Here is a 112,262-nt window from a genome sequence, read left to right on the forward strand (position 1 = left end):
GGCGACCTCGAGCTGACGGCCTCGGCGCGGGTCGCAGGGCGCGGCGCAGCGCCGTGATCGGTTCGACCGACGTCGCGGCGACGCACGGCCCGCCGGTGGCGGCGAGCACCCGGGCCCCGACGGGCGCCGGGTGCGGCGGGTGCGCGCCTGGGTGCCGCTTCACCCGCACCTACCCGGCACGCCTCCGGCCGGCCGGCCGATGGGGAGGGAAAGCCGTTCCCCGACGAGGACCTCGCCATGCCGCGCCGCACCCGCCCCCTGCCCGCCCGACCCGCCGCCCCCTGGTCCCGGCTGCTGACCGCCGCCGTGCTCGCGGCCACCGCCGCGCTGCTCGCACTCGTGGTCCTGGCACCCGCGCCCGCGCTGGCGACCGGGGTCCGGGCGGCCGCGCCTGCCGGCGACCGGCTGACGAGCGGGCAGGTCGTGCGCGCGGGGGCGTCTCTCCGGGCCGTCGGGAGCGCCCACGTGCTCGCGGTCCAGCCCGACGGCGACGTCACCGTGCGCTCCGGCACCGGCCCGGTCCTCTGGCACACCGGGACGACCGGCAACCCGGGCGCGCGGCTCGTGCAGCAGGCCTCCGGCGCCCTGGAGGTGCGCGCGGCATCGGGCGCGCTGCTGTGGTCCACCGGCGCGGCGTCCCGCGGCGCCCGCACGATCATCAAGCCCGATGGTGTGCTGTACACCGTGAACACCGCCGGCGCGCTCGTCTGGAAGTCGACGACGAACGGCCCTGCGCTCCGCACCGCGGCGGCCGCAGACCGCGTCCCGTCGGGCGGCCTGCTGCTCGCCGGGGAGTCGATCGCGACGGGCGACGTGCGGCTGACGATGCGCGCCGACGGCGACCTGGTGCTGACGCGCGGCGACGCCGTCGCCTGGCGGACGGGCACCGCCGCGCGCGGGGCGTCCGCCCGGGTGACCGCCGCCGGCGACCTCCAGGTCGTGTCCCCCGCGGGCGCGGTGCTCTGGTCGGCCGGGGCGCAGGCGGCCGGGGCGCGACTCGTGGTGAAGGACCACGCCCGCGTCTACCTGATCTCGACCGCCGGGGCGAGCGTCTGGTCGTCGCCGACCCCCACCGGCGCACGGGTGCCCGCGGTCGTCTCGCTCCCGCTGCCCGCCCCGCTGCCGGTCCCCCAGCGCCCCGGCTCGGGCAGCGGCGGCGGCGCGTCGACGGACGCGGGCGGCGGGCGGACCTACCGGACCGTGCTCTCCGCGGCCCCGCAGTACGCCGACCCGGCGTCCGACGTCGCCCGGGCCGCGGCCACCGCGCGCGCCGAGGGCCGGACCGCCGACGCCGCGCTGCTCGACAAGGCCGCGAGCGGCGGCGCCGCCCGCTGGCTGGGCCCGGCCGACGGCACGAGCGCCGTCCGGACCTACGTCGCCGCCGCGGCCGCCGCCGGCCGCACCCCCGTGCTCGTCACGTACGCGATCCCGAACCGGGACTGCGGCTCGTACTCCGCCGGCGGGTTCGCCACCGCGGCCGAGTACCGCGCCTGGGTCGACGCCGTCGCGGCGGGCCTGCGCGGGTCCCGCGCCGTGGTCGTGGTCGAGCCGGACGCCCTGCTGCACCTGGAGCGGTGCGGCGACCGGGACGAGCGGCTCTCGCTGCTCCGCGCCTCCGTCGAGGCCTACCGCGCCGCCGGCGCCGAGGTCTACCTCGACGCCGCCAGCAGCAACAGCTTCGGCTGGAGCGCCGACCAGCTCCGCGAGATGGCCCTGCGGCTGCGCGCCGCCGGTGTCGACCGCGCCGCCGGGTTCTCCGTGAACGTGTCGAACTTCCAGAGCAGCGACCACGAGGTCGCGTACGGCACCTACCTGTCGGCGCTGCTGGGTGGCAAGGCGTTCGTCGTCGACACGTCCCGCAACGGCGCCGGCCCGCTGGCCGGTCCGGACGGGACCGTGTGGTGCAACCCGGAGGGCCGCGCGCTGGGCGCCGCGCCCGCCGCCACGGGGACGGGTCCGCACGTCGCCGACCTGTGGATCAAGACCGTCGGGCGCTCCGACGGCACCTGCAACGGCGGCCCCACGGCAGGCACGTACTGGGAGGAGTACACGCTGGGCCTGGCCGAGCGCGCGGCGTGGTGACGGCGTCCCCCTCGCGCGCCGAGGGGTCGCGGATCGGGGCCTTCCGGCGCGCGAACGGCCCCGTCCGCGACCTCTCGGCGACGCGCGGCCGACGCGCTCGGCTGTCGGCGTGACGGCAGCGCGAGGTGCCGTCGAGCCGTGAGCGGAGGGCGTGGGATTCGAACCCACGAGGACGCCTTTCGACGCCCCAACGGTTTTCAAGACCGTCGCTTTCGGCCGCTCAGCCAGCCCTCCCGTGAACGCGGCGACCCTACCAGCGGCGCTACGGCAGGATCGCGTCCACGTACCCGCCGTCCACGCGCAGCGCCCCGCCGGTCGTCGCCGACGCCAGGGGCGACGCCAGGTAGACCACCATGTTCGCGATCTCCTCCGGCTCGATCAGCCGCTGCAGCAGCGACTGCGGCCGGTGCCGGCGCATGAACTCCCGCTGCGCCTCGTCCCACGGCAGGTCCTTCTCGACCAGCGAGTAGACGAAGTCCTCGCCGCCGCCGGTGTGCGTCGGGCCGGCGATGACCGCGTTCACCGTGACGCCCGTGCCCGCGGCCTCCTTCGCGAAACCCCGGGACACCGCGAGCAGCGCCGTCTTCGACATGCCGTAGTGGATCATCTCGGCCGGGATGACGACCGCGGAGTCGGAGGCGATGTTCAGCACCCGGCCCCACCCGCGCCCCGTCATGCCGGGCAGGTACGCGCGAATCAGCCGCACGGCGGCGAGCACGTTGACCTCGAAGTAGCGGCGCCACTCGTCGTCGGTGATCTCCAGCGCGGGGCGGGACTCGAAGATCCCGAGGTTGTTCACCAGCACGTCGGCGTCCGGGACGGCCGCGCGGACGGCCTCGACGCCCTCGTCGGTGCTGACGTCGCCGGGCGCCGCGAGGAACGAGCCCGGCCCGTCCCCGTGCTCGTCGGCCAGCCGCGCGACGGCGGCGTCGACCGAGGCCGCGGTGCGCCCGTTGACGGCCACGCGCGCCCCGGCGCGGGCCAGGCCGGCGGCGATCGCGGCGCCGATGCCCTGGGTGGATCCGGTCACGAGCGCGGTGCGCCCGGTGAGGTCGAGCTGCGTCATGCCCCGACCGTAGGGCGGGCCGGGTCAGTCCCGCGACAGCGGCGGGGCGATCGTGGTCGCCGGCCCGCGGCGGTAGACGGCGGCGGGCCGGCCCCGGCCCTCGGTGCGGCGCTCGCCGGTGTCGACGAGCAGGCCGGGCGCCGAGGTGACCTTCCGGTGGAAGTTCCGCGGGTCGAGCGCGCGGCCCCACACCGCCTCGTAGACCGCGCGGAGCTCGGCGACCGTGAACCGCTCGGCGCAGAACGCCGCCGCCAGCGGCGAGTACTCGAGCTTCGCCCGGGCGCGCTCCACCCCGTCGGCCAGGATCCGCGCGTGGTCGAACGCCAGCTCGTCGCCGGCGACCCGGTCCACCGGCACCCAGGCGGCCGCGGCGGCGTCGGTGCCCGCGGTCGGCTCGGGCAGGTCCGGCGCGAGCACGAGGTGCGCGACGGAGACGACCCGCATCCGCGGGTCCCGGTCCGGCGCGCCGTAGGAGCCGAGCTGCTCGAGGTGCCCGGCCGCCTGGTGCACCCCGGTCTCCTCCGCGAGCTCGCGCGCGGCGGCCTCGTGCAGGTCCTCGACCGGCCGCACGAACCCGCCGGGCAGCGCCCACGCCCCGCGCCACGGGTCCTCCCCGCGCCGGACGAGGAGCACGTGCAGCGCGCCGTCCCGGACGGTGAGCACGACCAGGTCGACGGTGACGGCGAACCGCGGCCAGTCCTCGGGGGCGTCCATGCGGGTGATCGTATCTCGTCAGATTGACGACAAACCAGACGGCGTCTTATCGTCGGTGTGACGAGAAAACACCGAGGAGGACCCGATGGCCACCATCACCCGCTACCCGTTCCTGCGGCACCTGCGCTCGACGCCGACCGCGCACGTGGTGCAGCTGCACGACGGCGCGCTCCGCCGCTCGGGTGCCGGGCTCGCGTTCTGGTTCCGCCCGCTGAGCGCGGTCCTCTCCGAGGTGCCGCTGGACGACCGCGAGCTGCCGCTCGTGGCGCACGCCCGCACCGCCGACCTGCAGGAGGTCACGGTCCAGGTCACGGTGTCCTACCGGTTCACCGACCCCGAGCTGGCGGCCACCCGCCTCGACCTGTCGATCTCGCCCACCACAGGAGCGTGGACCGGCAACCCGCTGGAGCAGGTCGCGCACCTGCTCGGCGAGCTCACGGCCGGCCACGTCATGGACGCGCTGGCCGGCGTGACGCTGCGCGAGGCGATCTCGTCGGGCGCCGGCCCGCTGCGCGAGCAGGTCACCGCGGCGCTCCTGGCCGACGTCCGCGTGCACGCCACGGGCCTCACGGTGCTGGGCGCGCGGGTCCGGTCGGTCCGCGCCGACGCCGACCTGGAGAAGGCGCTGCAGACGCCGGCCCGCGAGGCGGCCCAGGCCGAGGCGGACCGGTCGACCTACGAGCGCCGGGCGCTGGCCGTCGAGCGCGAGCGGGCGATCGCGGAGAACGAGCTGGGCAACCGGATCGAGCTGGCGGGCCGCGAGCAGCAGCTCGTGCTGCAGGAGGGCACCAACGCCCGCGCCCGGGCCGAGGAGGCCGCCGCGGCCGCGCTGGTCGAGGCCCGGGCCCGCGCCGAGCGGCAGGGCGTGCTCGCCGTGGCCGAGGCCGACGCGGCCCGCCTGCGGGGCGAGGCCGAGGCCGCCGCCGAGCAGGCCCGGCTCGCCGCCTACGCCGAGGTCCCCCAGGCCGTGCTGCTGGCGCTGGCCGCGAAGGAGCTCGCCGCCAACCTGCCCCAGGTCGGGCAGCTCACGCTCACCCCGGACGTGCTCACCGGCGCGCTCACCGCGCTGGCCGGGCGCGGCGCCCCGGCCGGCACCGCGGGGGGCGAGTGACCGTGGCCCTCGCCCCCCGCGCGGTCGTGGTGCACCGGCGCAGCGAGCTCGACGAGCTCGTCGACCGGCACGGCACCCGCGGCCAGGTGGAGTTCTTCCTCCGCACCCGCGGCCGCACGCTCGCCGAGGTGCAGGAGCGGCACGACGCCCTGGCCGACGCGCTCGCCCGGACCCGCACCGCGATCCCCGTCGACTGGCGGCGCGGCGAGGTCGAGCGGGCGGACCTGCACCGGTTCGCGTTCGAGCCCGAGGACGTGGTGCTGGTGGTCGGGCCCGACGGCCTGGTCGCCAACACCGCCAAGTACGTCGGCGGCCAGCCGGTGGTCGGGGTCGACCCCGAGCCGGGCCGCAACCCCGGTGTGCTGGTCCGGCACCGCGCCGCGGCCGTGCCCGCGGTGCTCGCGGCCGTGGTCGCCGGCCGGGCGCGGGTCGAGCAGCGGGCCTTGGTGCGGGCGCGGCTGGACGACGGCACCCGCCTGGACGCGCTGAACGAGGTCTTCGTCGGGCACCGCTCGCACCAGTCGGCGCGGTACCGGCTGCGGGTGCCGGGCGGCGCGGTCGAGCGGCAGTCGTCGTCGGGGCTCGTCGTCGCCACCGGGACGGGCGCCACCGGGTGGGCCGCGTCGCTCGCGCGCGGCCGGGCGGACGCTCCCCCGCTGCCGGCGCCGGGCGCGCCCGTGCTGGCCTGGTTCGTGCGCGAGGCGTGGCCGTCACCCACGACGGGGGCGGGCCTCACTGCGGGGCTGCTGGAGCCGGGTGCCGGGCTCGAGATCGCGGTGGAGTCGGACGAGCTCGTGGTGTTCGGCGACGGGCTGGAGGCCGACCGGCTGACCGCGACGTGGGGCCAGAGCGTCACGCTCGACGTCTCGGAGCGCCGCCTGCACCTCGTGCTCTGACGCCGGCACGCGCCGTCAGGCCGCGGCGTCCCACCAGCGGTCCGGCAGGCCGGGCGAGACCACCTCGAGCCCGTGCAGCGCCGCGACGGACGCGAGCCGCACGTCGTACGAGGCGAACGCCGTGACCCCCGGGTGCGCGAGCGCGACGCCGAGGTGGAGGGACGCGAACGGCGACAGCACGGCGGTCGACATCGCCGCCGCGGCCACGGCCTGGTCCGAGAACCGCGCGACCTCGAGCCGGTCGACGGCGGCGTGCGCGCGCGCACGGACGTGCGCCGGTGCCGTGGCGGCCGCGTGGCGCAGCTCGCTCAGGGACAGCGACGTGACGAGGAGGTCGGGCCCGTGCCGCTCCGCCCACCGCTGCCAGTCCACCGAGTGCTCGGGGAAGGGCAGGTAGCGGACGAGCGCCGAGCCGTCGGCGTAGACCCGCACGCCCCGCACTGTAGCGGGGCGTGCGGGTCAGGCCGTCACGCGGCGTTCTTGCGGAGCCGCTCCATCGCGAGCTGCACGAGCTGGATCAGCGTCTGCTTGGTCGCGGTGCGCGAGCGCGCGTCGGTGTAGAGCACCGGGGTGTGCGCCGGGATGGCGAGCGCCTCGCGCACGTCCTCCAGGCGGTGCTTGGCCACGCCGTCGAAGCAGTTCACGCCCACGACGAACGGGATGCCGCGCGACTCGAAGTAGTCGACGGCGGGGAAGCACTGGTCCAGGCGGTCGGTGTCGACCAGCACGACCGCGCCGATCGCGCCGCGCACCAGGTCGTCCCACATGAACAGGAAGCGGTCCTGGCCCGGGGTGCCGAACAGGTACAGCCACAGCGAGCCCGGCAGCGCGATGCGGCCGAAGTCCATGGCGACCGTCGTCGACGTCTTGCGCTCGGACTGGCCGCCCGCGTCGTCGATGCCGACCGAGTGCTCCGTCATGGCGGCCTCGGTGTTGAGCGGCTCGATGTCGGAGATCGACCCGATGAACGTCGTCTTGCCGACGGCGAAGCCGCCCGCCACGACGATCTTCACGACGGTGGGCGCGGCGCCCGTCTCGCCGGCGTCCCCCGAGGGGCGGGCGGTGGGCACGGCGGCCTGGCCGGTGGCCACGGCGTCAGAGGGCGGAAATGCCATTGAGAACACTCTCCAGGACGCTGAGGGACAGGGCGGGCGACTCGCCGGTGGTCGTGTCGACCGGGGTCGACGTGTGCACGCGGACGAATCCGGCGTCCGCCAGGTCGGACACGACGACCCGCGTCACGCCCAGGGGCAGGTGCAGCAGGGCCGACAGCTCCGCGATGGAGATGTAGCCGTGCGACGCGTGCTGCAGGATCGCCCGCTTCTCGGGGGTCAGGCCCTGGCCCGAGACGCCGGCCGGCAGCATCTCCACCAGCGCCTCGATCGGGTAGTCGGACCGCTCGGACCGCACCCGGCCGCCGGTGAGGGCGTACGGGCGGACGGTCCTGGTCTCGAACTCGCTCTCGCTCATCGGCTACCTCACACGCTGGGAGCGCGCGTGGCGCCGTCGACGGGGAGGCTGCCGCGCATCTCGGTGATGAGCTGCGGCGTCAGGGTGGCCTCGGTCCGCGAGACGAGCATCGCCATCTCGTAGCCGATGAGGCCCACGTCGCAGGTGGCGTCGGCGACGACCGCGAGGACGGAGCCGTTCGACACGCTCATCAGGAAGAGGAACAGGTTGTCCATCTCCACGATCGCCTGCCGCACGTCGCCGGCGCGGAGCTGGCGCGCCGCCCCCCGGGTCAGGCTCGACATGCCCGCCACGATCGCCGCGAGCTGGTCGCCGCTGGTGCGGTCGAGCTGCTCGGACATGGCCATGAGCAGACCGTCGGCCGACACCACCAGCGTGTGCCGGGTGCCGGGCACGGTCCGGACGAAGTTGTCCAGGAGCCAGCCGAAGTTGGCTGCCTCGGTGCTGAGGGTGGTCACACATCCTCCTGACGTGATGCAGGCGCGGGCGCGGCTGCGGGGACGGGTGTCACCATGACGGCGACGGCTGGGAGTCGGGCTCGGTGCTGGGCTCGGCCGGCATGGCGCCGTCCTGGCCCGGGTCGGCGTCCGCGAGGGCACGACGCCCCCGACGACTGCCGGACTGGAAGCTCGACAGCCGGTCGCGCAGGCTGTCGGCGTCACGCGCCGGCGCCTGCCCGGAGTCGGGCTGCGAGATCTCGGGCGCGGCCGGGATGGCGGTCGGCACGCGGCGGGTCAGGGAGCCGCCGGCGGGCACGTCGACCTTCGGCCGGTACGCGGACAGCTGGCTCAGCTCGCTCAACGCCTGCTCCTGGATGTCGGCCCGCAGGGCGAGCATCTGCGCCGCCTCCGCGTCGAGCGCGCCGGGCCGGCGGGACTGGTCGGCGGCCGGGGCCGCGGCGGCGGCCGGCTGCGCCGACCACGACGGCGCGGGGGCCGGCTGCGGCACGGTGGCGCCGTCCGGCGACCACGAGGACGCCCACGCGCTCATGTCGCGGTGCGGCCGGCGCTCGGACGGCGCGGCGACCGGCTCCGGGGCCGGCGGCGGGACCTCGCCGCGGGTCCGGGTCGGCAGCGGGGCCGCGGCGGCCGGGGCCTGCGGGACCCACGCCGGCTCGGCCTGCTGCGCCGGCGCCTCGGGCGACCACGCGGGCTCGGCCGGGGCCGACCACGCGGGCGCGGCGGACCAGGACGGCCCGGGCTCGGCGACCGGGGCCTGCGGCTCGGCCGCGGGCGCGGCGGACCACGCCGGCGTCGAGGCGCCCGGACCCGGGTACGCGCCGGCGGCCTGCGCGGGCTCGGCCGGCGTGGCCCAGCCGGCGGGCTCCGCCTGCGGGGCGGGGGTCGCGGACCACTGCGGGGCGAGGCCGCGCGGCTGCTCCTCGACCGCGGCGGCGGGCTGCCAGGTGTGCGACACCGCCGGCGGCGCGGGGACGGGCGCCGGCGCGGGGGCCTGCGCCGCGGGCGCGACGGGCTGCGGCGGTGCGACGGGCTGCGGCGGTGCGACGGGCTGCGGCTGCGGCGCCTGCTGGGCGCCCGCGGGCGCGGACGTCGCGGGCCAGGCCGGCGTGCGGCCGGGGGCCGGCGCCTGCGGGGCCGGCGCGGCGGCGTCCTCGGCGGGCGCGGCCTTGCGGCCGAAGGAGAACAGCGAGCGGCGCTTGCGCGGCCGGCGGTCCTGCTCGGCCGCGGCACCGTCGCCCTGCACCAGCGCGGTGAAGTCGGGCAGCGCCGGGGCGGCCGGGGCCTGCGGCTGCGCGGCCGGGGCCTGCGCGGCCGGGGCCTGCGCGGCCGGGCCCACGGCCGGCGGGACCTGCGCGGCCGGCGGGACGGACACGGCGGGCGCCGACGGCACGCGGCTCGGCAGCGCCGTGACCGGGGGCACCGGCGCGGCGAGCTCCGCCGTCTCGTCGGTGCGCCGGACGGGTGCCGGCGCGGGCTCGGCGGGCGCGTCCGACCACGCGGCCGGCGCCTCGGCGGCGGGTGCGACCGCCGCGGGGGCGGCCGGGGCGGGCTCCGCCTGCGCGGCCCACGAGGGCTGCTCGGTCGCCGGCGCGGCAGGGGCGGGCGCGGACCACGAGGCCCACGCCTCGTCCGCCGGCTCGTCCGGGACCAGGCCCGGCACGACCAGGGCGGGGACCGCGGCCGGGGCCTCGGGCTCGGCGGGCACCTCGGGCTGCGCCGGGTGGTCCTGCTCGGCGGCGGGCTCGGGGGTCTGCTCGGGCTCGGCGTGCTCGGGCTCGGCGGCCGGCGCGGCGTGCGGCGCCGGGACGATCGGCAGCTCGCCCGTGAGCGGCGCGGACAGCGCGTCGAACCGGGCGTGGTCCGCGGCGGACAGCTCGGGCTCGTGGTCGACCAGCTCGTCGACGATCGACCGCACCTCGGCGGGCGAGGTGATCGGCGCGCGGTCGGCGGCGGGCTCGGCCGCCGGTGCGTCGCCCTCGGCGGGCGACGCAGCGAGGGCGTCGCGGCCGCGGAAGCCGGAGAACAGCCCGGCGCGCGGGCCGGCGGGGGCCGCGGCCGGGGCCTCGGGCTCCTCGACGGGGGCGGCCGGGGTGCGGGACGGCAGGCCGCCGCGGGTGGGCAGCGAGCCGCGGGACGGCAGCGCCGCCGGGGCGTCCTCGGACGGGGCGACGAGCGGGGTCCACCCGCCGGCCTCGGCCGCGACCTCGGGCGCGAGGGTCGCCTCCGCCGGGGCCGGGAGGACGACGTCCTGCTCGGCGGGGACCTCGGACCGCGCGGCGGGCGCAGCCGGGGCGGAGGGGGTGGCGTCGCCGGCGGTGCGGCGCTTCGGCAGGCCCGTCGAGGTGGCGCCGTCGGTCAGCGCGGCCAGGTCGACGGGGACCGCCACGGGCGCCTCGACGGTGGGCAGCGAGCCGGTGCCGGTCCCCGCGGAGCGGGCCGGGCCGGCGAGGGCCGGGTCGTTCGCCGTGAACAGCGCCACCGGGAACCGCACGACGGCGGCCGTGCCCGAGAGCTCGCCCTTCGCGCGCTTGAGGAAGACCTCGGCGCCGAGCCGCTGCGACAGGCGGGCCACCACGAACAGGCCCAGGCGCTGCGCGCCCAGCGCCTCGGTCGGCGACGTCGAGGCGATCGTGGCGTTGGCCGCGGCGATCTCGTCCGGGGACATGCCCAGGCCCTGGTCGACGACCCGGACGACGACGTGGTCGCCCTCGACGCCGGTCTGCACGACGACCGGGGTGCCGGGCTCCGAGAACAGCGTCGCGTTCTCGAGCAGCTCGGCGAGCAGGTGCGCGGCGCCCAGGGCGTTGAAGCCGTGCATCAGCGGGTCGGCGTCGAGCTCGAGCTGCACGCGGTCGTACTGCTCGATCTCGGAGGACGCGGTGCGGACCACGTCGGACAGCGGCATGGCCTCGCGCAGCCGGCGGCCGGAGTCGATGCCGGCGAGCACGAGCAGCGACTCCGCGTTGCGGCGCATACGCGTGGCGAGGTGGTCCAGGCGGAACAGGTTGGCGAGGACCGCCGGGTCCTCCTCGGAGCGCTCGAGCTGGTCGATGAACGACAGCTGGCGGCCGAGCAGCACCTGGTCGCGGCGGGCGACGTTGACGAACATCTCGGCGATGGAGCCGCGGAGGGCCGCCTGCTCGCGGGCCACCTGGATGGTGGTGGCGTTGACGTCGTTGAAGGCCTGGGCCAGGCGGCCGACCTCGTCCTGGGACTCGACCGGGATGTCGGCGAGCGTGAGGTCGGGGCTCTCGCCCGGGACCGCCACCTGCTCGACCAGGCGCGGCAGCTCCTCGCGGACCGTGCCGGCGGCCGCGGTGAGGCGGCGCATCGGGACGACGATCCCGCGGGAGACGAACAGGGCGATGACGATCGACAGGGCCGCGGCGGCGAGGGTCGAGCCGGCGGTGAGGAAGGCCTGGTCGCGCGCCTGGTTGGCGATGACGGACGCGCGCCCGGAGGCGGACTCGAGCAGGTCCTCGGCGACAGGGCGCAGGGCGGCGAGCTCGGAGTTCACCAGGCCGTTCCACCGGGTCTCCTGCAGCGCCGACACGGTCAGCTCGTTGCCGGAGACCAGGGAGATCTGCATGGCCGTCAGGTCGGCGTTGCGGGACGGCAGCTGGATGCCGTCGAGCCGCAGGCTGTTGGTCTGGTTCCGCGCCTCGGAGCGGGAGTTGTCCTGGACCGCGAACAGGGAGGCGAGGTCCCGGACCTGCGCGGAGTCCGCGCCGTCGTTCTGCAGCACCTCGGTGGCGATCGGCTGCGCGCGGAGCACCTGCTCGATCGTGTCGGCGATCGCGCCGTACGCGGACAGGCGCGACGCGAGGGACCGCTCGGAGAGGGTCTCGGCGACGACGACCGGCACGTCGTTCTCGGCGGTGACGATGTCCGAGTAGTTGCTGTCGACCAGCGACTCGGGGATGGAGCCGGCGTCGATGCGCCCGCGGATGTCCGCGAGCTCGACCTGCTGGTTGGCCGAGTTCTCGACGGCCTCGCCGACGCGGGCGTCCAGCGCGGAGAGGTCGACCTCGGCCAGCGCGGCGTCGAGCGCGGCGATCGACTCGTCGGTGGCGTCGCGCGCCACCTGGAGGTTGCCGCCCAGCGCGTCGCCGGCGACCGTCTGCACGGACAGCGTCCGCTCCTGCTGCAGCGCCTCGGCGGTGCGGGCGTACTGGGGCAGGACGTCGACGATGTCGCTGACGTTGGCGGCGGTGCGCGCCGCGCCGACCGACTGGGCGGTGATGTAGGCCGCGGTCAGCAGCAGGACGAGCACGGGCAGCGCGAGGACCGCCAGCACCTTGGTGCGGATGCCGAGCCTGCGCAGCATGTCGACCTGCCTCCCGATCCTCGCGTCCACCCGGGAGCCGCGCGGGGCGCGGCCGGGTGCGGGCACCCGTCGGAGGTGCCCGTTCGAACCTCATCGGCGCCCTCGGGCCCTCACATGAGCGCATCGTGAGGATTCATCCACCCGTGTCCTGCGACGACACGGTGCGTAGGCTCGCACGGTGGACGTGGTGGAGGTCAAGAGCCCGGGCGGACCCGACCGGCTGGAGGCCGCCGTGCGGCCGGATCCCGAGCCCGGTCCGGGCGAGGTGCTGGTGCGGGTCGCGGCGGCCGGCGTGAACCGCGCGGACCTGCTGCAGCGCGAGGGCCGGTACCCGCCGCCGCCCGGGGCGCCGGACTGGCCGGGGCTCGAGGTGTCGGGCGTCGTCGCAGGTCACGGGCCCGGCGTGGACGCCGGCGCGTGGCCGCTCGGCGCGCGGGTGGCCGCGCTGCTGCCCGGCGGCGGCTACGCGACGCTCGTGACCGTGCCGGCCGGCCTGCTCCTCCCGGTGCCCGACGAGCTGGACCTGGTGGACGCCGCCGGGCTGCCGGAGGCGCTGCTCACGGCGTGGACGAACGTCGTGGACGCCGGGCGGCTCGCCGCCGGCGAGGTGCTGCTGGTCCAGGGCGGCTCCGGCGGCGTCGGGTCCGTGGCGGTGCAGCTCGGCGCCGCGCTCGGCGCGCACGTCGTCGCCACCGCCGGCGGCGCGGAGCGGGCGGAGCGGTGCCGCGCGCTCGGCGCCCGGACCGTCGTCGACCACCGCACGCAGGACGTGGCCGAGGCGGTGCGGGCGGCGACCGGCGGCCACGGCGCCGACGTGGTGCTCGACGTGCTGGGCGCCGGCGGGCTGGCGACGAACCTCGCGGCGCTCGCCACCGGCGGCCGGCTCGTCGTCATCGGGACGCAGCGCGGGGCGCGCGGGGAGATCGACCTCGGCCTGCTCATGGCCCGCCGCGCGAGCGTCATCGGCACCACGCTGCGGGCGCGACCGCCGGCCGAGAAGGAGCGGATCGTCGCGGATGTGCGGGAGCACGCCTGGCCGATGCTGTCCGACGGCCGGCTCCGCCCCGTGGTGCACGCGCGGCTCCCGCTCGCCCGCGCCGCGGACGCGCACCGGCTGCTGGACTCCGGCGAGGTGTTCGGCAAGGTGCTGCTGGTCCCCTGACCCCCGGCGGCCCACCACGCCAGGGGTGCCGACGGGGGCCGGTCGCGGCAGGATGGCGCGCATGAGCGACTCCACGACCGGACCGCAGCGCCCCCGCGTCGTCGTGCTCGGCGGCGGCGCCCCCGCCGACGCGGACGGCACGCCCGCCGGCGCCCCGGGTGAGGCCGGCGCCCCCGGGCAGGCCGGCACCGCCGAGGAGGCCGCCGCCTCCGTCGGCCAGCCCGCGAAGGTCATGCGGATCGGCACGATGATCAAGCAGCTGCTCGACGAGGTGCGCAGCGCGCCGCTCGACGAGGCGGCGCGGGCCCGGCTCGCGGAGGTGCACGAGCGATCGCTGCACGAGCTCGAGGACGGCCTGTCCCCCGAGCTCATCGACGAGCTGCACCGGATCACGCTGCCGTTCGCCGACGAGCAGACCCCGAGCGACGCCGAGCTGCGGATCGCGCAGGCGCAGCTCGTCGGCTGGCTCGAGGGCCTGTTCCACGGCATCCAGACCGCGCTGGTGGCGCAGCAGATGGCGGCGCAGGCGCAGCTCACGCAGATGCGGCGCGCCCTGCCGGGCGGCCACGGCCCGGCCGGCCCGGGCGCGGCCCCGGGCACCCCGGGCGCTGACCCCGGCCCCGGGCAGTACCTCTAGCACCCTCGAACCCCGGCCCCCGTTCGCCGAGCTTGCAGAAGTTGCGGGGTTCGACCCGTGCGAAGCCCGCAACTTCTGCAAGCTCGGCGCGCGCGCAGCGGCGCGCGCGGCGGCGCGCGGGGCGCGGGGCGGCAGGCGCGGCGCGGCGGCAGGCGCGGCGCGCGCGTCAGGCAGGCTCGGCGGCGCCGGGCGCGCGGCGCGTCGCCGTCAGCACGATCGCCGCGGTCACGCACGCGAGACCGACGACCTCCCAGCCGTGCGGCCACTGCCGCAGGGCGACCGCCCCGACCACGGCGGCCGTCGCGGGCAGCATCGCGAGCAGCACGGCGAACGTCGCGGCCGTGACCCGGCGGAGCACCACCTGCTCGATCGCGTACGGGACGACCGAGGACAGCACGGCGATGCCGAGCACCGCCGCGGCCAGCGCCGCGTCGCCCAGCACCGGCGCCGCCGCCCCGGCGAGGAACGGCGCGCCGACGAGCGCGCCCGCCGTCATGCCCACGGCCAGCGACGTGATGCCGTCGGGGCCCGGCCGCTCCGCGGGCGCCGCGGCCGCCGACCGGCGGGCGCCCTGCGCGACCCGGCGGCCGAGCAGGATGTAGCCCGCCCAGCACGCCGCCGCGATCCCGATCGCGACGAGGCCGCGCACGGAGTCCTCGCCGCCGGTGCTCAGCTCGACGCCCGCGAGCGCGACGACGCCCGCCGCCGCGACGACGATGCCGAGCCGCTCCCGCCAGGTCCGCCCGGTGACGGCGGCGACGGCGACCGGCCCGAGGAACTCGATGGCCACCGCCGTGCCGAGCGGCAGCACGTCGATCGCCACGTAGAACGACACGTTCATCGCGGCGAGCACGACCCCGAACGCCGCGGCAGCGGCCAGGTCCGCCCGGGTCCACCGCGCCCGCCACGGCCGGCGCCAGGCGAGCAGCACCAGCGCGGACGCGGCGATCCGCAGCCACGCGACGGTCGGCGACGGCATCACCGCGAACAGGGCGACCGCGAGGGCGGCGCCGCCGTACTGCGCCAGCCCGGAGACGGCGAACAGCGCGGGCGCGGGCAGGGGCACCCGGGGAGCCTACGGCCACCCCGGGCGCCCCGGTGCGCGTCAGCCCTTGACGGAGCCCGCCAGCAGGCCGCGGACGAAGTACCGCTGCAGCGCGATGAACACGACCAGCGGCACGATCATCGAGATGAACGCGCCGGCGGTGAGCACGTGCCAGTCGCCGCCGCGGCTGCCGGCCATCTCGGCGACCGCCACGGTGAGCGGCCGCGAGCCGGTGTTCGCGAACGTGAGGCCGACCAGCAGGTCGTTCCACACCCAGAGGAACTGGAAGATGCCGAACGCCGCGATGGCGGGGACCAGCAGCGGCAGCAGCACCTGGAAGAAGATCTTCACGTGCCCGGCGCCGTCGACGCGGGCCGCCTCCACGAGGGACGAGGGGATGTCCTTCATGAAGTTGTGCAGCAGGAAGATCGCCAGCGGCAGGCCGAAGATCGAGTGCGACAGCCAGACCGTCCAGAACGACCCCTCGACGCCGAGGTTCACGTAGTCCCGCAGCAGCGGGACCAGCGCGACCTGCAGCGGGACCACCTGCAGCGCGAACACGGCCACGAACAGGATGTTGCGGCCCCGGAAGTCGATCCACGCGAACGCGTAGGACGCGAGGAGCGCGATGGTGATGGGGATGACCACCGCGGGGATCGTGATGACGAACGAGTTGACGAAGTACGTCGACAGGTTCGCGCCCGAGCCGTAGAGCGCCTGGTCGTAGTTGTCGAGCGTGAACTCGGACTCGCCGTTGAACAGGCCGGCGAACACGGTCCACCAGCCGGAGCGCCGGATGTCGAGCTCGGGCCGGAACGACGTGACCAGCAGGCCGACGGACGGCAGCGTCCAGAGGATCGCGATGATGATCGCCAGCGCGGACGCCCAGGGCGACGACAGCTTGCCCTTGGTGGCGATCGCCCGCTTCTCCAGGCGGCTGAGCCGGCGGCGGCCGGGGGCCTGCGGCTCCGCGACCTCCTCGACGGCCTGGGGGACGGCCCCGGTGGGAGGCAGGGGTGTGGTCGTCATCGGATCTCCTCCGACTTGCGCAGCTGCCGCACGTTGTAGATGACGATCGGGATCACCAGGACGAACAGGATCACCGCGAGCGCGGCGGACAGGCCCTGGTTGTTCTGCCGGAACGCCTGGGTGTAGAACTCGTTCGCGATCACCTGGGTGTCGAACTGCCCGCCCGTCATGGTGCGGACGATGTCGAACACCTTGAGCGTGCCGATCGCGATCGTGGTGAGGACGACGACGAGCGCCGGCCGGATCGTCGGCACCGTGATGAACCGGAACATCTTGATCCCGTGCAGGCCGTCGAGGCGCGCGGCCTCGACGATGTCGTCCGGGATGGCCTTGATCGCCGCGGACAGCACCGTCATCGCGAACCCGGTCTGGATCCAGACCATCACGACGATGAGGAACAGGGTGTTCAGCGGGGAGTTGATGAGGAACTGCTGCGGGGGCAGCCCCACCCAGACCAGCACCTGGTTGAGCAGGCCGGTCTGGTTCACGCCCGGCTGGTCCGGCTTGAACTCGTAGACGAACTTCCAGATGATCGACGCGCCGACCATCGAGATCGCCATCGGGACGAAGACCAGCGCCTTCGCCAGCTTCTCGAACCGCGTGCGGTCGACCAGGACCGCGTAGACCAGGCCGATCAGCGTGGACGCGATCGGTACGAGGATCACCCAGATCGCCGTGTTCGTGAGCACGCTCTGGAACTGGCCGCCGGTGAGCACGCGGGTGTAGTTGTCCACCCCGATGAACTCGTTCCCGCGCTTGTCGAAGAACGAGTTCCACACCGTGATGAGGGCCGGCCGCACCAGGCCCCAGGCCAGCAGCAGCAGCGCCGGCCCGGCGAACGCGGTCGCCACCACCCAGCGCGGCACCCGCTTCGGCCTGTCGACCAGGAACAGGATCGCGCCCATCACGACCACGAACAGCGCGATCGCCAGGAACATCACCGCGAACTTCTCGCCGGTGGTGCTCGCACTCGTCAACCAACCCATGTGGACCTCCTGAGCCCGGGCGACCGGTCCGCCCCCGGGTGCTCCCCGGGGGCGGACCGGCCGTCAGCCGATACGTGCGACGTCAGGACGCCGCGGGCCAGGACTGCTCGACCTGGTCGGTGACCTCCTCGGTGGACGCCCCCGTCAGCCAGTCGACGATGGCCGTCCAGAAGGTCCCCGCCCCGACCTCGCCGGGCATGAGGTCCGAGCCGTCGAACCGGACGACCGCGTCCTCGTCGGCCAGGATCTCCGCGGAGAGCTGGTCGAACTCGGTCGCGAGGTTCTCCGGGTCCAGGCCGTTGTTGGCGCTGACCCAGCCGCCCATCGGCGTGGTCGTGGCCTTGGTGTTGGCCCAGTCCGCCGACGCCAGGTACGTCTGGAACGCCTGCACCTCGGGACGGTCGTCGAACGCCGCCACGAACTCGCCGCCGACGAGCACCGGACGGGTGTCCGTGTCGGTGTTCGGCAGGTAGAACGCGTAGACGTCGCCGTCGGGCGCGACCTCGGTGCCCTCCGGCCACTGCGTGGCGTAGAAGTTCGCCGCGCGGTGCAGCCAGCAGGTGCCGTCGAGGATCGGGTAGCCCGCGTCCGTCCACGGCGTCGTGGCGATCGAGTCGACGCCGCCCAGGCCGGCGTTGACGTACTCGTCGTTCTTGACGATCTCGCCGGTCGTGTCCCACGCCTCGACGATCTGCGGGTCGTTGAACGGGATCTCGTGGTTGACCCACTGGTCGTAGACCTCGGGGCCGGCGGTGCGCAGCACCACGTCCTCGATGAAGTCGGTCAGCGGCCAGCCGGTCGCGTCACCGGACTCGACGCCGGCGCACCAGGGCATGGCGCCGTCGTCGACGATCTGGTCGGACAGCGCGAGCAGGTCGTCCCAGGTCTCGGGGACCTCGTAGCCCGCGTCCTCGAACATCGCCGGCGAGTACCAGACGTAGGACTTCACGTTGGAGCCCAGCGGGGCCGCGTAGAACGTGCCGTCGACGGTGCCGTACTCCTTCCACGCCGGGTTGAAGAACTCGTCGACGTTCGCGGCGGTGGCGTCGGGCGCCGGCTTGATGGCGTCCGGGAAGTCCTGGACGATCGTGCGCAGCAGGCCCGGCTGGGGCAGGTACGCGATGTCCGGCGCGTTGCCCGCCTGGATGCGGACCAGGAGCTGCGCCTCGAACTCGCGCGAGCCCTCGTACTCGACCGTGACGCCGGTGCACTCCTCGAACGGGTCGTAGGAGTCCTCCTGCGTCTGCTGCTCGGGCTCGACGATCGACGTGTAGATCGACACGCTCGTGCCCTCGAGGTCGCCGAACTCCTCGTAGGGAGCGCAGTCGATCTCGGTCGCGGCGCCGGTGTCGCCGCCGCTGTCCGTGCCCTCGTCCCCGGAGTCGCCCCCACCGGAACAGGCCGTGAGCGCGAGCGCCAGCCCGAGCCCGCCGGCCACCGCGGCGCTCGTGCCGCGACGACGGATCCTCATCATGCGTTGCCTCCACCTCGTCGTGGTTGCTCAGGCCGAGGCAGGACGCCTCGGTGCGTGGGCTATATGCAAGCGTTTACATGGCTGGCGCACAACCACCTGACGGGTTCCGACTTGTCACGATTTGGTCACGTGGGAGTGCAGTCGACCCGCGCTCGACCAGCGCGGTCGGGAACAGCACCTCGTCCGGGACCGGCGCGCCGGTGATCATCTCGAGCAGCATCGAGGCCGCGGTCACCCCCTGCTCCTGCGCGCTCTGCACCATCGTGGTCAGCCCGAGGTGCTCGCCCATGTCGTGCCCGTCGACCCCGACCACCGACACGTCCTCGGGCACCCGCAGCCCCCGGTCCCGCAGCGCGAGCAGGGCGCCCATCGCCATCTCGTCCGAGGCCGCGAACACCGCGGTCACGTCCGGGCGGCGGTCGAGCAGCCCGTGGGTCGACGCGCGCCCGCCCCGCACGTCGAAGTGCCCGTGCACCTCGAGCCCGTCGGTCGGCAGCCCCCGGGACGCCAGCTCGAGGCGCCAGCCCTCCGCCCGGCGCACCGCCGGGGACCACGGGAGGGTGTCGTCCGGCTGGCCCGACAGGTGCGCGATCACCCGGTGCCCGAGGTCGGCGAGGTGCGCGACCGCACGCCGGGCGGTCGCCACGTCGTCGAGGCCGACCGTGACGTGCCCGGGCGCGCCGGCGCCGACGAACACCAGCGGGTAGCCGAGCTGCTCCAGCAGCGCGACCTCCTCCGCCTCCAGCGGCAGCCCGACCACCAGCACGCCGTCCACCCGCCGCCGCAGCACGTCCGGGTCGAGGCGCAGCCGCCGGACCTCCCGGGACACCTCGAACGTGTAGAGCAGCGCGTCGAAGTCCTCGACCCGCAGGGCGCGCTCGGCCCCCTCGATCACGTTGGCGAAGAACCAGTGCGCCACCCAGGGCGTGATCAGCCCGATCGTCCGGGTGCGCCCGCTGGCCAGCGACGCGGCGGACGGCGACGGCACGTAGCCGAGCTCCTCGGCGGCGCGCCGGACGCGCTCGCGCGTGGCGGCCGTGACGTTCGGCAGGCCGCGCAGGGCGCGCGACACGGTCGCGGTGGACACCCCGGCAGCCCGGGCCACGTCGACGATGCCGTGCGCCATGGCGGGGATTGTGCTCTCCGGCGGCGGGCCGGGTCCACCCTGTCGGGCGACCGGCGGGCGTGGGAGCGCTACCGCTCTCCCGCCGGTGGCGGCACCGGGCGCGCGGCGCCGCGGCCCCGGCGGTCGCGCGGCCCGCGTCAGGCCGGGGCGTGCCCGATGCTGCGCAGCACCGCGACGGCGCCGTCGTCCTCGATCGTCCCGGTGACCTCGTCCGCCGCGAGCCGCACGAACTCCGGCGCGTGCCCCATCGCCACGCCGCGCGCCGCCCAGCGGAGCATCTCCACGTCGTTGCCGCCGTCGCCGACGGCCACCGTCGCGAACGGCTCGACGCCGAGCACCCGGCGCAGCTCCTCCAGCGCGCTGGCCTTCGAGACGCCGCCCGGCGTCAGGTCGAGCCACGCGCTCCAGCCCACCGCGTAGGACACCTGGTGCAGGCCGACCCGCTCGACGAGCTCGCGGAACTCCTCCGGCGTGCTGCCGGGGTCCCGCACGACGACGCGGGTGGCCGGCTGCGCGACGAGCTCGTCGAACGGCAGGACCTGCTGGTCGCCGGTGAGCTCGTGGTCCGGGAACGGCCGGGACACCCGGAACCCGTGCCCGAGGTCCTCGACCGCGAACAGCGCGTCCGGGAGCTCGGCCTGCAGCACGCGCAGGGCGGGCTCGGGGTCGAACGTCGTGATGCTGGTGACCTCGTAGCCGCCGGGCAGCCCCGCGTCCAGGCGGGCCGTGACCGCGCCGTTCGAGCACACGACCCAGCCGGTCGTCAGCCCGAGGTCGACGGCCACCGGGACGGCGCTGCGCACGCCGCGGCCGGTCGCCAGCACCACGTGGGCGCCGGCGTCGCGCACGCCGGTCACGGCCTCGCGCACCGCGGGGCTCAGCGCCCCGTCGTAGGTCAGGAGCGTGCCGTCGACGTCCAGGGCGACGAGCGTGCCGGCCGCGGTGCGCGGGTGGGTCATCGCGACGCGCCCCCCGCCGGCTCCAGGACCTCGAGCCCGCCCAGGTACGGCCGCAGGCCCTCCGGGACCCGCACCGACCCGTCGGCCTGCTGGTGGTTCTCCAGGATCGCGACGATCCACCGGGTCGTCGCCAGCGTGCCGTTCAGCGTCGCGACCGGCCGGACCTCGCCCTCGGCCGTGCGCTCCCGGACGCCGAGGCGGCGGGCCTGGAACGTCGTGCAGTTCGAGGTCGAGGTGAGCTCGAGGTAGCGCTGCTGGCTCGGCAGCCACGCCTCGCAGTCGAACTTGCGCGCGGCGCTGGAACCGAGGTCGCCGGCCGCGGTGTCGATGACCCGGTACGGCAGGCCCACGAGCTGGAGCATCTGCTCCTCCCAGCCGAGGATCCGGCGGTGCTCGTCCGCGGCGTCCTCGACGGTCGTGTACGAGAACGCCTCGACCTTGTGGAACTGGTGGACCCGGATGATGCCGCGGGTGTCCTTGCCGTACGACCCGGCCTCGCGGCGGTAGCAGGCCGACCAGCCGGCGTACCGCAGCGGGCCGCCCGACAGGTCGAGGATCTCGCCCGAGTGGTAGCCGGCCAGCGCGACCTCGGAGGTGCCGACCAGGTACAGGTCGTCGGCCTCCAGGCGGTAGATCTCGTCGGCGTGCGCGCCGAGGAACCCGGTGCCGGCCATGACCTCGGGCTTGACGAGCGTCGGCGTGATGACCGGCGTGAAGCCCGCCTGCAGCGCCAGGTCGACCGCCGCGTTCAGCAGCGCCAGCTCCAGCCGGGCGCCGATGCCGGTCAGGTAGTAGAACCGCGCGCCGGACACCTTCGCCCCGCGCTCGGTGTCGATCGCCCGCAGGCCCTCGCCCAGCTCCAGGTGGTCGCGGACGGCGAACTCCGCGCCGTACTCGGCGGCGAAGTCGCGCGGCGTGCCCTCGTGCCGCAGCACCACGTAGTCGTCCTCGCCGCCCGCGGGGACGCCGTCCTCGACGACGTTGCCGATCCGGCGGGCCAGCTCGGTCGCGAGCTCGTCGGCGGCGTCGGCGTCCGCCTGCAGCGCCTTGACCTGCTCCGCGAGCTGCTTGGCGTGCGCGAGCAGGGCCTGCTTCTCCTCGCCCTGCGCGGACGCGACCTTCTTGCCGAGCGCCTTCTGCTCCGCGCGGAGGCTCTCGAAGTCGGTGAGCGCGGCGCGGCGCCGGGCGTCCGCGTCGAGCACCTGGTCCACCAGCGCCGGGTCGTCGCCGCGGGCCACCTGGCTCGCGCGCACGACGTCCGGGTCCTGGCGCAGCAGCTTGAGATCGATCACGCCGCCGAGCCTACCGACCGCCACCGCGGGGGGCCGCCGCGGGCCCGCCGCGTCGGCCGCGCCGAACGGGTACCGGACACGTCGAACGGGCATCCCGTGGGTACCCGCTCGACGTGTCGAGTACCCACTCGGCGACGCGGCCGCCCGGACGTGGGCAGCACGCGGCGTTCACCCGTAGATTCCTCGCATGACCTGGGAGGGGTGGCTGGCCGTCGTCGCCGTCGTGGTGGCGGTCGCCGCCCTCGTGCTGGCGGCGACCGCGTGGCGCGCCACCGCCGCCGAGCGGCACGCCCGGCGCGCCGGGCAGATCCTCGGCACCGCGGCGAGCCACCACGTCTCGGTCACCACGCCCGCGCAGCCCGAGCCGCACCGACCGCTGGTCGCGTTCGTGGCGAACCCGTCCAAGCCGGGCGTCCCGGACCTCCGGGCGACCGTGCGCCGCGCGTGCGCCGAGCAGTACCTGCCCGAGCCGCTGTGGCTCGAGACCACGCCCGAGGACCCGGGCATCGGGCAGGCGAGAGACGCCGTGGCGCGCGGCGCGGACATCGTCGTGGCCCTCGGCGGCGACGGCACCGTGCGTGCGGTCGCCGAGGCGCTGGTCGGCACGGGCGTCCCGATGGGCCTGGTCCCGGTCGGCACGGGCAACCTGCTGGCCCGGAACCTCGACATCCCGATCGGCGACCCGCTCGCCGCGCTCCAGATCGCCCTCGACGGCACCGACCGGACCATCGACGTCGGCTGGCTCCGCGTGCTGCGGTCCGAGTCGGACGTCGACGACGACATCGCCGAGGCGGCCGACGACCTGCCCGCCGACACCGACGTGCCGCGCGACCACATCTTCCTGGTGATCGCGGGGATCGGGTTCGACGCGGCGATGGTCGCGGACACCGACGACCAGCTCAAGGCCCGGGTCGGCTGGGTCGCGTACTTCGTCTCCGGGATCAGGCACCTGCACGGCCGGCGGCTGCGCACCACGGTCCGCCTGGACGACGCCCCGGGCGCGCCGGCGCGGGTGCGCAGCCTGCTGATCGGCAACTGCGGCCGGCTGCCCGGCGGGATCACCCTGCTGCCGGACGCCGAGCTGGACGACGGCTGGCTGGACGTCGCGGCGATCGACACCCGCGGCGGCGTCGCGGGCTGGGCGCAGCTGTTCGGCGAGGTCGTGCTGCAGGGCGTCGGCGTGCGCAGCCAGCTGCCCGCGAAGATCGGCCGGATCGACCACGCCCGCGCCCGCGAGGTGCACGTGGCGGTCCCCGGCGGCGAGTGGGTGCAGGTCGACGGGGACGTGATCGGCCAGGTCACGGAGCTGTCCGCGCGGGTCGACCCCGGCGCGCTGGTCGTCCGCGTCGCCCGGGCCTGACCCGCCCGGGGCCGAGCGCCGGGCGCTCAGACCGACGCGCCCCCGCGCACGGACCGCAGCCAGTCCCGCGCGGCCAGGAAGTCCGCGTCGGCGGTGCCGATGTGCACGTCCGCCGCGCGACGGTCCGCCCGCGGGTAGGAGCCGAGGTACCGCACGTGCGGGCACACCCGGTGCAGGCCCATGAACGCCTCCCCCATCCGCTCCTCGGTGATGTGCCCCTCGGCGTCCATCGAGAACGAGTACCGGCCGAGCGAGTCGCCGATGGGCCGGGACTCGATGCGGGACAGGTTCACGCCTCGGGCCGCGAACTGCTCGAGCATGGTGAGCAGCGCGCCGGCCTCGTTCGAGGGCAGGTGCACGACGAGCGTGGTCTTGTCGGCCCCGGTGGGCGGCGGCACCGGCCCGGGACGCCCGACCACGACGAACCGCGTGACCGCCTCCGGGTTGTCCGCGACGCCCTCCGCCAGCACGCGGTCGGCGAGCCCGTAGTGCGCGGGCGCGGCAGGCGGCACCAGCGCGGCGTCGAACCCGAGCGCGTCGCCGTCCGCGCCCGCGCCGGCGTCCGCGAGCAGCGCCGCCGGGGCGGTGTTCGACGTCGCGACCACGTGCACGGCGCCCGGCACGTGCGCGCCCAGCCACCGCCGGCACTGCACCCACGCGTGCGGGTGCGCCGCCACCCGGCGCACGTCCGCGAGCGCCACGCCCGGACGGCCCACCAGGGTGAACCCGACGGGCACCAGCACCTCGCGCTGCAGCACGAGCGGGTCGCCGACGGCGAGCGCGTCGAGCGTCGCGGTGACGCCGCCCTCGATCGTGCTCTCGATCGCCACGACGGCGTGGTCCGCGACGCCCGCCCGCACCGCCTCGATCGCGCTGACCACGTCGGTCTGCGGGAGGTACTCCGCGTCGTCGGGCGACACCACCTGCCGCAGCGCCACCTCGGTGAAGGTGCCCGCCGGACCGAGGTAGGCGTAGCGGGGACGCGGCATCGGGACCTCCTGGGACGAGCGCGCGGGCGGGTCGCACGGGCGCGTGTGGCCGGGGCGTGCGCACCCTGTGCGGCGCGGGTGCACGTGCGGTGTCGTGGTGCGGGCGGCGTCCGCGGGCGACGCTGCCCGACACTAGTCCGCCCGTACGCTGGGCCGGTGCCCCTGTCCACGCCCCGGCCGCGTCCGGCCGCCCGCCGCCCTGCCCGGACCCGCCTGCTCGCCGCCGCCCTCGCGGCGCTGACGGTCGCGGTCGGCTGGGTCGCCGGGGCGCCGCGGGCCGCCGCGGCGGACGCGGGGGCCGCCGAGGCCGGCCCGGTCGTGCTCGTCGGGGTCACCGGCGTGCGGTGGGACGACCTCGGCTCGCTGACGACACCGTCGCTGTGGGAGCTGTCCCGGTCGGCCGCCGTCGGGACGACGGTGGTGCGCAGCGCGATCTCGTTCACCTGCCCGTCCATGGGCTGGCTCGCGGTGTCCGCGGGCGGTCGCGCCACCGACCTGGCGGTCGCCGACGGCACCTGCCGCACGCTCCGCGACCCGCTGGCCAACGGCGCCGTCCCCGGCTGGGCGGACTACGAGCAGGCGATGGCCGCCTCGTCCTACGACTCCCGGCTGGGCCTGCTCGGCGAGACCGTCCGGGCGGCCGGCGTCCCCGCGACGGGCGTCGGTCCCGGCGCGGCCATCGCGCTGTCGGACGCGGACGGCACCCCGGTCGGCACGCACGTGCGCCGGCCCGCGGACCCCGACGGGGTCGAGGACGCCGTGGCCGCCGCGCTCGGGACCGACCGGCTCGTCGTGGTCGACGCCGGGACCGTGCGCGACCCCGGCTACCAGACGCGCGGGCGCTCGGACGCGGACCCGGACGTGCCCACCGAGCAGGAGGAGGAGCCGCCGGTCTCGGCCCCCGACGTCGTGACGGAGCCGACCCGCGCCGAGCAGGTGCAGGAGATCGACGCCCGCATCGGCGCCGTGCTCGACGCGGTCGCCGACGCCGACCCCGACGCCACGGTGCTGCTGTTCTCGGTCGCGGACTCCAACCGCCGGGCCAACCTGCAGATCGCCGCCGCCGCGGGGCCGACGTCGGACGGCGGCACGTACGCCGGCGGCCTGATCGGCTCCTCGTCGACCCGGCAGGACGGCTTCCTGCAGACCACCGACATCGCGCCGACCGTGCTGGACGCGCTCGGCATCCGGGACCAGGCGCCGACCGGCGCGCTCGTCGGCTCGGTGATCCGGCACAGCCCGGACGACGCCACCGCCGGCGCCCGGGTCGCCTACCTGATCGACCAGAACCGGCACGCCCAGGCCGCCGCCCCGCTCGTCGGCGGGTTCTACCTCTGGTGGGTCGGGCTGAACCTGGCGCTGTACCTGATCGTCATGGTCGGCCTGAACAACCGCGTGCGGCTGTGGTGGTCGGGGGTCCTGTCCCGCGTGTGGCCGCGCCCCCCCGGCCCCGGCCACCCGCGTCGCGTGCTGCACGGCCTCCGCGTCGCGGCGGTCGCGGTGGCGGCGGTCCCGGTGTCGACGTTCCTCGCCAACCTGCTGCCCTGGTGGCGCGCCGGCAGCCCGCCGTGGGCCCTCGCGGGCGCCGTCGGCCTGTTCGTCGCGGCGATCGTCGCGGTCACGCTGCTGCCGCCGTGGCGCAGCCGGCTGCTCGGCCCGATGGGCGCCGTCGGCGGGATCACCGCGCTGGTGCTGGCCGTGGACGTCGCGACCGGCGCGCGGCTCGCGCTCGACTCGATGATGGGTCCCGGCTCGCTGGTCGCCGGCCGGTTCTACGGGTTCGGCAACCCGGCGTTCGCGCTGTTCGCCACCGCGATGCTGCTCACCGCCGTGGCGTTCGCGGACCCGCTGCTGCGCGCCGGGCGGCGCCGCGCCGCGGTCGCGGTGGTCGCGGCCGTCGGCGCGACCGCGGTCGTGATCAACGGCAGCCCGGCGATCGGCGCGGACTTCGGCGGCCCGCCGGCGCTCGTGCCGGGGTTCGCGGTGCTCGCGCTGCTCACGGCCGGCATCCGGCTGAACTGGCGGCGGATCCTGGCGGTGCTCGCCGCGGGGGCGGTCACGGTCGTCGGCATCGCGGTCGCCGACTGGCTGCGCCCGCCGGACGAGCGCACCCACCTCGGCGCGTTCATCGAGACCGTCCTCGACGGCGGCCTGTGGACCGTGCTGCTTCGCAAGGGCGAGACGAACCTGCGGATCCTGTTCGGCAGCGAGCAGACGCTGCTGGCGATCGGCGGCCTGCTGCTCGTCGTGCTGCTGGTCGGCCGCCCCGCGCGCTCCGCCGTGAGCGCGCCCGACGGCGGCCCGTACGCCTGGCTGTCCGCGGGCGCCCCGCTGCGCCAGATCGCCACCGACGCCCCCATGCTGATGAAGGGCCTCGTCGCGCTGGCGACCACGCTGGGCATCGGGTTCGCGCTGAACGACTCGGGCGTCGTGGTGCCGGCGACCGGGATCGGGCTGGCGGTGCCGCTGCTGGTGGCGGCGTGCGCGACGTGGATGCTGCTGCAGCAGCCCGCGCCTCAGCGCGGCCCGGGCAGCCTGGCCCCGACCATCCCGGGCAGCACGGGCCCGGGCACCTCGACCGGGCGCACCGCGTCGGCGAACGCCCCGGGCCTGCCGAACAGGTAGCCCTGAGCGAGGTCGCAGCCGAGCGACCGCAGCGCGCGGTACCGCTGCTCGTCCTCGACGCCCTCGGCGATCACGTCGGCGCCGAGCGAGCGGCCGAGCGCGACCACCGCCTCCACCACGCCCGCCGCCCGCGGCCCGGCGGCGCCGTGCCCGCCGAGCTCCCGCACGAACGACTGGTCGATCTTGAGCAGGGTCACCGGGTAGTCGTGCAGCCGGGACAGCGACGAGTACCCGGTGCCGAAGTCGTCGATCGCGACGCCGACGCCGAGCTCGCGCAGCGCCCGCAGCATCGGCACCGCGCGGGCGTCGTCGGCGAGCGCGCTCTCGGTGACCTCGATGCCGAGCCAGCTCGCGGGCGCGTCGTAGGCGGCCAGCAGGTCGACCACGAGCGTCACCAGGTCCGCGCGGTCCTTGCTCGCCGCGAACTGCCGGGGCGAGACGTTCACCCAGGCCCGCAGGCCGGCGCCGGTCACCCGGTTGTGCGCGGTCACCTCGCCGAGCGCGCGGTCCAGCGCCCAGGCGCCGAGCTCGCCGATCAGGCCCGTCTCCTCGGCGACCGGGATGAACTCCGCCGGGGACACCGGCCCGCGGGTGCGGCTGGTCCAGCGCATCAGCGCCTCGACGCCCTCGACGCGGCCGGTGACCAGGTCGACCTCCCCCTGGTAGACCAGGGACAGCTCGCCCTCCTCCGTGGCGCGGCGCAGGTCGGCGGCCATGGTGAGCCGCTGCCGGGCGCGGTCGGCCCCGTGCTCCTCGTACCACTGGTGGCAGCCGCCGCCCGCGGCCTTCGCGCCGTACATCGCGACGTCGGCGCAGCGCAGCAGCTCGTCCCAGGCCATCCCGCCGGGCTCGGCGTGCACGACGCCCACGGAGCAGCCGACCGCGAACTCCTCGTCCCGCACCGCGAACGGCTCGTCGAACGCGGCGACGAGGCGCAGGGCGACGGCCTCCGCCACGGCCGGCGACACGTCGGGCAGGAGGACGACGAACTCGTCCCCGCCGAGCCGCGCGGCCACCGCCCGGTCGGGCAGGTCCGCGGCCACGCGGGCGGCGGCGCGCTGCAGGAGCTGGTCGCCGACGACGTGCCCGTACGAGTCGTTGACCAGCTTGAACCGGTCGAGGTCGAGCAGCAGCAGCGCGGTGCCGCACCGGGAGGTCGCGAGCGCGGCGACCGCCCGCTCCCGCGCGACGTCGCGGTTCGCCAGCCCGGTCAGCGGGTCGTGGGTCGCGGCGTGCGTGAGCCGGTCCTGCGCCTCCCGGAACCGGGTGACGTCGCGCGCGACCACCAGCACCGAGTCGACGGCGCCGTCCGGGCCGCGCTCGGGCACCGCTCGCACCTCGTACCAGTGCCCCTCCACGTGCGCGGACATGCTGATCTGCTGCCGCGGGTCGGACTCGGGGTCGACGCCCGGGTCCGCCCCGACGGCGACCATGTGGTGCGCGAGCGCGCGCACGGAGTCCATCACCGGCGACCGGCCCGCCAGGTCCCCGACCGGCGACCCGAGGTCGGCGTCGGTGACCCGGGCTGCGCGGCGCATCGCGGCGTTGACGAACCGCAGGCGCGCGTCGCCGTCCACCCGCGCGAGGGCGTCGGGCGTGTTGCGGGTGATCGACTCCAGGTCGCGGGTGCGCGCCGCGAGCGCGCGGGTCCGGTCGGCGGCGACCTCGACAGCCCGGCGCTCCGCCGCGGCACGGGACGCCACGAGCCCGACCACCAGCGCGGTCAGCACGGCGCCGCCGGCCAGCGGGAACCACGCGATGCCGGGGCCCGCGGGGCGGTCCGCCGCCAGGGTCCAGGTGCGCCCGGGGACGGGCACCTCGACGGCGAGGTCGCCGGTCGCAGGCGCCGCCGCGGCGTCGCGCGACGCCGCCCCGCCCGCCGCCGCGTCGGGGACCAGCACGCCCAGCGCGGCGCCGCCGTCGTGCACCACCGCCGCGGGCCCGGTGCCGGTGGTCACCGCGTCGAGCAGCGGGCCGACGGGGAAGGTGGTGACGGTCCACCCGACGAGCCGCCGGCGGCGCTCGCCGTCGTCCTCGGGCGGCGGCACGCCGTCGTAGACCGGGACCGCGAGCGCGGCCTCGGCCGGGACGCCGGCGACCGGCTCGGCCGCACGGACGAGCTTGCCGGCGTCGGAGCCGTCGACGTCCCGGAGGGGCCGGACGGGGTACGCGGCGCTCAGCACCGGCCGGCCGGAGTCGCGCGCCACCGTGAGCGCCTCGGCGAGCGCGGCCGCGCCGTCCGCCTCGTCCTGCCCGGCGGCGAGCCCGTCCAGCAGGGACGGCGACCCGAGCCGGACCACCCGGGCGACCTGCACGCGGCCCGGCGCGGCGCCCGCGGGGCCCGGCGCGACCTCGACGTCGCCGGCGCGGTCCGCGGGGCTGGCGGGCGCGGGCAGCCAGCCGACCTCCGCGGTCGCCCCGGCGCCCGCGCCGAGCACGGGCAGGTGCGACTCCCACGCCGCCCCGGCGTCCGGCCACGAGGCGTCCGCGGCCGGCGTGAGCAGCGAGGCGGCGGCGACCGCCACCCGGGTCTGCGCGCCGACCTCCGCGACCAGCGCCTCGGCCGCCACGGCGAGCTCGGCCCGGGCCGCCTGCTCCGCCCGTTCGCGCTGCTGCCGGGCGTCCACCGCGGAGGCGACCAGGGACAGCGCCAGGCCGAGCGGGACCAGGACCGCGAGCACGAGGCGCACCCGCACCCGGGCGCGACGGTGCGCGTCGACCGCCATCCGCACCTCCTCCCGGAGTCGCCCGCGGGGTCCGGAGATGCGACCCGGGACCCGCCGTACCCCTCCCATCGGCCGCTCCGTCCGCCGAGGCGACCTGCGGGCGGAGATTCACCCGGGTGCACGCCACCGGCCACGCGTCCGCGAGCCGCGCCCCCGAGGGCGGCCGCTCTCACCTACACTCGCGTCCGTGATCTTCAAGTCGGTGGGCGAGGGCAGGCCCTACCCCGACCACGGCCTCGTCACGCCCAAGCAGTGGGCGGACGTCCCGCCGCGGCAGGTGCGCCTCGACGAGCTGGTCACGACCAAGCGCACGCTGAACCTCGACAACCTCCTGTCGGAGGACTCGACGTTCTACGGCGACCTGTTCGCGCACGTCGTGCAGTGGCGCGGCGTCCTCTACCTGGAGGACGGCCTGCACCGCGCCGTGCGCGCCGCCCTGCAGCAGCGGCCCGTGCTGCACGCGCGCGTCCTCGTGATCGAGTCCGATGAGCGCTGACCGCACGCCCGACGCCGCCCGCAAGCGACGCCGGAGGCACACCCGCGAGCGCCAGGCCGTCGTCTTCGGCGTGCTGCTCGGCGGCCTGGCCGTCGCCGCGACCGGTGCCGCCGCCGTCTACTCCGGCGGCTGGTCGCCGCCCTTCCTGTCCCGCGACTTCTCGTCGCCCGAGCCGACCGGGCTCGCGGCGGAGGACTCGCCGTGCCCGCCCGAGGGCGCGACCCCGGTCCCGTACGGGCAGGTGACGGTCAACGTGCTCAACGGCACCAACCGCATCGGGCTCGCCGGGGACACCGCGTCGGCGCTGACCTCCCGCGGCTTCGTCGTGGGCCAGCAGCTCAACGCGGGCCAGATGGGCTACACCACCTACACCGGCACCGCGCTGATCCAGTTCGGCACCCAGGGCGTCGCCCAGGCGTACACGGTGGCGGCGCAGTTCGACACCCCGCAGCTCGTGCTGGACACCCGCGCGGACGCGACCGTGGACGTCGTCGTCGGGTCGACCTACAACGCGCTGGTGGCCGCCGCGGACGTCACGCTCCAGGCCGACCAGCCGTTCCCGGTCCCGGAGGGCTGCATCGCGCTGGACCAGGTCAGCCCGGTCCCGCAGCCGACCGCGCCGCCGGCGACCGAGGCCCCGGCCGAGGGCTGAGCCCCCGGCCGGCGCCCGGGCGTCAGCGCTCCAGCTCGGTGCCCCCGGGCACGGAGGCGGGCGACGCCGGCTCCTGGCTGGTGCCGCGCCACCGGGCCACGCCGCGCATGACGTGGTAGACGCCGATCGCGGCGGCGGTGCCCAGCGCGATGCCCTCGAACGTGAGGTCGCCCGCGGTCCAGGTGTAGTTGGCGATGCCGACCACCAGGGCGACCGCCGCCGTGGTCAGGTTGACCGGGTCCGAGAAGTCGACCCGGTTCTGCACCCAGATCCGGGCGCCGAGCACGCCGATCATCCCGTAGAGCACGGTGGTGGCCCCGCCGAGCACCCCCGCCGGGATCGTGTTGATCAGCTCGCCGAACTTCGGCGACAGGCTGAGCACCAGCGCGGTCGCCGCGGCCACCCAGTACGCGGCGGTCGAGTACACCTTGGTCGCCGCCATCACGCCGATGTTCTCGGCGTAGGTGGTGGTGCCGGAGCCGCCGCCCAGGCCGGCGAAGGTCGTGGCGAGGCCGTCGGCCAGCAGCGCGCGGCCGGTCAGCGGGTCGAGGTCCTTCCCGGTCATCGCGGCCACCGACTTCACGTGGCCGACGTTCTCGGCGATCAGGACGAACACCACGGGCAGGAACAGGCCGAGCAGCCGGGGCTCGAACGTCGGGGCCACGAACTGCGGCAGGCCGAACCACGCGGCCTCGCCCACCGCGGTGAAGTCGACCTCGCCGCGCACGGTCGCGACGACGTAGCCGACGACGACGCCGACCAGGATCGACAACCGGCCGAGGATGCCGCGGAACAGCACCGCCGCCAGCACGATCGCCGCGAGCGTCGCGATCGCGGTCACGGGCGCCGCGCGGAACCCGCTGCACGCGCCCGTCTCGTCGCAGGTGCCCCACGCGGTCGGCGCGAGGTTGAAGCCGATCAGGGCGACCACGGTGCCGGTCACCACCGGCGGCATGACGACGTCGATCCACCGCGACCCGGCCAGGTGCACCACCAGGCCGACCGCCGCGAGCAGCAGGCCGGTGGCGAGGATGCCGCCGACCGCCGCCGACTGCCCGCCCGAGGCGGTGGCGGCGACGATCGGGCCGATGAACGCGAAGCTCGACCCGAGGTAGGACGGCAGCCGGTTGCCCGTCACCAGCAGGAACACCACGGTGCCGATCGCGGAGAACAGCAGCGTGGTCGCCGGGGAGAAGCCCGTGAGCAGCGGGACCAGGAACGTCGCGCCGAACATCGCGACGACGTGCTGCATGCCGATCCCGATGGTCCGGGGCCAGGACAGCCGCTCGTCCGGGGCGACGACCGCTCCCGGCTCGACCCGCCTGCCGTCGCCGTGCACCCGCCACCCGATCGCGCTCACGCGGTCCTCCTCCTGTGCCGGCGCCCCGGTCGGTCCGCGCGCCGCAGGGCAGGCTAGCGGGTGACGCGTCACCCGTCCGGGCGCGCTCGTGGGCCGTGGCCGGCGCCGAGTGACCAGGACCCGCCCGGTCCGGGCGGATCCGTCCCCCAGGTTCTGGACGCTCGACGCACGGCGCCCCCCGCGTAGGGTGTGGCGCGCCCGTGACCGTCCGCCGTGGAGGTGCCCCATCGACCGGCTGCTGCGCTCGCGCGCCGCGCTGTGGACCGCGTTCCTCGCGGTGCACGGGTGGATCGCGTACGTCGGGACGGTGCTGATCCCGGCCGAGGCGTTCTGGGACCTCGACCTGTACCGCTGGTGGATGTGGCAGGGGCTGCACCAGGGCGTGTGGCCGGTGCTCGACGGCGACTGGGTCTACCCCGCCGGCGCCGTCGTCCCGATGCTGCTGCCGGCGCTGGTCGACGCGGTGGGCACGCAGCCCTACGCGCTGGCGTGGTCGGTGCTCATCACGCTGCTCGACGCCGCGGCCGTGGTCGTGCTCCTGCGGTTCGCGGGCCGGCCCGCGCGCGACTGCGTCGTCCGCGGCGAGGTGGTGCCGCCGGCGCGCGACCCCGCCGTCGGCGCGTGGTGGTGGCTGGCGTTCGTGCTGCTGCTCGGCCCGGTCGCGGTCGGCCGGCTCGACGCCGTGGTCGCGCCCGTCGTCGTGGTCGCGCTCGCGGTGGCCCTGCGGCACCCGGCCGCCGCGTCGGCGCTGCTGACGTCCGGGGCGTGGGTCAAGGTCGCGCCCGGCGCCCTGCTGCTGCCGCTGGTGCTCGTGCTCCGCCGGCCCTCGCGGGACCTCGTGCTGCCCGCGGCCGCGGTCTGCGTGGTCGTCGCGGGCGTCGTCGCCGCGAGCGGCGGGCTGGCCCACCTGACGAGCTTCCTGACCGAGCAGGGCGAGCGGGGGCTGCAGGTCGAGTCGGTCGCCGCGACGCCGTTCGTCCTCGCCGGCCTCCTGGGCGGGATCGGCGGCGAGCCGGTCCGCGTGGTGCTCAACCAGGAGATCACGACCTGGGAGATCGCCGGCCCGGGCACCACCGCGGTGGCCGGCGCGCTCGGGCTGGCCCTGCCGGTCGCCCTCGCCGCGGTCACGGGGCTGCTCGCGTGGGTGCGGCTGCGGGCGGGGGACCGCCTGGACACCGCGGGCTTCCTCGCGCGCGGGGCGCTGCTCGTCGCGGTGACGCTGATCCTGGCGAACAAGGTCGGCTCGCCGCAGTTCGTCGGCTGGCTCGCCGGGCCGGTCGCGGTCGGCCTGGCCCGGCCCGGCGCGGGCGGCGCGCGGTCCTGGCGCGCGCCGGCGGCGCTCGTGCTGGTGATCGCCGTGCTCACCCAGATCGTGTTCCCGCTCGCCTACGACGGGGTCACGCTGCAGCACGCCGGGCCGTCCCTGGTCCTGGTGCTGCGCAACGTGCTGCTGGTCGCCCTCGTCGTGCTGGTGGCCCGCGACCTGGTCCGCGCGGGTCGCGCGGGGTCGCGGGCCACCGGCCCGGGCGAGCGTCGGCTCAGCGCACCTGCGGCATGACCTCGGACGCGACCAGCTCGAGGTGGTCCAGGTCCTGCAGGTCGAGCACCTGCAGGTAGACCCGCGTGATGCCCTGCTCGGCGAGCGTGCCGAGCCGGTCGACCATCGCGGTCGGCGTGCCCGCGATGCCGACGGCGCGGACCTCCTCCGGGTCGCGCCCGATCGCGGCGGACCGGCGGTCCACCTCGGCGTCGTCCTTGCCGCCCGCCAGGACGAGCGCGGCCGACATCGTCAGCGTCTGCGGGTCGCGGCCGATCGCGCGGCACGCCTCGCGGACGGTCTCCAGCTTCTCGCCCACGACGTCCAGCGGCGGGAACGTCAGGTTGAACTCGGACGCGAACCGCGCGGCGAGCGCCGGCGTCTTCCGCGGGCCGAGGCCGCCGACGATCAGCGGCACGCCCGCGCGGGACGGGTCGAGCGGCGAGGCCTGCACCGGCTTGGGCAGCGCCGGGCTGTTCGTCAGCGTGTAGTGCTCGCCGGCGTAGTCGAACCGCTCGCCCACCGGGGTGCCCCACAGGCCGGTGACGACCTCGAGCTGCTCGGTGAACAGGCCGAACCGCTTGTCCGGGAACGGGATGCCGTAGGCGGCGTGCTCCTCGGCGTACCAGCCGGTGCCCAGGCCGAGCTCGACGCGGCCGCCCGACATCTGGTCGACCTGCGCGACCTGGATGGCGAGCACGCCCGGGTGCCGGAAGGTGGCCGACGACACCAGGGTGCCGAGCCGGATGCGGCTGGTCTCGCGGGCCAGGCCGGCGAGCGTCGTCCAGGCGTCGGTCGGGCCGGGCAGGCCGTCGCCGGAGCCCATCGACAGGTAGTGGTCGGAGCGGAAGAAGGCGTCGAAGCCCAGGTCCTCGGTGGCGCGCGCGACGGCGAGGAGGTCGTCGTAGGTGGCGCCCTGCTGCGGTTCGGTGAAGATCCTCAGGTCCATGCGCGCAGCCTTTCACGGCGCGCGGGGTGGGTCGCGCCGCCGGCCACCGGTACGGTCGGGGCGTGCTGCGCGGCGTCCGGTGGTCGAGCCTCGCCGTCGTGCTGGGCGCGGGGGCGCTGGCGCTGGTGTGCCTCGTGCTCGCGCTGCGCGGGCGGCCGTGGGCGTGGCTCGTCGGGGCGGCGTGCGCGGCGACCGCCCTGCGCGAGGTCCGGGCGCTGCGGCGGCTCGACCGGCCGGCTGCGCGGCGCGGTCGCGGGGCCGGCGGGCCCCGCGCGTGAGACGGTGAGGGCATGGTGACGCAGCTCGGCCTGGCCCTCGACGCGCTCGCGGTCGCGGACTGGCGGCGGCGCACCGCGCAGATGTACGCCGACGTCCGCCGCCTCGCCGAGGACGACCCCGCCGCGGCCCACGCCGAGTGGGTCGCGCGCCGCGACGAGCTGTTCGCCACGCACGCCGCCTCGCCCCTGCACCACGCCGCGAAGGCCGTGTTCGAGGGCCTGTCGGTCGCGCCGTACGACCCGGCGTACCGGTTCGAGGTGCGGGTGCGGGCGACGTCGGCGCAGCGGCTCGAGGTGACGACCGGGACCGACGGGGTGGTGCCGTTCGACCGCGTGGGCCGCGTGGAGCTCGAGGGCCTGGGGTCGCTGTCCGTCTGGGCGCTGCGCACCTACGGCGGCGGCATCTTCATCCCGGTCAAGGACGCCACGGCCGGGAAGGGCACCTACGGCGGCGGGCGGTACCTGCTCGACACCATCAAGCACGCGGACCTGGGCCGGGCCACCGACGGCGGGCTGATCCTCGACCTGAACTTCGCGTACAACCCGTCCTGCGCGTACGACCCGGCGTGGGCGTGCCCGCTCGCCACCCGCGGGAACGTGCTGCCCGCCCCGGTGCCGGTCGGCGAGCAGCAGCCCGACCCGAAGCTCGTGGCGGACTTCGAGCTGGAGTAGCGCTCAGCGGCCGCGGCGGCCCGCGCGGCGGATCCGGAACGTGCCCGCCGCCAGGCCGACCAGCAGCATCGCGGTCAGGGCGACCCACAGCGGCGTGGTGACCGTGGTGGCCAGGAGGTGGATGCGGACCGGCTGCCGGTTCTGCGCGACGAACACCACCGCGAGCACCACCAGCAGGATGCTCAGCCAGCGGCGCTGCAGGAACGCGAGGACCGGGTTCGGGCGGTCGGTGGGGGTCTCGGTGCTGCTCACGGCGGGCTCCTCCTGGACGGCGGCGGCGGCGGACCGCCGGTCCGAGCATGGCGCAGGACCGGGCCGCACGACCACCTACGCTGTCCGGCGTGCCGCTGACGATCGAGACCCGCAACCCCGCCGAGATCACCGCCGCCGAGCTGTACGCCCTGCTGCGGCTGCGCGTCGACGTGTTCGTGGTGGAGCAGGCGTGCCCGTACCCCGAGCTCGACGGCCAGGACCTGCTCGACGACTCCCTGCAGGTGTGGGCGCACGACGACGGCGAGCTCCTCGGCACCATCCGGGTGCTGCGCGCGGGCAGCGACGAGCCGGCGATCGGCCGGGTCGCGACCGCCGGTGCCGCCCGCGGGCGCGGGGTCGCCGGCGCGCTGCTGGAGCACGGCATCGCGCTGTGCGGGCCCGGCGCGACGATCCACCTGCACGCGCAGGCGCACCTGGAGGCCTGGTACGGCCGGTTCGGGTTCGAGCGCGCGGGCGCGGACTACGACGAGGACGGCATCCCGCACGTGCCGATGGTGCGCACCCCGCGCTGACGCGAGCGGTCGCCGGGGGCCCTCAGCGCTGGCAGGTCGGGCACCAGTAGAGCTTGCGCCCGGCCATCTCCTCCACGACCACCGGGGTACCGCACGTCCGGCAGGGCTCGCCGCCGCGGCCGTACACCCAGTGCCGCTGCGCCTGGTCCCGCAGCGCCTCCGCGCGGCCCGCGTCGTCCAGGTCCTCGCGGGTCAGCATGACGCCGGTGGCGATGCCGTCCGCGAGCAGCACCGACCAGTCGTCCCACAGCGCGCGGGCGGTCTCGGCCGGGACCCGCCTGCCGGGCGTGTGCGGGTCGAGCCGGGCGCGGTAGAGCAGCTCGGCGCGGTAGATGTTGCCGATCCCGGCGACCACGGCCTGGTCCATCAGCAGCTGCCCGACAGGCGTGCCGCGCGCGGTGAGCCGCTGCACCATGACGTCCGCGGCCGTCCCGGGCCCGGGCGCCACGGCGTCCGCGACGGCCGGGTCGGACTCGCCGGGCTCGACGTGCGCCGCCGCGCCCGTCGCCGCGGCGACCGCGTGCGGGTCGGCCATCCGGGCGCGCACGTCGTCCTCGACCGCGGGGTCCGGGCCCAGCTTCGCGAGCGCCGCGGCCGTCGCGGCGGGGTCGAGCACCTCGCACGCGGTGGGGCCGCGCAGGTCGGCGACGGTCTGCTCGGTGGCCAGCCGCACCCGCACCTGGCCGACCGGCTCCGGCGGGAAGTCCTCGGACTCGGCGCCCTCGTCGCCCTCGCGCTCCCCCTCGCCCATCCGGACCGACCGGCGGACCCGCGGCGCGCCGAGGCTCGCGACCGCGCCGCCGCCCTCGACCAGCGGCGACACCACGCCGAGGAAGTCCCACGCCCCGTACAGGCCGAGGTGCACCCGCAGCACGTGGCCGCCCGCGAAGCCGAGGAACAGCTGCTTGCCGACCGCCGCGGAGGTCAGCAGCTCGCGCCCGTCGAGCAGCGCGGCGCCCTGCGCGAACCGCCCCTGCGGCGAGGACACCGCCAGGCGGTGGCCGACGAAGTCCCGGGCGAACTGCCGGGCGATGCGGTGGACGGTGTGACCCTCGGGCATGCGCCCAGGCTAGGGGCGACCTCCGACGCCCGCGCGGGCCGGGATCAGTCGTCCCAGAACGCGACCCAGGCGCCCACGGCGAGCAGCACCACGAGCACGCCCGCCGCCGGCCACAGCGCGGCGGACCACGTCCAGCCCGCCGCGAGCTCGTGGACGACGTCCCGCCCGCCGACGACGCGGCCGACGAGCGCGGTCGCCGTGCGGAGCACGAGCTCCACCAGCGTGTCGACGGCTCCGGTCAGCACGCGGTCGCCCGCGGCGCGGCATCCCTGCAGGTCATGGGTCCATCCTGGCAGGCACAGCGGGCGCACAGCCAGCCGCCGTGCCGCCGGTCGGCCGACCCCGTCCCAGGGAGCGGCCGGGTGCGGGGGCCGCCTCGACGCGCTCGGTACGCTGCGGGGACCGTCCGCACGGACCGACAGGGGACCCCGCATGGCCACGAGCACGCCGCCCGCGACCGAGCCCGCCGCGCCGGACCGCCGGCAGCGCGCCCGGCTGGCCGCCCTGGCCGTCGGCGTGGTCGCTCTGCTCGCCGTCGCCGGCGTCTGGTTCGGGGCGCACCAGCGCGCGCAGGCCCAGGGCCGCGAGGATCTCGAGGAGGCGCTCGCCGCCCTCGCCCCGGTCGCCACCGAGCTCCAGCAGATGACCGACTCCTCGCGCGAGGCGCTCGCGTCGACGGAGGGACGGCTGCTCGACCCGGCCGTCGGCACGACGATGGCGACCGCCATCGAGGACGCCGAGGCGCTCGACACGTCGGCGCCGACCGAGGGGTCGCCCGCCGAGCAGGCGGCGGCGGTCGACCGGACCCGCGAGGCGGCCCAGGACCGCCTGGCGACCCTCCATGACGCGTCCGTCGCGCTGTTCACCGACAGCTACCACTTCGACCTGCAGCAGGAGGCGGACGCCCTCGCCGCCGCGACCGCCGGGCTGGACGGCGCGGTGGCCACCGGCGAGCAGGCGCTGGCGGCGGGCACCGGGGACGCGGACGCGCGGTCGGCGCTGCGGTCGGCGCTCGACGCGGCCGCCGCCGCGCGCGCGACGCAGGTGGACGCCGAGGACATCGACTCGGTCATCGGGGCCACCACCGCCGTCCGGGACGCGCGGACCGCGGTCGAGGCGGCGACGGGCGCGCTCGCGGGCTGACGCCACGCCGCCGCCGCGGCCGGCCGGCGTCAGGCCCGGTCCGCCCCGGGCACGTCCGCCTTCACGTCGTCGTACCCGTGCGCGTTCGGCAGCTCGGCCGGCGCGTACACCAGCCGCACCACTCCGGTCGGGAAGATGTCCGACCGCAGCAGCCGCAGGGGGTAGATCGGCGCGCCCTCGTCGAACAGCCGCTCGCCGCCCCGGGCCGCGACCGGGTGCACGAGCAGCCGCAGCTCGTCGAGCAGGCCGGCGGCGAGCAGCTGCCGCACGACGGACAGCGACCCCGGCACGACGACCTTGCCGACGCCCGGCTCGGCCTTGAGCGCGGTCACGGCCCCGATCAGGTCGCCCTCGACCCGCTCGGCGTTCCGCCAGCCCAGGTCGGCCGTCCCGCGGGTGGCGACGGGAGGTGCCAGGCCGGGTCGATCTCGGCCACGCCGTCGAGCGAGATGAACAGGGTGGAGACGATCGTCGCCATCGGGTCCTCCGGTGTGCGTGCGGCGCCGCGGCCGCGCGGTCCGCGGGTGCGTGGGCACCCATCACACCCCACCCGGTCGCGCGCGCCCAGGACCGGGCGTCCACGGGCCGGACGCGGACGTCGCGGCCGGCCGCGCGCTGACCTGCGCGGCCGTCGCGGGGGCGGTGCCGGTCTCTTGACACCGCCCGGCGGCCTGCTCACACTCGTCGGCATGTCCGCCGTCCGGCACGCCCACGCGACCCCGCTCCCCGCGGGGTCCGTCGCCGTGCCGTCGGTGCGGTGCAGCTGTCGCCCGTGTCGCTGACCTGCCACTGGTCCTCCGCCCGCGCCTGAGCGCGCGCCCGCGGGACCCGTCGCGTCACCCCGCGCAGCCGCCCTCCGCGCGGCCCCGGTCGACCCGGGCCGCCGCGCGAGCACCCCGCACCGCAGCCGGACCCCAGGAGCCCCCATGCCGCAGCACGCCCGCGTCGACGTCCTCCCCGTCCAGGAGGTCGTCGCCTCCGCCTCCCCGAGCGCCTGGCGCGACGGCCTCGTCCGCGAGCAGGGCGACGCCCAGGTGACGGTCGCCCTGCTCGACGGCGAGGTCGCGGTGCTCACCACACGCGCGGTGCCGCAGCCCGGCGAGCCGGTCGCGGTGCACCCGGTCGCCGGGCTGCTGGCCGTCGGCGGCGTCTGGTACGACGCGCGCCCGCCGGTCTGAGTCCGGTCGCTCCGACCGGTCAGGCCGTCGACGACATCGCCGAGCGGCAGGCGTCGACCATGGCGCGGCAGGCCTGGGCGCAGATCCGGCAGTGCTCGGACATCGACGCGTGCTGCTCGCACTCCGCCGCGCACGCCTCGCCCACGGCCACGCAGGCGGCCATCATCGACGACATCGCGGACGCGTCGTAGCCCGCGGGCCGCAGCATCATCCGCATCGTGGTGGTCGCGACGTCCGCGGTGCTCGCGCACAGGGACGCACATCGGGCCATGCTCTCCCCGGCGTCGGCGTCCGCGCACATGGTCGCGGCCATCGCCGCGGCCGAGCAGGCCTCGATGCAGGGCTGCATCGACACCATGTCCATCCCCGTCGTGCCGGCCGGCATCGACTTCATCATGTCCGTCATCATGCTCACGGCAGGTCCACCTCTCGAGCGATCGGCTGGTGCTCCGGCACGGCCGACGCTACGCCGGGGGCTCGTCGGGCCACCAGGGTCGCGCGCCGGCGTGCACGGGCGTGCGCGCCGCCCGCGCGTCAGGGGGCGGCGTCCAGGGTCCCGACCTCCACGGTGACGACCGTCCCGCCCGCCGGAGCGGCGAACCCGCGCTCACGGGGACCGGCGCCGCCCGGCGGGACCGAGACGTCGGGACCCGCGAGCACGACGACGAACCGCTCCCCCGCGAACCCCGTGGCCAGCAGCTTCCCGTCGAGCGGGACCGGCGACGTGCGCAGGCCGTACTGCGGGCCGTAGGCGGACACCCAGGCGGCGATCGCCTGGTCCGGCGGCAGGTCGACCTCGTACGCCACCCGGACGAGCCCCCGCTCGTCCGGGTCGCCGAGCAGCCCCCGCCGGGGCTCGAGGTCCTCCCGCCCGAGCGTGACCGCGGCGACCGGCGGGACCACCACGGCCTCGGCGGCCAGCTCGGCGGTGCCCGGGCCCGGCCCGGCCGACCAGGCCCGGAGGCCCACGACCGCGAGCACCCCCAGGGCCGCGCCGGCCGCGAGCGCCAGGAGGGAGACGACGAGGGAGGAACGACGAGGGGTCACGCGGGGACCGTAGGGCTCGCGGCCGGTCGGGCGCGGGCGGACGCGGGCGCGTCACCCGATCGCCGCGCGGGACGTGGCACCCCGGGCCGGTCCCCGCCGCGCGGGGCCGCCCCGCCCCGCCTACCGTGGCGCGATGAGCCTCGCCGCCTCTGCCGCCGACCGCCTGATCCGCGTCTACCAGCGCCGGCTCTCACCCTGGAAGGGGTACTCCTGCGCGCACCGCGTCGCGCACGGCGGGACGTCCTGCTCCGAGGAGATCCGGCGCACCGTCGTCCGCCGCGGCGTCCTGAGAGGCCTGCGACCGACGGCCGCCCGGTTCGTCGCCTGCTACCAGGCCGCTGGGATGCTGGCGCAGTCGGACGTGCGCGGGGTGTGCTGCTGCGGCGGCATCCCGATCCCGTTCCGGTTCTGACGCGCGGTCACCCCCCTGCCTCGGCGGACGCCAGCACCTCCCGCGCGTGGGCGAGGTCCGGCGCCACCGCCCCGGCCTGCTCCGCGTCGAGCGGCAGCGCCTCCGCCTCGGCCAGCGCCGCCCCGGCCTCCTCGAACCGCCCCAGCCGGACGAGCAGCTCGGCGCGGTAGGCCAGCGCCCGCACCCGCTCGTCGGCCGGCGCGTCGGGGTGCCGGGTCAGACCGGCGTCGAGGGCGACCAGCGCCTGCGCGTCGTCGCCGCGCGCGTCGCCCTGCCGCGCCGCGACCTCGACGGCCCGGGCGAGCCCCGTCGCCGCGGGTTCCTCGGCGGCCACGTCGGCCTCGCGGAAGAACCGCAGCCAGTTCCCGCCGACGTCCACGACCGTGAACCCCGTCGTCGTGCCCTGCTTGCGCCGGGGCCGCAGCAGCCGCGGGATCCCCGACGCGGGGAGCCGGCCGAGGTGCGCGCGCAGCCCGTCGGCGAACTGCCGGTACAGCGCCTCGGCGTCGGGCACCACGACGATCACGCTCGCGTAGGACCCCTCCGGGTCGAAGCCGTCGATCCCGGCGAGGTGGACGCCCATGTCCTCGAGCTGCACGACCGCGTGCGGGTTCGGCCGCTTCTGCCGGTACGTCGGGCGGAACCCGAGGGCCTCGTAGAACGCGACGGCGGCGTCCACGTCGGGGCAGGGCAGGATCGGGTACATGCGCTCGCCGGCCATCGAGCCAGCATCCCGGCGGCCCGTCGCCGCGACAAGGGCGTCCTACTCGTCCGCCGACTCGTTCTTGCTGCGGATCACCAGCAGCGGGTCGGGCCGGCCGACGACGTCGAGGTCCTTGCCGTCGTAGTCGAACTGGTTGAGGAAGAACCGCATCGCGTTGACGCGCGCCCGCTTCTTGTCGTTGGACCGGATGATCGTCCAGCGCGCGTGCCGCTTGTCGGTGCGGCGGAACATCTCCTCCTTGGCCTGGGTGTACTCCTCCCAGCGGTCCAGCGAGGCGAGGTCCATCGGCGACAGCTTCCAGCGGCGCACGGGGTCGAGCTGCCGGATCGCGAACCGGGTGCGCTGCTCCTTGCGGGACACCGAGAACCAGAACTTCGTGACGTGGATGCCGGAGTCCACCAGCATCTTCTCGAACGCCGGGGCCTGCGCCATGAACGTCTGGTACTCGTCCTCGGTGCAGAAGCCCATCACGCGCTCGACGCCGGCGCGGTTGTACCAGGACCGGTCGAACATGACGATCTCGCCGGCCGTCGGCAGGTGCTGCACGTAGCGCTGGAAGTACCACTGGCCGCGCTCGCGGTCGCTCGGCTTCGACAGCGCCACCACCCGGGACGTCCGCGGGTTCAGGTGCTCGGTGAACCGCTTGATCGTGCCGCCCTTGCCGGCCGCGTCGCGGCCCTCGAACAGCACGATCGCCCGCTTGTCGTTGTCCTCGAGCCAGTACTGGAACTTCAGCAGCTCGACCTGCAGCCGGTACTTCTCCAGCTCGTACGCGTCCCGGTCCATGAGGTCGGGGTACGGGTACCCCTCCTGCCACGTGAAGACGGGGTTGCCCTGCGGGTCGATCAGGTCCGGGTCCGGCGTGTGGCCGTCGCGGACGGTGTAGCCGCTGTCGCGGAGGAACTCGATGTACTCCCGCAGGTCGCGAGGCGGGTTCACGACGGTCATGCGACCACTCTCGGGGCCGCCGGGCCGGTGCGCCAGTGCGCGATCGGTGGAACGGCGGGAGAACGCGCCCGCGAGGCCGGCGCCTCGCGCTAGCGTCCGCGGGGTGACCGACCGCCGCCCCCGCGTGCCGACCGCGGCCCTGGTCGTGGCCGCGGTTCCGGCGTGGCTCGCGGCCGCGTCCGGTCGGCTGGCCCTGGCGCTCGCCGAGCTCGGGGTCCTGCCGCAGGCGCTGGGGTGGCTCGTGTGGCCGCGCGGGACGTCCGTCCCCGTCCGGCTCGTGGGCGCCGTCGCCGGGCTCGTGCTCGTGGTCTGGCTGGCCGCGAGGCTCGTGCGCCGCTGGTGGGTGCGGACGCCCCTCGTGGCACTGGGCGTGCTGGCCGCGCTCACCGCGCCCATGACGCCCGACGTCGGCACGCAGGTCCTGTTCGCGTCGATGCGCCCGCAGCTCGACGCGATCGCCGAGCTCGTGCGGGACCGAGGCGTCTCGTGGTCGGGCTACGACGACGAGCTCCCGCCGCGCCTGGCCTCCGTGTCGGCCCACGGGCTCGTGGCGGCGCGGGGCGACGGCAGCGTGTTCGTGCCCCAGTGGGCCGGCATCCCCGACGACGCCGGGGGCTTCTGGTTCACGCCCGGCACGACCCCGGAGGGCCGGGACATGTGGGGCGAGATCTGCACCCAGCCGGTCCGCCTCGACGGAGACTGGTGGGCGTGCGCGATGCCGGAGCAGGCCGGGACGTGAGAAGCCCCCGCCGGGTGACCCGGCGGGGGCTTCTCAGAGCGGTAGCGGTGGGATTTGAACCCACGGTGGACTTTCACCCACACACGCTTTCGAGGCGTGCTCCTTAGGCCGCTCGGACACGCTACCTCGGGCCAGAACAGTACCGGATCCCGGGCGGAACTCCCGCATCGGGAGTCGTACCGTGGTGGACGTGACACCCCCGCGCCTCCCCGTGCCCGCTCACGACGCCGTCCGACCGAACCCGGGGAGCGTCGACGACGCGGTCCGGCTGCTCCGCGGGAGCCGCCTCACGGTGCTCACCGGGGCGGGCCTGTCGACCGACTCCGGGATCCCCGACTACCGGTCGCCCGACTCCCCGCCGCGCAACCCGATGACCTACCAGCAGTTCGTCGACGACGAGGGGTTCCGGCGGCACTACTGGGCGCGGAACCACGTGGGCTGGCGGTACGTGCACCGCACGCACCCGAACGCCGGGCACCGGGCGCTCGCGTCGATGGAGGCGCACGGCGTCGTGCTCGGGCTCATCACGCAGAACGTCGACCTGCTGCACGAGCAGGCCGGGTCGCGCCGGGTCATCGACCTGCACGGCCGGTACGACCGGGTCATCTGCCTGCGGTGCCACCGGACCGTCACCCGCGCCGCGCTCGCCGAGCGGCTGGAGGCCGCCAACCCCGGCTTCGCGGAGTCGGTCGGCGCGGTGGGCGACGTCGAGATCGCCCCCGACGCCGACGCGGTGATCGAGCAGACCTCGCACTTCCGGGTCGTCGACTGCTGGCTGCCGGACCCCGACGGCGGCGACGGCCCGTGCGGCGGGATGCTCAAGCCGGACATCGTCTACTTCGGCGAGACGGTGCCCGCGCCGCGGGTCGCCGAGGCGTACGCGCTGGTGGACGAGGCGGACGCGCTGCTGGTCGCGGGGTCGTCGCTGACCGTGCAGTCGGGGCTGCGGTTCGTGCGGCACGCCGCCGAGGCGGGCAAGGCGGTCGTCATCCTCAACCGGGGGGCGACCCGCGGGGACCCGCTGGCGACGCTGACCCTGGACGCCGGGACCTCGGAGACGCTGGCGGAGCTGGCCGACCGGCTCTGACCTGGCGGGTCGCCCGACCGCCCGGCCGGACCCGGGAGCCCCTGCCGCACCAGAGGCGGGCGGGGACGGTTCGTGCCACGCTCCGCTCGTAACCGCCCGTGCAGCCAGGCGCGGGCACCCGCCGGAGCCTTGCGGCGGCCCGACCCGGGACCTATAGTCGCGAGCATGTGGCATCGTTGCCACATCGCCGACGGCACGGCTGGGGCAGGCCACCACCGGCGTCCACGGTCGTCTGGAGGCCTCGATGACGCAGCTGAGAGCCGACGCCGCTCCGGCCGTCGCACGCTCGACCCGCGCCGCACGCAAGCGCCGTACCAAGGTGCCCTACAACCGGCGCGAGGCGCTGGCGGGCTACCTGTTCATCTCGCCCTGGATCGTCGGGTTCCTGATCTTCACGGCCGGCGCGATGATCTACAGCCTCGTGATCTCGTTCAGCCGGTACAACCTGGCGACGAACACGGCGCGCCCCGCGGGGCTCGACAACTACGCCCAGCTGTTCTCCGACCCGCGCGTCGCGACCTCGCTGGGGAACACGCTGTTCTACGCGGTGCTCGCGGTGCCGCTCGAGATCCTGGTGGCGCTCGGCCTCGCGTCGCTGCTCAACCAGGCCGGGCGCGGCGCGGGGTTCTTCCGCACCGTGTACTACCTGCCCAAGATGACACCCGCGGTCGCCACGGCGGCGGTGTTCTTCCTGCTGCTGAACGGCAACACCGGCGCGATCAACCAGTTCCTGCGGATCTTCGGGATCGAGGGGCCGCAGTGGCTGGTCGACCCGGCGTGGATCAAGCCGTCGATCGTCCTGATGACGCTGTGGGGCGTCTCCGGGACGATGGTGATCTTCCTGGCGGCGCTCAAGAACGTGCCCCGCGAGCTCTACGAGGTCGCCGAGCTCGACGGCGCGGGCGTCTGGCAGCGGTTCCGGAACATCACGCTGCCGATGATCTCGAGCGCGATCTTCTTCAACGTGATCGTGCTGTCGATCGCCGCGTTCCAGGTCTTCGACCAGGCGTACCTGCTGTTCTGGCGCGACCAGTCGAACGCCTCACCGGAGGCGTCGCTCTTCTACGCGATCTACCTCTTCCAGCAGGCGTTCCGGCAGTTCAACTTCGGGTTCGCCGCCGCGATGGCCTGGCTCCTCTTCGTGATCATCATGATCATCACGGCCATCCAGATGAAGTTCGGCAACCGGTTCGTCTACTACGAGGGAGGCAAGGACTGATGGCCAGCACCGGCACCGCCGGCACGCCCGTCCGCCAGGTCCCGGGCCTTCCCGAGGACGCGGCCGGCCAGGGCGACCGCCCGATCGACCCGAACCGGCCACCTCTGGACGAGCGGCGCCCCGGCGGACGCACCGGCCGGCGCGTCCGCCGCGCGGTCGTGATCGCTCTCCTCGTCGTGATGTCGTTCGTCTTCCTGTACCCGTTCGCCTGGCTGCTCGCCGCGAGCCTCAAGGGCCGGGGCCAGGTGTTCGACAACTCCCTGTGGCCGAGCGAGTTCCACTGGGACAACTACGTCCGCGTGTTCGACGAGCTGCCGCTCGGGAACTGGATGATCAACAGCGTCGGCATCGCGGTGCTCGCGGCGGTCACCGTCGCGGTGTCGTCGTCGCTCGTCGCCTGGGGGTTCGCGCACTTCCGGTTCCCGCTGCGCGGCCCGCTGTTCGGCCTGGTCCTCGCCACCATGATGCTGCCGGGCGCCGTCACGATGATCCCGATCTACCTCATCTGGAAGGAGCTCGGGTTCCTCGGCACCTGGGTCCCGCTGTTCGGCGCGAACCTGTTCGGGTCCGCGTTCTACATCTTCCTGCAGCGGCAGTTCTACCTGGGTCTGCCGCGGGAGCTGTTCGAGGCCGCCCGGATCGACGGCGCGAGCCAGTGGAAGACGTACTGGCGGATCGCGTTCCCGCTGTCCCTGCCGTCGTTCATCATCGTGCTGCTCTTCGAGTTCCAGGCCTCCTGGAACAACCTGCAGGCCGCGCTGATCTACCTGAACGCCGGAAGCCCGGAGGATTTCACGGCGCCGCTCGGCATCGCGTACGCGATGACCCGGTACTCGCCGACCGCCGGCGGGCAGGGCGACTACCAGTACGTGATGGTCGCGTCGCTGCTCGTGACGCTGCCGATGCTCGCGCTGTTCGCGTTCGGGCAGCGGTACTTCATCGAGGGCGTGGCCACCCAGGGCCGCAAGGGCTGACCGCCCCCGCGCCGGAGGGCCGGACCGCGCGACGCGGTCCGGCCCTCCGGCGTCCCCGCGCGGAACGCGTCAGACCGGGTCGGCGAGCAGCGCCGCGGGGCGCGCCAGCGCCTGCTCGCAGCCCAGCAGCAGGGCCCCCACCGTCCAGGCGTGGCTCAGCGTCAGCAGCATGCCCTTCGGCTGGAAGCACGCGGTCTGGTAGTACCGCTCCGAGGCCATCCCCCGGTACGCGTTGAAGTCGCCGTCGAACCGCGCGACCAGCTGCCGGAAGCAGGCGAGCGTCTCCGCGGCGCGTTCGGCGTAGTACGGGTCGCCGGTCGCGGCCGACAGCTCCGCGAGCTCCTGGGTGCACACCAGCCCGTAGGCGTGCAGGTGCTGGTTCGACGGCGAGGCGTTGTCGGCGCCGCGGGTCGCGAACGCGTAGGTGTCCAGCAGGGTGCCCGCCGGGAAGGCCGTGTTGTACGCGTACCGGAAGGTCAGCATCCAGTCGGCGGCGCGCCGCGCCAGGTCGAGCCACCGGGGTTCGCCCGTGCGGCGGTGCAGCGCGACGTAGGACATGACGGCGACGTACCCGTCCTCGGAGGTGGGCGCCAGGTCGACGTCCTCCGGGGCACCGTGGATGAACTCGCGGTCGACGAACTGCGCGTAGTGCTCCCCTGCCCGCACTGCAGCCGCGAGGTACGCGCCGTCGGCGCCGTCCGGCCCGTCCCAGCGCTCCGACTCGGCGAGCGCCGCGACCCAGGTGAGGCCGGCGGCGCCGTCCCAGGACAGCACCTCGCCGGTCTCCGCGTGGTGCGCGGAGCCGAGGTTCCCGTCCGGCCGCTGGCGCCTCACCACCGCGTCGAGGTTCGACCGCAGCGCGGCCTCCCACCCGGGGTGCGCCGCGCGGACGTCCTCGCCGAGCTCGAGCGCGCGAGCCAGGAACAGCGACGCCTCGGCGAGGGTGCGCGAGTGCAGCAGGCCGGCGGTCGGCGACCAGCTCTGCTGCCAGCCGTGCTCGGCGTACCAGACGCCCCAGAACGTCCCCGACGGCGACAGGTTGTCGCAGATCAGGTCGACCACGCGCGCGGCGTCGGCCCCCGCGGCGGTCTTGCCGCGGCGGCGCGCGTGCGCGAGCAGCGCGTAGGCCCACGGGATGCCGCTGACCCAGCCGACGTGCATCGCCTGGCGGTCGACGGACAGGCCGTCCCGCCCCGAGACCTCGCGGTCGAACCCCACGGTCTCGAGCAGCACGCCGGGCTCGGCGTAGTGCCAGCGGTGCAGCCCCTCGGCGGCGAGGTTCGCCGCCTCCTCGACGTCGACCCACGGGCGCAGCGGCGAACCGCTGCGGACCCGCTCGTGCTCCTCGCGCAGGATCGGCGCGTACGCGTGCCGGTCGGGGCCCATCGCGTACACGGCGAACCGCAGCGTGACCCGCTCGCCAGGCGCCCAGCGGTAGGTGCTCGTCTCGGCCGGGACCGGGGTGGCGGACCCGGCGTACGACACCGGCCCCTCGCGGAACGGGAAGGTCAGGTGCACGCTGCCGACGCCCGTGGCGGCGTGGTGGGCCAGCCCCAGGCCGGTCATGCCGACCGGCGTGGTCTCGGGCGCGACGAGCGCGACGCCGCCCGGCCCGGCCCACGCCAGCACGGCCGGCGTCGCCGCACGGTCCGCGCGGAACTCCCAGCGGTCGCTCACCATGCGGGCGGGGTCGTCGGCTCCGGGCTCGAACCGCGGGAACAGGCGATCGCACGCGGCGGGCCGGTTCTCGCCGTAGAAGGCGCCCGGCACGAGCCACCACGGCGCCTCCGGTGCGGCCGGCAGGAACGCCCGCACCCGGATGCAGGCGTCCGTCGGGACGTCCCCGCGGTGCTCGACGTCCAGGCGCACGTCGACGCGCCCGGTGGTCGTCGGCGGCGCCCAGGTCGCCACGGTGCGGAACGGCCCCGCGTCGCCCGTGACCGCGCGCGGTCCCGCGGGCGCCGGCGTCGCGGCCGTCACGCCTCCGTCGGGCCGCACCACCTCGATGACGTGCGGCACGGAGCCCACCACGGGCCCGTCGCCGTCCGGCCACTGCGAACCCGTCGGTCGCAGCAGGACGCCCTCGTCCACCGTTCCGTCCTCCACCGTCGTCGGTCCCGGGCCCGGCTCGCGGGCCGCGGTCAGGGCGCGGGCGGCTCGTCGGCCGCCCACGCATCCACCATCTCGCTGATCACGTGCAGCACCAGCGTGTGCATCTCCTGGATGCGCGGCGTCGCCTCGGACGGCACCAGCACCAGGTGGTCGGCGTGCTCGCGCGCGGGCCCGCCGTCGCCGCCCGCGAGCAGCAGCGTCGTGGCGCGGTTGACGCGGGCGGCTTCGAGCGCGCGCACCACGTTCGGCGACCTGCCGCTGGTGGTGAACGCGACGACGAGGTCGCCCGGCCGGGCGAGCGCCTGCACCTGGCGCGCGAACACGTCGTCGTAGGCGTAGTCGTTCGCGATGCACGTCATCGACGTGGGGTCCGTGCTGAGCGTGACGGCGGGCAGCGGGCGGCGGTCGCGCTTGTAGTGTCCGACGAGCTCGCCGGTCAGGTGCTGCGCGTCCGCGGCGCTGCCGCCGTTGCCGAGCGTGTACAGCGTGCCGCCGCGCGCGAAGGTGTCGCGCACCAGCTCCCCCGCTGAGCGGATCCGGTCGGCCAGGCCGACCATCGCGCCGGCGACGTCGGCGTGGGCGTGGAGGTGGGCGTGCAGCCAGTCGGTGGGCGGCGCCGCGAGGTCCGACGCCGGCGGCGCGGGGGCGAGCAGGGGTGCGGTGGGATCAGACACGAGCGGCCTCCGTCGGGGCGGGGTCGTGCGGCGGGCGGGCGGGGGTGCGGGCGGGCGCGGGGGCGGCGGGCAGCACGTCGAGCGCGATCGCGCCGGCGCCGACGACGCACACCACGTCCCCCAGCGCGGCGAGCCGGACGGTCGCGGCGCGGGCCGCGGGCGGCATGGCCTCGCGGGCGACGAGGGCGCGCACGGGGTCGAGCAGCATCGCGCCCGACCGGGTCACGCCGCCGCCGAGCACGACCAGCTCGGGCTCCAGCACGTTGACCAGGTCGGCGACGGCACCGCCGAGCAGGTCGACCGTCTCGTCCCACACCCGGGCGGCGAGCGGGTCGCCCGCCGCGGCGGCGGCGCTGACGTCCGCGGCGGTCACCGCGGGCAGCGCCGCGAGCGGGGACCGGGCGGCCTCGGGCGAACCGTCGGCGAGCGCCTCGGCGGCGCGCGCGGCGATCGACGACCCCGACGCGTACGCCTCGACGCACCCGGCGCGGCCGCAGGAGCACGCGCGGCCGCCGCGGCGGACCGTGATGTGGCCGAGCTCGCCGCCGTTGCCCGCGGCGCCGCGGTGCAGCCTGCCGTCCAGCACGACGCCGCCGCCCACCCCGGTGGAGATCGTCAGGTAGACCAGGCTGCCCAGGCCGCGCCCGGCGCCGTACCGGTGCTCGGCGACGGCCGCCGCGGTGGCGTCGTTCTCCAGCGCGAACGGGACGCCGAACTCCGCGGCGGCCAGCGGCCCGACGGGCACGTCGTCCCACCCGGGCAGGTGCGGCGGCGACTGCAGCACGCCGGACGAGGCGTCGAGCGGCCCGCCGCACGCGATGCCGACGGCGCCGACGGGCCCGAGCCCGGCCTCGGCGACCGCCTCGTGACCCATGGCGAACAGCCGGCGGACGACCGCGTCCGGGCCCTCCTCGCGCCGGGTGGGCCGGACGCGCAGCCCGTGCACCGCGCCGTCGGCCGTGACGACGGCGACGGCGAGCTTCGTCCCGCCGATGTCGAGCCCGAGGACGGGCGTCCCGGCGGCCGTGCCGCCGTCCGCGGGCGCGAGCGAGCCGTCCGTCGTCATGCGTCCTCCCGACCCCGGCGGGTGCGCGGCCGGGTGCGGCGGCGCACGGGGATCCCGGGGCGACGGAGGCGGCGGTGCCACGCGCCCTGGGATCGATTCCAGATCGAGCATAGGAGCGGGCGCGAGCGAGCGTCAAGCGTCGCTCGGGATCGCGACGGGGCCGGGTGGGATCGAGTCCAGGTCAGCGGCGCGCTGACCGCTCGCAGACCGGCGCACCGAGCGCTCCGGGCACCCCCACCGCCGGCCCGGCGCCCGGTCCCGGGCGACGGGCCCGGAGTCGGGCCCCGGCGGAGGGTCCCGGGGTCAGGCCCCGGCGGGCGGCGCCGTCGAGCCCCGCTCGGCGACCGCGGCGGAGAGCATGACCGTGCGCTTCGGGGACTCGGGGCTCTGGATCCGGTCGAACATCTGCGCGACCGCCGCCTCGCCCAGCGCCACGGCGTCCTGCGCGACGGCGGTGACACCGGGGCTGACCATGGTCATCCACGGCGCGTCGTCGAAGGACACCAGGCTGACGTCCTCGGGCACGCGCAGGCCGAGCGCCTGCGCGGCGCGCCAGACGCCCTCCGCGAGCACGTTGTTGGCCGCGAACACGGCGGTGGGCCGCTCCGGCCCCCCGAGGAGCTCGCGCGCCACCGCCGTCGCCGCGCCGACGTCCCAGCCGCCGCGCACCACGAGCGCGTCGTCGAGCGGCAGCCCGGCCGCCAGGAAGGCCGACCGGTAGCCGACCAGGCGGTCCCGGCCGGTCGTCCAGTCCATCTCGTCGATCAGCAGCGCGACGCGGCGGTGGCCCTGCTGCAGCAGGCTGGCGGTGACGCGCTCCGCGGCGGCCTTGTTGTCGACGACCACCGCGTCGCAGACGCCCTCGGCGAACTGCCGGTCGACCTCGATGACGGGGATCCGGTGCCGACCCAGGTACTCGGTGACCTCGGCGGACAGCGGGGTGAGGATGACGCCCGCGACGCGCAGCGCGACGAAGGTCTCGGCGGCCTCGAGCTCGGCCTCGACCGAGCCGGCGTCGTCCGCGAGCATCATGGCGTAGCCGCGCCTGCGGGACTGCGAGCTGACCCCGCTCGCCAGGTCGGCGTAGAACGAGTTGCGCAGGTCGGAGACGAGCACGCCGATCGAGCGGCTGACCTGCTGACGCAGGTTCCGGGCCATCGCGTCCGGCACGTAGCCGAGCGTCTGCGCGGCGCGTCGGACCCGCTCGCGCACGGCGGGGGCGACGTAGCCGCGGCCGGTCAGGGCGCGCGAGGCGGTGGAGCGGGAGACGTCCGCGGCCTCGGCCACGTCCTTGATCGTCGCGCGTCGCCCTGCGGCGGTGACCGCGCCGCGCGCGCCCGGCACGGCAGCCTCCATGCAGTGCTCCTCGAGTTCCCCGACCCCGCAGGGCCCTCAGTCCGCCACCACGTCCACGAGCGCCTCGGCGTGCTGCCCGAGGCGCAGGTCGCCGATGCTGACGTCGACGGCGAGCCGCCGGCGGACCGCCCCGGGACCCGTGGGCACCACCTCCAGGTCGACCTCCGCGTGCCCGGAGGGCGGGAGCGCGACGACGGCCTCGTCGGGGTGCGCGCGCCAGCCTAGCGGCAGCACCGCCCGCAGGGTCGCCTTGCGGTCCTCGCGGGTGGGGTTGCGGACCGTGACGGTGAACCGGGCGGGCTGGCCGGCGGGCACCGCGGAGACGTACGGGGCGATCCGCGCCATCCGGGTGTCGGAGCCGAGGTCGAGCTCGTCGAGCGGGAGCAGGTCGTGGTGCATCTGCACCAGCTCCTCCCCCTCCTGCTCGAGCATCCCGAGGTACGCGTCGTCGACCCAGCGCGGCTCCCAGTGCCCGGACACCATGACCCCCGGGGCGACCCGCCGGTAGAGCGCGGCGCTGTCCCGGTAGTCGGTGATCCGGAACAGGTTCCGGTACTGGTAGTTGAGGATCTCGCGCCGGTTGCCCGGGATGCCCATGCCGTCCTGCTGGTCGCCGGTGACGAGCACCCGCACGCCGTCGACCTCGACCTCGAAGGCGGCGGCGTACAGCGTGTGACCCGGCAGCTCGTGCACGGTGATCTCGTACTCGTGCCAGCGGAACGACTCCCCGAGCGGCAGGACGCGGTCGACGGGGATCGGGTCGTACCACTGGCACGGCAGGTCGTGCCGCAGCGGGTCCGTGAGGACCGGCGCGACGTTCGCGGGCGCCCAGACCTCGGTGCCCTCGACCTCGCGCAGCAGGTTCATCCCCGCCACGTGGTCGTCGTGGTAGTGCGTGGGGAGCACGGCCTCGACCGTCGTGACCCCGTGGTCGCGGCGCAGCGCGGGCAGGGAGGCGAGCCACGGCCGGCGCGAGGCCCGGTCCCCGCCGGACGGCAGCCCGGTGGTCATGTCGTAGCCGTAGTCCATGAGCAGCGCGGCGCCGTCCCGGGACACCAGCACGTAGGAGCACGCGTTGCTCGACAGGTTGAGCAGGAAGTGGTCGGTGATCCGCTGGAACGGCTCGGCGAGGCGCAGCCGGAGGTCCCACGGCTGGGGCCGCCGCGAGTCGACGTAGCCGCGCATCCGGGTCGCCAGCAGGCCGAGCGCGTGCTGCGGGTCGTCCATCGGCCGGCCGTGCGACGGCAGCAGCAGGTCGAGGCGCTCGTCCATCAGCAGGTAGCAGGACAGGACCGTCATCGCCGGCCCCTCGTTCTCGGTGTACGACCACTGCGTCGCCGCGAGCGACCAGACCTTGCCGGGTGCGTAGACGAGGTCGCCGGTGAAGCCCAGGCGCCGGCCGTCCCGCTCGACGACGTACGTCACCGACCCCGTCGTGTGCCCCGGCGTCGGGACGACCCGGACGGGGACGCCCCCGTAGACCCGGGTGCGGTACTCCGGGACGACGTCCGCGACCGGCACCGGCTCCAGCAGCGAGAACCGGTCCTCCCGCAGGTTGTAGTCGTTGACCACCCGGCGCGTGCGCCACATCTCGTCGACGCGGTCGAACAGGTCCCGCTCGACCGGCGGGACGTGCACCCGGATCCCGGCCGCGACCGCGCGCGGCAGCCCCTGGCCCTGGTCACGGTGGTGGTGGGTCATGAGGACGTCGGTGATCCGGTCGACGCCCATGTCCTCGAGGTGGTCGAGCGCGGCGCCGGAGCCGAAGTCGATCGCGACGGCGGTGCGGGCGCCGTCGGGAGCGGGCTCGGCGGCGCGGACGACGTACACGTGGCAGGTGTCGGCGACGCGGAACACCCCGGGCGCGACCTCGACGACCTCGGCGACGGCGGCGATGGGGGGCATGGCGCTTATGGTATCGATTCCAGATGGCGAGCGGCAAGCGATGAGACCGAAGAGAAGCGCTGCTCAGAGGCGGTTTCGGGGGCTATGCCGGGTTCGTCCTGCCGGGGGGGCCGCGCGCGCCCGGCCGGCGCTACGGGACCGCGAGGACCTGACCCGCCGCCCGGAGCTCGTCCTGCAGCGCCGCGACGTCGACGGCCTGCACCGCCCGACCGGCCGCCGCCGCCCGCGCCGCGGCGAGCCCCGCGACGTGCCCGAGCATCTGGTACTGGGGCTCCATCCGGATCGACGAGAACGCGACGTGCGACGCCGACACGCAGACGGGCACGACCAGGTTCGTGCAGTCCGCCCAGCGCGGCACCAGCGCCCGGTACGGGATCGGGTACGGCGGCACCGGCACCGAGTAGTACCCCTCGGTGACGACCATGCCGACCGGCCGCGGGTGCTCGTGCACCCAGCGCCAGGTGCGCTGCACCTCCCGCACGTCCAGGTGGTAGGAACCCATCGCCACCGCGTCGTGCCAGCGGGCCGGCCCGCGCAGGTCGTGCTCGGTCAGCACCACCTCGCCGACCATCCGCCGCGCCTCGCGGACGTACAGCTGGTGCGGTAGGTGGCCGGTGTCGGCGAACTCGTCGGCCGGGAGCCCCCAGCGGGCGAGCTCGCGGCGCACCGGCTCCGGCACCGCGGGGTCGTGCGTGAGGAACCACAGCAGGTCCTGCGCGTGGTGCTTGTGGTGCCGCACGATCTCCTCCCGCCGCTCCCGGCCCGCGGTCGGGTACTCCCACGCGGCGCCGTCGAGCACGCTGAGCGAGAACGGGCCGAGCGAGTTGCCGTCCGCCTTGCCGCCGGGCAGGTTCGGCTCCAGCCCCAGCAGCGACCCGGCCCGCGGGACGTGGCCCCCGCGCGCCCAGTGGCGGAACAGCCGGCGGCCGAGCTCCCAGTGCGCCTCGTCGTAGCCGGGGCGCCGCTCGACCGGCACCCGGTCCGCCGCGGTCGTCAGGCACAGCCGGAAGCCGTAGGACATGACGCCGCCGTCGCCGGACCCGACCGGCGCCAGGGGGACGTCCCGGACCTGCGGCAGCACCGCGCCCGGGGACTCGCCCGACGGGTCGTCCACGAAGGGCGACACCCAGGCGGGGAACGCGTGCCGGCCGGGCACCGGCTCCCGACGCCCGGCGAACGCCTCGCCGTGCAGCGACCGGTCCTCGCGGCCGACCCGCGCGGGCACGCCGGCGAGCGCCAGCAGGTCGCCCTCGTAGGTGGCGTCGACGAACGCGGCACCGGCCCAGGTCCGTCCGTCGGCGGTGCGCACGGCCCGGATCGTCCCACCCGCGACGTCCGCCGACCGCACCGCGGCGCCCAGCTCCACCCGGACGCGGGGATGGTCGAGCCACCGGCGCAGGATCGCCTCCGCGACGTGCGGCTCGGGCCCGGCGTAGGCGCCCACCGGGACGCCGTAGTGCGCGGCGACCTCCGCCCGGAACCGGGCCGCCATGCCACCCAGCACCCGGACGTCGCCGACGTCGGTGTACCCGAGGCCGCCGGAGGTCATGCCGCCGACGTGGACGCCGGGCTCCAGCAGCAGCACCGTCGCGCCGGCCTCGGCCGCCGCGACCGCGGCGCACACGCCGGCGGACGTGGCGCCGACCACGACGACGTCCGCCTCGGCGGTCACCGCGTCGCCCCGGCGACCGACCCTGCGCGCAGCCCGGCCCGGTACTCCGACCACGAGCGCGCGACGAGCGCCAGGTCCTCGGCGGCCAGCAGCTCCTGCGACCGGTCGACCCGCTCGGCGTAGTACAGCGCCGGCACCCCGCCCTCCCCCTGCGCGGCGACGTACTCGCGCCACTGCGCGCGGTCGAGCATGGGCCACTGGTCCGTGTCCACGAGGTGCCCCGGCAGGGCGGCGCGGGCGACCGCGCGGCGCACGCGCATCTGGTCGGCGAGCGGCACGACCCGGCCCGCGGTGTCCCGCTCCAGCACGTCGTTGAGCCGGACCATGTCGCACACGTCCCCGAACGCCGGGTGCGGGGTGTGCGTGACCACCAGCGCGTCCGGCTTCGCCGCCTTGGCGGCGCGGTACAGGTCCCGGAGCAGCGCGTGCAGCGCGGCGACGCCCCACGGCACGTCCGCGGCCGCGCCGCCCGCGGGGTGCGGCCGGACGGAGTGGCCCACCGGCGCCCGCTGCGTGAAGTCGACCTTGAACCCGTCGGCGTCGACGCCGTCCGGGCCGAGCAGGTGCGCGACCGTCCCCCGGACGCGCTCCCGGTAGGCCGGGCTCGCCGGGTCGACGGCGACGGGACGGCCGCCGGCGTCGACCAGGCACTCCTCGGCGGGCAGCCCCTCCGGGTCCCAGGCCTTCCACCACAGCAGGACCCGTTGCCCCGCCGCGTGCCGGGCGGCCACCCACGCGCGCAGGTCGGGCCAGCGGTCCTGGTCCACCTCGGCGGTGCCGTACGCCCGCTGCCACTTGTCGTCGACCACGACCGTGCCGGGGACGACGTCGTGCGCCGCGAGGTGCGCGAGCAGCTCGTCGTACACGTCCTCCCGGGCGAGGTCCGGTGCGATCGGCAGCCCGCGCGGCACCACGGCCGGGCCGAGGTCCTGCAGGAAGTACGGGTGCTCGGCTGGCTCGCCGGGCAGCGGGGCACGGGCGCACTGCGCGCCCCAGCCGCAGAACAGCGGCTCCGCCCACCAGCCGGCCACCGGCGCGACCGGGCCCTCGGGCGCGCCGGCCGCCACCAGGTCGGTGCGGTGGTCCGCGAGCGCCGCCCACGGGTCGGCCGCCGGGCGGAGCACGAGGGCGGGGCTGCGCCAGACGCCGTCGACGGCGGTGTGCGCGTCGTGGTCGAGCTCCAGCAGGAACCCGCCGTCGACGGGCTGGTACCGCAGCTCGGTGAGCCGCAGGTCGGCGACCGGGGCGACCAGGCCGAGGGCGAGCCAGCCCGGGGCGCCCGGCGCGGCAGCCGGGACGTCCAGCGCGGACGCCGCCGGCTCCCGGCCCAGCACCAGGCACAGCGGCGGCGGCGAGAACACGGCGTGCAGCCGGCCGGGCGAGGCGTCGCCGACGACGCCCAGCACCGCAGCGGACGCCGCGGGCCGCACGAGGTCGACCGGCTCGGTCGGCGTCGGCACGAACACCGAGCGGTGCTCGACCGAGGACCGGAACGTCCCGCCCGCCCCGTTCGGCAGCACCGCGCGCCCGCCGAGCACGCGGACGTCCGTCAGCACGCCCGTGCCCTCGACCTCGACCGTGAGCTCCAGCCGGTCGGGCAGGCAGCGCAGCGTCGTGCGCCGCCGACCCCACGCCGTGCTGGCGCAGTCGAGCCGGATCTCGGCGACCGGCGTGTCCACCGGGCCGGTGCCCACCGTCGCGCCACCCGCGTCGTGCACCGTGGGGGCGCCGACGTCGAAGGACTCGTCCGCCACGCCGACGACGTCCGCGGACGCCAGCAGGCTGAGGTGCGACCAGATGCGGCCGTCGGGGTCGGCGAGCACGGCGCGCGGCGGGTCGGCGCGGACCTCGAGCAGGTAGGCGTCGGCGTGGATCGTCCGGGTGCCGGGAGCGGCGGTGATGCGCATGGGTCCTCGGGGGGTCGTCGGGTGGCGTCGGGGCCGGTCAGCCGAACGGGGCGACCGCGGGCGGGGCGTCGGGCAGGGTCCCGGTGCGGGCGATCTCCGCGTACACCCGCCCGGAGTCCTTCACCGTGCGCCGGCCGGTCGGGTAGTCGACGTGCACCAGCCCGAACCGCGGCCGGTAGCCGAGCGACCACTCGAAGTTGTCCAGCAGGGACCAGTGCAGGTACCCGACGACGGGCGCGCCGCCCGCCATCGCCTCGTGCACGGCGCGGAGGTGGCCGAGCAGCAGGTCGGTGCGCCGCACGTCGTGCACCCGGCCGTCGTGGGTGGGCGCGTCGCCGAACACGCCGCCGTTCTCGGTGATCATCAGAGGCGTCCCGGGGTGCTCCCGGTGCAGGCGGAGGAGCAGGTCGCGGAGGGCGTCCGGCACGATCTCCCAGCCCTCGTCGGTGCGGCGCACGTCCCCCGACGGACCGACGACCCGCCACGGGAAGGGCCGGCCGGGCCCGGCGGGCGCGGCCGCCATGACCCGGCGGGTGTAGTAGTTCACGCCGATCCAGTCCTGCCGACCGCCGATCCGGTCCTCGTCCCCCGGCCGGACCACGTCGTCGAGGGACCGGCCGAGCGCGCGCTCGTAGTGCGCACGGGTGTCGTCGGGGTAGCCCCGACCGGCGAGCGGGTCGAGGTACCAGCGGTTCACGTAGCCGTCCGAGCCCCACGCCGCCGCGGCGTCCTCGGCGGAGCCCGTCGCGGGGTCGCAGGGGAACAGGCTGAGCGCGCAGCCGGTGCGGGCGGCGGGCGCGTGGGCCTTGATCGCGTCCGCGGCGGCGCCGTGGCCGAGCAGCACGTGGTGCGACGCGGCCACGGAGGCACCCAGGTCGGCGACGCCCGGCGCGTGCAGGCCGAGCTGGTAGCCGAGCAGCGCGACGATCCAGGGCTCGTTCTGGGTGACCCACCACGTGACCCGGTCGCCGAGCCGCTCGGCGACCGCGTCGGCGTACTCGGCGAACGCGTCGACGGACGACCGTCCGGCCCAGCCGCCGTCCGCCATGAGCGCCTGCGGCATGTCCCAGTGGTTGAGCGTCAGCACCGGCTCGACGCCGCGCTCGAGCAGGGCGTCCACGAACCGCTCGTAGTGGTCGAGGCCGCGGGTCTCGACCCGGCCGCGGCCCTCCGGGACGACCCGGGACCACGCGACGGAGAACCGGTACGCCCGCAGGCCGAGCTCGGAGACCAGATCGACGTCCTCGGGCCACCGCCGGTACGAGTCGCAGGCGCGCGAGCCGTCGCCGCCGCCCTCGACCGCACCGGGGCGCGCGGCGAACTCGTCCCAGACCGACCGGCCGCGGCCGTCGGCGTCGAGGCTGCCCTCCACCTGGTAGGCGGAGGTGGCGGCGCCCCAGAGGAAGCCGGGCGGGAAGGTGACGGTCACGGGCGGGCCTCCTGGGGGGCGCGGGGTGCAGGGACGGGCGGGGCGAGCTCGACTGCCGGCAGGTTCCAGGCCTCGAGGGCAAGGCGGCGGTCCGGGGTGGGGCCCGGGCGCCACCGGGCGCGGAGGGTGCGGGAGCCCCCGGGCAGCAGCGGGCGCGGGTCCCCGTCGAGGACCGCCCGGCCGGGCGCACCGGCCGGCCGCGCGTCCAGCAGCGCCAGGCCGACGACCGCGGGCCCGCCGCGGTGGGCGACGGTCACGAGCGCCGCGTCCGGCCCGTCCGGCCGCGCGGTGACGTCGACCACCGCGGGCGCGAGGTCGAGCAGCGGCGCCAGGTCGGCGGCCGACGTGGCGACGGCGACCTCGTGGTCGAGCACCGCACCGCCTGCCGCGGCCCACCGGACCTCCCACAGCAGCACGGACGCGCGGGGCAGCGCGGACGCCGGGCACCGCAGCTCCCCGACCGGGCGCGGCCCGCGCACCGGGTCCGGCACCGCCCAGCGCTGCTCGGCCAGCACGTCGCCGTCCGCGGTCCGCAGCCGGGCGACGACCTCGGAGCCGGCGGCGACGCCCGCGTCGGACCAGAGCCAGACCTCCGCCGCGGCGTGCGCCCGGCCGCCCCAGGCGGAGGTCGCGGTCCGCAGCGTCGCGCGGTCGGGGGCGAAGGCGCGGGTCACCGCGTGGAACGCGGGCTTGGCGTCGCCGAGGTGGTCGACGACCGCGGTGCACCAGGTGTTCGGGTACGACTCCGCCAGCTGCCACGGCAGCACCAGCGAGCAGCGCGGCCACCGCCGCCGGTCGGCCTCGACGGCGTACGCCAGGCCGGTCGCCTGCAGGTGCTGGCTCGCGCGGCGGTAGCCGTCGACGTCGGTGAGCCGGCCGCCGAAGCACTCCTGCACGAGCGGGGCGTTGTCCCACCACTCGCCGAGGTGCCGGTGCACCGGGTTGGACCGGTCGAGCGGCCAGACCCGGTCCGCCGGCACCAGGTGGTCGAGCAGCCGGCGGTTCGCCATCCCCTCGACGCCGAACTCGCTGTGCGCCAGGCAGGTCCCGGCGTCCGCGAGCGCGTGCTGCCCGGTCAGGCCCTGGTGCTCCCACGGCCCGTGCACGTCGTGCTGGTCGTCCGGCGCGGCGGCGATCACGTCGGCCCGGTGGTGGAACGCGGGCCCGGTCGGCGACGTCGGCAGCCAGGCGCGGCCGGGGTCGAGCCGGGCGACCTCGTCCCGGAGGGCCGCGAGCGCGGGCGAACGTTCCTCGTCGAGGGGGACGCCGTCGCGGTCGAGCTCGTTGCCGCCGCCCCACAGCAGGAGGCTCGGGTGGTGGGTGCGCGCCGGCACGACGGCGGCGGCCTCGCGGCGGAGCAGGTCGACGAAGGCGGGGTCCTCGGACGGCGCGCTCTGCACGCCGGACGACGACTGGGACAGCTCCTGCCAGACGAGCAGCCCGGCGCGGTCGCAGGCGTCGTAGAAGTCCTCCGTCTCGACGAGCCCCCCGCCCCAGACGCGGAGCAGGACCGCCCCGGACGCCGCCGCCAGGCCGACCAGGTGCTCGAGGCGCTCGCGGGTGACCGTTCCGTGCTGCGCGTCGGCGGGCGCCCAGTTCCAGCCGACGAGCGGCACCCGCACGCCGTTGACCTCGGCGGTGTAGCCCCGCGCGCCGGCGGGCGCGCCCGCGTTGCCGACGAGGCGGGCGGTGCGGAAGCCGACGGTGCCGCGCCACAGCGTCCGCCCGTGCGGGACACGGACCCGGACGGCGTACGTGGTCGGGGCGCCCAGGCGCCGGGGCCACCACAGGTCCGGGGCCGGGACGCGGACGGCGGCGTCGAGCGGGCGGGTGCCGGGCGCCCCCGGACCGGCCTCGCCCGGGAGGTCGACGCGGCCGGCGGCGACCACGGTGCGGGCCGCGTCGACCACCTCGACGTCCACCGCTGCGTCGCCGCCGTCGCCCACCTCCACGGTCCCGCGCACCCGCACGACCCCGTCTGCCGGGCAGTCGGGCCGTCCTCCCACGAGGTCCGCGCGCACCGTGACGCCCGCGAGCTGCACGCGGTCGACGACGACCCGCGCCGACCGCCACAGGCCCTGGTGCGGCAGGCGCGGGCAGAAGTCCCAGCCCTCGGTCACCCGCGGGCGGTGCACCCGGACGCGCTCGGTCCGGCCGACCTGCGGCTCGTTCGGCGGGACGGGGTCGACGACGACGGCCAGCCGGTGCTCGCCCGGCGCCGCGGCGGCGGCGGGCACCTCGGCCCGGAACGGGTGGTAGAGCCCCTCGACCCGGCCGAGCGGGGCGCCGTCCCAGAGCACCGTCCCGGACGGGTCGACGCCGTCGAGCTCCACGACGACCCGATCCCCCGGCGCCCTCGCCGGCAGGTCCACCGTGCGGCGGTGGACCCAGTGCCGGGCGCCGGTCCACTCGGCGGCGCGGCTGTTCCGGTCGCGGTACGGGTCGGGCAGCTCGCCGGCGCGGGCGAGGTCGGTGACCACCGAGCCGGGCACCGTCGCCGGCCACCACCCCGGCGTCGCGGCGGCCGTGCGGGCGGCGTCCGCCGCGTTGTTCCGGGCGACGACCGGGGCGTCGACGTACCACTGCCAGGTGTCGCCGAGCGCCTCGCGGACGAGCCAGCCGGGCCCGTCGAGGACGAGGACGCGCCCCACCTGAGGCCGCGCGGGGACCGGCGCGTTCGCGCTGGTCGGCGGATGTGGCATCGATGCCATACGACGAGCCAACCACAGGGGCCGGGGCGGGTCAACGCACGTCCGCCCGACGTGCGACGACGGATCCGGCGCCGGACCGCCCCCCGCCGGCGCACCCGGCGCTGCCACACTCGGCACGACGACCGACGAGGGGGCGCGATGGCGGAGGCACGGCTCGACGACGACCGGGACGGCACGCACCCGGCGCCCCCGTCACCGTCACACCCGCGGACGGGACCCGGTACCTCGTCACGGCGATCGCGTGCGTCGCCCTGCTGCTGGCCGGGACGGGGGCGGCGGTGGTCGGGGAGCACCGCGGGGCGACCGCCCTCGGCCTCGTGCTTCTCGCAGTCGGCCTCGCGGCCGCGTTCGTCTTCGCCGTCCCGCAGGACCGATGGGCGGTGGACCAGGTGCCGCCCGCCCCCGGGACCCGAGTACCACCCCTGCCGCAGCGGGGGCGACAGCGACGAGTGCCTCGGCGGCTGACCCCGCCGGCCCGGCCCGCTCAGGGCGCCGTGGCGCCCAGCCGCTGCCGCCCCACCACCGCCAGCAGCCGCAGCGCCTCCGCGCTCGCGCTGCCCGGCACCGCCGTGTAGACGAGCAGCAGGTGCGACTGCTCCGGGTCGACGAGCGTCTGGCAGCTCAGCTCCAGCGGGCCCACCTCGGGGTGCACGAACCGCTTCGTCGGCCGGGGCCGGAGGCCGACCTCGTGCCGCTCCCACAGCTCGCGGAACTCGGTGCTCCGCTCGAGCAGGAGCTCGGCGTACCGCGCGGCACGGGAGCCGGGCCCGCGCCGGGTCAGCACCTCGCGGAGGCCGGACGCGTACAGCCGGGACAGGAACGCGTGGTCCTCCGGCTCGTACCGTGCCCGCGCTCCGGGGTCCGCGAACCACCGGTAGCCGAGGCTGCGCGACGGCCCGGTGAACCGCGTCGTGTCGCCGGTCAGCGCGACGCCCGCGGGGGTCTGGCGCAGCGTCTCGCCGGTCTCGGTGACGACCTCGGCCGGGGTGTCCTGCAGCCGGTCGAGGATCCGCAGCAGCCCGGGCCCCACGTGCTCACCGCTGGCGCCCCGGGTGGGCGGGTGGTGCCCGGCCAGCCGGAACAGGTGGTCCCGCTCGCCGAGCGACAGGTGCAGCCCCTGCGCGATCGACGCGATCATCTGCTCGGACGGCTGCGGCCCGCGCTCGCGCTCCAGGCGCGCGTAGTAGTCGGTCGACATGTGGCAGAGCACGGCGACCTCCTCGCGGCGCAGGCCCTCCGTGCGCCGCCGCGGGCCGCGCGGCAGGCCGACGTCCTCGGGCTGCAGCGCCTCGCGCCGCCGGCGGAGGAACTCCGCGAGCCCCGCCCGGTCGATCTCCATGCGCCGCCTCCCGCGATCCCGGCCGGCGCGTGCGCCCGGCCCCGGCGTCGTTCCTACCGTGCGCGCCGCTGCGGAGCCACGGCCTGCCGATCCGCGGCTGGGCGCGTCCTGGATGCGCGCGGCCGGAGCCCCGACGGTGGGAGCACGTCACCACCACCTCCGAGGAGCGACCATGTCCCGCGAGATCGACATCACCGTCCCCGACCAGTCCGGCCGCCGCGCCGTCATCACCGGCGGCAGCGACGGCATCGGCCTCGGCATCGCCACCCGGCTCGCCGCCGTCGGCGCCGAGGTCGTCCTGCCCGTCCGCAACCCGCACAAGGGCGAGGCGGCCCTGGCCTCGATCCGCGCGGCGGTCCCGGGAGCGGACGTGTCCCTGCGCGCCCTGGACCTGTCGTCGCTCGACTCGGTCGCGGCGCTCGGCCGGACCCTGCTCGACGAGGACCGCCCGGTGCACCTGCTGGTCGGCAACGCCGGCGTCATGACGCCGCCCGACCGGCGGACGACCGCCGACGGGTTCGAGCTCCAGCTGGGCACCAACCACCTCGGGCACGCCGCCCTGGTCCTGCACCTGCTCCCGCTGCTGCGCGCCGGCCGCGCCCGGGTCGTGTCCCAGATCAGCGTCGCCGCCGCGCGGGGCCGGGTGCACTGGGAGGACCTGAGCTGGGAGCGGTCGTACGACGGGATGGCGGCGTACCGGTCGTCGAAGATCGCGTACGGCCTGTTCGGGATGGAGCTGGCCCGGCGCAGCGACGCCGCCGGCTGGGGGATCACCAGCGTGCTGTCCCACCCGGGCGTCGCGCCGACGAGCCTGCTCGCCGCGCGACCCGAGGTCGGCCGGGCCGAGGACACGCGCGAGGTCCGGCTGATCCGGCGGCTGTCGGCGTGGGGCGTCGCGGGGACGCCCCGCACGGCGGGGCTGCCGGCGCTGCTGGCGGCGACCGCGCCCGACGCGGAGGGCGGGCGGCTGTACGGGCCGCGCGGCCCGGGGCACATCGGCGGCGCGCCGGCGGAGCAGCGGCTGTACCGGTCGCTGCGGGACGCCGGCGAGGCGCGGCGGGTGTGGGAGACGTCCGAGCGGCTGGTGGGCGTGCGCGCGGCGTGACGGGCGTCGCGCCGGCCGGCACGACGCACCGCGTCACCGCGCCGCCGCCCCGCCGTCCGCGAGCGCGGCCAGGTCCACCACGGATCCGTACCGCGCAGCACCCTCCGGCCCGCCGGCCACCTCGATCGCGAACGCCGGCGCGTCCGGCGCCAGGTCGACGGTCAGCACCGCGGAGGCCCCGGCGCCGTCGTCCCAGCCGAGCACGAGCCGGCCCGGGCCGGCCTCCCGCGCGGCGAACGTGCCGCCGAACGCGGGGTGCCGCGTGCGCAGGGCGACCAGCCCGAGCTGCGCCCGGGTCACCTCGCCCGCGAGCGCCGCTGCCAGCTCGGCGGCGTCGTAGGCGTGCCGGTTCACCTCGCGCCCCTGCCCGGTACGGGCGAACCGGTCCATGTCGTCCGTACCGGCGAGCAGGCCGACGTAGTAGAGCTGCGGGCGGCCGGGCACGAACAGCTGGACCGCCCGGGCGAGCAGGTAGGCCACCGGGTCCTCGCCGAGCACCGAGAAGAACGTCGCGTTGATCTGGTGCGGCATGGCTGCCCAGGCCGGCGTGGTGGACGCGAGCGCCGAGCGGCCCGCGGTCCGGCGCTCGGCCTCGGCGAACACCGCCGCCATCTCCTCGGTCGACAGCAGGCCGGGGCGGTCGCCGGACGGGCCCGCGTCGATGACCCCGATGCCGTCGTGCGTGTCGAGGACGGTGATCGCGTTGCGCGGCCGGATCGTCAGCCAGTGCGCCAGCCGCGCCACCTCGCCCGTCGCCAGGCCGTGCAGCAGCAGCGGCGGCAGGGCGAAGTCGTAGACCAGGTCGACCAGCGGGGCGATCGCCGCCTGCTGGGTGTGGTGCGCGTGCACCTCGACGAGCACCTGCAGCCCCTCGGCGCGCGCGAGAGCGGTGATCTCCTCGACGAAGGCCAGCGTCCGCGCGGTCATGAACGAGTCGGTGCCGGGCGTCTTCACGGCGTAGCCGACCGCGTCCAGCCGGACCGTCGACACCCCGCCGTCCGCGAGCGTCCGCAGCGTCCGGCGGAGGTAGGCGCGCGCAGCGGGGTGGTGCACGTCGAGGTCGACCTGCGTCGGCATGAACGTCGTCCACACCAGCCGCCGCGTGCCGTCCGCCCGCTGGTAGGGCGTGAACGGCAGGCCGAGCCGCGGGCGGTAGAACGCCGTGATCTCCGCCTCCCCGGCGCCGTCGGGGAAGACGGCGTCGTAGGTGAGGAACATCCCGTCGGCGGGTGACTCCGCGCCGCGGGTCAGCCAGTCGCGGAACTCGGCCGAGTCCGCCGACACGTGGTTGACGATCAGGTCCGCGGTCACGTGCGCACCGTCGGCGGCGAGCGCGCGGACGTCGTCCCACGTGCCGAGCCGCGGGTCGACGGTGGCGTGGTCCACGGGGTCGAACCCCGCGTCGTCGCCGTCGAAGGGCACGAAGAACGGCAGCAGGTGCACGCCGGTGAACACCGCCAGCGGCCCCTCGCGGAGCAGCGCACGCACGCCCGCGAGGTCGCCGCCGAGCCGCTCGGTGTAGGCGAGCAGGTGCACGCCGCGGTCGTCGGCGGTCACCGGGGGCCGCCGTCCGCGCCACGGACCAGCGCGCCTGCCAGGGCGGCCACCCCGCCGGGGGGCGAGGTCAGCACCGGGACGGAGGCGTGCGCGCGGGCGGCGGCGCCCGCCATCGACGCCTGGGCGAGCACCACGGCGTCGGCGTCGGCCGCGGCCTGCGCCACCGCCCGCGCGACCAGGTCGTCGGCCCGGTCCCCGTCGCCGGCGTCCCGCACCGCGGCGGCGCCCTCGACCACCCGGGCGTCGACGGCGACGTCCGCGCCGGCGTCCAGGGCCGCGCGCTCGACCAGGCGGCCCGTCGGGCCCAGCGTGGAGGCCAGGGTCGCCAGCACGGCGACCCGGCCGCGCGCGCCCGGCGCCGCTGCGAGCCGGACCGCCTCGCCGGCCATCGCGGCGTCGACCCGGAGCACCGGGACGGCCACCCGCGCGCCCGCGGCCTCGGCGGCCTCGCCGATCGACGAGCAGGTGACCAGGACCGCGTCGGCGCCCGCGTCGGCGAGGTGCCGCACGTGCGCGAGCACCGCCGCCTCGACCTCGGGGGTCACGCCCGCCGCGACGGCGGTGGCGAGCAGCCACCCGTCGACCACGTGGACGCGGCGCACGCCCGGTGCGGCCGCGTCGAGGTCCGCGTCGAACCGGGCGGCCAGCGCGGGGACCGTGTGCAGCAGCCCCGCGGTGCCGCCCGGGGCGGCGGTCACGCCGCGGTCCACGGCCGGGCCTCCGCGTCCACCAGCTCGACCAGGCGCTCGAGCCGCGGCACCGACACCTCGGCGAGCGCGGCGGGCACGTCCGGTCGGCCGACGACGTCGCTCCACAGCGCCCGGCCGGCCAGGAACCCGCTGGCGCCGCCGCGGCAGGCCGCCCGGACCGCACCCGCGAAGTCGTCGCGGTCCACGCCCTGCGACAGCACGACCCACGGGCCGGTGATCGCCTCGCCGAGCGTCGCGCACGCCCGCTCCAGCTCGGCGGCCCCGGCGCGGCCGCCGAGCGGGACCTGCACCTTGTACAGGCTCGGGCCGAGCGGCGACAGCTCGCGCGCGGCCTCCGCGATCGCGGCCTCCTGGTCCCAGGTGCCGGCGGCGGTCTCCTCCGGCGTGGCCCGGACCACCGGCTCCAGGACCGACAGCACGCCTCGGCTGCGCGCGGCCTCGACGAACCGGCGCGCCAGCTCCACCCGCCGCTCGCGGCGCGCGTCCCGGCGCCAGATGACCAGGAGCTTGATCGCGACCGCGCCGTGCAGGTCGGCGTCCGGCGCGACGACCACCTCGTCCAGCGCCGTCTCCTCGACCGGGCCACCGGGCTCCTGCTCCAGGGCGTCGGCGGCGAGGATCAGCCCGCAGGACGGCGGCAGCAGCGGGGCGGCGCGCTCGGCGCCGTACTCCCGGTCGATCAGGAAGCCCGACGCCAGCGGGCCCAGGGCGCGGGCGACGTCGAGCTTGAACGCCACCAGGCGCTCGTCGGCCACCCGGCCGGCGCCCGCCTGGTCGAACATCGTGCGGAGGCTCTCGCGCTGGTCCATGGCGACCATCGCGAGCGCGCCGGACGGGCGGGCGATGGCGTCGAGCGTCGGTGCGGTCACGGGTGGCCTCCGGGAGTCGGTGCGAGGGGGTCGGGGTCGCGGGCGCCGCGCGCCGCGGGGTCGGGGTCGCGGGCCGCGCGGACGAACCGGGCCAGCGCGTCCTCCGCGTCGGCGCGCGGCGCCGGCAGCGGCGCGCCGTCCGGCAGCCCGGGCAGGACCGGCAGCACCGGCGGGTCGTCCGGATCGAGCAGCCCGGTCCGGTGCAGGGCGATCAGCGCGGCGCCGGCCGCGACGGGCTCGGCGCAGCCGACCACGCGCAGCGGGACGGGGCCGAGCTCGGACTTGGCGCGCATCCAGGCGGCGTTCCGGGTCGCCGGCCCGCCGAGCACGAGGAGCCGCTCGGGCCGCAGGCCCGGGTCCGCGGCGGCGCCCAGCGCGAGCTGCGCGTCCAGCATCCACCGCGCGTGCAGGGCGAGCCCGTCGAGCATCGCGGCGGTCAGCGGCACCGTGCCGTGCGCGCCGCGGCCGAGCACCCGGGCCCGGGCGGCGGGGTCGGGGTCGGGCGTCTGCCGCCCCGACACGTACGGCAGGACGACCGCGTCCGCGGCGCGCTGGTCGCGGGGCAGCGCGGCGACGGCCGCGAACAGGTCGTCCGCGGACCGGCCGCCGGCCTCGTGCTCGAGCCACCAGCGGACCATGGCCCCGGCGCTCGACGACCCGGCGAGCAGCGCCGGCCTGCCGGTGACCGTCCGGACCAGGCTCATGCCGGCGCGGGCGACGTCGGCGCGCACCGGATCCGCCGCGAGGACGGCGCACAGCGCCTCGGCGGTGCCGATCGAGTCGGCGACGTGGCCCCGGTCCCGCACGCCCGCCGCCCAGGCGCCGACGGCGTGGTCGTGCCCCGCGACGGACACGGGGGTGCCGGCCCGCAGCCCCGCGGCCACCCAGGGACCCGGCCGCACGCTCCCGGCGAGGGCGTCCGGGGCGGCGACCCGCGGCAGGTGCGCCGGCTCGAGGCCGACCTCCGCCAGCAGGTCCGCGTCGAACGCCGAGGGCAGATCCGCGCCGGCGGGCGGGAGCCGGTACGCCATCGACCGGCCGGCCAGCGTGTGGTCGGTGACGAGGTCGCCGGTCATCCGCAGCGCGACGAGGTCGGCGACGCCCGCCCAGCGCGCCAGCGCCGCGCGCCGCTCCGGGTCGTGGGCGGCGAGCCAGGCGAGCGTCGCGAGCGGCACCTTGGCGCTCGGCCGCACGCCGGTCGCCTCGAACAGCGCGGTGGCGCCCAGCCGGTCGGCGAGCCCGGCGGCCTCCGCGGCGGCGCGGTGCCCGTCCCAGCGCACCCACCGGCCGAGCGCGCGTCCGTCGGCGTCGAGCGGGACGCCGGTCTCGGCCATCGACGCCGCGCCGACGGCGAGCGGCACGGGGCGGCGGACGCCGGTGGACCGGCCCGCGGCGGCCAGGGCGCGCACGGTCAGCTCGCGCAGGACGCGGTCGAGCGCCGCCGGCTCGGGCGTGGGGGCCGAGGCCACCGCGAGCAGGTCGACGGCCCCGTCGGCGGCCGACTGCGGCGCGGCGACGAGCGCGACCTTGGTGTTCGTGGTCCCGACGTCGATGCCGAGGCCGAGCAGGCGGCTCACGGAGGCCAGTCTGTGCGGTGTCGAACAGATCGGTCAACCGTGTGCGGCTGTTGACAACCGGCGGGGCGGCTCGTTGGATGACGTCCGTGCGCTACACCGCCGCCCCCCGCCGCCGGGACGAGCTGCTGCGCCGGCTCGAGGAGTCCGGCTACGTCTCGTCCAGCACCGCCGCGGCCGAGCTCGGCGTCTCCGAGATGACCATCCGCCGCGACCTCGGGCAGCTCGCCGCCGAGGGCCGGGTGCGGCGCGTGGTCGGGGGCGCCTCGCTGGTCGACGGCAGCGCGGCCCCGCCGTTCGAGCTCCGGCGCACGGAGGCGGCCCGCGAGAAGGACGCGATCGCCCGGGCCGCCCTGCCGCTGCTCGAGGACGCCGGGGTGGTCGCGCTCGACGCGGGCACGACCGTCGCGACGCTCGCGCGCCGCCTGCCGCAGGGCCTGACGGTCGTCACGCACTCCGTCCCCGTCATCACCGCGTGCACCGGCCGCGACGACCTGGAGGTGGTGGCGCTCGGCGGCACGTTCCACCGGGCCACCCGGTCGTTCGCGGGCCCCGCCACCCGCGCCGGGCTGGCCGACCTGGCCGTCGACGTCGCGGTGCTGTCCGCCACCGCCGCCGGCCCGGGCGGCGCGTACTCCGCCGACCCGTGGGACGCCGACACCAAGCGCGCCATGGCGGCGATCGCCGACCGCGTCGTCCTGCTGCTCGACCACCGCAAGCTCGAGGCCCGCGCGCCCATGCGCGTCCTCGGGCTCGACGAGGCCCACGCCGTGGTCGTCGACGACCAGGTCACCCCGGCGCAGCTCGCGATGCTGCGGGAGCGGTGCGAGCGCGTGGTGGTCGCCCGAGCCGCGGAGCCGGGGACGCCCGAGCCCGCCGGGGCCGCGGCACCGGACCTCGCCGCCCGCCGGGTGCCGGGCAGCGCGGTGCCGTGACCGGGCCCCGGCTGGGCGTCGTCGCCGACGACGTCACCGGCGCGTGCGACCTGGCCGACGCCGTCCGGGACGCCGGGCGCTCCGCCGTCGTCGTGCTGGGCGCCCCGGGGCCCGACGTCGACCTGCCGCCGTGCGACGCCGCCGTCGTGGCGCTGCGGACCCGCACCGCGCCCGCGCCGCGGGCCGTCGCGGAGTCCCTCGCCGCCGCGCGCTGGCTGCTGTCCCGGGGCGCGGCGGCGATCTACCAGAAGTACTGCTCCACCTTCGACTCCACCGACGAGGGCACGATCGGCCCCGTCGCCGACGCCCTGCTCGACCTCCTGGGCACCGGCGCCGTGTCCGTCGGCACGCCCGCGACGCCCCGCGCCGGGCGGACGCAGTACCAGGGGCACCTGTTCGTCGGCGACCGGCTGCTGTCCGAGTCGTCGCTGCGGCACCACCCGCTGACCCCGATGACCGACCCGGACCTGGTGCGGGTCCTCGGGCGGCAGACGCCGCGCGGGGTGGCGCTGCTGCCGTGGGCCGCGCTGCGCGGGCCGGACCCGGCGGGGGCGCTGGCGCGGGTCGTCGGCGGCGGCGCCCGGCACGTGCTGGCGGACGCGCTCACGGACGACGACCTGGACGCGCTGGCGCGGCTCGTCGGGGCCGGCGCGGGCGGCCGGTCCGGGCCGGGTCCGGGGGGCCCGGTGCTGCTCGGCGGTGCCGCCGGTCTGGCCGCGGCCCTGGCCCGCGCCTGGCCGCGGGCCGGGGCGGCGGGAGACGAGGTCCGCGCGCCCCGGAGCGCCGGCGGGCGGGCGCTGATCGTGTCCGGCTCCTGCTCGGGGCGCACCCTCGAGCAGGTCGCCCGGTTCCCCGGCCCACGGGTCGCGCTCGACGCCATCGCCCTCGCGGCCGATCCCGGCGGGGCGCTCGACGCGGCGCTCGGCGCTCTGGCGTCGGCGTTCGGCGACGGCCCCGGCCCGGTGCTCGTCTCCTCCTCCGCCGACCCGGACGCGGTGCGCGGCACCCAGGAGCGCCTCGGGGTCGGCCGCGCCGCCGAGGTCCTGGAGCGCGCCGCCGGGGAGGTCGCCGCGCGCGCGGTGCGGGACCTCGGCGTCGGGCGGCTGCTGGTCGCGGGCGGCGAGACGTCGGGCGCGGTCGCGGCGGCGCTCGGTCTCGGGGTGCTGCAGGTGGGTCCGGCGGCGGCGCCGGGCGTGCCGTGGATGGTGCCGGTCGACGGGCCCGCCGTGGCGGTGCTGCTGAAGTCGGGCAACTTCGGCGGCCCCGACCTGTTCACGACGGCGTGGGAGGCCTGCCCGTGAGCGACGACGCCCGCGAGGCCCTGGTCGCGGCGTGCCGGCACCTCGCCGACCGCGGGCTGTCGCCCGGGGGCTCGGGGAACGTGAGCGTCCGGTCGGGGTCGCGGCTGCTGATCACGCCGACCGGGTCGAGCCTGTCCCGCGTCGAGCCCGCGGACCTGGCGGTCGTGCCCGTCGACCCGGCCGCGCCCCCGGCCGGCGACCCGGGTGGCCGGCCCGTGCCGTCCAAGGAGCTGCCGCTGCACCGGGCCGTGTACGCCGCCCGGCCGAGCGCGACCGCCGTCGTGCACCTGCACTCCCCCGCGGCGGTGGCGGCCTCCTGCCTCGAGCCCGCCGCACCGCCGCGGGAGACCGCGACGGGCCCGCTGCCCGCGGTGACGCCGTACCAGGTGATGCGGCTCGGGGACCTGCCCGTCGCCCCGTACGCGCTGCCGGGCTCGGCGGAGCTCGCGACCGGGGTCGCCGCGCTGGCGGCGGACGCGCCCGCGCTGCTGCTGGCGAACCACGGCTCGGTGGTCGCCGGCGTGCACCTGGCGGGCGCGCTCGACCTGGCCGAGGAGCTCGAGGCCGCGGCGCAGGTCGTGCTGCTGCTGGCCGGCGTCCCGCACCGGCGCCTGACCGCCGCGCAGGTCGCGGCGCTGCGCACCCGCTGACGCGGGCGGCGGGCGGTCGGCGTCAGGCCGGCAGCCGCACCCGGCCGCCGAACTCGCGGCAGTACCGCTCGACGCTCTCCAGCGTCCGGCGACCGGCGTCGTCGACGACCCGCACCGCGGTCGCGTCGACCGTGAGCTCCTCGCCGGCCGCGCCGAGCAGGCACTGCAGCGCCTCGCGGAGCGCGGACGCGCTGTGCACGTCGAGGTCGCCCCGGACCGCGATGACCGACGGCTCCGCCGCCCGCCCCAGGTCGATGGTCACGTCCACTCCCCGCGCCTCCTCGCCTCCGCCCGCGGGTCGCCGGTGCAGCTCCCCCCGCCTGCGAGGGTAGAAGCGGTTCTCGCGCGGCGCGCGGGCTCGCGGTTCCCGACGTCGCCCTCCCCTGTCGATCGCCCCTGGTGTGCGAAGTCGCACATCCCGTAATGTGGCAACGTTCCTACACCCGTCCGGCGTCGCACGGTGTCAGCGCGCAGTCCGTCCAAGGGCGCGCGCCCGGGGCCGCGGCGGCACCCGCTGAGGAGAGCCGTGCACCGCACCCTGTCCGACCTCACCGCCCGCATCGACCGCACCCTCCGGGACCGGGTGCTGCCGGTGGTCCACACCCACCGCACCCCGCTCGAGGTCGCGGTGGCCCACCTCCCCGGCGAGCCCGTGCCGTTCGCCGAGGCGGTCCGGCTGTCGTTCGCGCCGACGACCGTCGGTGAGCCGTGGGGCCGGGCCTGGTCCACGAGCTGGTTCCGCCTGCGCGGCGTCGTCCCGCCGGAGATGGCCGGCCGCCGGGTCGAGGTCCTGGTCGACCTCGGGTTCCGCACCGGCGGCCCCGGGTTCGAGGCCGAGGGACTCGTGTACACGCCGGACGGCGTCCCGCTGAAGGGGATCGAGCCGCGCAACCTCCACGTCCCGGTGACCGACCGCGCCCGCGGCGGCGAGCCCGTCGACCTGTACGTCGAGGCGGCCGCGAACCCGTCGATCGGCGGCACGCCCGTGACGGACCTCGGCGACCTGCACACCGTGCCCGACGTGCTGCTCTACCGGCTCGCCCGCGCGGAGGTCGCCGTGCTGGAGGAGGAGGAGGTGCAGGCGCTCGCGCTCGACGTGCAGGTGCTGCACGAGCTCGCCCTGCAGCTCCCGGTCAACGACCCGCGCCGCGAGCGCGTCCGCGCGGGGCTGGAGCGCGCCGTCGACGCGCTGGACGTCCGGGACGTCCCGGGCACGGCCGCTGCCGCGCGCGCCGAGCTCGCCGACCTGCTCGCGAGCCCCGCCGCCCCCAGCGCGCACCGGGTCTCCGCCGTCGGGCACGCGCACATCGACTCGGCGTGGATGTGGCCGGTGCGGGAGACCATCCGCAAGTGCGCCCGCACGTTCTCCAACGTCGCCTCCCTGGCCGACGCGTACCCGGACCTGCGGTTCGCCTGCTCGTCCGCCCAGCAGTACGCCTGGGTGCAGGAGCACCACCCGCACGTGTTCGCCCGCATCCGGGAGAAGGTCGCGTCCGGGCAGTTCGTCCCCGTCGGCGGCATGTGGGTCGAGTCGGACACGAACCTGCCCGGCGGCGAGGCCCTGGCCCGGCAGCTCGTCCAGGGGCGGCGGTACTTCGCGCGGGAGCTCGGCGTCGAGGAGCAGCCCGAGGTATGGCTGCCCGACTCCTTCGGCTACACCGGCGCCTTCCCCCAGCTCGCGCGGTTGGCGGGGGCGCGGTGGTTCCTGTCGCAGAAGATGTCGTGGAACACCACCAACCGGTTCCCGCACCACACGTTCTGGTGGGAGGGCATCGACGGGTCGCGGGTGTTCACGCACTTCCCGCCCGCCGACACCTACGGCGCCAAGCTGTCCGGCGAGCAGCTCGCCTACGGGGTCGCGAACTTCGCCGACGCCGGGCCCGCGAACCGCAGCCTCCTCCCGTTCGGCTACGGCGACGGGGGCGGCGGCCCGACCCGGGAGATGATGGAGACGGCGCACCGGGTCACGGACCTGGAGGGCTCACCGCGGGTCGTCGTGGAGACGCCGGCCGCGTTCTTCGCCGGGGCCGAGGCCGAGTACCCGCAGGCGCCGGTGTGGTCCGGGGAGATGTACCTCGAGTTCCACCGCGGCACGTACACCAGCCAGCTCGCGATGAAGCAGGGCAACCGGCGCACCGAGCACCTGCTCCGCGAGGCCGAGCTGTGGGCCGCGACCGCCGCCGTCCGCGCCGGTGCGCCGTACCCGTACGAGCAGCTCGACCGGCTGTGGCAGGACACGCTGCTGCTGCAGTTCCACGACATCCTGCCGGGCAGCAGCATCGCCTGGGTGCACCGCGAGGCCCGGGACACCTACCGGCGCCTCGCGGGTGAGCTCGAGTCCCTGGTCGCCGGGTCGCTCGCCGCCGCGGCGGGCCCGGGGGAGGTCGAGGTGCTCGCGAACGCCGCGCCCCACGAGCGCGACGGGGTGCCGGCGCTGGCGGCGGGGGTGGCGTCGGGCGCCGAGGCCGCCGTCGCGGTGTCCCGCGCGGGCGACGCCGTCGTGCTGGACAACGGGCTGCTGCGGGTGCGGGTCGACGCGGACGGCACGATCGGCGCGGTCCGGGACCTGGTCGCCGACCGCGAGGTGCTGCCGCCCGGGGCCGCGGCCAACGTGCTGCAGCTGCACCCGGACCAGCCCGTGCGGTTCGACGCCTGGGACGTGGACGAGTTCTACCGGCACCGGGTCCGCGAGGTCCGCTCGGTGGCGGCCCTGGACGTCGACGCGGCGGACCCGGCGCGGCCCGCGGTGCGGGTCACGCGGCACGACGGCGACTCGGTCTACCTGCAGACGATCGCGCTGGGCGCGGGCGAGCGGCGGGTGGACCTGGCGCTCGACGTCGACTGGCACGAGCGCGAGACGCTGCTCAAGGCCGCGTTCCCGCTGGCGGTGCACGCGGAGCGATCGACCTCGGAGACCCAGTTCGGGCACGTGCACCGGGCGACGCACACGAACACGTCGTGGGACGCCGCGCGGTTCGAGATCTGCGCGCACCGGTGGCTGCACGTCGCCGAGCCCGGCTACGGCGTCGCGCTGGTCAACGACTCGACCTACGGGCACGACGTCGGGCGGCCCGGACCGGGGGACGCGCGGGCCGCCGGGGCGACGACCGTCCGGCTGTCGCTGGTGCGGGCGCCGCGGTATCCCGACCCCGAGACCGACCAGGGCGGGCACACGATGCGGTACGCGCTGGTGCCGGGCGCCGGCGTCGACGAGGCGGTCCGCGAGGGGTACCGGATCAACCTGCCGGCCCGCCGGGTCCTCGGCGCCGGGCCGGTCGACCCGCTGGTCGCGGTCGAGGGCGCGGTCGTCGAGGCCGTGAAGCTGGCCGACGACCGGTCCGGCGACGTGGTCGTCCGGCTGTACGAGGCGCGCGGCGGGCGCGGTCGGGCGGTCGTGCGTCCGGGATTCCCCTGCGCCGGGGCCTCGGTGCGCGACCTGCTCGAGCGGGAGGACCCGGAGGTGGCGGCGCTCGCGCCGCTGTCCGACGCCGGGGACGGCGCGATCGCGCTGGACCTGGGCCCGTTCCAGGTCGTGACCCTGCGCCTGCACCGGGGCTGACCCCCGCTCGGCGCCGGGCGCGCTCGCCTCGCGCCGCTCCCTCCGCGTCCTCGGAGCGTGCCGAGGTGGCAGACGATGCGGGGTTCCCGGCCATGAACCCCGCGTCTTCTGCACGCTCGACGGCAGGGGCGTCCGCAGCCGGCGGGGCTGCGGCGGGTCAGGGCGCGGGGACCGCGAGGGGGCGCGGGGGCAGGAGGGCCGCCAGGGCGTCGTCCAGCAGGGACCGGCCCGCGTCCGTGAGCAGCCAGCGCGCGGCGCCGTCGTCCGTCAGGAACGCCACCGCGCGCGGGGCGGGCGCCGGCGCGCCGGTGGTCAGCGGCGTCCCCGCCGGGACCGCCACGAGCACCGGCCGCGGCTCCGGCTCGGGTGCGCGGCCGAGCACCCGGGCGCCCGGCACCGGGTCGCACCAGGTCAGCCGGCCGGCGCCCCGGTGCACGACGACCTCGCCGCCCCCGGCGAGCGCCACGCGGTCCCGGTCGAGCAGCACGCCAGACGTCGTCGCCACCCCGAGCGTCACGAGCCGGCCCCAGGCGAGCACCGGCACGTCCGCGGACGCCAGCGCCCCGGCCGCCGCCGCGGGCGCGTCGGGCGTCAGCACGACCAGGTCGACCGGGACGTGGCCCGGGGGCGGCCAGGCGGACGCGACGCGGACGTCCAGGCCGCGCAGCCGCAGCCAGCCCGCGGTCGCGCGGTCGCCCTCCGACGGCCGGGCGCCGGTCAGCAGCACCGCGCGGTGCCCGGTGCCGGCCGCCGCGTCGGGGCCCGTGCCTGCGCCGGACGCGGCCAGCGCGGCCCGCACGAACCGCGCGACGTCGGCGCGCAGCACGTCGGGGAAGTCGGTCTCGACCGCGTCCAGCGCCGCGCGTGCGGCCCCCGGGTCGCCCGTCCCGCGCAGCAGGGCGCACGCCGCGAGCCCCGCGGCGCCGGCGTGCCCGGCGGCCACGAGCCACGGGCGGAGCGCCGCGACGAGCGCGTCGGGCCCGCCCGCGCCCGCCGTGGCGCGGCCCGCTGCCGCGCACGCGGCGAGCTCCCGCATCCGCCCCTCGACCTCGGCGAGCGCCCCGGCGTCCCCCGTCGCGGCGGCGACCAGCGCCCCGGTCAGCCCGTCGTCGCGCGGGGCGTCCGGGGGCCACCCCGCGCACGCCCGCACGAGCGGCCGCACCAGCGCCGCCCGGTCGCCCGCGACGGCATCGACCGCGTCGGCCGCCGCCCGCGCGGGGTCGTATCCCGCCGGGTCCCGCGCCCAGGCACCGACGGTCGCGAGCGGCAGCCGGGAGGGCAGCGCCTCGACCATGGCGTTCGCGACGACGCCGTCGAGAGGCAGGTCGTCGACGGCCGCGGGCCGGCCGGTCAGCGGGCCCAGGAACAGCCGCGTGCGGTCGAAGTCGTTGACCGGGAAGTTGTCCCACAGCACCAGCCGCCGCCGGAACGCGGCCGCCGCCGCGCGCACGTCCTCGCGCGTGACCTCGCCGACCACGATGTCCCGGCCCGTCCACAGCACCCGCGCGTCGGCGGGCAGCGCGGCCGCGAGCGCGTCCCGGTACGGCGACCGCCCGCAGCCGGCGTAGTCGGTGGGGCACACGGTGAGCGGCCCGTCGAGCCCGAGCGGGACGAGCGCCGCCGCGAACCGCGCGGCCGCCTCGCCGTGCGCCCGCCCGCTGCCGGCCTGCCCCGGGCCGTACCGCGCCACGTCCTCCGGGTGCGGCAGGTCGTACGGCACGTCGTCGAACAGCAGCCAGACGTCGTGCGCCCCGGCCGCCCGCACCTGCGCCGCCTTGGCCGCGAGCGCCGCGTGCTCCTCGTCGTCGGAGTACCGCATGGACAGCCCCGGGGCGACGGACCACACGAACGCGACCCCTGCCGCGGCGGCCCGCGCGGCGAGCTCGCCGAGCCGGGCCAGCTCCGCGTCCGGGTACGGCTCCCGCCAGCGCTCGCGGTGCCAGGGGTCGTCCTTGGGCGCGTACAGGTACGTGTCCAGCCCGAGCGCGGGCGCCGCGGCGAGGAGCGCCAGCCGCTCGTCGTGCCGCCACGGCGGGCCGTAGAAGCCCTCGACGACGCCGGCGGACAGCCGACCGCCGGGCGGCCGGGCCGCGGCCGGGCGTGCGGGTGCGTGCGGGCTCCCTCGACGCGGCATGCGCCCCATGCCACCAGCGGGCGCGGGTGATGTCAATCGCCGGACAGTTGTGCAGCACCGCACACTCAAGCGCTGCGTTCCTCCCGTCGCGGCAGGTCCACGGCCCTCGATATGGGATCGATTGCAGCGTACGATGGCGGTGCGCGGCCGGCCGGTGGGGCGAGGCGTCGCGCACACCCCGGGACCCGCCCCGCACCACGAACCCGCGCGACGACGCACGAGGAGCACGATGAGCCGGCCACGCCGAACCACGGGCGCACCCCTGTCCAACGCACCGGCGGGCGCCCAGCCCCGCGACCTGCCGCCCCACCCCCGCCCGCACGCGACGCCGGACCGGACCATCCACATGATCGGGAACTCGCACATCGACCCCGTCTGGCTCTGGCCGTGGCAGGAGGGCTACCAGGAGGCCCGAGCCACGTTCTGGTCCGCGATCCACCGGATGGACGAGTACCCGGACTTCGTGTTCACCTGCGACCAGATGGTGCTGCTGTCCTGGGTCGAGGAGTCCGACCCCGAGCTGTTCGCGCGCATCACCGAGCGGGTCGCCGAGGGCCGGTGGGACAACGTCGGCGGCTGGTGGGTCGAGCCGGACTGCAACATGCCCATGGGCGAGTCGTTCGCGCGCCAGGGCCTGTACGGCCAGCGCTACCTGATCTCCCGGTTCGGGAAGGCCGCCACGGTCGGCATGAACGCGGACCCGTTCGGGCACAGCGCCAGCCTGCCGACCGTGCTGCGCGGCCACGGCCTGGACTCCTACCTGTTCCTGCGCCCCGGCCCGCACGAGAGCGCGCTCGACGACACGCTGTTCCGGTGGCGGGCGCCCGACGGCAGCGAGGTGCTGGCCTACCGGATCCCGTTCGAGTACTGCTCCCCGGCCGGGTCGGTCGACGGCCAGGTCGACAAGGCGCTGGGTGCGCTCGACCGCTCGCTCGGCGACGTCATGGTCCTGTACGGGGTCGGCAACCACGGCGGCGGCCCGACGATCGCCAACATCGAGTCGATCCACCGCTACGACCGGATGGGCTCGTTCGGCCGGCTGCGGATGTCGTCCCCCCGCGCGTACCTGGACGGCGTGCGGGAGCGAGGCGCGGAGCTCCTCGACCGCCTGACCACCTGGACCGACGACCTCCAGCACCACGCCCCCGGCTGCTACTCGGCGCACTCCGGCATCAAGGCCTGGCAGCGCCGCGCGCAGTACGCCCTCCTGTCCGCCGAGCGCTGGGCCGCGGTCACCGCCGTGCACGACGGCATTCCGTACCCGCGCGAGGACCTGGAGCGCGCCTGGAAGCAGGTGCTGTTCAACCAGTTCCACGACGTGCTGCCGGGCTCGGCGATCGAGCACGCCTACGACGACGCCCGCGACCAGCTCGGCGAGGCGGTGTCCGTCGCCAAGCGGATCATCACGCGGGCGCACAACACGATCGCCCGGCAGGTCGACATCCCCCAGGACACCGCGACCCAGCCGGTGCTGGTGTTCAACCCGCACCCGTGGCCGGTGTCGACGGACGTCGAGCTGCACTACGGCTCGCACCAGGGCGCGGTGCACGTGGTCGACGGCGACGGGCGGGTGGTCGTCTCGCAGCCGACGCAGTCCCGCGCGGCCACCAACCAGACCGGACGCGGCGCCCTCGTGCTCCGGGCCGAGGTCCCGGCCCTCGGCTACCGGCTGTACCGGGTCCGGATGGAGGCCGAGCCGGCGCGCCCGGCGTGGAGCAGCGGCGCCCCGAGCGCGCTGTCCGCGAGCGGGACGGTGCTGGAGAACGACCTGGTCCGCGTCGAGCTCGACCCGGCGACCGGCTGGCTCCGCTCGTACCTCGACAAGCGCACCGGGCTCGACGTCCTGCGCGGGGTCGACGGCAGCGCGCACACGCAGGTCTGCGACGACCCCACCGACACCTGGGGGCACCGCGTGGTGTCCTACGCGTGGGCGGGCGACAGCATGGAGGTCGCGCGGGTCGTCGTCCGCGAGTCGGGTCCGCTGCGGGCCCGGGTGCGGGTCGAGCGGGAGTGGGGCGCCTCGACGCTGATCGAGGAGCTGCTGCTCGACCACGACTCCGCGGTGCTGCGGGTCGACGTCACGCTGGACTGGCGGGAGCGGGCGCACCTGCTCAAGCTCCGGTTCCCGACCGCGCTGAGCGACCCGCGGGCGACCTACCAGATCCCGTACGCCGAGCTCGAGCGGCCGGTGGACGGCGCCGAGGAGCCCGGCCAGGGCTGGGTCGACCTCACCGGGACGCTCGACGGGCGGCCCGCGGGCCTGACGCTCGTCACCACGAACAAGCACGGCTACGACGTGTCGCCCGGCGCCGAGCCGAGCATCGGCGTCACCGCGGTGCGCAGCCCGGTGTACGCCTGGCACGACCCGCGGCTGCTCGACGGCGACGACGTCTACTCCTACCAGGACCAGGGCATCCAGCGGTTCTCCTACGAGCTGGTGCCGCACGCCGGCGACCGGCACGCCGCCGCCCCCGGCCGCCGGGCGGCGCTGCTCGGCTCGCCGGTGCGCGCGATGCTCGAGTCGTTCCACGCCGGCGCGCTGCCGCACACGGGGTCCTTCGCGTCCGACGACGGCGGCGCGGTCTCGATCACGGCGCTGAAGGGCTCGGAGGACGCGGCCGACGGCCCCGGGGGCGCCGACCTGGTGGTCCGGGCGGTCGAGACCCGCGGCGAGCCGGGGACGGCGCGTCTCGCGCTGCCGCTGGTCGGCCGGACGATCGAGGCGGAGTTCCGGCCCTTCCAGCTGCGGACGTTCCGGGTGCCGGCCGACCCGGACGCGCCGGTGGTGGAGGTCGACCTCGTGGAGCGACCGCTGGCCGGCGCCGAGGGCGACGTGCGGTCGGGGCCGGCGGGGCCGACGGCGCCCGAGGACCGGGTGGCCGACGACGCACCCCCGACCGACGACCACGCGGCCACCGACGCGCTGACCGCCACCGAGGCGGCCACCCCGGACGGCACGGGACGCCCGCGCCCGGCCGAGGCGCCGTCGGCGGACGACGCGGGCTGACGCCTCGCCACCGTGCACGAGACACGTCGAGCGAGCGTCCGCCGGATGCTCGCTCGACGTGTCTCGTGCACTCCCGGCCGGCGACGGCCGGGCGCCGCCCCCCGCTCAGCCCTCCCGGCGGAGCCGCACGTCGCCCACACCGTGCGGGCCGAGGAGCACCGGGCCGGCACCCACCACCCGCCCGGGCCCGTCCCACGCCACCTCCGCCTCGACGGGATCGGCCGCGACGTTCCGCAGCCGCACGCGGACGGACCCGTCCGCCAGCGGGCGGACCTCCGCCAGCACCCGGTCCGCCGGCGTGACGCGCAGCCCGGTGGCGCCGTCGACCGTCACCGGTCCGTCGTACGCCCGCGCCTGCAGCGGCTCCGCCAGGTCGCGCCCGAACACCCGCACCCGCTCCCGCGTCACCGGCCCGTCGACCGCGGCGAACCGGTACCGGTACGCGCGGGTCCCCTCCTGCCGGGCCTGGAAGTTCGTGAAGTGCAGGTTGTTCATCAGCCACGACGACACGTACCCGGTCGGGGCGCGCAGTTTGCGGGCCCACTCGCCGGTGTGCAGGCCCCCGAGCTGCACGAGCGGCGCGTCCACCGCGCCCCACAGCACGCCGCCGTCCTCGCCGGGGCGGTGGACGCCGACCGCGTGCTGGATCGAGTACCAGTCCTTCGAGGTGTCGGGCAGCTGCTCGGTCTCCGCGGCGTACACCGCGCCGGCGGTCTCGAGCAGCAGCTCGGGGTCGGCGACGCGGAACGGGAACGCCACGTGGATGCTCTCCGGCCCGAACACCTCCGGCTTCACCAGCGCGACCTCGAGGTCCACCACGTCGAGGTCGCGGTACAGCGTCAGCGTCGTCGTGGTCGTGGGCAGCCCGGGCGGGGTGGTCCGCCACGCGATCCGCGCCCACGTCCCGGCCTCCGTGACGAGCGGCTCCTCGTCGCCGGTGGCGTGCCGCCGGTCGAAGTCGGGACCCGGGAAGTCCGGGTGGAAGTCCTTCGGGTCACGGACGACCATCGGGTGCTCGCTGCCGGGCACGACGGTCTCCGTGACCACGGCGCCGAGCCCGTGCCCGGCCACGTCGTCGACGAGCTCGCGGCCGGTCGGCCGGTGCACCAGCGAGACCACGCCGCCCCGCGCCGGGTCGACCACGGCCCGGTAGGCGCCGCAGGCGACCTCGCGCGCGGCCCGGGACCCGCCGGGCGGCGGCGGCAGCGGCACCGTGGCGACGCCGAACGCCGGGACCGTCGCCACGGTCCGGGCCCGGGCTCGGCCGTGCACCTCGACCTCGACCGGCTCGGTGCGCGCGCGCCCGGTCGGGTTGACGACGACCACGCGCGTCGCGCGCTCCGCCGACCCGGCGGGACGCGCCCCGGCGGGGTCGTCGCTCACCACCACCCGGAACAGCCCCTCGACCGCCAGGTCGCGCGCGAGGTCGAACGCGCCGTACGCGAACCCGGCCTTCGCGTTCCAGTGCGAGTGGCTGAACGACGAGTACGGCTTCGAGTACGTCTCCCACGACCCCCAGGTGTGCTCGGCGAACAGCAGCAGCTCGGCGTCGACCCGGTCGAGGTCCCGTGCGACCTCGGCATCGGACCGCAGCCGCACCGGACCGCGCCGGTAGCCGATCACGTCCGCGAGCGCCGGCGACCCGTCCCCGCGGAGCCGGGTCAGCCCGAGGGTCGTCTGCGCGGCGCGCGCGAACGACCGGGCCTCCCGGTACACCGCCACCTCGCGGGCGGTCGAGCCGTGCCCGTGCGCCCACCAGTCGGACCACTCGCCGCGGGCGACCGGCACATCCGCGGCCTCGGCCTGCGGCCGCAGCACGTCCAGCGCCTCGTCGACCGTGGCCGTGCGCATCGGGACGTCGGGGTGCCGGGCGTTCCAGTGCCGCACCACCTCGAGGAACAGCGCCGTCGGCCACCGGTTGTCGTTCGCGGCGTGCACCACCGCCGTGTCGTAGGGGTAGTCGTCCCGCTCCCCCAGCGCGGCTACGAAGTCGGCGACGTGCGCCTCGGCGGCCTCGACGTCGCCGTCCACGATCCCCCACTCCTCGCCGACGCCGTAGTGCGTCGACAGCCAGGTGAACACGCGGCCGCCCGCCGGCCCCTCCCACCAGAACCCGGTGGGCTGCGGGTACGGCGGCCGCCCGTGGTCGGGGTTCAGCGCCATGACGAGGCGGTCGATCCCGGCGCGGCGCATGGCGTCCACCGCCCCCCAGGCGATGCCGTTGACGTCGCCGTGCTGCTCGGTGCGCACGGGGACACCGGCCGCGCGCAGCCGGTCGAGCGCGTCGTAGGCCGCGTCGAGCTCGGCGTCGCCCGGGAGCTGGGTCATGTTCAGGTAACCGCCGGTGACCGTGACGCGTCCCTCGGCGACCCGGCGACGCAGCCGGTCCACGTCGGCGGGACCTGCGGTCTCGAGGAACCGGAGCACCGGTCTGACCACCTCGAAGGTCCACCGGAACGCGTCGGGGCCGTCCCCGTCGTTCGTGTCGCACAGGTCGAGCACCCGCCGTACGGTCTCCGCGTGCAGGTCGTCGACCAGGCGCGGGCTGTTCGTGTACCCGACGTCGTGGTGGGTGTGGCCCACCAGGAGGACCTGCCGGATCGCGCGGTCCAGCAGCGGGCCGCCGGGCGACGGCGCACCGTCCGCCGCGAGGTCGTCGGTGCGATCATCAGCGGGCAGGGACGGCATCCTCGAGTCCTCCGATTGTGGCATCGTTGCCATATGAGCGTAGCCATCGCTACGGGTTCACGTCCACGGTGATCACGCCGCCGACAGGCGTGATCACTCCGTGATCCCTAGGGTCTTGTCGCAGACGAGGCCTCTGTTCTACCGTCCGATGTGGGAAGGTTTTCAGATCCTCGGCACCGCCGCCGAGGGCTCTCCCGCGGACCGGCGACGACGCCGGCCCGCCGGCCGAGGAAGGGAAGACGTTCATGAGGAAGAGCCGCCGGGCCGCGATCGCCCTGCTGCCGATCACCGCGCTCGCCCTGGCCGCCTGCAGCTCGGGCGGCGGCGACGAGGGCGCCAGCGGATCCACCGACTTCACCACCGAGGCCTCGGGCACGCTCAACGCCTGGGGCTTCGAGAACGCCGACGACGTCGGCACCTCCCGCCTGGACTACGCGGCCGAGCAGCTGTCCGACGTCGAGGTCGAGCTCGACGCCACCGCGTTCGACGCGCAGAAGTTCACGACCCGGCTCGCCTCCGGCGACGTCCCGGACGTGGTGCAGATGGACCGTCGGTACGTCACCACGTACGCGGCCCAGGACCTCATCATGCCGCTGGACGCCTGCTACAGCGCCCACGACGTCGACCCGGACGAGCAGTACTACCCCTCGGTCGTCGACGACGTGCGCTACGGCGACCAGGTCTGGGCGGTGCCGCAGTTCTACCAGCCGCCGGCCATCATCCTGAACAAGCGGGTCATGGACGCCGCCGGCGTCACCGCCGACCAGATCGACACGTCGCAGCCCGACGTGCTGGTCGCGGCGATCGAGACGATGTACGCCGAGAGCGGCGGCGTCCCCACCACGCTCGGCCTCGACCCGCAGGCGACCGGCCAGGGCGGCCTGTGGATCCTCGGCCAGGGCGGCCAGCTCACCGACGCGGAAGGCCGGCCGACGCTGGACGACCCGTCCAACGTCGCGGGCATCGAGCTGCTCAAGCAGATCACCGACGCCCAGGGCGGCTTCGCCAAGGTCAAGTCGTTCACCGACTCGTTCGACACGTTCGGCGACAACAACCAGTACGTCACCGACCAGGTCGGTGCGCAGGTCAACGCCCAGTGGTACCCGAACGTGCTCGGCGCCTACGTCGGCCAGATCGAGATCGAGGCGGTGCCGTTCCGCGACCAGGACGGCGAGCCGTTCTCCGTCGCCTCCGGCACCGCCTTCGTCATCCCGGCGGGCGCGCAGAACAAGGACGCCGCCTGCGCCTGGATGCTGAACCTGACCTCGCAGGACGCGTGGATGGCGGCCGGTGAGGCCCGCGCCGACACCATCGCCTCCGACGGCGGCATCAACACCGGCCTGTTCACCGGCTCGCCGGCGGCCGACCAGGCGATCCGCGAGCAGTACGTCACCGAGACCGGCGACGCCGGCTTCGACCAGGTCATCTCGACCTTCTACGACGTCGTGGACTACGGGAAGACCTTCGGGTCCTCGCCCGCCGGCCAGGACATCCAGAACGAGCTGAACAACGCCATCACCGCGGCGCTGCTCGGCGACAAGACGCCCGAGGAGGCGCTGGCCGACGCCCAGACCGCCGCGCAGCGGGCGTACGACAACGTGACGGGCGGCTGAGCGAGCCGCACGGGACGACACGAGGGGCCTTGCGCGGAGTCGACCGCGCGGGGCCCCTCGTCATCCGTGCCGGGTCAGGCGCGGTGCTGCGCGAAGAACTCGCGCAGCACCGCGCCGCACTCCTCCTCGCGCACCCCCCCGACGACCTCGACCCGGTGGTTCAGCCGGGAGTCGCGCACGACGTCCCACTGCGAGCCGCACGCCCCCGCCTTCGGGTCCCACGCGCCGAGGACGAGCCGCGGCACCCGCGCCAGCACGGTCGCCCCCGCGCACATCAGGCACGGCTCCAGCGTGACCACCAGCGTGCAGTCGTCCAGCCGCCACCGGCCGAGCGCGTCGGACGCCGCGCGCAGCGCCAGGACCTCCGCGTGCGCGGTGGGGTCGCCGTCGGCCTCGCGGCGGTTGCGGCCCGCGCCGACGACCTCGCCGCCCGGGCCGAGCACCACGGCGCCCACGGGCACGTCGCCGGTCGCCGCGCACGCCGCGGCCTCGGTCAGGGCCAGGCCCATGGCGGTCAGGTCGTCGGGGCGCGCGAACATGCGGCCCATCCTCGCGCACGGCCCGGTGGTGTCCCCCGTCACCCCGGACCGTCCGCGGCGTCCGGCCCGGGCCGCGCACGGTAGGTTGACCCCATGCGCCTGCACGTCGCCGACCACCCGCTCGTCGCCCACAAGCTGTCGGTGCTCCGGAACAAGGACACGTCGTCCCCCACGTTCCGCAAGCTCGTCGACGAGCTGGTGACCCTGCTGGCCTACGAGGCGACCCGCGACGTGCGCACCGAGCCCGTCGAGGTCGTGACCCCGGTCGCCACCACCACCGGCGTGAAGATCGCCGAGCCGCTGCCGCTGGTCGTCCCGATCCTGCGCGCCGGCCTCGGCATGCTCGACGGCATGACCCGTCTGATGCCGACCGCCGAGGTCGGCTTCCTGGGCATGCAGCGCGACGAGGAGACGCTCGAGGCGATCACCTACGCCAACCGCCTGCCCGAGGACCTCACCGGCCGGCAGTGCTTCCTGGTCGACCCGATGCTCGCCACCGGCGGCACGCTGGTCGCGGCGATCGACTACCTGTTCGCCCGCGGCGCCCGCGACGTCACGGCCGTGTGCCTGCTCGCCGCGCCCGAGGGTCTCGAGGTCGTCGAGAAGGCGGTCGGCGACCGCGGCGACGTGACCGTGGTGGTCGCGGCCGTCGACGAGCGGCTCGACGAGAACGCCTACATCATCCCGGGCCTCGGCGACGCCGGCGACCGGCTGTACGGCGTCGTCTGACGCCGGCCGCGGGGCCCTGCAGCCCTGCCGCCGGCCGCGGTCATCCGGTCTCGGCCGCTGAGACCCCCGCGGGAATCCCCTTGGCCCCCGCCGCCGCGGCTGCCACCATCGGGGGCGTGCCGCTCCACCGCTACCCGACCCACGCCGCCCCGGCGTCCGTCGGCGTGCGCCCGGGAGCCCGCCGCACGCGCTGTCGGTCCTGACGCCCCGCGTCCCCCGACCACCCGCGACCGCCTCGCGGTCCCCGCGCCCACCTCGGAGCATCCCGTGGCCCGACCCCGCACCGCCGCCGCCCCGCCCGCCGTCCCCGCCGCCGCCCGCCGGCGGACGCCCGCGCTCGAGCCGGCCCTCGCGCGCCCCGCGCCCGGCGCCGGTCCCGGCGGCCGGGCCGGCTTCGTCCTGTACGTCGGCCTGCAGGGCGACGGCCCCGGGCTCGACGCGGAGCACGCCGCCGACCTCGCCGAGGTCGCCGAGGCGCTGCGCGACCTCGCCCGCGACCTGCTGCCCACCGCCGAGACGTTCACCGCGCTGTCCCTGGTGCCCGGCACGGGCGGGCGCGAGGACGACGTGCAGAGCATCCGCGGACGGCTCGCCGGTCTCCGGCCGCTGGACGCCTCGGCCGAGACCGCCTGACCGGGCGCGGCCGGTCAGGTCCGGGCGCGCGGGATCCGGCCTCGACCACCCAGCCGGGACGGGACGCGCCCCTCAGCGCGCGGCTGAGTGGTCGCGCCGGCTCGCTCCGGCGCCCCTCACCGCGGTCGCGAGTGCCACCCAACTTCGACCCGGTCGCTACCCATCGGTCTGCCCAGCGGGCTTGCGCGGCCGTAGCGTGGTGCGTGCGACGACCACCGCAGCCCGGCCCTCGGGTCCGGGGCGCGGCGGTCCGCAGTCGTCCGGCGTTCGCCCCCCTGGCGTCGGACGACGCGGTCGGTTCCCGGGCCGAGCACGACAAGGCCCCCTGCCAGGCCCGGGGACCGGCCACCCGACGTGCGGCGCGCAGCGCGCCGCACCCGCGGCCCGGGCAGCGGGTGCGGCTCCCGGGCCGCGCTCCTACCGTGGGTGGCATGCGCATCGCCATCGCCGGAGGCCACGGTCAGATCGCCCGCCGCTTGAGCAGGCAGCTCGCGGAGCGGGGTGACACGCCGCTCGCGATCGTGCGGAACCCCGAGCACGTCGCGGACGTCGAGGCGGACGGCGCCACCGCTGTGCTGCTCGACCTCGAGTCCGCGGACGCCGCCGAGCTCGCGGCCCAGCTCTCGGACGCCGACGCGGTGGTGTTCGCCGCCGGCGCCGGCCCGGGCAGCGGCGCGGCCCGCAAGGACACCGTCGACCGCGGCGCCGCCGCGCTGCTCGCCGACGCGGCGCAGCAGGCCGGGGTCCGGCGCTACCTGCTCGTGTCCTCGGTCGGCGCGGGCGCCGAGCCGCCGGAGGGCACCGACGAGACGTTCGTCGTGTACCTGCGCGCGAAGACCGCCGCCGAGGAGGACCTGCGCGCCCGCGACCTCGACTGGACGATCCTGCGGCCGGGCGGCCTGACCGACGATGCCGGCACCGGGCACGTCCGCCTGGGCGCCGAGGTGCCGCACGGGCAGGTGCCGCGCGACGACGTGGCGGCCGTGCTGGTCGCCCTGCTGGACGAGCCGCGCACCGCCGGCCTGGTCCTGGAGCTGTCCGAGGGCGCCACGCCGATCGCGGCGGCCGTGGCCGCGGCGACCGAGCGCGAGGACTGACGGTCCCGAGCCCTCGAGTGGAAGATCTGGCCCGACACGCTTCGGCGTGTCGGGCCAGATCGTCCACTCGTCCCGGGTCGGGGGTCAGCGGAGTCGGCGGCCGTGCTGGTCGTACCCGCCCGAGGACAGCAGCACGATGCCGTCGACGACCGACCAGATCCAGATGGCCGGGGCGATGACGAACCCGACGAGCACCACCATGAGCGCGGCACCGAGGAAGAACCCGAGCAGCTGCGCCAGCCCGATCCCGACCTGCCCGGCGTAGAGCCGCCCGACGCCGCAGACGCCCGCGAACGGCAGCAGCAGCTGCAGCAGGCCCGCGGTCGTCCGCGACTTGTCGGACCAGGGGCGGCCGGTGGCCGGGTCGACGCCGGCGTACGCCGCGGGCGGGTAGCCGGCGGCCGCGTACCGCGCGTCGTACGGCACCGGCGCGCCGTACCCGTACGGCTGCTGGCCGGCGTACGGGTCCTGACCCGCGTACGGGTCCTGCCCCGCGTACGGCTGCTGCCCGGCGTACGGGTCCGCGGCGTACGGGTCCTGCGGGTACGGCTGCTGCTGGTCGCTCATGCCCCGGACGCTATCGCGGCCGGTCCCGCCCCTTCGTGGGCCGTCGGGCCCTCGGGGACGGGCCGGCGGACGCAGCGCGGCCCCGCCCCCGGGCGAGGGGGACGGGGCCGTCGACCGTCCTGGGCAGCCGCGCGCGCCGGGGCGGAGCTGGGGGGCTCGCCGGCGCGGGGCCTCGGGCTCAGGCCGGGCTGTAGGTGAGGCAGTCGGCCAGGTCGTGGCCGGCGCCGACCCGCACGGCGTCCGCCGCGCAGGTGAGGTGCTCGTTGTGCGTGCAGTCGGTGCGCTGGCAGGCGCCGACGTGCGAGACCACGCGGTCGAGCCCGCCCTTGACGTTCAGCGGGATGAACGTCGCGCACTTCGCGTCACCGGCGGAACCGGCGATCGTGATGGCGGCGGCGCTGCAGGCGTGCTCGTGGTTGTACGAGCAGCCGTCGACCGAACACTCGGAGACGGGCGGCTGGTCCATCAGCGTGCTCATCGGGACCTCCAGGACAGGGGCGGCTGGTTCCTACCCTCTCGACGGTAGAGCGCATTTCCCGGGCCCGCCAGAAAGGAAGGCCTGGCTCACTCGCGTCGCCGCAGGTCAGGGGCGTGGGCGGGCAGAAAAATGCTTGTCAGGTCGCGTCCCGGCGACCCCACGGCGACATATCCCGGCAATTACGTGACGACCTCGTCGCGCAATTCCTCGGCCCCTTGCCGGTCCCTCCCCGCGTCGCGCCGGCCGGGCGACCCGTCCCGCGCCCGGCGCCCCTGCGTCCGCGCGGCGTCGACCTCCGCGTTGAGCACGCCGCCGAGCAGCACGGCGATGCTCGACAGCCAGATCCACAGCGCACCGGCCAGCACCAGGCCGAGCATCTGCGCGGCCGCCCGGACCACGGCCGCGCTGCCGGCGTCGGCGCCGGGCGTCTCCGGGACCGCCACCGCGACGTACGCCACGAACCCGCTCGACACCAGGAGGACCCCGAGCGTGCCGACGACCGCGCCCGGCAGGCACCGGCGCCAGGTGCTCACGACGTTCGGCGCGTAGCGGTACAGCAGGGTGAGGAAGGCGCCGCCGAGCGCGAGCACCGCCGGCCAGCGCAGCACCGACCACGCCGCGCGGAACGCGTCCCCGAGGCCGAGCCGGGTCGCGATCCCCTCGCCGCCGCCGAGCAGCGGGCCGACCACGACCAGCAGCAGCACGGTGACGAGCGTGACGAGGGCGCCGACCGTGAACGCGAACCCGAGCAGGTACTGCGTCACCACGTTCTGCCGGGACGCCACCCGGTACGCGTCGTCCAGGGCGCGCACCGCCGCCCGGAACACCCGGCTGGCCAGGTAGAGGGTCACGAGGAGAGCGCCGAGGGCGAACCCGCCGCGCTGCTCGTCCAGCAGCCCGTCGACCAGCGGCGCCAGCACGTCGCTCGCGACCTGCTGCGCGAACACCGTCGCCAGCCCGTCGACCACCCCGGCGCGGATCTGCTCGACCTCGTCGTCGCCCAGCAGCGGGCGCAGGTAGCCGAGGCTGGCCCCGAGGGCGGTCGCGATCGGCACCAGGGAGATCAGCGCGTAGTAGGTCATCTCCGCCGCGAGGCCGGTGATCCGCACCTCCCCTGCCCGCACGACCGAGCGCACCCCGAGCGCCGCGACGCCCCAGCCGCGGACGGTGAGCGGGTGCCGGTCCGCGAGCGCCACCGCGCGGTCCGCGAGGGACGGGTCGCCGGCGTGCCGGGCGCGGCGCCGCGCGACCCGGGGCCGCACCGCCCCGACCAGCGCCCCGGCGGCGGCGATCGCCAGCACCCCGGCGGCCACCGCCGCGGCCGCGGCGAGCACGACCCGGCCTGCGCTCTCCCCCACCCCTGCGAGCGCGAGCCCGACGACGCCCGCAGCGGTCCAGGCGAGGATCGTCGTCGCGGGGACGGGCAGCCGGTCGCGCACCCACGGCACCCGCCGGGACGCGACGGCGACCGCGAGGCCGGCGAGCACGAGGACGACGAGCACGAGCGCCTCAGGCCGGGCCGGTGGCGTGCGCGGTGGTCGTCATCCCGCGACCCTACGGGGCGCCGGCCGCCGGGGCGTGGCCGTCGAGCCGGACCACGGCGAGCGGGTCGCCGGTGTCGACGAGAAGCACCCCGCCGGGGACCAGGGCCGCGCGCAGGCAGCCGAGCGCCGGGCCTCGCAACCGCGGGTGCCGGCCGTCGAGGGCGCCGACCCGGCAGGCGAACGCCAGGTCGAACGGCGCGGTGCCGGGCGGGAGCGCGAAGTCCTCGACGGGCGCGCACAGCGTCGACAGCCGCCCGGCCTCGACCAGCGCGCGGCAGGCCTCCCGCGTCCGCGCGATCCCGGCCTCGGACCGGTCCAGCACCAGGACGTGGCCGCCCGGGCCGACGCGCTCGGCGACCTCGCGCGCCGCCGCACCGGGCGCGCCGCCGACCTCGAGGACGCGCAGGCCGGGCCGCAGCGGGAGGGCGTCGACGACGCCGCGCAGGCGGGGGGAGAGCTCGGGCATGGTCGGCCTCCTGCGCGTCCTCGGCGTCGCGTGCGGGTAGGCGGCACCGTGCCGCCCGGGGGAGCGCCCGGTCAAGAGGCGGACGTCACGCCGCCCGGCCCCGCTCCGTCGTCCCACGACTCACGCGCCCGGGCGGATACTGGTCGCGTGCACCTCCTCGACCCCGGCGCCCTGCTCGGGGCGTTCGGGGTCGCCGGGATCTTCGTGGTCCTCCTGCTGGAGACCGGCCTGCTCATCGGGTTCCTGCTCCCCGGCGACACCCTCCTGCTGGCCGCGGGCGTGCTCAGCGCCGGCCCGGCGCACACCCTCCCGCTCGGCGGCGTCCTCGTCGCGGCGACCGCGGGCGCGCTGCTCGGCGCCCAGGCGGGCTACGCGCTGGGGCGCGCGGGTGGTCGCTGGGTGCTCCGGTCGTCTCCCGAGGGCCGACTGCGGGCGGCGCTCGACCGCTCGGGCGCGATGGTGGAGCGGTACGGGACCGCGCGCACGATCGTGCTCGCGCGGTTCGTCCCGGTGGTCCGGACGGTGATCAACCCGCTCGCCGGCATGACCCGGGTGCCGCTGCGCACGTTCACCGTGTGGCAGGTCGTCGGCGGTGCGGTGTGGGCGTGCGCGATCCCGCTGGCCGGGTGGGCGCTCGGCACCCGCGTGCCGGGGCTCGAGCGGTACGTGACCGGGCTCGTCGTCGTCGCGGTCGGTGCCACGGTGGTCACGAGCCTCGCGCAGTGGCTGCGCACGCGCGGGGCCCGGCGGGGCGCGGCCGGCCCCGCGGACGGCTGACCCGGCGCGGCGTCAGGCCGACTCGACGACCTTCCAGCCCGGCCCCGTGATCAGCAGCGCCTCGTCGTCGCACAGCGGCACCAGCTCGTGGTCCGACCCGAACCGGTCCAGCGTCCGGCCGATGAGCTCGAGCGGGTACGGCGGCAGCTTGCCGTCGGCGTGCGGCACCACGACCGCGTCCGTGAGGCCGAGCCCGCGCCGGTCGGTCAGCCCGGGCGCCTCGGCGGGGTCGTCCATGAGCGTCGCGGGCTCGGTGCTCGGGCCGGCGACGATCGACCCGGCGCTGGACCCGATGTACGGCAGGCCGGCGCGGACCCGCTCGGCGACCAGCGCGTCCGCCCCGGAGGTCCGCAGCGCGTCCAGCAGGGCGAACGTGTTCCCGCCCGCGACGTACAGCGCGTCGACGCCGTCGAGCGCGCGCGCCACCTCCGCGGCGGCGGAGCCCGTCAGCCGCACGTCGACGACGGCGTGGCCCAGCGCGGCGACCCGCTCGCGCTCGGCCACGGCCCACCACGCGCCGGCGTCCGCGCGGGCGGCGTCGGGGACGTAGCCGATCGTCAGCGGGCGGTCCGTCGGGGCGTGCGCGGCGAGGAACGCGGGCACGGCGCCCTGGCCGAGGGAGAGCAGCAGCATGGCGGTCACGGTCGCGACGGTACGCGGTGGGGGTGACGCGCGCGGCCTGGCCCAGGCCCGTCGGCTCGCCGCGACCGACCGCTCGCGCCGCCGGCCCACCCGGACAAGATCGTGTTCGCCGACCTCAAGACGATGGACGCCGGCGAGCTCGAGGCCGACATCGCGTTCGGCGAGGGCGCCGACCTCGTCACGGTGCTCGGCACCGCGGGCGACAGCACGATCGTCGGCGCCGTCGCGGCCGCGCCGAAGCACGGCAAGGGCGTCGTCGTGGACCTCATCGGGGTCGCGGACAAGCCCGCCCGCGCCCGCGAGGTCGTGGCGCTCGGCGCCGAGTTCGTCGAGATGCACGCCGGCCTCGACGAGCAGGCCGAGCCCGGCTTCAGCCTCGACACCCTCCCGCGGGCCGGCGAGGCCGCCGGGGTGCCGTTCTCGGTGGCCGGCGGCGTCAGCGCCGGCTCGGTCGCCGCGGTGCAGGCCGCCGGCGCTCGCACCGCGGTCGCGGGCAGCCTCACCCACGTCGGACGACGTATCGGACGCCCACCGGGGGGTAGACGCCGCACCATAGGTAGTGCCACTATCTAGGTGTGGCACTGATCGACTGGCGTTCCGAGCTCTCCCGCGGTGCACTGCCGTACGGGGCTCTCGCCGCGCTCTCTTCGCAGCCGCGTCACGGGTACGAGCTCATGACGCTGCTCCGGAGCGCCGGGTTCGCCCGGCTGCAGGGCGGCACGCTCTACCCGCTGCTCCGACGCCTGGAGGAGCAGCGGCTGATCAGCCACGAGTGGGACACCTCGGCATCCGGCCCCGCCCGGAAGGTCTTCGCCCTGACGGAGCTCGGCACCACGGAGCTCCACCACGCCCGCGGAGCCTGGGCCGAGGTCACCCGCGCCCTCGACTCGTTGCACCGACCAGCAGGGGAGGCTCCACGGTGAGCTACACGAGAAGGCTGACACTCGCGCTGCGCTCCCGCGGCGCCGATGAGGCGCTCATCGCCGACGTCGTCCGCGAGGCCGAGAGCCTCCGGATGCACGACGCGGCTCTCGAGGTGGAGCTCGGGGCTCCCGAGCAGTACGCCGCCGCGCTCGTCCCCGAGAGCCCGCGCCGGAGGAAGGCAGGTCCCCTGATCGTCGCCGGGCTGGTCGCGGCCGGCCTCTGGCTCGTCGCGGTCGTCGTCGGCGGCGCGATCGGCTGGGACGTCCGGGACGCCATGGGACCCCTGGTTCTCGTTCCGGCCGTCGTGCTGGCCGGCGCGGGCGTCGTGGCCCAGTTCGTCAGCGACTACGCCCGCCGCCCCCGCGGCTGACCGGTCCGCCCGGGGTCCCGGGCGGACCGGTCAGCCGGTCGCGGATCGCCGGCTCAGATCCCGATGATCCACCGGATCGCGTCGTAGATCGCCGAGGCCGACACCCCGCCGAAGAGCGTCTTGACCCAGCCAGGGACCGACGTGTTCCACCAGTTCACGAAGGCCGTCCGGCCGTTGTTCACGTAGCGGATGATGTTGTTGTACCAGGTGGTGCTGGTGCGCTTGACGACCTCCAGCGCGGCCTTGACGGCGAGGCGCACCGCGATCGGGATGGCGGTGGTGCTCGCCCCGCCGCCGTCGCCCAGGGCCGGCGTCGGGGCCGGGAGCTGCACGGGGGACGGGGTCGGCGGCGTCGGCGCCGTCGACCCGAGACCTGCCGCGACGCTCGACGCCACCGCGGTGGACGCGACGGGGGCCGAGGTCCGGGCCGGGGTGGTCGCGGTGGCGGCCTGGCCCGACGCCAGCATGAGCGTCCCGGCGAGCGCCGTGGTCACGATCCCGGCGGTGACTCGATTGCGGATCTTCACGTTCTTCTCCCTGCGTCCGGCGCCCCCTCCTCGGTGCGCTCGTACGCAGCCTCACGGGCCCCCGGCTGCCAGCGGAACACGGTTGCGGAGATCCCGAAGGGCTCGCGAACCGGCAGGCAGGTCGGCGCTCCGGTGGTAACGGAACGGTTCTCGCGCGGCACCGCCGCCGGCGGACGGCACCGACGACGCCGAGCCTTCGGGATGATCGAAGGCCGACGAGCCAGGCGGATGACATGGGATCATGACTCCTGCAACACGAACGATGACCATGCACACGGGGGGCTCGTGCATCTGTCCATCACCCACCTGGCGACGTTCCTCGCGGTGGTCCAGCACGGTTCGATGACGACCGCAGCCATCGCGCTGACCTACTCGCTCAGCACGGTGAGCGCGCACGTGACGCACCTCGAGCGCCAGCTGCGCACCCGCCTGCTCCGCAGGACGGCGAACGGCTGCGAGCCGACGGCCGCGGGCCAGCAGGTGGCGGAGAAGGCGGCCGAGCTGCTCGAGGTGCACCGCGACATCGTGGCGGGCGCGAGCGACACGAGGAGCCGTCCCGTGGACGCCTCCATCGCCTGACGCCGCCCGAGGCGGACGGAGCATGCCCGACCAGCCGGAGCCCGGGCGACCGGACGGGGCGGCCGGCCCCGATGAGGGGTCACGGGACCCGACGACGAACGCCCCGCCGAGCGCGGGGCTCGACGGGGCGTCGGGGTGCTGCGGGGGTCAGGCCGGGATCAGAAGTCCCAGTCCTCGTCCTCGGTGTTCACGGCCTTGCCGATGACGTACGAGGAGCCCGAGCCGGAGAAGAAGTCGTGGTTCTCGTCGGCGTTCGGGGACAGGGCGGAGAGGATCGCCGGGTTGACGTTCGTCTCGTCCTTCGGGAACAGCGCCTCGTAGCCCAGGTTCATCAGGGCCTTGTTGGCGTTGTACCGGAGGAACGCCTTGACGTCCTCGGTGAGGCCCAGGGGGTCGTACAGGTCCTGGGTGTACTCCACCTCGTTGTCGTACAGCTCGAAGAGCAGCTCGAACGTGTAGTCCTTGAGGTCCTGGCGCTCGGGCTCGGTGAGCTTCTCCAGGCCCTTCTGGAACTTGTAGCCGATGTAGTACCCGTGCACGGCCTCGTCGCGGATGATGAGGCGGATCAGGTCGGCCGTGTTGGTGAGCTTGGCCCGGGACGACCAGTACATCGGCGCGTAGAAGCCCGAGTAGAAGAGGAACGACTCGAGCATGGTCGAGGCGACCTTGCGCTTGAGCGGCTCGTCGCCCCGGTAGTAGTCGAGGACGATCTCGGCCTTGCGCTGCAGGTTCGGGTTCTCCTCCGACCAGCGGAACGCCTCGTCGATCTCGCGCGTGGAGATCAGCGTCGAGAAGATCGACGAGTAGGACTTGGCGTGCACCGACTCCATGAACGCGATGTTGGTGTACACCGCCTCCTCGTGCGGGGTCAGCGCGTCCGGGATGAGCGAGACGGCGCCGACGGTGCCCTGGATCGTGTCGAGCAGGGTCAGGCCCGTGAAGACGCGGGTCGTCATCTGCTTCTCGACGTCCGACAGCGTCGCCCAGGACTGGATGTCGTTCGACACCGGCACCTTCTCGGGGAGCCAGAAGTTGCCGACGAGCCGGTCCCAGACCTCGACGTCCTTCTCGTCCTCGACGCGGTTCCAGTTGATCGCCTGGACCCGGTCGACCAACTTCAGCTTCTCGGCCATCACTGCTCCATGTCGTGTCCGGTGCCGCGCCCTCCGCGGCTCGTGCGGGGCGGTCCCCGCACGGGTCTGCCCCCTATGGTGCACCCTCGCGCGAGCGCGCCGGCCGGGTCAGGACCCGGCCGGCGCACCTCACGTCAGAGCATGCAGGAGACGCAGCCCTCGACCTCGGTGCCCTCGAGCGCCATCTGCCGCAGGCGGATGTAGTAGATCGTCTTGATCCCCTTGCGCCAGGCGTAGATCTGCGCCTTGTTGATGTCGCGCGTGGTGGCGGTGTCCTTGAAGAACAGCGTCAGCGACAGGCCCTGGTCCACGTGCTGGGTGGCCTCGGCGTACGTGTCGATGATCTTCTCGTAGCCGATCTCGTACGCGTCGTCGTAGTACTCCAGGTTGTCGTTCGTCATGAACGGCGCCGGGTAGTACACGCGGCCGAGCTTGCCCTCCTTGCGGATCTCGATCTTCGACGCGATCGGGTGGATCGACGACGTCGAGTTGTTGATGTACGAGATCGAGCCCGTCGGCGGGACCGCCTGCAGGTTCTGGTTGTAGATGCCGTGCTCGCGCACCGACTCCGCCAGCTCCCGCCAGTCGTCCTGCGTCGGGATGTGCACGCCGGCCGTCGCGAACAGCTCGGCGACGCGGGCGGTCTTCGGCACCCAGGTGCCCTCGATGTACTTCTGGAAGTACTCGCCGGTCGCGTACTTCGAGTCCTCGAAGCCGGCGAACGCCTGGCCCCGCTCCTTGGCGAGCAGGTTCGAGGCGCGGATGGCGTGGAAGGCCACCGTGTAGAAGTAGATGTTCGTGAAGTCCAGGCCCTCGTCGGACCCGTAGAAGATCCGCTCGCGCGCCAGGTACCCGTGCAGGTTCATCTGCCCGAGGCCGATGGCGTGGCCGCCGCGGTTCGCCCGCTTCACCGACGGCACCGACTCGATGTCGGTCTGGTCGGACACCGCGGTGAGCGCGCGGATCGCGGTCTCGACCGAGCGGCCGAAATCCGGCGAGTCCATCGCGAGCGCGATGTTCATCGAGCCGAGGTTGCAGGAGATGTCGCGGCCGACGTGGTCGTACGACAGGTCCTCGTTGAAGGTCGACGGCGTCGAGACCTGCAGGATCTCCGAGCACAGGTTCGAGTGCGTGATCTTGCCCTTGATCGGGTTGGCCTTGTTGGCCGTGTCCTCGAACAGGATGTACGGGTAGCCCGACTCGAACTGCAGCTCGGCCAGCGTCTGGAAGAAGTCGCGGGCCTTGATCTTCTGCTTGCGGATCTGGCCGTTGTCGACCATCGCGCGGTAGTTCTCGGAGACGTTCACGTCTGCGAACGGCTTGCCGTAGACGCGCTCGACGTCGTACGGCGAGAACAGGTACATGTCCTCGTTGTTCTTGGCCAGCTCGAACGTGATGTCCGGGATGACGACGCCCAGCGACAGGGTCTTGATGCGGATCTTCTCGTCCGCGTTCTCCCGCTTGGTGTCGAGGAACCGCATGATGTCCGGGTGGTGCGCGTGCAGGTACACCGCACCCGCGCCCTGGCGGGCACCCAGCTGGTTCGCGTAGGAGAAGGAGTCCTCGAGCAGCTTCATCACGGGGATGACGCCGGACGACTGGTTCTCGATGTGCTTGATCGGCGCGCCGTGCTCGCGGATGTTCGACAGCAGCAGGGCCACGCCGCCGCCGCGCTTGGACAGCTGCAGGGCGGAGTTGATGCCGCGCGCGATCGACTCCATGTTGTCCTCGATGCGCAGCAGGAAGCAGGACACGGGCTCGCCGCGCTGCGCCTTGCCGAGGTTGAGGAACGTCGGGGTCGCCGGCTGGAAGCGGCCGGACACGATCTCGTCGACGAGCTGCAGCGCGAAGGTCTCGTCGCCCTCGGCGAGCGCGAGCGACACCATCGCGACGCGGTCCTCGAAGCGCTCCAGGTACCGCTTCCCGTCGAACGTCTTCAGCGTGTACGACGTGTAGTACTTGAACGCGCCGAGGAACGTCTGGAAGCGGAACTTCTTCGAGTACGCGTGCTTGAACAGCCGCTTGATGAAGTCGGCGTCGTACTGCGCCAGGACCTCGGCCTCGTAGTACTTGTTCTCGACCAGGTACTCGAGCTTCTCCTCCAGGTCGTGGAAGAAGACCGTGTTCTGGTTGACGTGCTGCAGGAAGTACTGCCGCGCCGCCTCCCGGTCCTTGTCGAACTGGATCTCGCCGTTCGCGCCGTAGAGGTTCAGCATCGCGTTGAGCGAGTGGTAGTCCATCTCGGGCGTGATGGTGATGACCTCGGTCGCGTCGGTCATGCCGGCGTCGGTGAGTGTCGCTGCCAAAATCGTCCCCATCCCTCTCGGACGCGTCGCACGTCCTCGGTCGTTCCCATGAGCTCGAAGGCGTACAGGTACGGGACCTGGCACTTCGCCGCGATGATGTCTCCGGCCATGCAGTAGTGCGCGCCGAAGTTGGTGTTCCCCGCCGCGATCACGCCGCGGATCAGGGAACGGTTGGTGGCGTCGTTGAGGAACTTGACGACCTGGCGCGGGACCGCGCCGCCCTCGTTGCCGCCGCCGTACGTCGGGACCACCAGCACATAGGGGTCCCGCACGTGCAGGAACGGCTCCGTGGGACGGAGCGGGATCCGCGTGGCGTCGATGTCCAGCTTGTCGACGAACCGGCGGGTGTTCTCCGAGACGGAGGAGAAGTAGACCAGGGAGCTCATCGCCCCACCCCTCCCCCGCCCGGGTGGATCGTGGACCCGTGCGGCCTGGCCGCCCGGGTCACCGGGCGGCGCACGGCCGCGTCAGGCGACGGAGACCGCGGCGCGGTCGGCGAGCGCCTTGATCTGGTCCGGGCGGTAGCCCGACCAGTGGTTGCCGTCAGCCACGACGACCGGGGCCTGCAGGTGGCCGAGGGACATGACGTAGTCACGCGCGTCGGCGTCCTCGGTGATGTCCACGACCTCGTACTGCAGGCCGGCCTTGTCCATGGCGCGGTAGGTCGCGTTGCACTGGACGCAGGACGGCTTGCTGTAGACGGTGATGGTCATCGCTGTCTCCCCGGTGTGAAAAGGCCTGGCTGGTACGTGCGCCCCCGCGCCCGCCCCGCACTGCTGCTGGTGGTGCCGTGGTGCTGTTCTCGGGCCGCCCGGTCCGGGCTGCGGGCGTCTCGTCGACGCCCCGGTGCCTGGTGTCCAGCGGCGAGTCACGACACTACACCTAGTGGTGCGCCCGGCAAGGGACCACAAGGGCTGGTGTTACACACATGTCGTTTCCACAGGCTGTGCACCGCCGTCTGCTGTCCGACTTCATCCACAGGCTACGGGCGACCACTGACACGCGCCCCTGCGTCGGGGCCTGCCCAGGAGGGCGTTCGTCCACAGGTTTCCCCAGGTCGACGCACATGCCCGCGCACATGTGGACGGACGCCGTTTCACCCGCCGCGGCGTGACGCACGTCGCCCGCCGGCGCGGCGCGAGCGGACGCCCAGACCCGGCGTGTCGCGCCCGCACCGGCGTGTCGCGCACCGTGAGGGATCCAGCCCGCCGTGACGCCTCGCCGGGCCGCGCGGCTCAGGAGGCGACGACGTCCGCCGCGGACTGCACCATCCGCTCGGCCCAGGAGACCGCCCTGTGCGCGTCGGCCGCACCCATCGGACCAGCCGTGTACTGCGCCCTGGTCTTCATGGCGATCAGCCGTCGGAACGTCGGCTCGAGCCCGCGCCCGACCGAGCTCGATGCCGCCAGCTCCGCGGCCGCGGCCCTGTGGTCGTCGGCCTTCCCGGTGCGCCCGGTCGTGCGCAGGCAGATCACGTCCTTGGCGTTGATGCCCGCCAGGACCGCACTCGACGCGGCCGCGGTGTACAGCTCGCCGGAGAGCTCGACCTCGGCCGCCTCCAGGAACTCCCGTGCCTTCGCCAGGTGTGCGCGGGCGTCGCTCAGCGCGGTCATGCCACCTTCTCCGGGCTCGGGATGATCGAACGTGAGCCGACGACGAACCGCCCGTCCCTGCGGATCTCGGCGAGGAGACGCTCGCCGGCGGCGGCAAGCTCGGCGAGCTGTCCGGACGAGTAGGTCAGCAGATCGACGTCGTTGCCGGTCCACCGTCGGATCGAGCTCGTCAGCTCGTCGAGGTCGTGCCACCACAGCAGGCTTGTCTCGTCGACCTGCTCGGGCAGCACGACGAGCAGGTCGATGTCACTGCCCGGGTGACCGTCGCCCCGGGCAGCGGAGCCGAAGACGACGACGGCAAGAGGCGGCAGGTCGAACGCGGACACCGCCGTGGCGATCCGTTCCCACAGGCGCTCGCGCACCGTCGAGAGCTGGACCACCGCGTCGTAGAGCAGGTGCTCCTCGTTGATCCGGTACAGCACGGCCGCGCCCGCCGGGATGGCGCTGACGAGTCCGGCGGACGCGAGATCGCGCAGGATCTCCGCCGTCCGGCTCTGGGAGACGCGGGGGTGCGTCAGCTCGGCCACCTGTCGGCCGGTCAGCGGCTGGCCCGATCGGTACAGCACGGCAAGCACCGGTCCGTGCGCCGAGGGCAGGACGCTCGTCATCGGTGTACTGAGGTCCACGATGCACCTCCTCGGCGTCCAGCATACCGCTCATGCGACCAGGATTCCGCTCACGTGAGCGGTGAATCGGTCACCGCGCCTCGCGCGCGCGAGCGCGGAGAGCAGCTGTCGGGCCCTCCGCGAAACGTCACGCGCCCGCAACATCGGCCGCCACGTGCGGAAACATGTACCCGGTTCTGTATACAGACATGAGCACAGACGTCGTCCCCGCGACCGGTGCGCCGTCGGACCCTGACGCCGGCAGCAGCCCCGCCTCCCCCGTCTCCCGCCGCGAGCGCGTCTACCTGACGATCCGCGACGAGCTGATGAGCGGCCGGGTCTCCCCGTACGAGCGGCTGACCGAGGAGCGCCTGGCCGAGCGGCACGGCGTGTCCCGCACCCCGGTCCGCGAGGCGCTGGCCCGGCTGCTGGCCGACGGGATCGTGGTGAAGCGCGAGAGCGGCCTGCACCTGTACGTCCCGAGCTTCGGCGAGCTGACCGACCTGTACGAGCTGCGGATCACCCTGGAGCTGCGCGGCCTGACCCGGGCGCTCGAGGACCCGACCGTGCACCACGACCGGACCCGGCTCGAGGGCGAGCTGGACCACTGGTACGGCTTCCGCGACGACCGCCCCGCGCCGGACGCCGGCTTCGTGACGCAGGACGAGCGGTTCCACTTCACGCTGCTCGACTCGTCCGGCAACCCGGCGCTGACCCAGGCGCTGGCCCAGACGAACCGCCGGATCCGGTCGGTGCGCATGTACGACTACCTCACCGAGGACCGGATGGCCGCGACCATCGACGAGCACATCGGCATCGCCGAGCTCGTGGTGCGCGACCGGCTCCCCCAGGCGCTGGAGGCGCTGCGCGCCCACGTCGGCGCCTCCCGGGAGGTCGTGATGGAGCGCGCCGCGGCGGCCCTGGAGATGACCCGCATGATGGCCCGCGAGGAGCAGCGATGACCGCCCCCACCACGACCAGCACCACCGCCGCCCCCGCGGCCGGCACCGCCCTCGACCGCGTCGCCCGGGCGTTCGCCGACCTCGCCGCGGCCGGCCGCCCGGACGTCTGGACGCTGGTGCGCGACCGCGCCGACGTCGAGGCCGAGGCCCGCGCGGTCGACGCCCGGGTCGCCGCCGGCGAGGCGCTGCCGCTCGCCGGCCTGGTGCTCGCGGTCAAGGACAACATCGACGTCGCCGGCCTGCCGACGACCGCCGCGCACCCCGCGCACCAGGTGGTGGCGGAGCGTTCCGCCACGGTCGTCGACCTGCTGCGCGCCGCCGGCGCCGTCGTGCTCGGCAAGACCAACCTCGACCAGTTCGCGACCGGGCTCACCGGCAGCCGCAGCCCGTACGGCGCGGTGGCGAGCGCGGTGGCCACGGACCGGGTGTCCGGCGGCTCGTCGTCCGGCTCGGCCGTCGCCGTCGCGCTCGGGATCGCCGACCTGGCGCTGGGCACCGACACCGCCGGCTCCGGGCGCGTCCCCGCCGCGTTCAACCGGGTCGTCGGGCTCAAGCCGACGTTGGGCCTCGTCCCGAAGGACGGCGTCGTGCCGGCGTGCGCGTCGTACGACTGCGTGACCGTGCTGGCCCGCGACCTCGACCTCGCCCGCCGCGCCATGGCCGTGATGACCGCGCCGAGCGCCCTCGACCCCTCCTCGCGCACCTGGCCGGCCGACGTGCGGCTCGCCGCGCCCGCCGCGCCCGTCGTGGCGGTGCCGCGAGACGCCGACCTCGCCGAGGTCGCCCCCGGGGTGCGGGCGGCGTTCGACGCCGCGGTCGCCCGGCTCGTCGAGGCGGGCGCCACCACCCGGGTCGTCGACCTGACCCCGTTCCTGGCCGCCGCCCGGCTGCTCTACGGCGGCGGGCTGGTCGCCGAGCGGTACGCGGCGTTCGGCGCGTTCCTCGCCGACCACCCCGAGGGCGCGGACCCGACGGTCGCCCGGATCGCCGCGGAGGCCGGCGAGGTCACCGCCGCCGAGTACCAGGCCGCGCGTGACGAGGTGGCCGCGCTGCGGAGCACGGCGCTGGCGGCCCTCGACGGCTGCGACGCCCTGCTCGTGCCGACCGCGCCCGAGCACCCGACGCTGGCCGAGGTGGCCGCCGCGCCGCTCACCACCAACGCGCGGCTCGGGGTGTTCACCAACTTCGTCAACCTGTTCGACATGGCCGGCGTGGCGATGCCGCTCGGCCCGACCGGGGCAGGCGAGGCCGGCGTCACCGTCCTCACCCGGGCGTTCGACGACCAGGTCGCCCTCGACCTCGCCGTGCTGCTGGAGCGGGACGGCCGGGCCGACGACGCCGGGTGGCGCGACCTGCCCGCCGCCGACGCCCCCGCGCCCACCCCGCTCCCGACGACAGGCGTGCCGGTCGTCGTGTTCGGCGCCCACCTGCGCGGGCAGCCGCTGCACCCCGAGCTGCTGGCGCTGGGCGCCCGCTGGGTCGGCCCGGTCCGCACCGCGCCCGACTACCGGATGCTCGCGCTGGCGACGACCCCGGCCAAGCCGCTCGTGCACGCCGTCGCCCCCGGGACCGGAGCCGAGCTCGAGGGCGAGGAGTACCTCCTCACGCCCGACGCCCTCGGCCGGCTCCTCGTCTCGATCCCGGCGCCGCTCGGCCTCGGCCGGGTCCGCACCGACGACGGCCGCGAGCTCGTCGGCTTCGTCGGCCAGCCCGGCGCCGCACCGGACGCCGCCGACGTGACGCACCTCGGCGGGTGGCGAGCGGCCGTCGCCGCGAGCGCCGCCGACCCCACCGCCTGACCCACCCCGACCCCCGTCCCGCACGCCGAGAGAGAAGAGATCCCCCGTGCGCCTCAACCGCCCCCTCGTGACCGCCTCCGCCGTCCTGGCCGTCGCCGGCCTCGCCGCCTGCAGCCCCGACTCCGCGGGCGCAGCCCCGGCCGAGGGTGACGGCCCCACCGTCGTCACCGTCGGCACGCTCAAGGGCCAGCCGCACCTGTACGCCCCGTTCCTCTACGAGGGCGTCGCCCCGGAGGGCGTCGAGTTCGAGGTCGTGCAGTTCGACACCTCGCCCGACATCAAGAACGCCGTCGTCAGCGGCAACATCGACTTCGGGGTCGCCGGCGTGCCGTCGGCCGTGTCCGGCGCGGCCGCGGGTCAGGACGTCGTCGTGGTCGCCGCGGCGGCCGACGGCGGGTCCGGCATCATCGGCCGCGAGGGCCTGGACGGCGTCGAGTCGCTCGCCGGCCTGACGGTCGGCTACCCGCAGGGCTCGTCGCAGGAGATCCTGCTCCGCCTCACCCTCGAGGCGGCCGGGATGGACGCCGACTCCGACCTCGAGCTGGTCAACCTGCCGTTCTCCGACATGGCGGGCGCGCTGGAGGCCGGCCGGATCGACGCGTTCGCGTCCGCCGAGCTCGGCCCGTCGACCGCCCTGCAGGCCGGCGCCGTCGAGGTCGCGTCCCCGTACGACACCCCGGTCGGCCGCGTGAACATCGGCCTGTACACGACGGGCGAGCTCATCGAGGCCGACCCGGAGCTGGTGCAGCAGGTCGTCGACACCCACGTCCAGGCCACCGAGCAGATGGCCGCCGACCCGCAGGCGTGGGCCGACGGCGTCGTCGCGGAGTTCGGCATCGACCAGGCGGTCGTCGACACCGCGGTGCAGAACATCTGGCCCCGCTGGGAGATCGACGACGAGTACACCGCGCAGGTCGGCGCGCTCGTCGAGCAGATGGCGGCGCTGAAGCAGATCGACGGGGACGTGGACCTCGAGGCGCTGCTGGACACCACCTTCGTCGAGGCCACCGAGGCCGGCGGCGACTCCTGACCACCCGGTGCGCCGGCCCGGCCGCCCCGGGCCGGCGCACCCCGCCCGCGAGGGAGACGACATGACCAGCACCGAGGCCACCCCGGCCACCGCCGCGACCACGGCGCCGACGACGCCCGCCGCGCGGACCGCCACCCCGGCCGCCGCCCCGGCGCGCGCGCCCCGCGCCCCGCGCCGCCGGCTCCGCGTCGGCCCCCTCCTGCTCGCCCTGCCCGTGCCCGCACTCGTCCTCGTCCTGTGGACCGTCGGCGTGCAGCAGGCGTGGGAGCTGCCGTTCGGCATCAAGATGGGCTTCCTGCCCACCCCGCTCGAGGTCGGGCGCCGGCTGGTCGACCTCGCCGTGGGCGGCATCGTCGACGACGCGTTCAGCGGCACCCTGCTCGCGCACCTGTGGGCCTCGACCCAGCGGGTGCTCGCCGGGTTCGCCCTCGCGGTCGCGCTCGCCGTCCCCCTCGGCGTCGTCATGGGCCGGTTCTCGCTGGCGTTCCGGATGCTGGAGCCGACGGTCAACCTCGCCCGACCGATCCCGGTCACCGCGTGGGCGCCGCTGACGCTGCTGATCATCGGCTACGGCGACGGGTCGGCGATCTTCCTGGTGTTCCTCGCCGCATTCTTCCCGGTGCTGCTCAACACGATCGCCGGCGTGCGCCAGGTGCCGGTCCGCCTGCTGGAGGCCGCGGCGATGCTCGGCACCCGCAAGGCGCAGGTGCTCTACAAGGTCGTGCTGCCCGCTTCGATGCGGTCGATCGCCAGCGGCCTGCGCGTCGCGCTCGGGCTGTCCTGGGTGATCCTCGTCGTCGGCGAGACCGTCGGCATCAACACGGGCCTCGGCGCCATGATCACGCAGGCCCGCGACCAGTCGAAGACCGACCTGATCGTCGCCGGCATGGTCGTCATCGGCCTGTGCGGCTTCGTCGCCGACCGCGCGCTCACCGGCCTGCTCGCGCTCGCCACCCGCGGCCGCCCCACCCTGACCTGACCCCGGCCCGACCCCGCACCGACCCGCACGGAAGGAGACGGCCATGCCCCGCATCGGCACCGTCCGCCCCCGCCAGCCCGCCGACGTCCGCGTCGCCGGCCTCGGCAAGCAGTACCCGACCCGGTCCGGCGGGACCGTCGCGGCGATGGCCGACGTCGACCTCGACGTCCCGGCCGGCGAGTTCGTCTGCGTCGTCGGCGCGTCCGGCTGCGGCAAGAGCACGCTGCTGCGGATCCTCGCCGGCTTCGAGGACGCCACGTCCGGCACGGTCACCGTCGCCGGCGCCCCGGTCACCGGGCCCGACCCCGAGCGCGGCGTCGTGTTCCAGGACTACGGCCTGTTCCCGTGGCTGTCCGTCCGGGAGAACATCGCGTACGGGCCGCGGCAGGCCCGGCTGCAGCGGTCCGTCGTCACCGAGCGCACCGACCGGTTCCTCGCGGCCGTCGGGCTGACGCGGTTCGCGGACAAGTACCCGAGCGAGCTGTCCGGCGGCATGCAGCAGCGCGTCGCCATCGCCCGGGTGCTCGCCAACGACCCGTCGCTGCTGCTCATGGACGAGCCGTTCGGCGCGCTCGACGCGCTGACCCGGTCGTCGCTGCAGGGCGAGCTGTCCCGGATCCACCGGGACACCGGCACCACCGTGCTGTTCGTGACGCACTCGATCGAGGAGGCCGTGTTCCTGGCCGACCGCGTCGTCGTGATGGCGGGCGGCGCGTCGCACGGCGTCCCGGGGCACGTGAAGGAGGTCGTCCGGATCGACCTGGCCGGCGAGCGCGACGTGACGTCCGCGGAGTTCAACGCGCTGAAGCGTCGCATCTCGGCCCTGGTCCACGAGGAGGTCGCGGCCCCCGCGGCCTGACTCCGCCCCGCGCGGCTGCCCGCGCCGAGTGCCCAGAAACCCGCCCGGTTCGCCCCGGTTCGTCGGCGGGGTTCTGGACACTCGGCGTCCGTCAGGCCGGCGGCGGGTAGACGACGATCCCCTTGTGGCCCCGCGGCTCGACGAAGCCCTCCGCCTCCAGCTCCCGCTGCTGGCGGTCGGACTTCGCGGACGCGCCCACCGTCTCCCCCGGCAGCACGACCGCCCGGACGAGCTCGGCGGCCGCCGCGAGCGCCGCCCGCCGGTCCGCGTCGGGGTCGCGCAGGGCGACCCGGCCGAACCACCAGGTGGTCGCGTAGCGCGCCGGGGCCCGGAACAGGCCCCGGCGCTCCGCGGGCGTCCGCTCGGCGCGGTTCCGCAGCCACTCCAGGACCGCGACCGTGAGGCCGTAGGTCAGGAGCGCGCCGGAGGCGAGGAACACGCCGCCGACGACGGGCCCGGTCAGCACGTCGTGCCGGACCAGGCGCAGCAGCACGATCAGGACCACGAGCACGGCCAGCGCCCAGACGAGCACCGGCGTCCGGGCGAGCGAGACCGTGGTCCGCCGGTCGTCCCGGTGGTACTGCCCGCGGCCGAGCAACGACACCCGCGCGGGCCAGCACCACGCGGCCAGGACCGTGCGCATCGGGCCCCGGACGCCCGGCGGCAGGCCGTCGCACGCGTTCGTCCACGCGACGCCGGCCACGTCCCGAGCCCGGAGGGGGTGCCAGCCGATCGCGGCTGCGGCCGACCGGCGCGGGTCGGCCCCGATCGGCTGGTCGCGACCCCGCCCGGCGGCGTCCGGCTCGGCGGGATCCCGCCCGGCGGCGCCGCTCGCCGCACCCTCCTGCTCGGCGGGGTCCGTCCGGCGCGTCATGGCCGCAGCCTGCCGCGACGCCGCCCGGCCCGCACGCCGACGACGTCCGGGCCGCCGCCCCGGCCGCCTCAGGACGTCGCCGCGTACGCGCCCAGGACCGTCCGCGCCGCCGCGGCCAGCACCGCGTCGTCCGGCTCGGCGTCCTCGTCCGGGTGGTCGGTCAGCACCGCCAGCACGATCGGCGCGCGCCCGGGCGGCCAGACCACCGCGACGTCGTTCCGCGACCCGTACCGCCCCGCGGTCCCGGTCTTGTCGCCGACGAGCCAGCCGTCGGGGGTCCCGGCGCGGATCGCGTCGAGGCCGGTCGTGCTCGCGGTCAGCCAGCCGACGTACGCCTCGCGGACGGCCGGGTCCAGGGCGTCGCCGAGGGCGTACGTGGCGAGCCCCTCGGCCAGGGCCCGGGGTGTCGAGGTCCGCGCCGGGTCGCCGGGCGTGAACGCGTTGAGCTCCGGCTCGTCGGCGTCGACCAGCGTCGTGGCGTCGCCGCGCGCCGCGAGCGCCGCCTGCAGCGCGGCCGGGCCGCCGAGGTACCGCAGCAGGACGTTGAGCGCGCCGTTGTCGCTCTCGGAGACGGCGGCCGCGCCGAGCTCGCCGATCGTCAGGTCCGCGCCGGCCGAGTCGCCCGTCACGGGCGCGTGGCCGACGCCGGCGACGTCGTCGGCCGTCACCGTCAGGGGCTGGTCGAGCACCGAGGTCGGCTGCCCGGCCAGCACCTCGCCGGCGGCCAGCGCCTTGAGCGTCGAGGCGTAGCCGAACCGCTCGTCCGCCCGGTACGCGACGGTGGCGCCGGAGCCGGTGTCGTGCGCGAACACGCCGACGCGCCGACCGGTCGACTGCTCCAGCGCGGCGAGGTCGGCCTCGACGGCGGCGGTCAGGTCGGCCGGGGCGGGGGACGGCGCGGTGGTGCTCGGCCCGGGCACGGCGGTGACCGTCCCGGTCGCCTGCTCGTCCGGCCCACCGGGCGTCCCTGGCGTGCAGCCCGCCGCGAGCGCCGCCGTCAGCGCGAGCGCGACGAGCCCGGCCCGCGCCCGGCGGTCGGCCCACGTCCGGCGCGCGGCCCACACCCGCCGGTCAGCGCGCACCGGGCCGCCACAGCACGATCGCCCCGCGCCCGTCGCCCGGCCGCGGCGCCTCGGCCGGGGCCTCCGCGCCGCGCCGCCGCTGACCTCGGCCCACCGCGACGACGTCGCCGGACGGGTGCGCGGTGAACACGCGCCGCCCGGGCTCGGCGAACGCGCGCAGGTAGTCGACCTGGCGGCGGAGCCGGTCGACCTCGGACTCGAGCTCGAGGATCCGCTTGATGCCGGCCAGGTTGACGCCCTCCTCCTGGGAGAGCCGCTGCACCTCGCGCAGCGTGGCGATGTCGCGCAGCGAGTACCGCCGCCCGCGCCCGCGGGTGCGGCCGGGCTGCACGAGCCCGAGCCGGTCGTACTGCCGCAGGGTCTGCGGGTGCATGCCCGCCAGCTCGGCGGCGACCGAGATCACGTAGACCTGCGCGTCCTCCGAGACCATCCCCACCACCTCCTCCAGCCGGGTCGGCCGACCGGCGCCGTCCCGGGGCGGAGGCCCCGGGACGCGGTCGGCCGGGTCAGTCCTTGGCGCGCGCCAGCAGGTCGGCCCGCGGGTCCTCGCCGGACGTCGCGATCCCGAACGCCTGCACGGCCTCCTTCGCGGCGGCGTTGAGCCGCTGCGGGACGACGACCTGCACGGTGACCAGCAGGTCGCCGGTGCCGCTCGCCGTCGTGACGCCGCGGCCCTTGACCCGCAGCGTCCGGCCCGACGGGGTGCCCGCCGGGACCTTGAGGCGCACCTGGCCGCCGTCGAGGGTCGGCACCGGCACCTCGGCGCCCAGCGCGGCCTCGTCGAACGCGACCGGCAGGGTCACCCGGAGGTTGTTGCCGTCCAGCGCGAACACCGGGTGGGGCGTCACACGTACGGTGACCTCGAGGTCGCCCGCGGGCGCGCCGTTCTCCCCGGGGCGGCCCTTGCCGCGCAGCCGGATCTTCTGCCCGTCCCGGACGCCGGCGGGGATGCGGGCCTTGACGGTCCGCCCCTCGACGCCGAGCGCCACGGTCGAGCCCTCGACCGCCTGCCGGAACGGCAGCGTGGTCACGGCCGACAGGTCGGCGCCGCGCCGGGCCGTGCGGCCCTGGCCGAAGCCCCCGCCGCCGCCGAACAGGCCGCCCAGCAGGTCCTCGAACCCGCCGCCGCCCGCGGCGCCACCGCCGGGCGTCCCCGCGCCCTGCGGGAACCGCACCCGGGTGCCACCGCCGCCGCCGAACACGCCGCCGAACAGGTCCTCGAACCCGCCGTTCGCGCCCCCGGCACCACCGGGCCCGCCCGCGCCCGCGCGGAACCGCGCGCCGCCGGCCATCGCCCGGAGCTGGTCGTACTGCTGCCGCTGCTCGGGGTCGGAGAGCACCGCGTAGGCCTCGCCGACCTCCTTGAACTTCGCTTCGGCCGCCGCGTCCCCGGGGTTGTGGTCGGGGTGCATCGTGCGGGCGAGCTTGCGGTACGCCTTCTTGATCGTGGCCGCGTCCGCGTCCTTGGCGACGCCGAGCACGGCGTAGAAGTCCTTCTCCAGCCAGTCCTGACCGCTCACGACGCCTCCTTCCGCTCTCTCGTCCGGTCCCCCGGGGCACGCGTCCCGCCCCGGACCGGGAACGACCCCGCGGCCGGGGCCGCGCCGTGACGACGCGGCCCCCGCCGGAGGGTCCTGATGATGCCCGTCACGCCTCCGGGTCGACGACCGCCACCCGGGCGGCGCGCACGATGCGCTCGCCCATGCGGTAGCCCGGCTGCAGCACCTGCTGCACCGTCGGCTCCGTGACGTCGGCCGAGTGCCCGTGCATGAGCGCCTCGTGCACCGTCGGGTCGAACGGCTCGCCGGCGGCGCCGTAGCGCTCGATGCCGAACCGGCCGACCGTGGCCTCGAGCTTCTCCGCGATCGACGCGAACGGGCCGACCAGGTCGCCGTGCTGGCGGGCCAGCTCGATGTCGTCGAGGACGCTGATCAGCGCCTCGGCGACCGACGCGACGCCCTGGTCCCGGGCGGTGACCGCCTCGGCCTTGGACCGCTTCACGTACGCGGAGTACTGCTGCTCGAGGTTGAAGTAGTCGGCGTTCCGCCGCTGCAGCTCGTCGAGCCGCTCGGCGGCCAGCTTCTGCGCCTCGACCAGGCCCTCCATCATCACGGCCTCCTCGGCGGCGGTCGCCGCCTCCTCGGCCTCGGCGAGGACCTGCTCCTCGGCGGTCGGCTCGCGCAGCTCCCCGGTCTCCGGGTCGATGCGCCGCTTGTCGGTCACGCGCGGGGCCTCCTCCTCGGGATCACGCCCCTGCGGGTTCGGCTGGTCGGTCACTTCTTGTCACCCTCGTCGTCGACGATCTCGGCGTCCACCACGTCGTCGTCCTGCGCGGACGAGCCCGCCTGGCCGTCGGCCGGCTGCTCGCCGGCCGGGGCGCCCTCGGGCTGCTGGTTCGCCGAGTACAGCGCCTCGCCGATCTTCTGCGACGCGGTGACCAGCGCGGTCTGCTTCGCGGTGACCTCGGCCAGGTCGTCGCCCTCGAGCGCCTTCTTCAGGTCGTCGACGGCCGAGCGGACCTCGGTCTTGACGTCGTCGGACAGCTTGTCGTCGTTGTCGGTGAGCAGCTTCTCCGTGGAGTACACGAGCTGCTCGGCCGAGTTGCGGGTCTCCGCCTCCTCGCGACGCTTCTTGTCCTCGGCGGCGTGCGCCTCGGCCTCCTTGACCATGCGGTCGATCTCGTCCTTCGGCAGACCCGAGCCGCCGGAGATCGTCATCGACTGCTCCTTGCCCGTGCCGCGGTCCTTGGCGGACACGTGCACGATGCCGTTCGCGTCGATGTCGAAGGTGACCTCGACCTGCGGGACGCCGCGCGGGGCCGGCGCGATGCCGGTCAGCTCGAACGTGCCCAGCGGCTTGTTGTCCCGCGCGAACTCGCGCTCGCCCTGGAACACCTGGATCAGCACGGACGGCTGGTTGTCCTCGGCCGTCGAGAAGATCTCGCTGCGCTTGGTCGGGATGGCCGTGTTGCGCTCGATGAGCTTGGTCATCACGCCGCCCTTGGTCTCGATGCCGAGGGACAGCGGGGTCACGTCGATCAGCAGGACGTCCTTGCGGTCGCCCTTGATGACGCCGGCCTGGAGCGCGGCGCCCACGGCCACGACCTCGTCCGGGTTGACGCCCTTGTTGGGCTCCTTGCCGTCGGTCAGCTCGCGCACGACGTCGGCCACGGCCGGCATGCGGGTGGAGCCGCCGACGAGCACGACGTGGTCGATGTCCGAGACCTTGATGCCGGCGTCGCGGATGACCGCGTGGAACGGCGCCTTGGTCCGCTCGAGCAGGTCGGCCGTCATCTGCTGGAACTGCGCCCGGGTGAGCTTCTCGTCCAGGTGGATCGGGCCGTTCTCCGACATCGAGAGGTACTGCAGGGACAGGTTGGTGCTGGTCGCGGACGACAGCTCCTTCTTGGCCTGCTCCGCCGCCTCGCGCAGACGCTGCAGGGCGATCTTGTCCTTCGACAGGTCGACGCCGGTCTGGTTCTTCACCTGGCCGACCAGCCACTCGACGATCCGGTTGTCCCAGTCGTCGCCGCCGAGGCGGTTGTCGCCGGAGGTCGCGCGGACCTCGATGGTCGAGAAGTCGTCGTCCTTGCCCACCTCGAGCAGGGAGACGTCGAACGTGCCGCCGCCGAGGTCGAAGACGAGGATCAGCTCGTCCTCCTTGCCGCGCTCGAGCCCGTAGGCGAGGGCGGCCGCGGTCGGCTCGTTGACGATGCGCAGGACGTTGAGGCCGGCGACCTGGCCGGCGTCCTTCGTGGCCTGGCGCTCGGCGTCGTTGAAGTACGCCGGGACGGTGATGACGGCGTCCGTGACGGGCTCGCCCAGGTACTCCTCGGCGTCGCGCTTCAGCTTGCCGAGCACGCGGGCGGAGATCTCCTGCGCCGTGTACTTCTTGTCGTCGATCTCGGTGGTCCAGTCGGTGCCCATGTGGCGCTTGACGGACGCGATGGTGCGGTCGACGTTGGTGACGGCCTGCCGCTTGGCGACCTCGCCGACGAGGACCTCACCGGTCTTGGAGAACGCGACGACCGAGGGGGTCGTGCGGGCGCCCTCCGCGTTGGCGATGACGGTGGGCTCCCCGCCCTCGAGGACGGCGACCACGGAGTTCGTGGTGCCCAGGTCGATGCCGACTGCTCGTGCCATGTCTGTGCTCCTTCGTCGTGCTGCGTGGTCCGGGGCGCGTCCCCGCGTGCGGGGGCCGCGCGCTCCTTGAGCCTGCTGCGCTCAAGTCTGCGTCGCGGTCGGTCGCGGTGCAACTCCGCGGCGGCGAACTTGAGTCTGCCTCACTCAACTACGGACCCTCGCGAGATGTTCCCGCCGCCACTCCGCCTGTCGACGGATGCCGAGAATGCAGAAGATGCGGGCTTCGCGGGCCTCCAACCCCGCATCTTCTGCACTCTCGACGATCCGGACGGGTGGCGCGTCAGGCGGACTGGCCGGCCTGGAGACGGAGGCCCGCGAGCAGCAGGTCGAGGCCGG

At 76.0% G+C, this 112,262-nt stretch carries 102 protein-coding genes, 2 tRNA genes and 1 pseudogene (1 of these 105 running past the window's edge); 40 read left to right on the plus strand and 65 right to left on the minus strand.

Annotated features, from left to right (window positions below):
- The first annotated feature begins 237 nt into the window (after positions 1-237).
- On the plus strand, positions 238-2,082 hold the full coding sequence (locus tag Cpa01nite_RS06045; RefSeq protein WP_203667858.1) for a glycoside hydrolase family 6 protein: 1,845 nt from the start codon (positions 238-240) through the stop codon (positions 2,080-2,082).
- Positions 2,083-2,225: 143 nt separating this feature from the next.
- Here Cpa01nite_RS06045 and Cpa01nite_RS06050 read toward each other — a convergent pair.
- From Cpa01nite_RS06050 to Cpa01nite_RS06060, 3 genes are all read right to left on the minus strand, one after another.
- Positions 2,226-2,316: transfer RNA gene (locus Cpa01nite_RS06050), tRNA-Ser, on the minus strand.
- Positions 2,317-2,344: 28 nt separating this feature from the next.
- A complete protein-coding gene (locus tag Cpa01nite_RS06055; RefSeq protein ID WP_203667859.1) occupies positions 2,345-3,148 on the minus strand; it encodes an SDR family NAD(P)-dependent oxidoreductase in 804 nt (267 codons plus the stop codon).
- A gap of 24 nt (positions 3,149-3,172) precedes the next feature.
- Positions 3,173-3,862: an NUDIX hydrolase gene (locus Cpa01nite_RS06060; protein WP_203667860.1), complete on the minus strand. Its 690-nt coding sequence runs from the start codon at positions 3,860-3,862 to the stop codon at positions 3,173-3,175.
- Positions 3,863-3,947: 85 nt separating this feature from the next.
- On the opposite strand from Cpa01nite_RS06060, the gene Cpa01nite_RS06065 reads away from it, so the two are divergent.
- Positions 3,948-4,973: an SPFH domain-containing protein gene (locus Cpa01nite_RS06065; RefSeq protein WP_203667861.1), complete on the plus strand. Its 1,026-nt coding sequence runs from the start codon at positions 3,948-3,950 to the stop codon at positions 4,971-4,973.
- Between the two features lie 2 nt (positions 4,974-4,975).
- Positions 4,976-5,869 (plus strand): NAD(+)/NADH kinase, encoded by an 894-nt coding sequence (locus Cpa01nite_RS06070; protein ID WP_203667862.1) that lies wholly within the window; start codon positions 4,976-4,978, stop codon positions 5,867-5,869.
- 15 nt (positions 5,870-5,884) lie between these two features.
- Here Cpa01nite_RS06070 and Cpa01nite_RS06075 read toward each other — a convergent pair whose 3' ends face one another.
- The 5 genes from Cpa01nite_RS06075 to Cpa01nite_RS06095 are packed head-to-tail and all read right to left on the minus strand — an operon-like array spanning position 5,885 to position 12,127.
- Positions 5,885-6,301 carry a PIN domain-containing protein gene (locus Cpa01nite_RS06075; RefSeq protein ID WP_239068569.1) on the minus strand — a complete coding sequence of 139 codons (417 nt, stop codon included), beginning with the start codon at positions 6,299-6,301 and terminating at the stop codon, positions 5,885-5,887.
- A 35-nt stretch (positions 6,302-6,336) separates the two neighbouring features.
- The gene (locus Cpa01nite_RS06080) at positions 6,337-6,984 is read right to left on the minus strand and encodes a GTP-binding protein (RefSeq protein ID WP_239068570.1); all 648 of its coding nucleotides are present in this window, start codon (positions 6,982-6,984) and stop codon (positions 6,337-6,339) included.
- Entirely contained in the window at positions 6,965-7,339 is a 375-nt protein-coding gene (locus tag Cpa01nite_RS06085) for a DUF742 domain-containing protein (RefSeq protein ID WP_203667864.1), read from the minus strand. The genes Cpa01nite_RS06080 and Cpa01nite_RS06085 overlap by 20 nt, the downstream gene beginning before the upstream one ends.
- 8 nt (positions 7,340-7,347) lie before the next feature.
- On the minus strand, positions 7,348-7,797 hold the full coding sequence (locus tag Cpa01nite_RS06090) for a roadblock/LC7 domain-containing protein (protein WP_158373465.1): 450 nt from the start codon (positions 7,795-7,797) through the stop codon (positions 7,348-7,350).
- 49 nt (positions 7,798-7,846) lie between these two features.
- Complete coding sequence (locus Cpa01nite_RS06095; protein ID WP_203667865.1) at positions 7,847-12,127, minus strand: sensor histidine kinase; 4,281 nt, start codon at positions 12,125-12,127, stop codon at positions 7,847-7,849.
- Between the two features lie 178 nt (positions 12,128-12,305).
- Between Cpa01nite_RS06095 and Cpa01nite_RS06100 the strand changes: the two genes are divergently transcribed.
- Together Cpa01nite_RS06100 and Cpa01nite_RS06105 are read left to right on the plus strand one after the other, a co-directional pair.
- The gene (locus Cpa01nite_RS06100; protein WP_203667866.1) at positions 12,306-13,289 is read left to right on the plus strand and encodes an NAD(P)H-quinone oxidoreductase; all 984 of its coding nucleotides are present in this window, start codon (positions 12,306-12,308) and stop codon (positions 13,287-13,289) included.
- 52 nt (positions 13,290-13,341) lie between these two features.
- Complete coding sequence (locus Cpa01nite_RS06105; RefSeq protein ID WP_373307340.1) at positions 13,342-13,926, plus strand: bacterial proteasome activator family protein; 585 nt, start codon at positions 13,342-13,344, stop codon at positions 13,924-13,926.
- A 166-nt stretch (positions 13,927-14,092) separates the two neighbouring features.
- Here Cpa01nite_RS06105 and Cpa01nite_RS06110 read toward each other — a convergent pair whose 3' ends face one another.
- From Cpa01nite_RS06110 to serS, 7 genes are all read right to left on the minus strand, one after another.
- Positions 14,093-14,992: an EamA family transporter gene (locus tag Cpa01nite_RS06110; RefSeq protein WP_373307342.1), complete on the minus strand. Its 900-nt coding sequence runs from the start codon at positions 14,990-14,992 to the stop codon at positions 14,093-14,095.
- Positions 14,993-15,031: 39 nt separating this feature from the next.
- A complete protein-coding gene (locus Cpa01nite_RS06115) occupies positions 15,032-16,000 on the minus strand; it encodes a carbohydrate ABC transporter permease (RefSeq protein WP_203667868.1) in 969 nt (322 codons plus the stop codon).
- Positions 15,997-16,986: a carbohydrate ABC transporter permease gene (locus Cpa01nite_RS06120; protein WP_203667869.1), complete on the minus strand. Its 990-nt coding sequence runs from the start codon at positions 16,984-16,986 to the stop codon at positions 15,997-15,999. Before Cpa01nite_RS06120 ends, Cpa01nite_RS06115 begins: the two co-directional genes overlap by 4 nt.
- An 82-nt stretch (positions 16,987-17,068) precedes the next feature.
- Positions 17,069-18,460, minus strand: coding sequence for an ABC transporter substrate-binding protein (locus tag Cpa01nite_RS06125; RefSeq protein ID WP_203667870.1), 1,392 nt, complete (start codon positions 18,458-18,460; stop codon positions 17,069-17,071).
- 73 nt (positions 18,461-18,533) lie between these two features.
- On the minus strand, positions 18,534-19,586 hold the full coding sequence (locus tag Cpa01nite_RS06130) for a LacI family DNA-binding transcriptional regulator (protein ID WP_203667871.1): 1,053 nt from the start codon (positions 19,584-19,586) through the stop codon (positions 18,534-18,536).
- 137 nt (positions 19,587-19,723) lie between these two features.
- Entirely contained in the window at positions 19,724-20,545 is an 822-nt protein-coding gene (locus Cpa01nite_RS06135) for an HAD family hydrolase (RefSeq protein WP_203667872.1), read from the minus strand.
- Complete coding sequence (gene serS / locus Cpa01nite_RS06140; protein ID WP_203667873.1) at positions 20,542-21,837, minus strand: serine--tRNA ligase; 1,296 nt, start codon at positions 21,835-21,837, stop codon at positions 20,542-20,544. Before serS ends, Cpa01nite_RS06135 begins: the two co-directional genes overlap by 4 nt.
- A gap of 187 nt (positions 21,838-22,024) precedes the next feature.
- Here serS and Cpa01nite_RS06145 point away from each other — a divergent pair, with 187 nt between their 5' ends.
- On the plus strand, positions 22,025-23,197 hold the full coding sequence (locus Cpa01nite_RS06145) for a diacylglycerol/lipid kinase family protein (protein WP_203667874.1): 1,173 nt from the start codon (positions 22,025-22,027) through the stop codon (positions 23,195-23,197).
- Positions 23,198-23,223: 26 nt separating this feature from the next.
- On the opposite strand, the gene pheA is transcribed toward Cpa01nite_RS06145, so the two are convergent.
- On the minus strand, positions 23,224-24,186 hold the full coding sequence (gene pheA / locus Cpa01nite_RS06150) for a prephenate dehydratase (protein WP_203667875.1): 963 nt from the start codon (positions 24,184-24,186) through the stop codon (positions 23,224-23,226).
- A gap of 156 nt (positions 24,187-24,342) precedes the next feature.
- On the opposite strand from pheA, the gene Cpa01nite_RS06155 reads away from it, so the two are divergent.
- On the plus strand, positions 24,343-26,811 hold the full coding sequence (locus Cpa01nite_RS06155) for a hypothetical protein (RefSeq protein ID WP_203667876.1): 2,469 nt from the start codon (positions 24,343-24,345) through the stop codon (positions 26,809-26,811).
- Here Cpa01nite_RS06155 and Cpa01nite_RS06160 read toward each other — a convergent pair.
- Complete coding sequence (locus Cpa01nite_RS06160) at positions 26,703-29,537, minus strand: bifunctional diguanylate cyclase/phosphodiesterase (protein ID WP_203667877.1); 2,835 nt, start codon at positions 29,535-29,537, stop codon at positions 26,703-26,705. The genes Cpa01nite_RS06155 and Cpa01nite_RS06160 overlap by 109 nt on opposite strands.
- Before the next feature lie 187 nt (positions 29,538-29,724).
- Here Cpa01nite_RS06160 and Cpa01nite_RS06165 point away from each other — a divergent pair, with 187 nt between their 5' ends.
- On the plus strand, positions 29,725-30,033 hold the full coding sequence (locus tag Cpa01nite_RS06165) for a type II toxin-antitoxin system VapB family antitoxin (RefSeq protein ID WP_147794834.1): 309 nt from the start codon (positions 29,725-29,727) through the stop codon (positions 30,031-30,033).
- Positions 30,023-30,685: a LytR C-terminal domain-containing protein gene (locus tag Cpa01nite_RS06170; RefSeq protein ID WP_203667878.1), complete on the plus strand. Its 663-nt coding sequence runs from the start codon at positions 30,023-30,025 to the stop codon at positions 30,683-30,685. The genes Cpa01nite_RS06165 and Cpa01nite_RS06170 overlap by 11 nt, the downstream gene beginning before the upstream one ends.
- A gap of 22 nt (positions 30,686-30,707) precedes the next feature.
- Here Cpa01nite_RS06170 and Cpa01nite_RS06175 read toward each other — a convergent pair whose 3' ends face one another.
- Positions 30,708-32,045: a uracil-xanthine permease family protein gene (locus Cpa01nite_RS06175; RefSeq protein ID WP_203667879.1), complete on the minus strand. Its 1,338-nt coding sequence runs from the start codon at positions 32,043-32,045 to the stop codon at positions 30,708-30,710.
- 277 nt (positions 32,046-32,322) lie between these two features.
- Between Cpa01nite_RS06175 and Cpa01nite_RS06180 the strand changes: the two genes are divergently transcribed.
- The gene (locus Cpa01nite_RS06180) at positions 32,323-33,603 is read left to right on the plus strand and encodes a hypothetical protein (RefSeq protein ID WP_239068571.1); all 1,281 of its coding nucleotides are present in this window, start codon (positions 32,323-32,325) and stop codon (positions 33,601-33,603) included.
- Here the strand turns inward: Cpa01nite_RS06180 and Cpa01nite_RS06185 are convergent.
- On the minus strand, positions 33,584-34,531 hold the full coding sequence (locus tag Cpa01nite_RS06185; protein WP_203667880.1) for an LLM class F420-dependent oxidoreductase: 948 nt from the start codon (positions 34,529-34,531) through the stop codon (positions 33,584-33,586). The genes Cpa01nite_RS06180 and Cpa01nite_RS06185 overlap by 20 nt on opposite strands.
- A gap of 62 nt (positions 34,532-34,593) precedes the next feature.
- Here Cpa01nite_RS06185 and Cpa01nite_RS06190 point away from each other — a divergent pair, with 62 nt between their 5' ends.
- Positions 34,594-34,809, plus strand: a complete 216-nt coding sequence (locus Cpa01nite_RS06190) for a hypothetical protein (protein ID WP_239068572.1) — start codon at positions 34,594-34,596, stop codon at positions 34,807-34,809.
- Positions 34,810-34,821: 12 nt separating this feature from the next.
- Positions 34,822-35,481 carry a DUF1684 domain-containing protein gene (locus tag Cpa01nite_RS06195; RefSeq protein WP_147794838.1) on the plus strand — a complete coding sequence of 220 codons (660 nt, stop codon included), beginning with the start codon at positions 34,822-34,824 and terminating at the stop codon, positions 35,479-35,481.
- A gap of 3 nt (positions 35,482-35,484) precedes the next feature.
- Here Cpa01nite_RS06195 and Cpa01nite_RS06200 read toward each other — a convergent pair whose 3' ends face one another.
- Positions 35,485-35,733, minus strand: coding sequence for a LapA family protein (locus Cpa01nite_RS06200; RefSeq protein ID WP_203667881.1), 249 nt, complete (start codon positions 35,731-35,733; stop codon positions 35,485-35,487).
- Positions 35,734-35,822: 89 nt separating this feature from the next.
- Between Cpa01nite_RS06200 and Cpa01nite_RS06205 the strand changes: the two genes are divergently transcribed.
- Positions 35,823-36,266: a GNAT family N-acetyltransferase gene (locus tag Cpa01nite_RS06205; RefSeq protein WP_239068573.1), complete on the plus strand. Its 444-nt coding sequence runs from the start codon at positions 35,823-35,825 to the stop codon at positions 36,264-36,266.
- A 22-nt stretch (positions 36,267-36,288) separates the two neighbouring features.
- Here the strand turns inward: Cpa01nite_RS06205 and Cpa01nite_RS06210 are convergent, their stop codons facing one another.
- Together Cpa01nite_RS06210 and Cpa01nite_RS06215 are read right to left on the minus strand one after the other, a co-directional pair.
- Complete coding sequence (locus Cpa01nite_RS06210) at positions 36,289-37,326, minus strand: Fpg/Nei family DNA glycosylase (protein WP_203667883.1); 1,038 nt, start codon at positions 37,324-37,326, stop codon at positions 36,289-36,291.
- A 44-nt stretch (positions 37,327-37,370) separates the two neighbouring features.
- Entirely contained in the window at positions 37,371-37,571 is a 201-nt protein-coding gene (locus tag Cpa01nite_RS06215; RefSeq protein WP_203667884.1) for a hypothetical protein, read from the minus strand.
- Between the two features lie 187 nt (positions 37,572-37,758).
- Here Cpa01nite_RS06215 and Cpa01nite_RS06220 point away from each other — a divergent pair, with 187 nt between their 5' ends.
- Complete coding sequence (locus tag Cpa01nite_RS06220) at positions 37,759-38,469, plus strand: hypothetical protein (protein WP_203667885.1); 711 nt, start codon at positions 37,759-37,761, stop codon at positions 38,467-38,469.
- Between the two features lie 29 nt (positions 38,470-38,498).
- On the opposite strand, the gene Cpa01nite_RS06225 is transcribed toward Cpa01nite_RS06220, so the two are convergent.
- Positions 38,499-38,801: a dihydrofolate reductase family protein gene (locus Cpa01nite_RS06225; RefSeq protein ID WP_239068574.1), complete on the minus strand. Its 303-nt coding sequence runs from the start codon at positions 38,799-38,801 to the stop codon at positions 38,499-38,501.
- 594 nt (positions 38,802-39,395) lie between these two features.
- Here Cpa01nite_RS06225 and Cpa01nite_RS06230 point away from each other — a divergent pair.
- The gene (locus Cpa01nite_RS06230) at positions 39,396-39,647 is read left to right on the plus strand and encodes a nuclease (protein ID WP_203667886.1); all 252 of its coding nucleotides are present in this window, start codon (positions 39,396-39,398) and stop codon (positions 39,645-39,647) included.
- 19 nt (positions 39,648-39,666) lie between these two features.
- Here the strand turns inward: Cpa01nite_RS06230 and Cpa01nite_RS06235 are convergent, their stop codons facing one another.
- Both Cpa01nite_RS06235 and Cpa01nite_RS06240 read right to left on the minus strand, forming a co-directional pair.
- On the minus strand, positions 39,667-40,056 hold the full coding sequence (locus tag Cpa01nite_RS06235; protein WP_203667975.1) for a four-helix bundle copper-binding protein: 390 nt from the start codon (positions 40,054-40,056) through the stop codon (positions 39,667-39,669).
- Positions 40,057-40,181: 125 nt separating this feature from the next.
- The gene (locus tag Cpa01nite_RS06240) at positions 40,182-40,694 is read right to left on the minus strand and encodes a hypothetical protein (protein WP_203667887.1); all 513 of its coding nucleotides are present in this window, start codon (positions 40,692-40,694) and stop codon (positions 40,182-40,184) included.
- Between the two features lie 133 nt (positions 40,695-40,827).
- Between Cpa01nite_RS06240 and yidD the strand changes: the two genes are divergently transcribed.
- Positions 40,828-41,106, plus strand: coding sequence for a membrane protein insertion efficiency factor YidD (yidD, locus tag Cpa01nite_RS06245; RefSeq protein ID WP_203667888.1), 279 nt, complete (start codon positions 40,828-40,830; stop codon positions 41,104-41,106).
- A gap of 7 nt (positions 41,107-41,113) precedes the next feature.
- Here the strand turns inward: yidD and Cpa01nite_RS06250 are convergent, their stop codons facing one another.
- Together Cpa01nite_RS06250 and ppk2 are read right to left on the minus strand one after the other, a co-directional pair.
- Entirely contained in the window at positions 41,114-41,827 is a 714-nt protein-coding gene (locus tag Cpa01nite_RS06250; RefSeq protein ID WP_203667889.1) for a DUF8817 family protein, read from the minus strand.
- Positions 41,828-41,869: 42 nt separating this feature from the next.
- Positions 41,870-42,778: a polyphosphate kinase 2 gene (gene ppk2, locus Cpa01nite_RS06255; protein WP_203667890.1), complete on the minus strand. Its 909-nt coding sequence runs from the start codon at positions 42,776-42,778 to the stop codon at positions 41,870-41,872.
- Positions 42,779-42,881: 103 nt separating this feature from the next.
- On the opposite strand from ppk2, the gene Cpa01nite_RS06260 reads away from it, so the two are divergent.
- Positions 42,882-43,517 (plus strand): hypothetical protein, encoded by a 636-nt coding sequence (locus Cpa01nite_RS06260; RefSeq protein WP_203667891.1) that lies wholly within the window; start codon positions 42,882-42,884, stop codon positions 43,515-43,517.
- 39 nt (positions 43,518-43,556) lie between these two features.
- Here Cpa01nite_RS06260 and Cpa01nite_RS06265 read toward each other — a convergent pair.
- A tRNA-Ser gene (locus tag Cpa01nite_RS06265) sits at positions 43,557-43,643 on the minus strand.
- 85 nt (positions 43,644-43,728) lie between these two features.
- Between Cpa01nite_RS06265 and Cpa01nite_RS06270 the strand changes: the two genes are divergently transcribed.
- The 3 genes from Cpa01nite_RS06270 to Cpa01nite_RS06280 all read left to right on the plus strand — a co-directional run bounded on the left by Cpa01nite_RS06270 (position 43,729) and on the right by Cpa01nite_RS06280 (position 46,797).
- Positions 43,729-44,604 carry a Sir2 family NAD-dependent protein deacetylase gene (locus tag Cpa01nite_RS06270; protein WP_203667976.1) on the plus strand — a complete coding sequence of 292 codons (876 nt, stop codon included), beginning with the start codon at positions 43,729-43,731 and terminating at the stop codon, positions 44,602-44,604.
- Between the two features lie 244 nt (positions 44,605-44,848).
- Complete coding sequence (locus tag Cpa01nite_RS06275) at positions 44,849-45,823, plus strand: carbohydrate ABC transporter permease (protein ID WP_203667892.1); 975 nt, start codon at positions 44,849-44,851, stop codon at positions 45,821-45,823.
- The gene (locus Cpa01nite_RS06280) at positions 45,823-46,797 is read left to right on the plus strand and encodes a carbohydrate ABC transporter permease (RefSeq protein WP_203667893.1); all 975 of its coding nucleotides are present in this window, start codon (positions 45,823-45,825) and stop codon (positions 46,795-46,797) included. The genes Cpa01nite_RS06275 and Cpa01nite_RS06280 overlap by 1 nt, the downstream gene beginning before the upstream one ends.
- 69 nt (positions 46,798-46,866) lie before the next feature.
- On the opposite strand, the gene Cpa01nite_RS06285 is transcribed toward Cpa01nite_RS06280, so the two are convergent.
- From Cpa01nite_RS06285 to Cpa01nite_RS06330, 10 genes are all read right to left on the minus strand, one after another.
- The gene (locus Cpa01nite_RS06285) at positions 46,867-48,888 is read right to left on the minus strand and encodes a YyaL domain-containing protein (RefSeq protein WP_203667894.1); all 2,022 of its coding nucleotides are present in this window, start codon (positions 48,886-48,888) and stop codon (positions 46,867-46,869) included.
- Positions 48,889-48,938: 50 nt separating this feature from the next.
- Complete coding sequence (locus Cpa01nite_RS06290) at positions 48,939-49,583, minus strand: D-sedoheptulose-7-phosphate isomerase (RefSeq protein WP_239068576.1); 645 nt, start codon at positions 49,581-49,583, stop codon at positions 48,939-48,941.
- Positions 49,576-50,649 carry an ROK family protein gene (locus tag Cpa01nite_RS06295; protein WP_203667895.1) on the minus strand — a complete coding sequence of 358 codons (1,074 nt, stop codon included), beginning with the start codon at positions 50,647-50,649 and terminating at the stop codon, positions 49,576-49,578. Before Cpa01nite_RS06295 ends, Cpa01nite_RS06290 begins: the two co-directional genes overlap by 8 nt.
- Positions 50,650-50,952: 303 nt before the next feature.
- Positions 50,953-52,005 (minus strand): LacI family DNA-binding transcriptional regulator, encoded by a 1,053-nt coding sequence (locus Cpa01nite_RS06300; protein WP_203667896.1) that lies wholly within the window; start codon positions 52,003-52,005, stop codon positions 50,953-50,955.
- 36 nt (positions 52,006-52,041) lie between these two features.
- Complete coding sequence (locus Cpa01nite_RS06305; RefSeq protein ID WP_203667897.1) at positions 52,042-53,910, minus strand: MBL fold metallo-hydrolase; 1,869 nt, start codon at positions 53,908-53,910, stop codon at positions 52,042-52,044.
- Between the two features lie 130 nt (positions 53,911-54,040).
- On the minus strand, positions 54,041-55,582 hold the full coding sequence (locus tag Cpa01nite_RS06310) for an FAD-dependent oxidoreductase (protein WP_203667898.1): 1,542 nt from the start codon (positions 55,580-55,582) through the stop codon (positions 54,041-54,043).
- Positions 55,579-57,489, minus strand: coding sequence for a hypothetical protein (locus tag Cpa01nite_RS06315; protein WP_203667899.1), 1,911 nt, complete (start codon positions 57,487-57,489; stop codon positions 55,579-55,581). Before Cpa01nite_RS06315 ends, Cpa01nite_RS06310 begins: the two co-directional genes overlap by 4 nt.
- A 37-nt stretch (positions 57,490-57,526) precedes the next feature.
- Positions 57,527-58,918 (minus strand): GH1 family beta-glucosidase, encoded by a 1,392-nt coding sequence (locus Cpa01nite_RS06320; RefSeq protein WP_203667900.1) that lies wholly within the window; start codon positions 58,916-58,918, stop codon positions 57,527-57,529.
- A complete protein-coding gene (locus Cpa01nite_RS06325) occupies positions 58,915-61,620 on the minus strand; it encodes a glycosyl hydrolase 2 galactose-binding domain-containing protein (RefSeq protein WP_203667901.1) in 2,706 nt (901 codons plus the stop codon). Before Cpa01nite_RS06325 ends, Cpa01nite_RS06320 begins: the two co-directional genes overlap by 4 nt.
- Before the next feature lie 493 nt (positions 61,621-62,113).
- A complete protein-coding gene (locus Cpa01nite_RS06330; RefSeq protein ID WP_203667902.1) occupies positions 62,114-62,968 on the minus strand; it encodes a helix-turn-helix transcriptional regulator in 855 nt (284 codons plus the stop codon).
- A 172-nt stretch (positions 62,969-63,140) separates the two neighbouring features.
- On the opposite strand from Cpa01nite_RS06330, the gene Cpa01nite_RS06335 reads away from it, so the two are divergent.
- A complete protein-coding gene (locus Cpa01nite_RS06335) occupies positions 63,141-64,073 on the plus strand; it encodes an SDR family oxidoreductase (protein ID WP_203667903.1) in 933 nt (310 codons plus the stop codon).
- A gap of 33 nt (positions 64,074-64,106) precedes the next feature.
- Here the strand turns inward: Cpa01nite_RS06335 and Cpa01nite_RS06340 are convergent, their stop codons facing one another.
- The 4 genes from Cpa01nite_RS06340 to Cpa01nite_RS06355 are packed head-to-tail and all read right to left on the minus strand — an operon-like array spanning position 64,107 to position 68,786.
- Positions 64,107-65,630: an alpha-amylase family glycosyl hydrolase gene (locus tag Cpa01nite_RS06340; RefSeq protein ID WP_203667904.1), complete on the minus strand. Its 1,524-nt coding sequence runs from the start codon at positions 65,628-65,630 to the stop codon at positions 64,107-64,109.
- Entirely contained in the window at positions 65,627-66,328 is a 702-nt protein-coding gene (locus Cpa01nite_RS06345) for an aspartate/glutamate racemase family protein (RefSeq protein ID WP_203667905.1), read from the minus strand. The genes Cpa01nite_RS06340 and Cpa01nite_RS06345 overlap by 4 nt, the downstream gene beginning before the upstream one ends.
- Positions 66,325-67,209 carry a hypothetical protein gene (locus tag Cpa01nite_RS06350; RefSeq protein WP_239068577.1) on the minus strand — a complete coding sequence of 295 codons (885 nt, stop codon included), beginning with the start codon at positions 67,207-67,209 and terminating at the stop codon, positions 66,325-66,327. The genes Cpa01nite_RS06345 and Cpa01nite_RS06350 overlap by 4 nt, the downstream gene beginning before the upstream one ends.
- Complete coding sequence (locus Cpa01nite_RS06355) at positions 67,206-68,786, minus strand: FGGY-family carbohydrate kinase (RefSeq protein ID WP_239068578.1); 1,581 nt, start codon at positions 68,784-68,786, stop codon at positions 67,206-67,208. The genes Cpa01nite_RS06350 and Cpa01nite_RS06355 overlap by 4 nt, the downstream gene beginning before the upstream one ends.
- A gap of 77 nt (positions 68,787-68,863) precedes the next feature.
- Here Cpa01nite_RS06355 and Cpa01nite_RS06360 point away from each other — a divergent pair, with 77 nt between their 5' ends.
- From Cpa01nite_RS06360 to Cpa01nite_RS06370, 3 genes are read left to right on the plus strand one after another with little or no spacing between them, the layout of a single operon-like run.
- Positions 68,864-69,718 carry a DeoR/GlpR family DNA-binding transcription regulator gene (locus Cpa01nite_RS06360; protein ID WP_203667906.1) on the plus strand — a complete coding sequence of 285 codons (855 nt, stop codon included), beginning with the start codon at positions 68,864-68,866 and terminating at the stop codon, positions 69,716-69,718.
- On the plus strand, positions 69,715-71,019 hold the full coding sequence (gene otnK, locus Cpa01nite_RS06365) for a 3-oxo-tetronate kinase (RefSeq protein WP_203667907.1): 1,305 nt from the start codon (positions 69,715-69,717) through the stop codon (positions 71,017-71,019). Before Cpa01nite_RS06360 ends, otnK begins: the two co-directional genes overlap by 4 nt.
- Positions 71,016-71,669 (plus strand): class II aldolase/adducin family protein, encoded by a 654-nt coding sequence (locus Cpa01nite_RS06370; RefSeq protein ID WP_239068579.1) that lies wholly within the window; start codon positions 71,016-71,018, stop codon positions 71,667-71,669. The genes otnK and Cpa01nite_RS06370 overlap by 4 nt, the downstream gene beginning before the upstream one ends.
- A gap of 22 nt (positions 71,670-71,691) precedes the next feature.
- Here Cpa01nite_RS06370 and Cpa01nite_RS06375 read toward each other — a convergent pair whose 3' ends face one another.
- Positions 71,692-71,931, minus strand: a complete 240-nt coding sequence (locus tag Cpa01nite_RS06375) for an STAS domain-containing protein (RefSeq protein ID WP_203667908.1) — start codon at positions 71,929-71,931, stop codon at positions 71,692-71,694.
- A 264-nt stretch (positions 71,932-72,195) separates the two neighbouring features.
- Between Cpa01nite_RS06375 and Cpa01nite_RS06380 the strand changes: the two genes are divergently transcribed.
- Entirely contained in the window at positions 72,196-75,228 is a 3,033-nt protein-coding gene (locus Cpa01nite_RS06380) for an alpha-mannosidase (protein ID WP_203667909.1), read from the plus strand.
- A 157-nt stretch (positions 75,229-75,385) separates the two neighbouring features.
- Here Cpa01nite_RS06380 and Cpa01nite_RS06385 read toward each other — a convergent pair whose 3' ends face one another.
- Positions 75,386-77,362 carry a beta-N-acetylglucosaminidase domain-containing protein gene (locus Cpa01nite_RS06385; protein WP_203667910.1) on the minus strand — a complete coding sequence of 659 codons (1,977 nt, stop codon included), beginning with the start codon at positions 77,360-77,362 and terminating at the stop codon, positions 75,386-75,388.
- Between the two features lie 346 nt (positions 77,363-77,708).
- Here Cpa01nite_RS06385 and Cpa01nite_RS06390 point away from each other — a divergent pair, with 346 nt between their 5' ends.
- The gene (locus Cpa01nite_RS06390) at positions 77,709-80,369 is read left to right on the plus strand and encodes an alpha-mannosidase (protein WP_239068580.1); all 2,661 of its coding nucleotides are present in this window, start codon (positions 77,709-77,711) and stop codon (positions 80,367-80,369) included.
- 105 nt (positions 80,370-80,474) lie between these two features.
- Here Cpa01nite_RS06390 and Cpa01nite_RS06395 read toward each other — a convergent pair whose 3' ends face one another.
- Positions 80,475-83,057, minus strand: a complete 2,583-nt coding sequence (locus Cpa01nite_RS06395; protein ID WP_239068581.1) for a glycoside hydrolase family 38 N-terminal domain-containing protein — start codon at positions 83,055-83,057, stop codon at positions 80,475-80,477.
- Between the two features lie 245 nt (positions 83,058-83,302).
- Between Cpa01nite_RS06395 and Cpa01nite_RS06400 the strand changes: the two genes are divergently transcribed.
- Positions 83,303-84,670, plus strand: a complete 1,368-nt coding sequence (locus Cpa01nite_RS06400) for an ABC transporter substrate-binding protein (protein WP_203667912.1) — start codon at positions 83,303-83,305, stop codon at positions 84,668-84,670.
- Positions 84,671-84,744: 74 nt separating this feature from the next.
- On the opposite strand, the gene Cpa01nite_RS06405 is transcribed toward Cpa01nite_RS06400, so the two are convergent.
- On the minus strand, positions 84,745-85,179 hold the full coding sequence (locus Cpa01nite_RS06405; RefSeq protein ID WP_203667982.1) for a nucleoside deaminase: 435 nt from the start codon (positions 85,177-85,179) through the stop codon (positions 84,745-84,747).
- 123 nt (positions 85,180-85,302) lie between these two features.
- Between Cpa01nite_RS06405 and upp the strand changes: the two genes are divergently transcribed.
- The 3 genes from upp (at position 85,303) to Cpa01nite_RS06420 (ending at position 87,668) form a co-directional block, all read left to right on the plus strand.
- Positions 85,303-85,938 carry a uracil phosphoribosyltransferase gene (gene upp, locus Cpa01nite_RS06410; RefSeq protein ID WP_203667913.1) on the plus strand — a complete coding sequence of 212 codons (636 nt, stop codon included), beginning with the start codon at positions 85,303-85,305 and terminating at the stop codon, positions 85,936-85,938.
- A gap of 267 nt (positions 85,939-86,205) precedes the next feature.
- A complete protein-coding gene (locus Cpa01nite_RS06415; RefSeq protein ID WP_203667914.1) occupies positions 86,206-86,571 on the plus strand; it encodes a hypothetical protein in 366 nt (121 codons plus the stop codon).
- A gap of 431 nt (positions 86,572-87,002) precedes the next feature.
- Complete coding sequence (locus tag Cpa01nite_RS06420; RefSeq protein WP_203667915.1) at positions 87,003-87,668, plus strand: SDR family oxidoreductase; 666 nt, start codon at positions 87,003-87,005, stop codon at positions 87,666-87,668.
- Positions 87,669-87,752: 84 nt separating this feature from the next.
- On the opposite strand, the gene Cpa01nite_RS06425 is transcribed toward Cpa01nite_RS06420, so the two are convergent.
- From Cpa01nite_RS06425 to Cpa01nite_RS06440, 4 genes are all read right to left on the minus strand, one after another.
- Positions 87,753-88,235: a TM2 domain-containing protein gene (locus Cpa01nite_RS06425; RefSeq protein ID WP_203667916.1), complete on the minus strand. Its 483-nt coding sequence runs from the start codon at positions 88,233-88,235 to the stop codon at positions 87,753-87,755.
- A gap of 178 nt (positions 88,236-88,413) precedes the next feature.
- Complete coding sequence (locus tag Cpa01nite_RS06430) at positions 88,414-88,713, minus strand: DUF1540 domain-containing protein (RefSeq protein WP_203667917.1); 300 nt, start codon at positions 88,711-88,713, stop codon at positions 88,414-88,416.
- Between the two features lie 179 nt (positions 88,714-88,892).
- On the minus strand, positions 88,893-90,215 hold the full coding sequence (locus Cpa01nite_RS06435) for a YihY/virulence factor BrkB family protein (protein ID WP_203667918.1): 1,323 nt from the start codon (positions 90,213-90,215) through the stop codon (positions 88,893-88,895).
- Positions 90,216-90,267: 52 nt separating this feature from the next.
- Positions 90,268-90,723: an SAM-dependent methyltransferase gene (locus tag Cpa01nite_RS06440; protein WP_203667919.1), complete on the minus strand. Its 456-nt coding sequence runs from the start codon at positions 90,721-90,723 to the stop codon at positions 90,268-90,270.
- Positions 90,724-90,870: 147 nt separating this feature from the next.
- On the opposite strand from Cpa01nite_RS06440, the gene Cpa01nite_RS06445 reads away from it, so the two are divergent.
- Positions 90,871-91,500, plus strand: a complete 630-nt coding sequence (locus tag Cpa01nite_RS06445; RefSeq protein ID WP_203667920.1) for a DedA family protein — start codon at positions 90,871-90,873, stop codon at positions 91,498-91,500.
- 12 nt (positions 91,501-91,512) lie between these two features.
- Here Cpa01nite_RS06445 and Cpa01nite_RS06450 read toward each other — a convergent pair whose 3' ends face one another.
- Positions 91,513-92,133 (minus strand): Type 1 glutamine amidotransferase-like domain-containing protein, encoded by a 621-nt coding sequence (locus Cpa01nite_RS06450; protein ID WP_239068588.1) that lies wholly within the window; start codon positions 92,131-92,133, stop codon positions 91,513-91,515.
- 93 nt (positions 92,134-92,226) lie between these two features.
- On the opposite strand from Cpa01nite_RS06450, the pseudogene Cpa01nite_RS06455 reads away from it, so the two are divergent.
- The 3 genes and pseudogenes from Cpa01nite_RS06455 to Cpa01nite_RS06465 form a co-directional block, all read left to right on the plus strand.
- Positions 92,227-92,715, plus strand: a pseudogene (locus Cpa01nite_RS06455) (orotidine 5'-phosphate decarboxylase / HUMPS family protein); the annotation flags it as partial.
- 2 nt (positions 92,716-92,717) lie between these two features.
- Positions 92,718-93,065: a PadR family transcriptional regulator gene (locus Cpa01nite_RS06460; protein ID WP_203667922.1), complete on the plus strand. Its 348-nt coding sequence runs from the start codon at positions 92,718-92,720 to the stop codon at positions 93,063-93,065.
- A complete protein-coding gene (locus tag Cpa01nite_RS06465; protein ID WP_203667923.1) occupies positions 93,062-93,436 on the plus strand; it encodes a YdbT family protein in 375 nt (124 codons plus the stop codon). Before Cpa01nite_RS06460 ends, Cpa01nite_RS06465 begins: the two co-directional genes overlap by 4 nt.
- Before the next feature lie 53 nt (positions 93,437-93,489).
- On the opposite strand, the gene Cpa01nite_RS06470 is transcribed toward Cpa01nite_RS06465, so the two are convergent.
- The gene (locus Cpa01nite_RS06470; protein WP_203667924.1) at positions 93,490-93,963 is read right to left on the minus strand and encodes a hypothetical protein; all 474 of its coding nucleotides are present in this window, start codon (positions 93,961-93,963) and stop codon (positions 93,490-93,492) included.
- A 285-nt stretch (positions 93,964-94,248) separates the two neighbouring features.
- Here Cpa01nite_RS06470 and Cpa01nite_RS06475 point away from each other — a divergent pair, with 285 nt between their 5' ends.
- The gene (locus Cpa01nite_RS06475; RefSeq protein ID WP_203667925.1) at positions 94,249-94,542 is read left to right on the plus strand and encodes a LysR family transcriptional regulator; all 294 of its coding nucleotides are present in this window, start codon (positions 94,249-94,251) and stop codon (positions 94,540-94,542) included.
- Between the two features lie 158 nt (positions 94,543-94,700).
- Here the strand turns inward: Cpa01nite_RS06475 and nrdF are convergent, their stop codons facing one another.
- The 6 genes from nrdF to Cpa01nite_RS06505 all read right to left on the minus strand — a co-directional run bounded on the left by nrdF (position 94,701) and on the right by Cpa01nite_RS06505 (position 100,202).
- Entirely contained in the window at positions 94,701-95,675 is a 975-nt protein-coding gene (gene nrdF, locus Cpa01nite_RS06480) for a class 1b ribonucleoside-diphosphate reductase subunit beta (protein ID WP_203667926.1), read from the minus strand.
- A 134-nt stretch (positions 95,676-95,809) separates the two neighbouring features.
- Complete coding sequence (gene nrdE, locus Cpa01nite_RS06485; RefSeq protein ID WP_203667927.1) at positions 95,810-97,954, minus strand: class 1b ribonucleoside-diphosphate reductase subunit alpha; 2,145 nt, start codon at positions 97,952-97,954, stop codon at positions 95,810-95,812.
- Positions 97,951-98,367, minus strand: coding sequence for a class Ib ribonucleoside-diphosphate reductase assembly flavoprotein NrdI (gene nrdI, locus Cpa01nite_RS06490; RefSeq protein ID WP_158370664.1), 417 nt, complete (start codon positions 98,365-98,367; stop codon positions 97,951-97,953). The genes nrdE and nrdI overlap by 4 nt, the downstream gene beginning before the upstream one ends.
- An 81-nt stretch (positions 98,368-98,448) precedes the next feature.
- Complete coding sequence (nrdH, locus tag Cpa01nite_RS06495) at positions 98,449-98,694, minus strand: glutaredoxin-like protein NrdH (RefSeq protein WP_147795259.1); 246 nt, start codon at positions 98,692-98,694, stop codon at positions 98,449-98,451.
- 522 nt (positions 98,695-99,216) lie between these two features.
- On the minus strand, positions 99,217-99,594 hold the full coding sequence (locus Cpa01nite_RS06500; RefSeq protein WP_203667928.1) for a DNA-binding protein: 378 nt from the start codon (positions 99,592-99,594) through the stop codon (positions 99,217-99,219).
- A complete protein-coding gene (locus tag Cpa01nite_RS06505) occupies positions 99,591-100,202 on the minus strand; it encodes a nucleotidyltransferase domain-containing protein (protein ID WP_203667929.1) in 612 nt (203 codons plus the stop codon). Before Cpa01nite_RS06505 ends, Cpa01nite_RS06500 begins: the two co-directional genes overlap by 4 nt.
- A gap of 206 nt (positions 100,203-100,408) precedes the next feature.
- On the opposite strand from Cpa01nite_RS06505, the gene Cpa01nite_RS06510 reads away from it, so the two are divergent.
- From Cpa01nite_RS06510 to Cpa01nite_RS06530, 5 genes are all read left to right on the plus strand, one after another.
- Positions 100,409-101,161: a GntR family transcriptional regulator gene (locus tag Cpa01nite_RS06510; RefSeq protein WP_203667930.1), complete on the plus strand. Its 753-nt coding sequence runs from the start codon at positions 100,409-100,411 to the stop codon at positions 101,159-101,161.
- Positions 101,158-102,960 (plus strand): allophanate hydrolase, encoded by a 1,803-nt coding sequence (atzF, locus tag Cpa01nite_RS06515; RefSeq protein WP_203667931.1) that lies wholly within the window; start codon positions 101,158-101,160, stop codon positions 102,958-102,960. Before Cpa01nite_RS06510 ends, atzF begins: the two co-directional genes overlap by 4 nt.
- A 67-nt stretch (positions 102,961-103,027) precedes the next feature.
- Complete coding sequence (locus tag Cpa01nite_RS06520; RefSeq protein ID WP_239068583.1) at positions 103,028-103,990, plus strand: ABC transporter substrate-binding protein; 963 nt, start codon at positions 103,028-103,030, stop codon at positions 103,988-103,990.
- A gap of 61 nt (positions 103,991-104,051) precedes the next feature.
- On the plus strand, positions 104,052-104,969 hold the full coding sequence (locus tag Cpa01nite_RS06525; RefSeq protein WP_239068584.1) for an ABC transporter permease: 918 nt from the start codon (positions 104,052-104,054) through the stop codon (positions 104,967-104,969).
- Between the two features lie 43 nt (positions 104,970-105,012).
- Positions 105,013-105,828 carry an ABC transporter ATP-binding protein gene (locus Cpa01nite_RS06530; protein ID WP_203667933.1) on the plus strand — a complete coding sequence of 272 codons (816 nt, stop codon included), beginning with the start codon at positions 105,013-105,015 and terminating at the stop codon, positions 105,826-105,828.
- 91 nt (positions 105,829-105,919) lie between these two features.
- Here Cpa01nite_RS06530 and Cpa01nite_RS06535 read toward each other — a convergent pair whose 3' ends face one another.
- The 7 genes from Cpa01nite_RS06535 to Cpa01nite_RS06565 form a co-directional block, all read right to left on the minus strand.
- Positions 105,920-106,702, minus strand: a complete 783-nt coding sequence (locus Cpa01nite_RS06535; RefSeq protein ID WP_203667934.1) for a hypothetical protein — start codon at positions 106,700-106,702, stop codon at positions 105,920-105,922.
- A gap of 68 nt (positions 106,703-106,770) precedes the next feature.
- Complete coding sequence (gene bla / locus Cpa01nite_RS06540) at positions 106,771-107,784, minus strand: class A beta-lactamase (RefSeq protein ID WP_203667935.1); 1,014 nt, start codon at positions 107,782-107,784, stop codon at positions 106,771-106,773.
- Positions 107,774-108,214 carry a heat shock protein transcriptional repressor HspR gene (locus Cpa01nite_RS06545; RefSeq protein ID WP_203667936.1) on the minus strand — a complete coding sequence of 147 codons (441 nt, stop codon included), beginning with the start codon at positions 108,212-108,214 and terminating at the stop codon, positions 107,774-107,776. The genes bla and Cpa01nite_RS06545 overlap by 11 nt, the downstream gene beginning before the upstream one ends.
- Positions 108,215-108,290: 76 nt before the next feature.
- Positions 108,291-109,304, minus strand: coding sequence for a DnaJ C-terminal domain-containing protein (locus tag Cpa01nite_RS06550; protein ID WP_203667937.1), 1,014 nt, complete (start codon positions 109,302-109,304; stop codon positions 108,291-108,293).
- Positions 109,305-109,431: 127 nt separating this feature from the next.
- The gene (gene grpE, locus Cpa01nite_RS06555; RefSeq protein WP_203667938.1) at positions 109,432-110,061 is read right to left on the minus strand and encodes a nucleotide exchange factor GrpE; all 630 of its coding nucleotides are present in this window, start codon (positions 110,059-110,061) and stop codon (positions 109,432-109,434) included.
- Entirely contained in the window at positions 110,058-111,926 is a 1,869-nt protein-coding gene (dnaK, locus tag Cpa01nite_RS06560; RefSeq protein ID WP_203667939.1) for a molecular chaperone DnaK, read from the minus strand. Before dnaK ends, grpE begins: the two co-directional genes overlap by 4 nt.
- A gap of 280 nt (positions 111,927-112,206) precedes the next feature.
- On the minus strand, positions 112,207-112,262 hold the 3' end of the coding sequence (locus tag Cpa01nite_RS06565) for a TetR/AcrR family transcriptional regulator C-terminal domain-containing protein (protein WP_239068585.1). It continues 424 nt past the right edge of the window; 56 of the gene's 480 nt are visible here — the last part of the coding sequence; its start codon lies off the right edge, out of view — the gene reads right to left on this strand; its stop codon occupies positions 112,207-112,209.

It is taken from the genome of Cellulomonas pakistanensis (genome assembly GCF_016862755.1).
Taxonomy (GTDB): Bacteria; Actinomycetota; Actinomycetes; order Actinomycetales; family Cellulomonadaceae; genus Cellulomonas; species Cellulomonas pakistanensis.

Excerpts from the sequence above, each read along its gene's own strand:
- Cpa01nite_RS06045 (WP_203667858.1), top strand. The coding sequence starts at position 238 with ATGCCGCGCCGCACCCGCCCCCTGCCCGCCCGACCCGCCGCCCCCTGG.
- Cpa01nite_RS06055 (WP_203667859.1), bottom strand. The coding sequence starts at position 3,148 with ATGACGCAGCTCGACCTCACCGGGCGCACCGCGCTCGTGACCGGATCC.
- Cpa01nite_RS06060 (WP_203667860.1), bottom strand. The coding sequence starts at position 3,862 with ATGGACGCCCCCGAGGACTGGCCGCGGTTCGCCGTCACCGTCGACCTG.
- Cpa01nite_RS06065 (WP_203667861.1), top strand. The coding sequence starts at position 3,948 with ATGGCCACCATCACCCGCTACCCGTTCCTGCGGCACCTGCGCTCGACG.
- Cpa01nite_RS06080 (WP_239068570.1), bottom strand. The coding sequence starts at position 6,984 with ATGGCATTTCCGCCCTCTGACGCCGTGGCCACCGGCCAGGCCGCCGTG.
- Cpa01nite_RS06085 (WP_203667864.1), bottom strand. The coding sequence starts at position 7,339 with ATGAGCGAGAGCGAGTTCGAGACCAGGACCGTCCGCCCGTACGCCCTC.
- Cpa01nite_RS06095 (WP_203667865.1), bottom strand. The coding sequence starts at position 12,127 with ATGCTGCGCAGGCTCGGCATCCGCACCAAGGTGCTGGCGGTCCTCGCG.
- Cpa01nite_RS06105 (WP_373307340.1), top strand. The coding sequence starts at position 13,342 with ATGGCGCGCATGAGCGACTCCACGACCGGACCGCAGCGCCCCCGCGTC.
- Cpa01nite_RS06115 (WP_203667868.1), bottom strand. The coding sequence starts at position 16,000 with ATGACGACCACACCCCTGCCTCCCACCGGGGCCGTCCCCCAGGCCGTC.
- Cpa01nite_RS06120 (WP_203667869.1), bottom strand. The coding sequence starts at position 16,986 with ATGGGTTGGTTGACGAGTGCGAGCACCACCGGCGAGAAGTTCGCGGTG.
- Cpa01nite_RS06125 (WP_203667870.1), bottom strand. The coding sequence starts at position 18,460 with ATGATGAGGATCCGTCGTCGCGGCACGAGCGCCGCGGTGGCCGGCGGG.
- Cpa01nite_RS06130 (WP_203667871.1), bottom strand. The coding sequence starts at position 19,586 with ATGGCGCACGGCATCGTCGACGTGGCCCGGGCTGCCGGGGTGTCCACC.
- Cpa01nite_RS06135 (WP_203667872.1), bottom strand. The coding sequence starts at position 20,545 with ATGACCCACCCGCGCACCGCGGCCGGCACGCTCGTCGCCCTGGACGTC.
- Cpa01nite_RS06145 (WP_203667874.1), top strand. The coding sequence starts at position 22,025 with ATGACCTGGGAGGGGTGGCTGGCCGTCGTCGCCGTCGTGGTGGCGGTC.
- pheA (WP_203667875.1), bottom strand. The coding sequence starts at position 24,186 with ATGCCGCGTCCCCGCTACGCCTACCTCGGTCCGGCGGGCACCTTCACC.
- Cpa01nite_RS06160 (WP_203667877.1), bottom strand. The coding sequence starts at position 29,537 with ATGGCGGTCGACGCGCACCGTCGCGCCCGGGTGCGGGTGCGCCTCGTG.
- Cpa01nite_RS06170 (WP_203667878.1), top strand. The coding sequence starts at position 30,023 with ATGAGCGCTGACCGCACGCCCGACGCCGCCCGCAAGCGACGCCGGAGG.
- Cpa01nite_RS06185 (WP_203667880.1), bottom strand. The coding sequence starts at position 34,531 with ATGGACCTGAGGATCTTCACCGAACCGCAGCAGGGCGCCACCTACGAC.
- Cpa01nite_RS06195 (WP_147794838.1), top strand. The coding sequence starts at position 34,822 with ATGGTGACGCAGCTCGGCCTGGCCCTCGACGCGCTCGCGGTCGCGGAC.
- Cpa01nite_RS06210 (WP_203667883.1), bottom strand. The coding sequence starts at position 37,326 with ATGCCCGAGGGTCACACCGTCCACCGCATCGCCCGGCAGTTCGCCCGG.
- Cpa01nite_RS06220 (WP_203667885.1), top strand. The coding sequence starts at position 37,759 with ATGGCCACGAGCACGCCGCCCGCGACCGAGCCCGCCGCGCCGGACCGC.
- Cpa01nite_RS06230 (WP_203667886.1), top strand. The coding sequence starts at position 39,396 with ATGCCGCAGCACGCCCGCGTCGACGTCCTCCCCGTCCAGGAGGTCGTC.
- Cpa01nite_RS06235 (WP_203667975.1), bottom strand. The coding sequence starts at position 40,056 with ATGATGACGGACATGATGAAGTCGATGCCGGCCGGCACGACGGGGATG.
- yidD (WP_203667888.1), top strand. The coding sequence starts at position 40,828 with ATGAGCCTCGCCGCCTCTGCCGCCGACCGCCTGATCCGCGTCTACCAG.
- Cpa01nite_RS06250 (WP_203667889.1), bottom strand. The coding sequence starts at position 41,827 with ATGGCCGGCGAGCGCATGTACCCGATCCTGCCCTGCCCCGACGTGGAC.
- ppk2 (WP_203667890.1), bottom strand. The coding sequence starts at position 42,778 with ATGACCGTCGTGAACCCGCCTCGCGACCTGCGGGAGTACATCGAGTTC.
- Cpa01nite_RS06275 (WP_203667892.1), top strand. The coding sequence starts at position 44,849 with ATGACGCAGCTGAGAGCCGACGCCGCTCCGGCCGTCGCACGCTCGACC.
- Cpa01nite_RS06280 (WP_203667893.1), top strand. The coding sequence starts at position 45,823 with ATGGCCAGCACCGGCACCGCCGGCACGCCCGTCCGCCAGGTCCCGGGC.
- Cpa01nite_RS06295 (WP_203667895.1), bottom strand. The coding sequence starts at position 50,649 with ATGACGACGGACGGCTCGCTCGCGCCCGCGGACGGCGGCACGGCCGCC.
- Cpa01nite_RS06300 (WP_203667896.1), bottom strand. The coding sequence starts at position 52,005 with ATGGAGGCTGCCGTGCCGGGCGCGCGCGGCGCGGTCACCGCCGCAGGG.
- Cpa01nite_RS06305 (WP_203667897.1), bottom strand. The coding sequence starts at position 53,910 with ATGCCCCCCATCGCCGCCGTCGCCGAGGTCGTCGAGGTCGCGCCCGGG.
- Cpa01nite_RS06315 (WP_203667899.1), bottom strand. The coding sequence starts at position 57,489 with ATGCGCATCACCGCCGCTCCCGGCACCCGGACGATCCACGCCGACGCC.
- Cpa01nite_RS06325 (WP_203667901.1), bottom strand. The coding sequence starts at position 61,620 with ATGCCACATCCGCCGACCAGCGCGAACGCGCCGGTCCCCGCGCGGCCT.
- Cpa01nite_RS06330 (WP_203667902.1), bottom strand. The coding sequence starts at position 62,968 with ATGGAGATCGACCGGGCGGGGCTCGCGGAGTTCCTCCGCCGGCGGCGC.
- Cpa01nite_RS06335 (WP_203667903.1), top strand. The coding sequence starts at position 63,141 with ATGTCCCGCGAGATCGACATCACCGTCCCCGACCAGTCCGGCCGCCGC.
- Cpa01nite_RS06360 (WP_203667906.1), top strand. The coding sequence starts at position 68,864 with ATGACGTCCGTGCGCTACACCGCCGCCCCCCGCCGCCGGGACGAGCTG.
- Cpa01nite_RS06385 (WP_203667910.1), bottom strand. The coding sequence starts at position 77,362 with ATGCCGCGTCGAGGGAGCCCGCACGCACCCGCACGCCCGGCCGCGGCC.
- Cpa01nite_RS06390 (WP_239068580.1), top strand. The coding sequence starts at position 77,709 with ATGATCGGGAACTCGCACATCGACCCCGTCTGGCTCTGGCCGTGGCAG.
- Cpa01nite_RS06395 (WP_239068581.1), bottom strand. The coding sequence starts at position 83,057 with ATGCCGTCCCTGCCCGCTGATGATCGCACCGACGACCTCGCGGCGGAC.
- Cpa01nite_RS06400 (WP_203667912.1), top strand. The coding sequence starts at position 83,303 with ATGAGGAAGAGCCGCCGGGCCGCGATCGCCCTGCTGCCGATCACCGCG.
- Cpa01nite_RS06405 (WP_203667982.1), bottom strand. The coding sequence starts at position 85,179 with ATGGGCCTGGCCCTGACCGAGGCCGCGGCGTGCGCGGCGACCGGCGAC.
- upp (WP_203667913.1), top strand. The coding sequence starts at position 85,303 with ATGCGCCTGCACGTCGCCGACCACCCGCTCGTCGCCCACAAGCTGTCG.
- Cpa01nite_RS06420 (WP_203667915.1), top strand. The coding sequence starts at position 87,003 with ATGCGCATCGCCATCGCCGGAGGCCACGGTCAGATCGCCCGCCGCTTG.
- Cpa01nite_RS06425 (WP_203667916.1), bottom strand. The coding sequence starts at position 88,235 with ATGAGCGACCAGCAGCAGCCGTACCCGCAGGACCCGTACGCCGCGGAC.
- Cpa01nite_RS06430 (WP_203667917.1), bottom strand. The coding sequence starts at position 88,713 with ATGAGCACGCTGATGGACCAGCCGCCCGTCTCCGAGTGTTCGGTCGAC.
- Cpa01nite_RS06440 (WP_203667919.1), bottom strand. The coding sequence starts at position 90,723 with ATGCCCGAGCTCTCCCCCCGCCTGCGCGGCGTCGTCGACGCCCTCCCG.
- Cpa01nite_RS06450 (WP_239068588.1), bottom strand. The coding sequence starts at position 92,133 with ATGCTGCTGCTCTCCCTCGGCCAGGGCGCCGTGCCCGCGTTCCTCGCC.
- nrdF (WP_203667926.1), bottom strand. The coding sequence starts at position 95,675 with ATGGCCGAGAAGCTGAAGTTGGTCGACCGGGTCCAGGCGATCAACTGG.
- nrdE (WP_203667927.1), bottom strand. The coding sequence starts at position 97,954 with ATGACCGACGCGACCGAGGTCATCACCATCACGCCCGAGATGGACTAC.
- nrdI (WP_158370664.1), bottom strand. The coding sequence starts at position 98,367 with ATGAGCTCCCTGGTCTACTTCTCCTCCGTCTCGGAGAACACCCGCCGG.
- nrdH (WP_147795259.1), bottom strand. The coding sequence starts at position 98,694 with ATGACCATCACCGTCTACAGCAAGCCGTCCTGCGTCCAGTGCAACGCG.
- Cpa01nite_RS06500 (WP_203667928.1), bottom strand. The coding sequence starts at position 99,594 with ATGACCGCGCTGAGCGACGCCCGCGCACACCTGGCGAAGGCACGGGAG.
- Cpa01nite_RS06505 (WP_203667929.1), bottom strand. The coding sequence starts at position 100,202 with ATGACGAGCGTCCTGCCCTCGGCGCACGGACCGGTGCTTGCCGTGCTG.
- Cpa01nite_RS06510 (WP_203667930.1), top strand. The coding sequence starts at position 100,409 with ATGAGCACAGACGTCGTCCCCGCGACCGGTGCGCCGTCGGACCCTGAC.
- atzF (WP_203667931.1), top strand. The coding sequence starts at position 101,158 with ATGACCGCCCCCACCACGACCAGCACCACCGCCGCCCCCGCGGCCGGC.
- Cpa01nite_RS06525 (WP_239068584.1), top strand. The coding sequence starts at position 104,052 with ATGACCAGCACCGAGGCCACCCCGGCCACCGCCGCGACCACGGCGCCG.
- Cpa01nite_RS06530 (WP_203667933.1), top strand. The coding sequence starts at position 105,013 with ATGCCCCGCATCGGCACCGTCCGCCCCCGCCAGCCCGCCGACGTCCGC.
- Cpa01nite_RS06535 (WP_203667934.1), bottom strand. The coding sequence starts at position 106,702 with ATGACGCGCCGGACGGACCCCGCCGAGCAGGAGGGTGCGGCGAGCGGC.
- Cpa01nite_RS06545 (WP_203667936.1), bottom strand. The coding sequence starts at position 108,214 with ATGGTCTCGGAGGACGCGCAGGTCTACGTGATCTCGGTCGCCGCCGAG.
- dnaK (WP_203667939.1), bottom strand. The coding sequence starts at position 111,926 with ATGGCACGAGCAGTCGGCATCGACCTGGGCACCACGAACTCCGTGGTC.